General features: G+C 53.8%; 112 protein-coding genes (2 of these 112 cut by a window edge). 63 read left to right on the plus strand and 49 right to left on the minus strand.

The features are described 5' to 3' along the window. The 3 genes from rnr to JQ822_RS18675 form a co-directional block, all read left to right on the plus strand. Nucleotides 1-759, plus strand: partial view of a ribonuclease R gene (gene rnr / locus JQ822_RS18665; RefSeq protein WP_213134717.1) — the 3' end only. Its footprint begins 1704 nt before the window's first position; only the last 759 of its 2463 coding nucleotides appear in the window; its start codon lies beyond the left edge, outside the window; it ends in the stop codon at nucleotides 757-759. A gap of 72 nt (nucleotides 760-831) precedes the next feature. Beyond that, on the plus strand, nucleotides 832-1563 hold the full coding sequence (gene rlmB / locus JQ822_RS18670) for a 23S rRNA (guanosine(2251)-2'-O)-methyltransferase RlmB (protein WP_135323411.1): 732 nt from the start codon (nucleotides 832-834) through the stop codon (nucleotides 1561-1563). A 120-nt stretch (nucleotides 1564-1683) separates the two neighbouring features. Further along, nucleotides 1684-3306, plus strand: coding sequence for an isovaleryl-CoA dehydrogenase (locus tag JQ822_RS18675; RefSeq protein ID WP_213134718.1), 1623 nt, complete (start codon nucleotides 1684-1686; stop codon nucleotides 3304-3306). Nucleotides 3307-3391: 85 nt separating this feature from the next. Here the strand turns inward: JQ822_RS18675 and yjfN are convergent, their stop codons facing one another. Continuing rightward, nucleotides 3392-3667 (minus strand): DUF1471 family protease activator YjfN, encoded by a 276-nt coding sequence (gene yjfN, locus JQ822_RS18680; protein WP_135323403.1) that lies wholly within the window; start codon nucleotides 3665-3667, stop codon nucleotides 3392-3394. A gap of 147 nt (nucleotides 3668-3814) precedes the next feature. Then, nucleotides 3815-4144, minus strand: coding sequence for a biofilm peroxide resistance protein BsmA (bsmA, locus tag JQ822_RS18685; RefSeq protein WP_213134719.1), 330 nt, complete (start codon nucleotides 4142-4144; stop codon nucleotides 3815-3817). 181 nt (nucleotides 4145-4325) lie between these two features. Between bsmA and yjfP the strand changes: the two genes are divergently transcribed. Next, nucleotides 4326-5063 carry an esterase gene (gene yjfP / locus JQ822_RS18690; RefSeq protein WP_213134720.1) on the plus strand — a complete coding sequence of 246 codons (738 nt, stop codon included), beginning with the start codon at nucleotides 4326-4328 and terminating at the stop codon, nucleotides 5061-5063. On the opposite strand, the gene ulaR is transcribed toward yjfP, so the two are convergent. Together ulaR and ulaG are read right to left on the minus strand one after the other, a co-directional pair. After that, on the minus strand, nucleotides 5060-5815 hold the full coding sequence (ulaR, locus tag JQ822_RS18695; protein ID WP_135323400.1) for an HTH-type transcriptional regulator UlaR: 756 nt from the start codon (nucleotides 5813-5815) through the stop codon (nucleotides 5060-5062). The two genes, yjfP and ulaR, sit on opposite strands and share 4 nt — an antisense overlap. Nucleotides 5816-5922: 107 nt before the next feature. Further along, complete coding sequence (gene ulaG, locus JQ822_RS18700) at nucleotides 5923-6987, minus strand: L-ascorbate 6-phosphate lactonase (protein WP_213134721.1); 1065 nt, start codon at nucleotides 6985-6987, stop codon at nucleotides 5923-5925. A 364-nt stretch (nucleotides 6988-7351) separates the two neighbouring features. Here ulaG and ulaA point away from each other — a divergent pair, with 364 nt between their 5' ends. From ulaA to JQ822_RS18730, 6 genes are read left to right on the plus strand one after another with little or no spacing between them, the layout of a single operon-like run. Next, nucleotides 7352-8749 carry a PTS ascorbate transporter subunit IIC gene (gene ulaA, locus JQ822_RS18705; RefSeq protein WP_213134722.1) on the plus strand — a complete coding sequence of 466 codons (1398 nt, stop codon included), beginning with the start codon at nucleotides 7352-7354 and terminating at the stop codon, nucleotides 8747-8749. A 15-nt stretch (nucleotides 8750-8764) separates the two neighbouring features. Then, nucleotides 8765-9070, plus strand: a complete 306-nt coding sequence (gene ulaB, locus JQ822_RS18710; protein WP_135323398.1) for a PTS ascorbate transporter subunit IIB — start codon at nucleotides 8765-8767, stop codon at nucleotides 9068-9070. Between the two features lie 9 nt (nucleotides 9071-9079). Continuing rightward, nucleotides 9080-9547, plus strand: coding sequence for a PTS ascorbate transporter subunit IIA (ulaC, locus tag JQ822_RS18715; protein ID WP_213134723.1), 468 nt, complete (start codon nucleotides 9080-9082; stop codon nucleotides 9545-9547). Between the two features lie 13 nt (nucleotides 9548-9560). Further along, on the plus strand, nucleotides 9561-10211 hold the full coding sequence (gene ulaD / locus JQ822_RS18720; RefSeq protein WP_213134724.1) for a 3-keto-L-gulonate-6-phosphate decarboxylase UlaD: 651 nt from the start codon (nucleotides 9561-9563) through the stop codon (nucleotides 10209-10211). A 9-nt stretch (nucleotides 10212-10220) separates the two neighbouring features. Continuing rightward, nucleotides 10221-11075 (plus strand): L-ribulose-5-phosphate 3-epimerase UlaE, encoded by an 855-nt coding sequence (gene ulaE / locus JQ822_RS18725; RefSeq protein ID WP_213134725.1) that lies wholly within the window; start codon nucleotides 10221-10223, stop codon nucleotides 11073-11075. Then, a complete protein-coding gene (locus JQ822_RS18730) occupies nucleotides 11075-11761 on the plus strand; it encodes an L-ribulose-5-phosphate 4-epimerase (protein WP_213134726.1) in 687 nt (228 codons plus the stop codon). Before ulaE ends, JQ822_RS18730 begins: the two co-directional genes overlap by 1 nt. 135 nt (nucleotides 11762-11896) lie before the next feature. Here the strand turns inward: JQ822_RS18730 and yjfY are convergent, their stop codons facing one another. Then, nucleotides 11897-12172 (minus strand): DUF1471 family protein YjfY, encoded by a 276-nt coding sequence (gene yjfY / locus JQ822_RS18735; RefSeq protein WP_135323393.1) that lies wholly within the window; start codon nucleotides 12170-12172, stop codon nucleotides 11897-11899. Nucleotides 12173-12468: 296 nt separating this feature from the next. Here yjfY and JQ822_RS18740 point away from each other — a divergent pair, with 296 nt between their 5' ends. The 6 genes from JQ822_RS18740 (at nucleotide 12469) to JQ822_RS18765 (ending at nucleotide 15916) form a co-directional block, all read left to right on the plus strand. Beyond that, entirely contained in the window at nucleotides 12469-13233 is a 765-nt protein-coding gene (locus tag JQ822_RS18740) for a TSUP family transporter (RefSeq protein WP_213134727.1), read from the plus strand. A 158-nt stretch (nucleotides 13234-13391) separates the two neighbouring features. Next, nucleotides 13392-13787: a 30S ribosomal protein S6 gene (gene rpsF, locus JQ822_RS18745; protein WP_096758559.1), complete on the plus strand. Its 396-nt coding sequence runs from the start codon at nucleotides 13392-13394 to the stop codon at nucleotides 13785-13787. A gap of 6 nt (nucleotides 13788-13793) precedes the next feature. Then, entirely contained in the window at nucleotides 13794-14108 is a 315-nt protein-coding gene (gene priB / locus JQ822_RS18750) for a primosomal replication protein N (protein WP_096758558.1), read from the plus strand. A 4-nt stretch (nucleotides 14109-14112) separates the two neighbouring features. Beyond that, nucleotides 14113-14340 (plus strand): 30S ribosomal protein S18, encoded by a 228-nt coding sequence (gene rpsR / locus JQ822_RS18755; protein WP_002210155.1) that lies wholly within the window; start codon nucleotides 14113-14115, stop codon nucleotides 14338-14340. A 39-nt stretch (nucleotides 14341-14379) separates the two neighbouring features. Further along, nucleotides 14380-14829 (plus strand): 50S ribosomal protein L9, encoded by a 450-nt coding sequence (rplI, locus tag JQ822_RS18760; protein WP_003025676.1) that lies wholly within the window; start codon nucleotides 14380-14382, stop codon nucleotides 14827-14829. 142 nt (nucleotides 14830-14971) lie between these two features. Beyond that, nucleotides 14972-15916 carry a DMT family transporter gene (locus JQ822_RS18765; protein ID WP_213134728.1) on the plus strand — a complete coding sequence of 315 codons (945 nt, stop codon included), beginning with the start codon at nucleotides 14972-14974 and terminating at the stop codon, nucleotides 15914-15916. 56 nt (nucleotides 15917-15972) lie between these two features. On the opposite strand, the gene JQ822_RS18770 is transcribed toward JQ822_RS18765, so the two are convergent. After that, nucleotides 15973-16623 carry an OapA family protein gene (locus tag JQ822_RS18770; protein ID WP_213134729.1) on the minus strand — a complete coding sequence of 217 codons (651 nt, stop codon included), beginning with the start codon at nucleotides 16621-16623 and terminating at the stop codon, nucleotides 15973-15975. Nucleotides 16624-16842: 219 nt separating this feature from the next. Between JQ822_RS18770 and fklB the strand changes: the two genes are divergently transcribed. Both fklB and cycA read left to right on the plus strand, forming a co-directional pair. Continuing rightward, complete coding sequence (gene fklB, locus JQ822_RS18775; protein ID WP_213134830.1) at nucleotides 16843-17463, plus strand: FKBP-type peptidyl-prolyl cis-trans isomerase; 621 nt, start codon at nucleotides 16843-16845, stop codon at nucleotides 17461-17463. A gap of 309 nt (nucleotides 17464-17772) precedes the next feature. Next, nucleotides 17773-19182: a D-serine/D-alanine/glycine transporter gene (gene cycA, locus JQ822_RS18780; RefSeq protein WP_213134730.1), complete on the plus strand. Its 1410-nt coding sequence runs from the start codon at nucleotides 17773-17775 to the stop codon at nucleotides 19180-19182. 63 nt (nucleotides 19183-19245) lie between these two features. On the opposite strand, the gene ytfE is transcribed toward cycA, so the two are convergent. Further along, nucleotides 19246-19908 (minus strand): iron-sulfur cluster repair protein YtfE, encoded by a 663-nt coding sequence (ytfE, locus tag JQ822_RS18785; RefSeq protein ID WP_135323381.1) that lies wholly within the window; start codon nucleotides 19906-19908, stop codon nucleotides 19246-19248. 245 nt (nucleotides 19909-20153) lie between these two features. Between ytfE and JQ822_RS18790 the strand changes: the two genes are divergently transcribed. After that, the gene (locus JQ822_RS18790; protein ID WP_213134731.1) at nucleotides 20154-21725 is read left to right on the plus strand and encodes a methyl-accepting chemotaxis protein; all 1572 of its coding nucleotides are present in this window, start codon (nucleotides 20154-20156) and stop codon (nucleotides 21723-21725) included. Between the two features lie 46 nt (nucleotides 21726-21771). On the opposite strand, the gene JQ822_RS18795 is transcribed toward JQ822_RS18790, so the two are convergent. The 3 genes from JQ822_RS18795 to JQ822_RS18805 form a co-directional block, all read right to left on the minus strand. Then, nucleotides 21772-22737, minus strand: coding sequence for a DMT family transporter (locus tag JQ822_RS18795; protein ID WP_213134732.1), 966 nt, complete (start codon nucleotides 22735-22737; stop codon nucleotides 21772-21774). 75 nt (nucleotides 22738-22812) lie between these two features. Beyond that, nucleotides 22813-23637, minus strand: a complete 825-nt coding sequence (locus JQ822_RS18800) for an AraC family transcriptional regulator (RefSeq protein WP_213134733.1) — start codon at nucleotides 23635-23637, stop codon at nucleotides 22813-22815. Nucleotides 23638-23718: 81 nt separating this feature from the next. Then, nucleotides 23719-24567, minus strand: coding sequence for an SDR family oxidoreductase (locus JQ822_RS18805; protein WP_213134734.1), 849 nt, complete (start codon nucleotides 24565-24567; stop codon nucleotides 23719-23721). Between the two features lie 90 nt (nucleotides 24568-24657). Between JQ822_RS18805 and JQ822_RS18810 the strand changes: the two genes are divergently transcribed. Further along, nucleotides 24658-25038, plus strand: a complete 381-nt coding sequence (locus JQ822_RS18810) for a winged helix-turn-helix transcriptional regulator (protein ID WP_213134831.1) — start codon at nucleotides 24658-24660, stop codon at nucleotides 25036-25038. Between the two features lie 39 nt (nucleotides 25039-25077). On the opposite strand, the gene JQ822_RS18815 is transcribed toward JQ822_RS18810, so the two are convergent. Then, entirely contained in the window at nucleotides 25078-27021 is a 1944-nt protein-coding gene (locus tag JQ822_RS18815; protein ID WP_213134735.1) for a bifunctional 2',3'-cyclic-nucleotide 2'-phosphodiesterase/3'-nucleotidase, read from the minus strand. A gap of 187 nt (nucleotides 27022-27208) precedes the next feature. On the opposite strand from JQ822_RS18815, the gene cysQ reads away from it, so the two are divergent. Next, entirely contained in the window at nucleotides 27209-27949 is a 741-nt protein-coding gene (gene cysQ / locus JQ822_RS18820; protein WP_213134736.1) for a 3'(2'),5'-bisphosphate nucleotidase CysQ, read from the plus strand. Here cysQ and JQ822_RS18825 read toward each other — a convergent pair. Beyond that, nucleotides 27939-28496, minus strand: a complete 558-nt coding sequence (locus JQ822_RS18825; protein ID WP_213134737.1) for a YtfJ family protein — start codon at nucleotides 28494-28496, stop codon at nucleotides 27939-27941. The two genes, cysQ and JQ822_RS18825, sit on opposite strands and share 11 nt — an antisense overlap. 326 nt (nucleotides 28497-28822) lie before the next feature. Here JQ822_RS18825 and JQ822_RS18830 point away from each other — a divergent pair, with 326 nt between their 5' ends. After that, nucleotides 28823-29029 carry a DUF1107 domain-containing protein gene (locus tag JQ822_RS18830; protein WP_006179016.1) on the plus strand — a complete coding sequence of 69 codons (207 nt, stop codon included), beginning with the start codon at nucleotides 28823-28825 and terminating at the stop codon, nucleotides 29027-29029. An 83-nt stretch (nucleotides 29030-29112) separates the two neighbouring features. On the opposite strand, the gene JQ822_RS18835 is transcribed toward JQ822_RS18830, so the two are convergent. From JQ822_RS18835 to JQ822_RS18865, 7 genes are all read right to left on the minus strand, one after another. Beyond that, nucleotides 29113-30450 (minus strand): hemolysin family protein, encoded by a 1338-nt coding sequence (locus JQ822_RS18835; protein ID WP_213134738.1) that lies wholly within the window; start codon nucleotides 30448-30450, stop codon nucleotides 29113-29115. A 158-nt stretch (nucleotides 30451-30608) separates the two neighbouring features. After that, entirely contained in the window at nucleotides 30609-31679 is a 1071-nt protein-coding gene (locus tag JQ822_RS18840; RefSeq protein ID WP_213134739.1) for a 1,4-beta-xylanase, read from the minus strand. Nucleotides 31680-31689: 10 nt separating this feature from the next. Beyond that, complete coding sequence (locus JQ822_RS18845; RefSeq protein WP_213134740.1) at nucleotides 31690-33234, minus strand: MFS transporter; 1545 nt, start codon at nucleotides 33232-33234, stop codon at nucleotides 31690-31692. 82 nt (nucleotides 33235-33316) lie between these two features. Beyond that, a complete protein-coding gene (locus tag JQ822_RS18850) occupies nucleotides 33317-34339 on the minus strand; it encodes a Gfo/Idh/MocA family protein (protein WP_213134741.1) in 1023 nt (340 codons plus the stop codon). A gap of 11 nt (nucleotides 34340-34350) precedes the next feature. Further along, nucleotides 34351-35418, minus strand: coding sequence for a Gfo/Idh/MocA family protein (locus JQ822_RS18855; RefSeq protein ID WP_213134742.1), 1068 nt, complete (start codon nucleotides 35416-35418; stop codon nucleotides 34351-34353). Next, entirely contained in the window at nucleotides 35415-36599 is a 1185-nt protein-coding gene (locus tag JQ822_RS18860) for a Gfo/Idh/MocA family protein (protein WP_213134743.1), read from the minus strand. The genes JQ822_RS18855 and JQ822_RS18860 overlap by 4 nt, the downstream gene beginning before the upstream one ends. A gap of 16 nt (nucleotides 36600-36615) precedes the next feature. Continuing rightward, entirely contained in the window at nucleotides 36616-37770 is a 1155-nt protein-coding gene (locus tag JQ822_RS18865) for a Gfo/Idh/MocA family protein (RefSeq protein WP_213134744.1), read from the minus strand. A 189-nt stretch (nucleotides 37771-37959) separates the two neighbouring features. On the opposite strand from JQ822_RS18865, the gene JQ822_RS18870 reads away from it, so the two are divergent. Further along, nucleotides 37960-39015 (plus strand): LacI family DNA-binding transcriptional regulator, encoded by a 1056-nt coding sequence (locus tag JQ822_RS18870; protein WP_213134745.1) that lies wholly within the window; start codon nucleotides 37960-37962, stop codon nucleotides 39013-39015. A gap of 7 nt (nucleotides 39016-39022) precedes the next feature. Here JQ822_RS18870 and msrA read toward each other — a convergent pair whose 3' ends face one another. Further along, nucleotides 39023-39661: a peptide-methionine (S)-S-oxide reductase MsrA gene (gene msrA / locus JQ822_RS18875; RefSeq protein ID WP_213134746.1), complete on the minus strand. Its 639-nt coding sequence runs from the start codon at nucleotides 39659-39661 to the stop codon at nucleotides 39023-39025. A gap of 212 nt (nucleotides 39662-39873) precedes the next feature. On the opposite strand from msrA, the gene tamA reads away from it, so the two are divergent. Genes tamA through JQ822_RS18890 form a run of 3 tightly spaced genes read left to right on the plus strand, consistent with a single transcriptional unit; the run spans nucleotide 39874 to nucleotide 45727 of the window. Next, nucleotides 39874-41607, plus strand: a complete 1734-nt coding sequence (gene tamA / locus JQ822_RS18880) for an autotransporter assembly complex protein TamA (RefSeq protein WP_213134747.1) — start codon at nucleotides 39874-39876, stop codon at nucleotides 41605-41607. Next, a complete protein-coding gene (tamB, locus tag JQ822_RS18885) occupies nucleotides 41604-45380 on the plus strand; it encodes an autotransporter assembly complex protein TamB (RefSeq protein WP_213134748.1) in 3777 nt (1258 codons plus the stop codon). The genes tamA and tamB overlap by 4 nt, the downstream gene beginning before the upstream one ends. A gap of 2 nt (nucleotides 45381-45382) precedes the next feature. Continuing rightward, entirely contained in the window at nucleotides 45383-45727 is a 345-nt protein-coding gene (locus JQ822_RS18890) for a gamma-glutamylcyclotransferase family protein (RefSeq protein WP_213134749.1), read from the plus strand. A 76-nt stretch (nucleotides 45728-45803) separates the two neighbouring features. On the opposite strand, the gene JQ822_RS18895 is transcribed toward JQ822_RS18890, so the two are convergent. The 3 genes from JQ822_RS18895 to yncE form a co-directional block, all read right to left on the minus strand. After that, nucleotides 45804-47012, minus strand: a complete 1209-nt coding sequence (locus JQ822_RS18895; protein WP_213134750.1) for an IS256 family transposase — start codon at nucleotides 47010-47012, stop codon at nucleotides 45804-45806. Between the two features lie 79 nt (nucleotides 47013-47091). Further along, nucleotides 47092-49101 (minus strand): TonB-dependent receptor domain-containing protein, encoded by a 2010-nt coding sequence (locus tag JQ822_RS18900; protein WP_213134751.1) that lies wholly within the window; start codon nucleotides 49099-49101, stop codon nucleotides 47092-47094. 82 nt (nucleotides 49102-49183) lie between these two features. Then, on the minus strand, nucleotides 49184-50254 hold the full coding sequence (gene yncE, locus JQ822_RS18905) for a 7-bladed beta-propeller protein YncE (RefSeq protein ID WP_213134752.1): 1071 nt from the start codon (nucleotides 50252-50254) through the stop codon (nucleotides 49184-49186). 352 nt (nucleotides 50255-50606) lie between these two features. Between yncE and tssD the strand changes: the two genes are divergently transcribed. The 4 genes from tssD to JQ822_RS18925 are packed head-to-tail and all read left to right on the plus strand — an operon-like array spanning nucleotide 50607 to nucleotide 52588. Then, the gene (gene tssD / locus JQ822_RS18910) at nucleotides 50607-51734 is read left to right on the plus strand and encodes a type VI secretion system tube protein TssD (protein ID WP_244849025.1); all 1128 of its coding nucleotides are present in this window, start codon (nucleotides 50607-50609) and stop codon (nucleotides 51732-51734) included. After that, nucleotides 51727-51978 carry a MarR family transcriptional regulator gene (locus JQ822_RS18915; protein ID WP_213134753.1) on the plus strand — a complete coding sequence of 84 codons (252 nt, stop codon included), beginning with the start codon at nucleotides 51727-51729 and terminating at the stop codon, nucleotides 51976-51978. Before tssD ends, JQ822_RS18915 begins: the two co-directional genes overlap by 8 nt. Nucleotides 51979-51985: 7 nt before the next feature. After that, a complete protein-coding gene (locus JQ822_RS18920; RefSeq protein ID WP_213134754.1) occupies nucleotides 51986-52276 on the plus strand; it encodes a colicin immunity domain-containing protein in 291 nt (96 codons plus the stop codon). 15 nt (nucleotides 52277-52291) lie between these two features. Further along, complete coding sequence (locus tag JQ822_RS18925) at nucleotides 52292-52588, plus strand: hypothetical protein (protein ID WP_213134755.1); 297 nt, start codon at nucleotides 52292-52294, stop codon at nucleotides 52586-52588. A 69-nt stretch (nucleotides 52589-52657) separates the two neighbouring features. On the opposite strand, the gene ppa is transcribed toward JQ822_RS18925, so the two are convergent. Next, nucleotides 52658-53185 carry an inorganic diphosphatase gene (ppa, locus tag JQ822_RS18930; protein WP_005134479.1) on the minus strand — a complete coding sequence of 176 codons (528 nt, stop codon included), beginning with the start codon at nucleotides 53183-53185 and terminating at the stop codon, nucleotides 52658-52660. A 309-nt stretch (nucleotides 53186-53494) separates the two neighbouring features. Here ppa and ytfQ point away from each other — a divergent pair, with 309 nt between their 5' ends. The 5 genes from ytfQ to JQ822_RS18955 all read left to right on the plus strand — a co-directional run bounded on the left by ytfQ (nucleotide 53495) and on the right by JQ822_RS18955 (nucleotide 59298). Then, nucleotides 53495-54451: a galactofuranose ABC transporter substrate-binding protein YtfQ gene (gene ytfQ / locus JQ822_RS18935; protein ID WP_213134756.1), complete on the plus strand. Its 957-nt coding sequence runs from the start codon at nucleotides 53495-53497 to the stop codon at nucleotides 54449-54451. Between the two features lie 104 nt (nucleotides 54452-54555). After that, nucleotides 54556-56058, plus strand: coding sequence for a galactofuranose ABC transporter, ATP-binding protein YtfR (gene ytfR / locus JQ822_RS18940; RefSeq protein ID WP_213134757.1), 1503 nt, complete (start codon nucleotides 54556-54558; stop codon nucleotides 56056-56058). A 13-nt stretch (nucleotides 56059-56071) separates the two neighbouring features. Further along, nucleotides 56072-57094: a galactofuranose ABC transporter, ATP-binding protein YtfT gene (gene ytfT, locus JQ822_RS18945; RefSeq protein ID WP_213134832.1), complete on the plus strand. Its 1023-nt coding sequence runs from the start codon at nucleotides 56072-56074 to the stop codon at nucleotides 57092-57094. Continuing rightward, nucleotides 57081-58082, plus strand: a complete 1002-nt coding sequence (gene yjfF / locus JQ822_RS18950) for a galactofuranose ABC transporter, permease protein YjfF (RefSeq protein ID WP_213134758.1) — start codon at nucleotides 57081-57083, stop codon at nucleotides 58080-58082. Before ytfT ends, yjfF begins: the two co-directional genes overlap by 14 nt. A gap of 103 nt (nucleotides 58083-58185) precedes the next feature. Beyond that, the gene (locus JQ822_RS18955; RefSeq protein ID WP_213134759.1) at nucleotides 58186-59298 is read left to right on the plus strand and encodes a methyl-accepting chemotaxis protein; all 1113 of its coding nucleotides are present in this window, start codon (nucleotides 58186-58188) and stop codon (nucleotides 59296-59298) included. 52 nt (nucleotides 59299-59350) lie between these two features. Here JQ822_RS18955 and fbp read toward each other — a convergent pair whose 3' ends face one another. Beyond that, nucleotides 59351-60349, minus strand: a complete 999-nt coding sequence (gene fbp / locus JQ822_RS18960; protein WP_213134760.1) for a class 1 fructose-bisphosphatase — start codon at nucleotides 60347-60349, stop codon at nucleotides 59351-59353. Nucleotides 60350-60524: 175 nt separating this feature from the next. Between fbp and mpl the strand changes: the two genes are divergently transcribed. Further along, nucleotides 60525-61904 (plus strand): UDP-N-acetylmuramate:L-alanyl-gamma-D-glutamyl-meso-diaminopimelate ligase, encoded by a 1380-nt coding sequence (gene mpl, locus JQ822_RS18965; protein ID WP_213134761.1) that lies wholly within the window; start codon nucleotides 60525-60527, stop codon nucleotides 61902-61904. Between the two features lie 96 nt (nucleotides 61905-62000). On the opposite strand, the gene yjgA is transcribed toward mpl, so the two are convergent. Beyond that, nucleotides 62001-62552 carry a ribosome biogenesis factor YjgA gene (gene yjgA / locus JQ822_RS18970; protein ID WP_213134762.1) on the minus strand — a complete coding sequence of 184 codons (552 nt, stop codon included), beginning with the start codon at nucleotides 62550-62552 and terminating at the stop codon, nucleotides 62001-62003. Between the two features lie 95 nt (nucleotides 62553-62647). Here yjgA and pmbA point away from each other — a divergent pair, with 95 nt between their 5' ends. The 11 genes from pmbA (at nucleotide 62648) to JQ822_RS19025 (ending at nucleotide 72169) form a co-directional block, all read left to right on the plus strand. Further along, nucleotides 62648-64000 (plus strand): metalloprotease PmbA, encoded by a 1353-nt coding sequence (gene pmbA, locus JQ822_RS18975; RefSeq protein WP_213134763.1) that lies wholly within the window; start codon nucleotides 62648-62650, stop codon nucleotides 63998-64000. A 47-nt stretch (nucleotides 64001-64047) separates the two neighbouring features. After that, on the plus strand, nucleotides 64048-64434 hold the full coding sequence (gene cybC / locus JQ822_RS18980; protein WP_213134764.1) for a cytochrome b562: 387 nt from the start codon (nucleotides 64048-64050) through the stop codon (nucleotides 64432-64434). Nucleotides 64435-64764: 330 nt separating this feature from the next. Beyond that, a complete protein-coding gene (locus tag JQ822_RS18985) occupies nucleotides 64765-65073 on the plus strand; it encodes a glycine dehydrogenase (protein ID WP_213134765.1) in 309 nt (102 codons plus the stop codon). 10 nt (nucleotides 65074-65083) lie between these two features. Next, nucleotides 65084-65446, plus strand: coding sequence for an SFCGS family glycine-rich protein (locus JQ822_RS18990; protein WP_002437459.1), 363 nt, complete (start codon nucleotides 65084-65086; stop codon nucleotides 65444-65446). A gap of 2 nt (nucleotides 65447-65448) precedes the next feature. Beyond that, nucleotides 65449-65748, plus strand: a complete 300-nt coding sequence (locus JQ822_RS18995; protein ID WP_038636649.1) for a DUF4312 family protein — start codon at nucleotides 65449-65451, stop codon at nucleotides 65746-65748. 22 nt (nucleotides 65749-65770) lie between these two features. After that, entirely contained in the window at nucleotides 65771-66547 is a 777-nt protein-coding gene (locus tag JQ822_RS19000; RefSeq protein ID WP_135323348.1) for a DUF4311 domain-containing protein, read from the plus strand. A gap of 11 nt (nucleotides 66548-66558) precedes the next feature. Next, nucleotides 66559-67203: a DUF4310 family protein gene (locus JQ822_RS19005; RefSeq protein WP_003830379.1), complete on the plus strand. Its 645-nt coding sequence runs from the start codon at nucleotides 66559-66561 to the stop codon at nucleotides 67201-67203. Between the two features lie 58 nt (nucleotides 67204-67261). Next, nucleotides 67262-68395: an amidohydrolase/deacetylase family metallohydrolase gene (locus JQ822_RS19010; protein WP_213134766.1), complete on the plus strand. Its 1134-nt coding sequence runs from the start codon at nucleotides 67262-67264 to the stop codon at nucleotides 68393-68395. Then, nucleotides 68379-69497, plus strand: a complete 1119-nt coding sequence (locus tag JQ822_RS19015) for a DgaE family pyridoxal phosphate-dependent ammonia lyase (protein WP_213134767.1) — start codon at nucleotides 68379-68381, stop codon at nucleotides 69495-69497. The genes JQ822_RS19010 and JQ822_RS19015 overlap by 17 nt, the downstream gene beginning before the upstream one ends. After that, nucleotides 69494-70234, plus strand: a complete 741-nt coding sequence (dagF, locus tag JQ822_RS19020; RefSeq protein WP_213134768.1) for a 2-dehydro-3-deoxy-phosphogluconate aldolase — start codon at nucleotides 69494-69496, stop codon at nucleotides 70232-70234. The genes JQ822_RS19015 and dagF overlap by 4 nt, the downstream gene beginning before the upstream one ends. Before the next feature lie 21 nt (nucleotides 70235-70255). Then, complete coding sequence (locus JQ822_RS19025) at nucleotides 70256-72169, plus strand: BglG family transcription antiterminator (protein WP_213134769.1); 1914 nt, start codon at nucleotides 70256-70258, stop codon at nucleotides 72167-72169. Nucleotides 72170-72191: 22 nt separating this feature from the next. Here JQ822_RS19025 and JQ822_RS19030 read toward each other — a convergent pair whose 3' ends face one another. Genes JQ822_RS19030 through JQ822_RS19055 form a run of 6 tightly spaced genes read right to left on the minus strand, consistent with a single transcriptional unit; the run spans nucleotide 72192 to nucleotide 79580 of the window. Continuing rightward, on the minus strand, nucleotides 72192-72584 hold the full coding sequence (locus tag JQ822_RS19030) for a DUF4280 domain-containing protein (RefSeq protein WP_213134770.1): 393 nt from the start codon (nucleotides 72582-72584) through the stop codon (nucleotides 72192-72194). Beyond that, nucleotides 72581-73504, minus strand: coding sequence for a type VI secretion system protein TssA (locus tag JQ822_RS19035; RefSeq protein WP_244849012.1), 924 nt, complete (start codon nucleotides 73502-73504; stop codon nucleotides 72581-72583). Before JQ822_RS19035 ends, JQ822_RS19030 begins: the two co-directional genes overlap by 4 nt. Further along, complete coding sequence (locus JQ822_RS19040; protein ID WP_213134771.1) at nucleotides 73501-77043, minus strand: type VI secretion protein IcmF/TssM N-terminal domain-containing protein; 3543 nt, start codon at nucleotides 77041-77043, stop codon at nucleotides 73501-73503. The genes JQ822_RS19035 and JQ822_RS19040 overlap by 4 nt, the downstream gene beginning before the upstream one ends. Next, a complete protein-coding gene (locus JQ822_RS19045; protein ID WP_244849013.1) occupies nucleotides 77040-77789 on the minus strand; it encodes a DotU/TssL family secretion system protein in 750 nt (249 codons plus the stop codon). Before JQ822_RS19045 ends, JQ822_RS19040 begins: the two co-directional genes overlap by 4 nt. After that, nucleotides 77770-79107 (minus strand): type VI secretion system baseplate subunit TssK, encoded by a 1338-nt coding sequence (gene tssK, locus JQ822_RS19050; RefSeq protein ID WP_213134772.1) that lies wholly within the window; start codon nucleotides 79105-79107, stop codon nucleotides 77770-77772. The genes JQ822_RS19045 and tssK overlap by 20 nt, the downstream gene beginning before the upstream one ends. Before the next feature lie 14 nt (nucleotides 79108-79121). Beyond that, complete coding sequence (locus JQ822_RS19055) at nucleotides 79122-79580, minus strand: T6SS protein Cts2N (protein ID WP_213134773.1); 459 nt, start codon at nucleotides 79578-79580, stop codon at nucleotides 79122-79124. Nucleotides 79581-79953: 373 nt separating this feature from the next. Between JQ822_RS19055 and tssB the strand changes: the two genes are divergently transcribed. The 12 genes from tssB to JQ822_RS19115 all read left to right on the plus strand — a co-directional run bounded on the left by tssB (nucleotide 79954) and on the right by JQ822_RS19115 (nucleotide 91717). Further along, nucleotides 79954-80466 (plus strand): type VI secretion system contractile sheath small subunit, encoded by a 513-nt coding sequence (tssB, locus tag JQ822_RS19060; protein WP_213134774.1) that lies wholly within the window; start codon nucleotides 79954-79956, stop codon nucleotides 80464-80466. Between the two features lie 18 nt (nucleotides 80467-80484). After that, nucleotides 80485-81966 (plus strand): type VI secretion system contractile sheath large subunit, encoded by a 1482-nt coding sequence (gene tssC, locus JQ822_RS19065; protein ID WP_213134775.1) that lies wholly within the window; start codon nucleotides 80485-80487, stop codon nucleotides 81964-81966. A 21-nt stretch (nucleotides 81967-81987) separates the two neighbouring features. Further along, entirely contained in the window at nucleotides 81988-82473 is a 486-nt protein-coding gene (locus JQ822_RS19070) for an Hcp family type VI secretion system effector (RefSeq protein ID WP_213134776.1), read from the plus strand. A gap of 3 nt (nucleotides 82474-82476) precedes the next feature. Further along, nucleotides 82477-82857 carry a GPW/gp25 family protein gene (locus JQ822_RS19075; protein ID WP_213134777.1) on the plus strand — a complete coding sequence of 127 codons (381 nt, stop codon included), beginning with the start codon at nucleotides 82477-82479 and terminating at the stop codon, nucleotides 82855-82857. A gap of 19 nt (nucleotides 82858-82876) precedes the next feature. Next, complete coding sequence (gene tssF / locus JQ822_RS19080) at nucleotides 82877-84598, plus strand: type VI secretion system baseplate subunit TssF (RefSeq protein ID WP_213134778.1); 1722 nt, start codon at nucleotides 82877-82879, stop codon at nucleotides 84596-84598. Next, nucleotides 84562-85491, plus strand: a complete 930-nt coding sequence (locus JQ822_RS19085) for a type VI secretion system baseplate subunit TssG (RefSeq protein ID WP_213134779.1) — start codon at nucleotides 84562-84564, stop codon at nucleotides 85489-85491. Before tssF ends, JQ822_RS19085 begins: the two co-directional genes overlap by 37 nt. Further along, nucleotides 85482-87986, plus strand: coding sequence for a type VI secretion system ATPase TssH (tssH, locus tag JQ822_RS19090; RefSeq protein ID WP_213134780.1), 2505 nt, complete (start codon nucleotides 85482-85484; stop codon nucleotides 87984-87986). The genes JQ822_RS19085 and tssH overlap by 10 nt, the downstream gene beginning before the upstream one ends. Nucleotides 87987-88010: 24 nt before the next feature. Beyond that, a complete protein-coding gene (locus JQ822_RS19095) occupies nucleotides 88011-88502 on the plus strand; it encodes a M35 family metallo-endopeptidase (RefSeq protein ID WP_213134781.1) in 492 nt (163 codons plus the stop codon). A gap of 183 nt (nucleotides 88503-88685) precedes the next feature. After that, nucleotides 88686-88934: a type II toxin-antitoxin system Phd/YefM family antitoxin gene (locus tag JQ822_RS19100; protein ID WP_016155558.1), complete on the plus strand. Its 249-nt coding sequence runs from the start codon at nucleotides 88686-88688 to the stop codon at nucleotides 88932-88934. Then, on the plus strand, nucleotides 88924-89205 hold the full coding sequence (locus JQ822_RS19105; protein ID WP_016155559.1) for a type II toxin-antitoxin system RelE family toxin: 282 nt from the start codon (nucleotides 88924-88926) through the stop codon (nucleotides 89203-89205). The genes JQ822_RS19100 and JQ822_RS19105 overlap by 11 nt, the downstream gene beginning before the upstream one ends. 26 nt (nucleotides 89206-89231) lie before the next feature. Next, complete coding sequence (locus JQ822_RS19110; RefSeq protein ID WP_213134782.1) at nucleotides 89232-91196, plus strand: type VI secretion system Vgr family protein; 1965 nt, start codon at nucleotides 89232-89234, stop codon at nucleotides 91194-91196. Continuing rightward, nucleotides 91196-91717, plus strand: coding sequence for a toxin-antitoxin system YwqK family antitoxin (locus tag JQ822_RS19115; protein WP_213134783.1), 522 nt, complete (start codon nucleotides 91196-91198; stop codon nucleotides 91715-91717). The genes JQ822_RS19110 and JQ822_RS19115 overlap by 1 nt, the downstream gene beginning before the upstream one ends. 18 nt (nucleotides 91718-91735) lie before the next feature. On the opposite strand, the gene nrdG is transcribed toward JQ822_RS19115, so the two are convergent. The 6 genes from nrdG to JQ822_RS19145 form a co-directional block, all read right to left on the minus strand. Further along, nucleotides 91736-92200, minus strand: coding sequence for an anaerobic ribonucleoside-triphosphate reductase-activating protein (gene nrdG / locus JQ822_RS19120; protein WP_213134784.1), 465 nt, complete (start codon nucleotides 92198-92200; stop codon nucleotides 91736-91738). A 56-nt stretch (nucleotides 92201-92256) separates the two neighbouring features. Beyond that, entirely contained in the window at nucleotides 92257-94395 is a 2139-nt protein-coding gene (gene nrdD / locus JQ822_RS19125; protein WP_135323341.1) for an anaerobic ribonucleoside-triphosphate reductase, read from the minus strand. Nucleotides 94396-94772: 377 nt separating this feature from the next. After that, entirely contained in the window at nucleotides 94773-95357 is a 585-nt protein-coding gene (locus JQ822_RS19130) for a fructose PTS transporter subunit IIA (RefSeq protein ID WP_213134785.1), read from the minus strand. Nucleotides 95358-95362: 5 nt separating this feature from the next. Next, complete coding sequence (locus JQ822_RS19135) at nucleotides 95363-97072, minus strand: sugar phosphorylase (RefSeq protein ID WP_213134786.1); 1710 nt, start codon at nucleotides 97070-97072, stop codon at nucleotides 95363-95365. After that, nucleotides 97069-99678, minus strand: coding sequence for a glycoside hydrolase family 38 N-terminal domain-containing protein (locus JQ822_RS19140; RefSeq protein WP_213134787.1), 2610 nt, complete (start codon nucleotides 99676-99678; stop codon nucleotides 97069-97071). Before JQ822_RS19140 ends, JQ822_RS19135 begins: the two co-directional genes overlap by 4 nt. Nucleotide 99679: 1 nt before the next feature. Continuing rightward, nucleotides 99680-101089: a PTS fructose transporter subunit IIC gene (locus JQ822_RS19145; protein WP_213134788.1), complete on the minus strand. Its 1410-nt coding sequence runs from the start codon at nucleotides 101087-101089 to the stop codon at nucleotides 99680-99682. 180 nt (nucleotides 101090-101269) lie between these two features. On the opposite strand from JQ822_RS19145, the gene JQ822_RS19150 reads away from it, so the two are divergent. Further along, on the plus strand, nucleotides 101270-101929 hold the full coding sequence (locus tag JQ822_RS19150) for a MurR/RpiR family transcriptional regulator (RefSeq protein WP_213134789.1): 660 nt from the start codon (nucleotides 101270-101272) through the stop codon (nucleotides 101927-101929). A gap of 4 nt (nucleotides 101930-101933) precedes the next feature. On the opposite strand, the gene JQ822_RS19155 is transcribed toward JQ822_RS19150, so the two are convergent. The 4 genes from JQ822_RS19155 to treR all read right to left on the minus strand — a co-directional run bounded on the left by JQ822_RS19155 (nucleotide 101934) and on the right by treR (nucleotide 107017). Next, nucleotides 101934-102677 (minus strand): oligogalacturonate-specific porin KdgM family protein, encoded by a 744-nt coding sequence (locus tag JQ822_RS19155; RefSeq protein WP_213134790.1) that lies wholly within the window; start codon nucleotides 102675-102677, stop codon nucleotides 101934-101936. Between the two features lie 161 nt (nucleotides 102678-102838). Further along, nucleotides 102839-104491, minus strand: a complete 1653-nt coding sequence (gene treC / locus JQ822_RS19160; protein WP_213134791.1) for an alpha,alpha-phosphotrehalase — start codon at nucleotides 104489-104491, stop codon at nucleotides 102839-102841. A gap of 49 nt (nucleotides 104492-104540) precedes the next feature. After that, a complete protein-coding gene (treB, locus tag JQ822_RS19165; RefSeq protein ID WP_213134792.1) occupies nucleotides 104541-105959 on the minus strand; it encodes a PTS trehalose transporter subunit IIBC in 1419 nt (472 codons plus the stop codon). A 110-nt stretch (nucleotides 105960-106069) separates the two neighbouring features. Next, nucleotides 106070-107017: a trehalose operon repressor TreR gene (gene treR / locus JQ822_RS19170; RefSeq protein WP_213134793.1), complete on the minus strand. Its 948-nt coding sequence runs from the start codon at nucleotides 107015-107017 to the stop codon at nucleotides 106070-106072. Between the two features lie 190 nt (nucleotides 107018-107207). On the opposite strand from treR, the gene mgtL reads away from it, so the two are divergent. Both mgtL and mgtA read left to right on the plus strand, forming a co-directional pair. Then, entirely contained in the window at nucleotides 107208-107261 is a 54-nt protein-coding gene (mgtL, locus tag JQ822_RS24675; RefSeq protein ID WP_446715019.1) for a mgtA regulatory leader peptide MgtL, read from the plus strand. Between the two features lie 143 nt (nucleotides 107262-107404). Continuing rightward, complete coding sequence (gene mgtA, locus JQ822_RS19180) at nucleotides 107405-110113, plus strand: magnesium-translocating P-type ATPase (protein ID WP_213134795.1); 2709 nt, start codon at nucleotides 107405-107407, stop codon at nucleotides 110111-110113. 63 nt (nucleotides 110114-110176) lie between these two features. On the opposite strand, the gene JQ822_RS19185 is transcribed toward mgtA, so the two are convergent. The 5 genes from JQ822_RS19185 to pyrL all read right to left on the minus strand — a co-directional run bounded on the left by JQ822_RS19185 (nucleotide 110177) and on the right by pyrL (nucleotide 112834). Further along, nucleotides 110177-110629 carry a transposase gene (locus JQ822_RS19185; protein ID WP_213134796.1) on the minus strand — a complete coding sequence of 151 codons (453 nt, stop codon included), beginning with the start codon at nucleotides 110627-110629 and terminating at the stop codon, nucleotides 110177-110179. Between the two features lie 72 nt (nucleotides 110630-110701). Beyond that, on the minus strand, nucleotides 110702-111088 hold the full coding sequence (gene ridA / locus JQ822_RS19190; protein ID WP_071696512.1) for a 2-iminobutanoate/2-iminopropanoate deaminase: 387 nt from the start codon (nucleotides 111086-111088) through the stop codon (nucleotides 110702-110704). Between the two features lie 199 nt (nucleotides 111089-111287). Then, nucleotides 111288-111749 carry an aspartate carbamoyltransferase regulatory subunit gene (gene pyrI / locus JQ822_RS19195; RefSeq protein WP_003025816.1) on the minus strand — a complete coding sequence of 154 codons (462 nt, stop codon included), beginning with the start codon at nucleotides 111747-111749 and terminating at the stop codon, nucleotides 111288-111290. 12 nt (nucleotides 111750-111761) lie between these two features. After that, nucleotides 111762-112697, minus strand: a complete 936-nt coding sequence (gene pyrB, locus JQ822_RS19200; RefSeq protein WP_213134797.1) for an aspartate carbamoyltransferase — start codon at nucleotides 112695-112697, stop codon at nucleotides 111762-111764. A gap of 2 nt (nucleotides 112698-112699) precedes the next feature. Further along, nucleotides 112700-112834: a pyr operon leader peptide gene (gene pyrL, locus JQ822_RS19205; protein WP_135323330.1), complete on the minus strand. Its 135-nt coding sequence runs from the start codon at nucleotides 112832-112834 to the stop codon at nucleotides 112700-112702. Between pyrL and JQ822_RS19210 the strand changes: the two genes are divergently transcribed. Then, nucleotides 112814-112936, plus strand: a complete 123-nt coding sequence (locus JQ822_RS19210) for a hypothetical protein (RefSeq protein WP_096758503.1) — start codon at nucleotides 112814-112816, stop codon at nucleotides 112934-112936. The two genes, pyrL and JQ822_RS19210, sit on opposite strands and share 21 nt — an antisense overlap. Here JQ822_RS19210 and JQ822_RS19215 read toward each other — a convergent pair. Then, nucleotides 112933-113412, minus strand: coding sequence for an arginine repressor (locus tag JQ822_RS19215; protein ID WP_213134798.1), 480 nt, complete (start codon nucleotides 113410-113412; stop codon nucleotides 112933-112935). The genes JQ822_RS19210 and JQ822_RS19215 overlap by 4 nt on opposite strands. 145 nt (nucleotides 113413-113557) lie before the next feature. Then, on the minus strand, nucleotides 113558-114515 hold the 3' portion of the coding sequence (locus JQ822_RS19220) for a YfcC family protein (protein WP_213134799.1). It continues 446 nt past the right edge of the window; only the last 958 of its 1404 coding nucleotides appear in the window; its start codon lies beyond the right edge, outside the window; it ends in the stop codon at nucleotides 113558-113560.

Raw genomic sequence — 114515 nt, forward strand, 5'->3', positions numbered from 1 at the left:
CCGATCCGCCGTTATCCGGATCTTTCCTTGCACCGTGCGATCAAGTATCTGCTGGCGCAGGAGCAGGGCCATAAAGGCAACACCACGGAAACCGGCGGCTACCATTATTCGATGGAAGAAATGCTGCAGCTGGGTCAGCACTGTTCGATGGCCGAACGCCGTGCAGATGAAGCCACGCGTGATGTCTCCGACTGGCTGAAGTGTGACTTCATGCTGGATCAGGTCGGTAATGTTTTTAAAGGCGTGATTGCCAGCGTGACCGGTTTTGGCTTCTTTGTCCGACTGGACGAACTGTTTATCGACGGTCTGGTGCATGTCTCCTCGCTGGATAACGACTACTATCGCTTCGATCAGGTTGGGCAACGCCTGACCGGCGAATCAAGCGGGCAGATGTATCGCCTGGGCGATCGCGTCGAAGTTCGCGTGGAAGCGGTCAACATGGACGAGCGTAAAATCGACTTTAGCTTGATCTCCAGCGAACGTGTCCCGCGTAACGAAGGTAAAACCGCGCGCGAAAAAGCGAAAAAAGGCGATGCGGGTAAAAACACCGGTAAACGTCGCCAGGTGGGAAAAAAGGTGAATTTCGAGCCGGACAGCGCTTTCCGCGGCGAGAAAAAAGGCAAAGCCAAACCTCAGGCAGATAAAAAAACGGCTGAGAAAAAAGGCGATAAAAAAGCGAAAAAGCCATCGTCAAAAACGCTTAAAATCGCGGCCGCCACCAAAGCCAAACGTGCGGCGAAAAAGAACGTCGCACAATAACAGCCATAAACCGTAAGCCGGGCGCGCTACGCGCCGCCCGGCGTTACACCTAAACTATTAACGAGTACATTCATGAGTGAAATGATTTACGGCATCCATGCGGTGCAGGCTCTGCTTGAGCGCGCGCCTGAGCGCTTTCAGGAGGTCTTTATTCTCAAAGGGCGTGAAGACAAACGCCTGCTGCCGCTAATCCATGCCCTGGAAGCACAGGGTGTCGTCATCCAGTTGGCGAACCGCCAGTTCCTGGATGAGAAAAGTGAGGGTGCAGTTCATCAGGGGATTATCGCCCGTGTGAAACCGGGTCGTCAGTATCAGGAAAACGATCTGCCCGATCTGATCGCCTCACTCGATCAACCCTTCTTTTTGATCCTCGATGGCGTTACCGATCCACACAACTTGGGTGCTTGTCTGCGTAGCGCAGACGCTGCCGGGGTACATGCGGTTATCGTACCGAAAGATCGTTCTGCACTGCTGAATGCTACGGCAAAAAAAGTGGCCTGCGGCGCCGCAGAAAACGTACCGCTGATCCGTGTGACCAACCTGGCGCGTACCATGCGCATGCTGCAGGAAGAGAATATCTGGATTGTCGGGACGGCCGGCGAAGCTGACCATACGCTGTTCCAGAGCAAAATGACCGGCCGTATGGCGCTGGTGATGGGTGCAGAAGGCGAAGGTATGCGTCGTCTGACCCGCGAACATTGCGATGAGCTGATCAGCATTCCAATGGCAGGTAGCGTTTCGTCGCTTAACGTCTCTGTTGCGACAGGTATCTGCCTGTTTGAGGCCGTCCGCCAGCGCGGGTAATTCATTCTCCAACTCTTTCAAGCCATCCTCCGGGATGGCTTTTTTGTGACCGCTATCCCAGGCACTCTCTTTACTGAATGACCATACTTATGGTTACAGCCATTGACGGAGGGAGACACAATGCACTGGCAAACGCATACCGTTTTTAACCAACCTGTACCGCTCAATAATAGCAATTTATACCTGTCGGATGGGGCCCTGTGCGAAGCGGTCAATCGTGAAGGCGCGGCCTGGGACAGCGATCTCCTCGCCAGTATTGGTCAGCAGCTGGGCACCGCGGAATCGCTCGAATTGGGGCGTTTAGCCAACGCTTATCCACCTGAACTGCTGCGATACGATCCGCAGGGACAGCGGCTGGATGATGTGCGCTTTCATCCAGCCTGGCATTTACTGATGCAGGGGCTATGCGCTAACCGCGTGCATAATCTTGCCTGGGAAGAGGAGGCGAGGCAGGGAACGTTTGTTGCCCGAGCCGCACGCTTTATGCTGCATGCGCAGGTGGAAGCGGGAACCTTGTGTCCGGTGACCATGACCTTTGCCGCCGCGCCGCTGTTACTGCAGATGTTACCTTCACAATTTCACGACTGGCTGACGCCGCTATGCAGCGATCGCTACGACTCACATCTTCTGCCCGGCGGGCAAAAACGCGGCCTGCTGATTGGTATGGGGATGACGGAAAAACAGGGCGGCTCGGATGTACTGAGCAATACCACGCAGGCAGAACGTCTGGCGGATGGTGCGTATCGGCTGGTGGGTCATAAGTGGTTTTTCTCGGTCCCGCAAAGCGACGCCCATCTGGTGCTGGCGCAGGCAAAAGGCGGCTTATCCTGCTTTTTTGTGCCGCGATTTTTACCTGATGGTCAGCGCAATGCCATCCGTCTTGAGCGCCTTAAGGATAAGTTAGGCAATCGATCTAATGCCAGTTGTGAGGTTGAGTTTCAGGATGCGATAGGCTGGTTGCTGGGAGAAGAGGGCGAAGGTATTCGCCATATCCTGAAAATGGGCGGCATGACGCGTTTTGACTGTGCGTTGGGCAGCCATAGCATGATGCGGCGTGCCTTTTCCGTCGCGATTTACCATGCGCATCAGCGTCAGGTGTTTGGCAAGCCATTAATTGAACAACCGATGATGCGACAGGTATTAAGCCGCATGGCGCTTCAGCTGGAAGGCCAGACCGCGCTACTGTTTCGCCTGGCGCGGGCCTGGGATCGGCGAACCGATGCGAAAGAAGCGTTGTGGGCTCGGCTGTTCACCCCGGCGGCTAAGTATTCCATCTGCAAAAGCGGTATGCCATTTGTTGCAGAAGCAATGGAGGTGCTCGGCGGAGCAGGCTACTGCGAGGAAAGTGAGCTGCCGCGTTTATACCGTGAAATGCCGGTAAACAGCATCTGGGAAGGGTCTGGCAATATTATGTGTCTTGATGTGCTACGGGTGTTGGCGAAACAACCTGGTATGATCGACATGCTCAGTGAGGCCTTCGCTGAGGTCAAAGGACAGGACAGACATTACGATCGGATGGTGCGTAAGCTGCAGCAGCATTTACGCAAACCCAGTGAGGAGCTGGGGCGGGAAATCACGCAGCAGCTTTTCCTGCTGGGCTGTGGGGCGCAGATGTTGCGCTATGCTTCTCCACCAGTGGCGCAGGCCTGGTGTCAAATGATGCTGGATACGCGCGGTGGACTGAAACTGTCTGAACAGGTGCAGAATGATTTACTACTGCGGGCAACGGGGGGATTACGGTAATAATATGCCTGATGGCGACGCTAGCGCGTCTTATCATACCTACGTTCAATGTAGGGCGGATAAGTTTACGCCATCCGGCAATCTGTTAAGCATAAAGTATGGCCTGTACGCGCCAGTTATCGGGCTGCTGTTCTTCGTACATTTGAATGATCCGGTACCATGAGGCACCTTGCTCATCCGCTTTTAACGCGACTACGCGCTCCACATCCTGCGGATTTCCTGCAATGTTACTGACGGATATCTGGCCAATTTCGTTCAGGCCCGTTACGCAGTCAGCGCTGGCGAACTCGGCAGACTGTGCCGTGGTATCCACCAGTCCGGCAGAAAGCAGCAGTGAGGATAAGGCAAGTGATTGTTTCATCGTCAGCTCCATTATTCGTACCCCTACACATGGCAGGGCATTCCATCGCGAGAATAAACCTCAAGCTCCCTGCTGTTGGTTTATTGTGCACAGGTAAACGCATAGGGGCGCAAAGCAATGTAAAGCTGACAAAATTTCAACCCAATGTTATTTACGATACAAAATAGCTTGTGAATACCATTGGCCTGTCACGATGGTCTCATCGACTAATAAGACAACGTAGTAATCAGCTTTAGCCGCGACGGCTTTGGCACGGATCTCTGCCAGCGCATCATCCGGAGAGCCTCTTACCAGCGCGCTGACCGTCCCTAATCGTTGTAACCCATTACTCTGGTCACGACGGATCTCCTGCGGGTGGTCGGCGACGGGTGGTGCCGGTTGTGGCGTACCCTGCAGCACGCTACAGGCGCTTAACAACATCACCATCATCAAAGAGGCAAACCGACGCATAACTCTATCTCGTTTCCTGATAGCCATAGTGTAGTGCCTTATCAATTTCCCTTAAGGGGAATGTTCCCGAAATGTTATCTCTCACGCGATTTTCGAATGAAAATGTTGCGAAAGCGTAACCCAGTTCTCAACATTATGAATCATTGCCGTACACATTCACTTGCGTTAAGTATTTCTCCATGGCATACCAGAAAAAAAGAGGCGGCAAATGATAGAAATTGAAACACGGCAGCTGGCGGGTATACCTGTCCTGCACGCATTCCCTGCGGATAAACGCGACTTTTCACTCCCCTGCGTTATCGTCTACCACGGGTTTACTTCTTCCAGTCTGGTCTACAGCTATTTTGCCGTTGCGCTGGCGCAGGCCGGGTTCCGGGTCATCATGCCCGATGCGCCAGATCATGGTGCGCGGTTCCACGGCGACGCACAGGACAGAATGCACCGCTTCTGGCAGATATTGCAGCAAAACATGCAGGAATTTACGGCGTTACGTGCGGCGCTGGTGGCGGAATCCTGGCTGCTGGATGCACGCCTTGCCGTGGCCGGGGCATCAATGGGTGGCATGACGACGCTGGGAATTATGGCGCGCTATCCTGATGTGAAATGTGCAGCCAGCCTGATGGGTTCAGGCTATTTTACCCAGCTTGCTCACACGCTTTTCCCCCCGATATCGGAGCAGCAGGCGGAGTTTGATGCGATCATCGCGCCGCTCACCGAGTGGGATGTAACACATCAACTGGAACGACTGGCCGACAGACCGCTGCTGTTATGGCATGGCCTGGACGACGACGTCGTGCCGGCAGTGGAAACCTTACGCTTACAGCAGGCGCTGATCCAGGCTGGTCTGGACAACTCGCTGACCTGCCTGTGGGAAGCGGGCGTACGGCACCGCATCACGCCTGAAGCGCTGGCGGCGACCGTTGCATTTTTCCGCCAACATCTCTAAACGCGCAGAATGCTCACGCCTTGTGCTTCAAGTTGTTGCAGGATCTCAGGGTTAGCGTTTTTGCCGGTTATCAGCATGTCGATTTGATCGGCACGGCTGAACAGCATTCCCGCGCGCTCACCCACCTTGCTGCTATCAACCAATACCACCAGTTTGCCGACCACGTTAAGCATCTTTTGTTCTGCCATTGCGGTGAGCATATCGGTTTTATACAGCCCGTCAGCGGTGAGTCCTTTACCGCTGGTAAACATCCAGTGTCCTGCATACAGGCTATTTTCGCTGCCTTGCGGGCTCAGCGTGATGGACTGGCTCTTGTTATATTGCCCCCCCATGATGATCACGCTTTCATGCTCCTGGTCGATCAGAAAATTCGCCAGCGGCAGGTAGTTGGTGATGATCTGCACCGGCTTGCCGCACATTTCGCGTCCAAGCAGGAACGCCGTTGATCCACAGTTGATCACTACGCTTTCACCTGCGTTCACTAGCTGAGAAGCCGCTTTGGCAATGCGTACTTTTTCGTCGTGGTTCTGCGCCTGATGCAGATTCATAGGCGTCCAGCGCGGACGCTGCTGGGTAATGGCTTCTGCGCCATTACGGACTTTCTTGAGCTTGCCGCTTTCGTCGAGTTTGTTGATATCCCGGCGTGCCGTGGCCGGTGAAATCCCCAGACGCTCAATCACGTTCTCAACGGTAACAAAGCCCAACTGTGCCAGCATATCCAGCAATATTTGATGTCTTTGTGCTTCAGTCATGAGCTATTCCGATACAAATTGATTTGAAAAGATGATATTTGAAATAGCCTGAAAATACTAAGATAAATGGGTAAAAATGCCGGGAAGACCCGGCATTTTAAGTGTAATCACAGGAAGGATTTAAACGGTAAGTCCGGTTCAATGGTGAAGCAGTCGTCAAAGCCGCGTGGGTAGTGATATTCAAAGTTATCTTTGTCCAGCGGCCAGGTGAACTTGCCGCCAACCTGCCAGATAAAAGGCTTGAAGCCATATTTCAGTCGATCTTTTTTCATCTCCCACAGTACGCGGATCTCCTGCGGATCGGCCTGGAAGTTTGACCAGATATCATGGTGGAACGGGATAACAACCTGGGTATTTAGCGCTTCTGCCATGCGCAGCATATCGGAACTAGTCATTTTGTCGGTGATACCCCGTGGGTTCTCACCGTAGGAGCCGAGCGCCACGTCGATGTGATGCTCATTGCCGTGCTTCGCGTAGTAGTTAGAGTAGTGGGAGTCACCGCTGTGATACAGCGTACCGCCCGGCGTTTTGAACAGGTAGTTAACCGCACGTGCATCCATGCCGTCAGGCAGGACGCCTGCCGCTTTTTGATCCGCAGGCAAGGTGATTAATGCAGTACGATCAAACGCGTCGAGCGCATGAATCTCAATATCTTTTACTTTAACAACGTCGCCCGGTTTTACGACGATGCAGCGTTCTTTTGGTACACCCCAACCAACCCACAGATCCACGCAGGTTTGCGGTCCGATAAACGGAACATCGTCGGCACAGTTCTGCATGACGGCGGCAGCAACATTGACGTCAATGTGATCGTTATGATCGTGCGTGGCCAGTACGGCGTCGATCTGACGAATAGCGAAAGGATCGAGAACAAATGGCGTGGTGCGCAGGTTTGGTTGGAGCTTCTTCACGCCTGCCATACGCTGCATCTGATGGCCCGCTTTCATTAGCGGATTACCATGACTCTGCTTGCCAGTTCCGCACCAGAAGTCGACGCAGACGTTCGTCCCACCTTCCGATTTTAACCAAATTCCGGTACAGCCCAGCCACCACATAGCAAAGGTGCCCGGTGCAACCTGTTCCTGTTCGATCTCTTCGTTTAGCCAGCTACCCCACTCCGGGAACGTGCTCAGGATCCATGATTCACGCGTGATACTTTTCACTTTACTCATCGCATTTACCTTCATGTTTGTTCAAGTTGAATCAATATGTGATTTATTTTGATTAATCCTGACATTATTTTTTCATATTGGCAATGGGGTATTTTTACGCTTTGTCGGGGTTAAACAAAAGGTAATGTAATGATTTTAGGAGAGGGTTTGTGAGCGGTCATGTTTTAATTTATTGATTATATTGGTGTTAATTGATTTTTATATCTCGCTGTAATTACCCATCCAACAAATGTGGTAATTATTTGCGTACTCCATCACATTTAATCAAATTCAATCTTGTTGTGATTACTTTTGAAAATTACAGTGAGGGCACAACATCCGGGGCATGTGGAAAGCCCGGCAACTTCGTCTACTGGAGATCGTTATGGAGATCCTCTACAACATCTTTACCGTGTTCTTTAATCAGGTCATGACCAACGCTCCGCTGCTGTTGGGTATTGTGACCTGTCTCGGTTACATCCTGTTGCGTAAAAGTGTCAGCGTCATTATCAAGGGCACTATCAAAACGATCATCGGCTTTATGCTGCTGCAGGCGGGGTCTGGCATTCTCACCAGCACGTTCAAACCGGTAGTGGCGAAGATGTCCGAAGTTTACGGTATCAACGGTGCGATTTCCGATACCTACGCCTCGATGATGGCGACTATCGAACGCATGGGCGATGCCTATAGTTGGGTGGGTTATGCGGTGCTGTTAGCGCTGGCGCTGAACATTTGTTACGTGCTGCTGCGGCGGATTACCGGTATTCGTACCATCATGCTCACCGGGCATATCATGTTCCAACAGGCGGGTCTGATTGCGGTTTCCTTCTACATCTTCGGCTATTCCATGTGGACCACCATTATCTGCACGGCGGTGCTGGTGTCGCTCTACTGGGGTATCACTTCTAACATGATGTACAAGCCGACGCAGGAAGTGACCGACGGCTGCGGCTTCTCTATCGGTCACCAGCAGCAGTTTGCTTCGTGGATTGCCTATAAAGTCGCGCCGTATCTGGGCAAAAAAGAAGAGAGCGTTGAAGACCTCAAATTGCCGGGGTGGCTGAATATTTTCCACGACAACATCGTCTCGACGGCGATTGTGATGACCATTTTCTTCGGCGCGATCCTGCTCTCCTTCGGTATTGATGTGGTGCAGGCGATGGCGGGGAAAACCCACTGGACGGTCTATATCCTACAAACCGGCTTCTCGTTCGCGGTGGCTATTTTCATCATCACTCAGGGCGTGCGCATGTTTGTCGCCGAACTCTCTGAAGCCTTCAACGGCATCTCCCAACGCTTAATCCCTGGCGCGGTACTGGCTATCGACTGTGCAGCAATATATAGCTTCGCGCCGAACGCCGTGGTCTGGGGTTTTATGTGGGGCACCATCGGTCAGCTGATTGCCGTCGGTATCCTTGTTGGTTTCGGCTCCTCCATTCTGATCATCCCCGGCTTTATCCCGATGTTCTTCTCTAACGCCACCATCGGCGTGTTTGCCAACCACTTTGGCGGCTGGCGTGCGGCGCTCAAGATTTGCCTGGTGATGGGCATGATTGAAATCTTCGGCTGCGTCTGGGCGGTAAAACTGACCGGCATGAGCGCCTGGATGGGCATGGCTGACTGGTCAATTTTGGCACCGCCGATGATGCAGGGCTTCGCCTCCATTGGGCTGATTTTTATGGCCGTCATTATTGTGATTGCACTGGCTTATATGTTTTTCGCAGGGCGCTCATTGCGTGCTGAGGAAGACGCAGAAAAACAACTGGCAGAACAGTCTGCTTAATAAGGAGTTCCGATTATGACCGTACGTATTCTGGCTGTATGTGGCAATGGGCAAGGCAGTTCCATGATCATGAAAATGAAAGTGGATCAGTTTTTAACCCAGTCAAATATCGACCACACGGTGAACAGTTGCGCGGTGGGTGAATACAAAAGTGAGCTGAGCGGTGCGGATATCATCATCGCCTCCACCCATATCGCCGGTGAGATTACCGTAACCGGCAACAAATACGTGGTGGGCGTTCGCAACATGCTGTCGCCTGCTGACTTTGGTCCGAAGCTGCTGGAAGTGATCAAAGAACATTTCCCGAAGGACGTGAAGTAAGGACGCACCATGAAATTACGTGATTCGCTGGCAGAAAATAACTCCATTCTTTTGCAGGCCGACGCCAGGACCTGGCAGGAAGCGGTAAAACTGAGCGTTGACCTGCTGGTTAAGGCTGACGTGGTTGAGCCGCGTTACTACCAGGCCATCCTCGACGGCGTTGAGCAGTTTGGTCCGTACTTTGTCATTGCACCCGGCCTGGCAATGCCGCACGGGCGTCCGGAAGAGGGCGTGAAGAAAACCGGTTTTGCGCTGGTGACGCTGAAAACGCCGCTGGTGTTCAACCACGAAGATAACGACCCGGTCGATATCCTGATAACCATGGCGGCGGTCGACGCCAACACCCATCAGGAAGTGGGCATTATGCAGATCGTCAATCTGTTTGACGATGAAGCTAATTTCGATCGTTTACGTGCCTGTCGCACCGCGCAGGAAGTGCTGGATTTAATTGATAACGCCAACGCGGCGGCTGTTTAAAAGGAACACTAAAATGTCATTACCTATGTTGCAGGTTGCGCTGGATAACCAATCCATGTCTTCCGCGTATGAAACGACGCGTCTGATTGCCGATGAAGTGGACATTATCGAAGTCGGTACCATTCTTTGCGTGGCTGAGGGCGTGCGCGCAGTTCGCGATCTGAAAGCGCTGTACCCGCATAAAATCGTGCTGGCGGATGCCAAAATTGCCGATGCCGGCAAAATTCTCTCCCGCATGTGTTTTGAAGCCAACGCTGACTGGGTGACCGTTATCTGCTGTGCGGATATTAACACCACCAAGGGCGCGTTGGACGTGGCGAAAGAGTTCAACGGCGACGTGCAGATTGAGCTGACTGGCTACTGGACATGGGAGCAGGCGCAGGAGTGGCGCGATGCGGGCATCGCGCAGGTGGTGTATCACCGCAGTCGTGATGCCCAGGCTGCAGGCGTTGCCTGGGGTGAGGCGGATATCAGCGCCATCAAACGTCTGTCTGATATGGGCTTTAAAGTTACCGTAACCGGTGGTCTGGCGCTGGAAGACCTGCCGTTGTTTAAAGGTATTCCGATTCACGTGTTTATCGCCGGTCGCAGCATTCGTGACGCCGCTTCTCCGGTTGAAGCCGCGCGTCAGTTCAAACGTTCCATTGCCCAACTCTGGGGCTAAGGAGCAGCTATGCTGTCGAAACAAATTCCGCTCGGCATCTATGAAAAAGCGCTCCCCGCCGGGGAGTGCTGGATGGAACGTCTGCGGATGGCGAAAGAGCTGGGTTTTGATTTTGTGGAAATGTCGGTGGATGAAACCGACGCCCGCCTGGCGCGTCTCGACTGGAGTCGCGAACAGCGCCTGGCACTGGTAAGCGCTATTGCCGAAACCGGTGTGCGGGTGCCGTCGATGTGCCTGAGCGCTCATCGCCGCTTCCCCCTCGGCAGCGAGGATGACGCGGTTCGTAAGCAGGGTCTGGAGATTATGCGTAAAGCGATCCAGTTCGCCCAGGACGTCGGTATTCGTGTCATTCAGCTCGCGGGTTACGACGTTTACTATCAGGAAGCCAATAACGAGACGCGCCGCCGTTTTCGCGATGGGCTGAAAGAAAGCGTCGAGATGGCCAGCCGCGCGCAGGTGACGCTGGCGATGGAAATCATGGACTACCCGCTGATGAACTCGATAAGCAAAGCGCTGGGCTACGCGCACTATCTCAATAACCCGTGGTTCCAGCTTTATCCGGACATCGGCAACCTGTCGGCGTGGGATAACGACGTGCAGATGGAGCTACAAGCGGGAATCGGGCATATCGTCGCCGTGCATGTGAAAGACACCAAACCTGGCGTGTTCAAGAATGTGCCGTTTGGCGATGGGGTTGTTGATTTTGAACGCTGCTTTGAGACGCTCAAACAAAGCGGTTACTGCGGACCTTATCTGATTGAGATGTGGAGTGAAGCGTCAGACGACCCGGCGGCAGAAGTGGCGAAAGCGCGTGATTGGGTGAAAGCGCGCATGGCCAGCGCTGGTCTGGTGGAGGCTGCATAATGCAAACGCTCAAACAGCAGGTGTTCGACGCCAACATGGATTTGCCGCGTTATGGCCTCGTGACCTTTACCTGGGGTAACGTCAGCGCTATTGACCGTGAACGTGGGCTGGTGGTGATCAAGCCCAGTGGTGTCGCCTACGAACGCATGACCGTTGACGATATGGTGGTGGTCGATATGTCAGGGAAGGTGGTAGAAGGTGGCTATCGTCCTTCCTCCGATACCGCGACCCATCTGGTGCTGTATCGACGCTATCCATCGCTTGGCGGTGTGGTGCATACCCACTCCACCCACGCCACGGCCTGGGCGCAGGCGGGCCTGGCGATCCCGGCGCTGGGCACCACTCACGCGGACTACTTCTTTGGCGATATTCCTTGTACCCGGGCATTAACGGAAGAAGAAGTGCAGGGCGAGTATGAACTGAATACCGGCAAAGTGATCGTCGAAACGCTGGGCGACGCCGAGCCGCTGCATACGCCGGGCATTGTGGTATATCAGCACGGCCCGTTTGCCTGGGGCAAAGACGCCCATGATGCGGTGCATAACGCGGTGGTGATGGAAGAGGTCGCAAAGATGGCGTGGATTGCGCGCGGCATTAACCCTGACCTCAACCCCATTGATGACTACCTGATGAATAAACACTTCATGCGTAAGCACGGCCCAAACGCCTATTACGGACAGAAGTAAGAAAAATGCCCCGGAGCTAAATCTTTAAGGGGATGTTATCGGTCTGGCTCCGAGGGCGTTTTACTGCAAAAAAAGCCCCCAATCAAGGGGGCAAGTCAAACTGTGACAATGTTCTCGTTGGTTATTTCTGGGTAGCTAGCGATAAATATCCGCGCTGGCGTGCATATTTCCGTTACTGCCGGGTTCCCTGGTGAGGATCACATGGTAGTAGGTTGCGCCTTGCGCATCGGTCTCTTCATTCAGGGCCTGATTTGCTTCACTTTCAGTGGCGAAGTTATGGTTTATGTAAATCACGCCTAAGCTCTGCACATCATCCATATTCCTGGCCTGACGATGGGTAATTTCAATGGCTGCCATTGCATTTGCACTTAGCAAAAGCACAGCCAGAAGGGTCAAAACACGGGCTCGCATATGTACCTCCTCGACTGCGGTCTCTGGTTAGCTCTCTCCTGTGAGTGGATAACTTCTGATTTAATTTTAACCACAACCGACAGAGTCGATAGCGACCATTTCTGATGCAGTTGTTCAAAAAATTACCGCAAAGCCATCTTTTCTTTAATTAACAATCAGCTGATGCCTTCCGCTGCGGTTAAAAATTCCTGTTTTCCAGGCACAAGCTCTTACCAAATGGTCAATTTAATCGGATGAGCACGCCGTTTATAGTGAACTGAAAATAATATAACTTCATGATTATAAGGCAAAAACTTATGGATACTTCATTCATGGATTTCAGCTACTTCGTGATTATGTTTATGGTCGCGCTGGTGGCGGGTTTTATTAATGTGGTTTCGGGGGGCGGTGGATTTCTCTCTATTGGCGCATTGCTGATTTCCGGTTTGCCGCCGGCTAATGCGCTGGCGACCAATAAAATTCAGGCATTGGGCAGTTCACTCACCTCCGGAATTTACTTTTTGCGCCGGGGGCATATCAACGTGCAGGAACACAAGTATGTGTTTTTATCTGCCTTTATCGGTTCTGCGCTGGGCACCACACTGATTCAGTTCATTGAGCCAGATTTGCTCAAAAAGATGCTGCCAGTGCTGATTATTGCCGTCGCCGTCTACTTTATTTTTGCCCCTAACCTCAGTGAACCGAAAAGAAAGCAGCAGGTGTCTTTGTTTCTCTTTTCACTTATCGGCGGTGGGTGCGTGGGCTTTTATGATGGTTTTCTCGGCGCGGGAGCGGGTTCTTTGTATACGCTCTGCTATATCACGCTTTGGGGCTATAGCATCGATAAGGCGCAAATCCACTCCAACTTTATTAACCTGGCATCGAACATCGCTTCGATTCTGTTCTTCATTTTTGGCGGCAAAATGATTTGGTCGCTGGGGCTGGTGATGTTCGCTGGGCAGTCTCTCGGTGCGCGCCTTGGCGCCACGGTAGTGCTGACGCGCGGGAAGAAAGTCATCCGGCCGATGATTGTGATTGTCTCGATTTGCATCTGCGTCAAGATGCTGTTGGATATGTACTGATGACGGTTTGATAAATATTCATACAATCACCTTGAGTTTACCGGCTGTCGCCAGTATTATGACGCGTCATTTTTCAGCCGACCTTTAACACGTTCCTTGCCTCCATGGGCCTCGGCTGACCCAGACAGGAGGCTGAATAATCCGTAAGGAGCAATTCGATGCGTCATTACGAAATCGTTTTTATGGTCCATCCTGACCAGAGCGAACAGGTTCCGGGTATGATCGAACGCTACACTGGTGCAATCACTGCAGCAGAAGGTACGATCCACCGTCTGGAAGACTGGGGCCGCCGTCAGCTGGCTTACCCGATCAACAAACTGCACAAAGCTCACTACGTTCTGCTGAACGTTGAAGCCCCGCAGGAAGTTATCGATGAGCTGGAAACAAACTTCCGCTTCAACGATGCCGTTATCCGTAGCATGGTAATGCGTACTAAGCACGCTGTTACCGAAGCATCTCCGATGGTTAAAGCGAAAGACGAGCGTCGTGAACGTCGCGATGATTTCGCAAACGAAACCGCAGATGATGCTGAAGCTGGGGATTCTGAAGAGTAATTTCTGATGACCAACCGTCTGGTGTTATCCGGCACAGTGTGCAGGACGCCGCTTCGCAAGGTCAGCCCATCAGGAATTCCTCATTGCCAGTTCGTGCTTGAGCATCGTTCTGTGCAGGAGGAAGCCGGTTTCCACCGGCAGGCGTGGTGCCAAATGCCCGTTATTATTAGCGGACACGAAAACCAGGCCATTACTCACAGTATAACGGTCGGTAGCGCAGTAACTGTTCAGGGGTTCATTTCTTGCCACAAGGCAAAGAACGGCCTGAGCAAAATGGTTCTGCATGCCGAGCAGATTGAATTGATAGATTCTGGAGACTAGCCATATGGCACGTTATTTCCGTCGTCGCAAGTTCTGCCGTTTCACCGCGGAAGGCGTTGTTGAGATTGATTACAAAGACATCGCAACGTTGAAAAACTACATTACCGAAAGCGGTAAAATTGTCCCGAGCCGTATCACCGGTACTCGTGCAAAATACCAGCGTCAGCTGGCTCGCTGCATCAAGCGCGCTCGCTACCTGTCCCTGCTGCCGTATACCGATCGTCATCAGTAATCGGCCGCTGTCTATTAACGACTTTAAGAGGATAAGGTAATGCAAGTTATTCTGCTTGATAAAGTAGCAAACCTGGGTAGCCTGGGTGATCAGGTTAACGTTAAAGCGGGCTACGCTCGTAACTTCCTGGTACCACAGGGTAAAGCTGTTCCTGCTACCAAGAAAAACGTTGAATTCTTCGAAGCACGTCGCGCTGAACTGGAAGCCAAACTGGCTGACGTTCTGTCTGCTGCTGAAGCTCGCGCTGAGAAAATCAATGCACTGGAAACCGTAACCATCGCGTCTAAAGCTGGCGACGAAGGTAAACTGTTCGGTTCCATCGGTACTCGCGACATCGCTGACGCTGTAACTGCAGCTGGCGTTGAAGTTGCTAAGAGCGAAGTTCGTCTGCCGAACGGCGTTCTGCGTACCACTGGCGAGCACGAAGTGAGCTTCCAGGTTCACAGCGAAGTGTTTGCTAAGCTGACTGTAAACGTAGTTGCAGAATAAGTTTTTATTCTAAAAACCGCGTAAAAGCGCCGGCCTCGTGCCGGCGTTTTGCTTTTCTATCCCCCCGCTTTTCGCTCTGGCTATTCTTTATCCTTTTCGGGATAATCACAAAAATAAAACATAATTTCAAAGTGGTGATGGAATGGAACCAACGCACCAACCTCTGTTTGCGCGTAAAAATGTTGTCTATCTGAGCGCGGCGTTCTGCTGTCTGCTGTGGGGAAGCGCCTATCCGGCGATCAAAAGCGGGTATGAGATCTTCCAGATTGCCACGGATGACATTCCCTCGAAAATTGTTTTTGCCGGATATCGCTTCTTGTTTGCCGGGTTATTACTGCTGCTGCTGGCAATCGTGCAGCGTAAACCCATTGGCAGGTTAAGCCCGCGCCAGTTTGGTCAGCTTACGCTACTGGGACTGACGCAAACCTCACTGCAATACATTTTCTTTTATATCGGCCTGGCGTTCACGACGGGCGTGAAGGGCTCAATCATGAATGCCACTGGAACGTTCTTTAGCGTGCTGCTGGCCCACTTTATCTATCAGAACGACAAACTCAGCTACAACAAGACGCTGGGCTGTATTCTGGGCTTTACCGGCGTGATGGTGGTTAACTTTAGCAGCGGAATGGATTTTAGCTTTAGTCTGTTAGGGGACGGTTCGGTGGTGATGGCGGCCTTTATTCTCTCGGCGGCTACCTTATACGGCAAACGTATTTCTCAGACGGTGGACCCGACGGTGATGACGGGGTATCAATTGGGGATGGGCGGTCTGGCACTGGTTATCGGTGGCTATGCTTTTGGCGGGACGCTCACCGTACACGGATCTGCTTCTGTGGCGATCCTGGGTTACCTGACGCTGCTCTCGTCGGTGGCCTTTGCACTGTGGAGCATTTTGCTCAAATACAACCGCGTGGGGATGATCGCGCCGTTTAACTTCCTGATCCCGGTCTCTGGCGCGGTGCTGTCGTCGATTTTCCTTGGCGAGAATATCCTCGAGTGGAAATACGCGGTGGCGCTGGTGCTGGTCTGTTCGGGGATCTGGTGGGTGAATAAGGTGAGTAAAGTTAACAAACCGCAAAATGCCTGATGGCGCTTACGCTTATCAGGCCTACGCGTGTGCCGGGAAGCTACCCGGCACCTGTATTACCGAGCGCGAATAAAACTGCCGTTAGGCTGGCGGGTGAACAACACCTGCTGACCATTGCCGGTATCGATGGTTAGCCCCGTTACCACACCATTGGCATTTTGCCGGATCTGAATCATCTGGCCGTCTTTCAGGTTGCTCAGCGGTTTTCCTGCGCCTTCAACCTGCGCCATTGCATACACATCGGTCGGCGGAAGATTGTGGTCACGGAATACCTGGGCCAGCGTTTTACCGGAGTCTACGCGGTAGGTACGCCACTGCTGTTCAATCCCGCTATCCTGCTGAAAAGGCTGAGTCTGAGGTTGGGATTGTGGAGCTTGCGGCTGCGCGTCTGGATCGCCTTCCTGGATAGGTTCTGGTGCGACCGGTGCCATCTGCCCCGGATCGTTTTGCGGGGCGACCAGCTGCGCCTGAAGCTGAGCTTCGGTTGGCGGCTGTGACTGCGACTGCAAATCCAGTTGGGCATCACGTGTGACTGCGGGAGTATCGCTGGTGTCACTGGAAGGGAGCAGGAAACCTATCACCAGCACGATGGCGGCAGCAATAATGCCGCGGCGATGCATAGGCGGTAGCGGGTCCATAATGCGAAAATTGTCCGGTGCATGCCAGATTTTCGCCAGGGTTGGTTTTAATTCAAAGCGCCCGGGCATGGCTTTCCTCCTGCTCCGCGTCTCGTTCCTCGATCATAGAGTATAGATGGCTAACGCTATGATGTTCGTCATATAACCCGCTTTCGTGACGTCAACGCGGGATATTCCTATTGTTTATGTTTCCTCGCGATTTGTCATCTGTTCCCGAGACAAAGTTTTACCGGATGCGGCATGGCTGATATGCTGCCCGCTACTTTACATCCGATGAAAGGAAATATGATGGCTAACCCGACTTTTGACACTATCGAAGCGCAAGCAAGCTACGGCATTGGTTTGCAGGTAGGACAACAGCTGAGCGAATCCGGACTGGAAGGACTGTTGCCTGAAGCGCTGGTAGCGGGTATCGCTGACGCGCTGGAAGGTAAGCACCCGGCAGTGCCGGTTGATGTTGTGCATCGTGCACTGCGTGAAATCCACGAGCGCGCTGATGCAGTACGTCGCGAGCGTTTCCAGGCTATGGCCGCTGATGGTGTCAAATATCTGGAAGAAAACCGTGAGAAAGACGGTGTGAACAGCACTGAATCTGGTCTGCAGTTCCGCGTTCTGACGCAGGGCGAAGGTGCTATCCCGGCACGTACCGACCATGTTCGCGTGCACTACACCGGTAAACTGATCGACGGTACCGTATTCGACAGCTCCGTTGCCCGTGGCGAACCGGCAGAATTCCCGGTTAACGGCGTGATCCCTGGCTGGATTGAAGCACTGACCCTGATGCCGGTGGGTTCCAAATGGGAACTGACTATTCCTCAGGAACTGGCTTACGGCGAGCGTGGCGCTGGCGCGTCCATTCCTCCGTTCAGCACGCTGGTATTTGACGTTGAGCTGCTCGAAATCCTGTAAGCAGTGATTTCTGTTCCCCTCAGCGCTGAGGGGAACAGAAAAGTAGCGTGAAAAGCTATAGTTACACCGATGTCGATATTTTATCTTGCAAATCTCGCGCTTGCGCGTATTTTTGTGAGCTAATTCGCGCTATCAGAGTGATATGACACTCACTTTAAACATAAAATTAACATTATATCTAAATCTTAGTATTCATCCCGCCAATTCTTACCTAATATCGATGAGTCCTGATAACAGGATCGTCGTATCATAGACACACCAAAGGCCGCAGAGCCCGAACAACACAGACAGGTACAGGAAGAAAAAAACATGGTAGATCAGGTAAAAGTCGAAGCCGTTGAAGAAGCTTCGTCTGAACAGTCGCTACGGCGCAATCTCACAAACCGTCATATTCAACTTATTGCCATTGGTGGCGCTATTGGTACCGGCCTGTTTATGGGCTCCGGGAAAACCATCAGCCTCGCCGGGCCGTCGATCATCTTCGTTTATATGATCATCGGTTTTATGCTGTTTTTCGTGATGCGTGCAATGGGTGAATTGCTGCTCTCGAATCTCGAATACAAATCTTTTAGTGATTTCGCCTCCGACCTGCTCGGCCCGTGGGCTGGGTATTTTACCGGCTGGACCTACTGGTTTTGCTGGGTAGTGACTGGGATGGCGGATGTCGTTGCCATTACCGCGTATGCGCAATTCTGGTTCCCTGGACTATCCGACTGGGTGGCATCGCTGGCGGTGATTGTCCTGCTGTTGGGTCTCAACCTCGCCACCGTGAAAATGTTTGGTGAGATGGAGTTCTGGTTTGCGATGATCAAAATCGTCGCTATCGTCGGCCTGATTGTGGTTGGCCTGGTGATGGTGCTGACGCACTTCCAGTCACCTACCGGCGTTCAGGCGTCGTTCACCCACTTGTGGAATGACGGCGGCTGGTTCCCGAAAGGTCTGAGCGGTTTCTTTGCCGGCTTCCAGATTGCGGTATTCGCATTCGTGGGTATTGAACTGGTAGGGACGACGGCTGCGGAAACCAAAGATCCGGAAAAATCCCTGCCGCGCGCCATTAACTCGATTCCAATCCGTATCATCATGTTCTACGTTTTTGCGCTGATCGTGATTATGTCCGTCACGCCGTGGGGTTCGGTGGTTCCAACCAAGAGCCCGTTTGTTGAACTGTTCGTTCTGGTTGGTCTGCCGGCAGCGGCGAGCTTGATTAACTTTGTGGTTCTGACGTCTGCGGCCTCTTCCGCGAACAGCGGCGTGTTCTCGACCAGCCGTATGTTGTTCGGTCTGGCGCAGGAAGGCGTGGCGCCGAAAGCATTTGCTAAGCTGTCCAAACGTGCCGTTCCGGCTAAAGGTTTAACCTTCTCCTGTATCTGCCTGCTGGGCGGCGTGGTGATGTTGTACGTTAACCCAAGCGTGATCGGTGCGTTCACCATGATCACCACCGTTTCGGCGATTCTGTTCATGTTTGTCTGGACCATCATTCTTTGCTCGTACCTGGTGTACCGCAAACAGCGTCCGCATCTGCATGAAAAGTCGATCTACAAAATGCCGTTAGGCAAGGTGATGTGCTGGGTGTGCATGGCATTCTTCGTCTTCGTACTGGTACTGCTGACGCTGGAAGAGGACACCCGTCAGGCGCTGATCGTCACGCCGCTGTGGTTCATTGCGTTGGGGCTGGGCTGGTTGTTTATCGGTAAGAAACGTATGGCCGGCGTGCGTTAATAAAAAAAGAGCCGCAATGCGGCTCTAATATCCATAAATCAGGGCGCTCTCAGGCGCCTTTATTTATTCACCAGCGAGGGCACGCGGGAACAACACATTGTTTTCCAGACTGATGTGTTCCATCAGGTCGTCGATCATTTCGTTAATGCCGTTATACATGGCTTTCCAGGTGGTGCAGGCTTCCGGTGGCGGCGTCACGTTTTGGGTGATGTGCTTGATCACTTCGACCAGTTCACCGGCATCGTCATGCTCGCTTTCCATCACGCTGATTGGCCCCATCGCCTGGCTACCCATTCCCTGTTTAATCATCGGGAACAGGATCTGCTCTTCTTTCATCATGTGGCTGGAGAGTTCGTCGTGTAGCATGGTCAGGTTTTTCGCCAGACCGCGCGGTACGTTTGGCTTGTCTGCGTGCACGCGTTCAACTTTGGTGGCCTGCAGGATCAGTTCTGGTAGCTGTTCGCGATGGCGGTCATGGTAACGCACAACGATATGGTCAATGATTTCTGCCAGTGCCACAGTGCGCCAGTCTTTTTCCAGCGGCTGCTCAGCCAGTTTTGCCAGTTCGGCTTCGATAGCCTCGACATCCAGCTCTTTACGTGCGGCAGCGCGTGCCAGCGTTTGCTTACCACCGCAGCAGTAATCCATATCGTATTTACGAAACAGTGCCGAAGCGCGAGGAATAGAGAGCGCCAGTTCACCTAAGGGTTGATCGCGATAAGACATAGCCGTTACCTCATTCTCAATAATATAAGATGTATTTTAAATGCAGCTTATGATGAAGGATATACCCCTTTCGAGGTGGGGGGATTTGTGATGGCTGTCACGAAAATTTCTTATATCGTTAACATGCTGAATCTTATTGAAAAGGCGTAAAACGGCGAAAAAAGCCGCGTCAGAAGATTAAATAAGCGGGCGTGGCTGCCGATAGTTAGACCTCAGACAATACCTGCATAATTAAAAGGCAACAGATGTTCAAACGAATCAAAGTGATAACCTTACTTATCACCGTGTTACTTTCCCTGGGCGCGATGCAGCTCATTTCCGCAGGCGTCTTTATTGGCGCACTCAACAATGATAAGCAAAATTTTAATGTGTCTCAGCTTTCCAGCCAGAACGTGGCCGAGTTTACCGATGCGTGGATTAGCCTGAACCAGGCGCGCGTTACGCTCAACCGGGGCATGCTGCGTCTGCAGGGCACGATGGCAAGCGAGGTTAACGGGGGGCAGTTAAAAGAGCTGGTGAGTACGGCGAACCGTCTGCTGGCGGAAGCGAAAGATCATTACGATAAATACTACGCACTGCCGGAAACGCCGGGTCTGGATGAACATCTGGCCGACCGACTGGAAGAGCAATACGGCATTTATTCGACAACCCTTGCCAAAATGAACGCGCTGCTGGCCGAAGGTAAGCTGGAAGAGATGTTCAAACAAAATGCCGAACAAAAACAGACGGCAATGCAGAGCGTCTATCAGGAATGGCGTGCGGCACAATCCGCGCTGGCAAGTACGGGCGTGCAGGATAACGAGAATGACTACCAGAAGATTATCTGGCTGCTGTCCGCCGTAATGCTGATTGTGGTAACGGTGATTGTTGTTAGCTGGATAGCTATGCAGCGCGTGCTGTTGAAGCCACTGCGTGAGGTGATGGAACATATCCGGCATATCGCCGCCGGTGACCTGACCCACAGCATCAGCGCTGACGGCAGTAATGAAATGGCGCTGCTGGCGCGTAACGTCCGTGACATGCAGCAATCGCTGGCGAACACGGTTAGCGTGGTACGCGACGGGGCGGATACCATCTACACCGGAGCGGGTGAAATCGCGGCGGGCAGTAACGATCTCTCTTCTCGTACCGAACAGCAGGCCGCATCGCTGGAAGAAACTGCTGCCAGCATGGAGCAGCTTACTGCCACCGTGAAGCAGAATGCGGATAACGCACGGCAGGCGACCAGCCTGGCAAAAAATGCCTCGCAAACGGCGCAGAAGGGTGGAACGGTCGTCGATGGCGTGGTGCGCACGATGGATGAAATTGCCACCAGTTCCAGCAAAATCGCGCAAATTACCAATGTTATCGACGGTATTGCCTTCCAGACCAACATTCTGGCGCTGAACGCGGCGGTAGAAGCGGCACGTGCCGGTGAACAGGGACGTGGTTTTGCGGTGGTCGCAGGCGAAGTGCGTACGCTGGCGCAGCGCAGCGCGCAGGCGGCGAAAGAGATTAAGGCGCTGATTGATGATTCCGGTAATCGGGTCAACGCCGGTACGGCGCTGGTACATGAAGCGGGCGAAACGATGGCGGAGATCGTCAGCGCCGTGACCCGCGTGACGGATATCATGGGCGAGATTGCCTCCGCTTCTGATGAACAGAGCCGAGGTATCGATCAGGTTGGTCAGGCGGTTGCCGAGATGGATCGTGTGACGCAGCAAAATGCCTCGCTGGTGGAAGAATCCGCGTCAGCGGCAGCCGCGCTCGAAGAGCAGGCCGCGCGGTTGAATCAAACGGTAGCGGTGTTTAAAGTCTCGCGTGGGATGGCGGCGTAACCGGCTGATCCCGTAGGCCGAAACAGCGCAGCGCCATCCGGCGTTATTACGACGGAGAAACCACGACGACGCTCGGTTTCTCCGGTTTGGCCCGGACTGCCACCACCACCCCAACAACTAATAATGCAATGCCGCTCAGGGTTAGCACTGGCGGCATTTCATGGCGCAGCATAAAGGTGTACAGCAGCCCCGCCAGCGTCTCGAACACAATCAGCGGCCCGAGGATCACCGTCGGCAGCTTCTGACTGGCAATGTTCCAGCACAATGCCCCTACCCACGAACACAGCACCGCGATGGCCACCATCAGGCCGATAAACACATCTGGGCGCGGGCCAAAGGGCAGGGAGAACTCCGGTGTTTGCCCATGCAGCCACAGGCAGGCCGCAATGTAGCCGAGCAGAGAAACGGGTAGCGTTACCAGCGCCTGGGCGGTCGCCCACATCATCGGATGCTTATCGGGGTTTTCGCGCAGCCAGCGGGCATTGCGCAGCGCATACCACGCCCAGCACACCACGGAAACCAGCGCCAGCGCGATGCCTGAACCATAGCGCCAACCGCTAAAGTCGGGGAGGCCCTGATTCAACTCAGAAATATTCACGCACAGCAGACCAATACCAATCAACACCAGCGCCGGGGCTAAGCGCCACCAGGATAATTTACCGTCACGCTGGCTATAGAGCAGGTTAGCGAAGACCGGGATGACCACCGGCAATGTGCCGATGATCATCGTCGAGACCGGCGCGCCGGTGCGCTGAATGGCGCTGGCCAGGCACAGGTAATAGATCAGGTTGCCCATCATGGTGAGTGCCAGTGCGGTTCCCCAGTCTTTGCGCGCCAGCTGGCGCAGGCGCCCGCGACCCAGCCAGGCCAGCGGCAGGGCAATTAGCCCCAGCGCCAGGTAGCGCCCCATCGACTGCAAAACCGCAGGGTATTCCGGTACGATCAACGGCCCGACAAAAATAAGTCCCCACATCAACCCCGCCAGCAGGGCGTACAGTACACCGCTAATCATTTTGACATCCACATCATTGAATATTGCGCAGAGTGTAGGCAGGGAACACGCCGCTGTATTGTATGAGATTGTGCATTAGCGCGAAAAAACCTGCTTCTGATAACGTACCGGCGTAATACCGTAGCGATGAGTAAACGCGCGGGTGAGATGTGACTGATCGGTCAGGCCAGTTGCCGCGGCAACGTCGGCGGCGGGCATGCCGTGCGTGAGAAAACCTTTGGCACGCCACAGGCGGACAGCCATCAGCATCTGATGCGGCGTGACGTGAAAGTGCAATTTGAACTGGCGCTGAAAATGCCAGGGACTGAGCGATGCCACGCGCGCCAGTTCGTCGAGCGTTACCGGGTGCATGTAATTATCGTGCAGATACTCGCGCACGCGTTCAAAACGATGCGCGCCTTCCGGCGATATCGGCGCATGGCGAGCCAGCGGCTGGAACGTATCGATCAGATCGAGCAGTAATCCTTTTTGCGCCAGCGGATCGTCGGTATTCCACATCCCATGGATCAGCGAACAGATCTGACGTGAACGTTGCGGATCGTGGCGCGTGACGTCATGAAACCACCAGTGGCGGATCCCGGTGATCTCTTGCAGAAGATCGGGCTCAAGATAGATCATCCGGTAGCGCCAGCCGTCGGCGGTTTCGGCTTCGCCGGTATGCAGCTCATCGGGATTCATGGTGACGACGGAGTGGGTCGGGGCAACGTACTGCGTGCCCCGATAGCGAAAACGTTCCGCACCGGCTTCGATCGCGCCAATGCCAAACGCTTCGTGGGTATGAGGCTCAAAGGCGTAACGCGAGATGTGCGCATGATACAGCTCAACGCCCGGCACCTGCGCCAGATGGCGAAAGCGGGCACTGTCTTTCTCATCAATAAACTGCTCAGGTACACCTTGCACGTTTTCTCTCCCCACGCATCATCCTGTCATTATCAGAGAGGATGCGCGAGGATGCCACCGTAATTAACCAAATTTTAACAGTTATACTATGCCGTTGACGCTGTCAGCCAGCGATGTGGTTGAGCGGCCAATCAGTTTGCTCAGCGTACGGCTGTCGTCAAACAGACCACCTTTTGAAGCACCGATGTCAGAGTCGGCCAGCATATCCGCCAGTCCGGCAGGCAGACCAAATCCTTTTAACGCGGCGGCAAAATCAGCCTCGCTCAGGTTCTGATACACCACTTTTTTGCCACTCTGTTGGGCCAGTTCGGCGGCCAGCTGGCTCAGCGTCCAGCCCTCGTCGCCCGCCAGCTCGTAGATTTTACCGGCATGACCGTCTTCGCTGATGACGCGCGCGGCGGCGGCGGCGTAATCGGCACGGGTCGCCGAGGCGATTTTGCCGTCACCCATCGCACCAATGAACACGCCGTGCTCGAGGGCGGCTGGCGCGCTGGCGAGATAGTTTTCGGTGTACCAGCCGTTGCGCAGCAGCGCGTAATCAATACCGGATTCGGCCAGCATCTTCTCGGTTGCCACGTGCTCATCGGCCAGCCCCAAAGGGGATGTGTCGGCATGCAGCAGGCTGGTGTACGCGATGAATTTCACATGCGCGGATTTCGCTGCGTTAATTACGTTGCGATGCTGCGGGGTACGTTGCCCGACTTCACTCGACGAGATCAGCAGCAACTTATCGACCCCCTGCAAAGCGGCGGTGAAGGCGGCTTCGTCGGTGTAATCGGCCTGACGGACGGTAACGCCCTGCTGGCTAAGCGCCGCCGCTTTGCCAGGGTTGCGCACAATCGCCACAATCTGGCTGGCAGGAATGGTTTTCAGCAGACTTTCAATAACATGTTGGCCCAGTTGGCCAGTAGCGCCGGTAATTGCGATCATAGGGTGACTCCTCGGTATTGGTCTTGTGTTTACTCACGCTAACATCTAAACTTACTTTTAGTAAGTACATACAAAAAGGTAAGTATGAAAATGACCACATCAACGCTTTCTCAGCAGCTACGCGACGGCAATTTGTTCGCCGAGCAGTGCCCCTCCCGCGAGGTGTTAAAACACGTCACCAGCCGTTGGGGGGTGTTGATTCTGGTGGCGCTGCGCGACGGTACGCACCGGTTCAGCGATTTACGCCGTAAGATGGGCGGCGTCAGTGAAAAGATGCTGGCGCAATCCTTACAGGCGCTGGAGCAGGACGGGTTTATTAACCGGGTATCGTACCCGGTGGTACCGCCGCACGTGGAGTATAGCCTGACGCCGTTGGGTGAGCAGGTGAGCGATAAAGTCGCCGCGCTGGCGGACTGGATAGAAATGAATTTGCCGCAGGTGCTGGCGCAGCGGGAAGAGCGGGCGGCGTGAGGTATTGCCGGATGAGCGAACCATCATCCGGCAATCATGTTACTTACTTAAATCCAACTGATAAATCGCAAAGCCGATGTCATCGGTGGCGACTTTCTTCAGCGGATACTGGCCTTTCTCTTTAATAAACGCGGCGGCTTTTTCGGACGGCGAGGTTTCAAAGCGAATATCCAGCGGCGTATCGCTGTGAATCGGCGCCAGACGCCAGTTGTTATCCGCCGCCGGATGAATTTCACCGGCGCGCTTCGTCTCGGCACCTATCCACGCGGCCAGCACCGAGCGGTTTTCATCCGGTGATGCAAACGCGATGTGGCTATCACCAGTTCCGGCAAACTTACCGCCGTAGGCGCGATAGTTATTGGTCGCGACCAGGAAGGTGGCATTCGGGTCGATCGGTTTACCTTTAAAGGTCAGATTTTTAATACGTTCCGCTTGCGGGTTTACCGTCTGGCATTCGCCGTCGTAGCGGGCGGGCTGCGAAACATCAATCTGATAATTCACACCGTCAATTACGTCGAAATTATAGGTACGGAAATCGTCCCAGTTAATCAGCGACTGCGGTTTGCTGCTGTGAATATCAATCTGATTAAACTGTCCGGCGGAACATTCCAGCCACTCTTTCACCTCTTTGCCGCTGGCTTTTACCACCACCAGGGTATTGGGATAAAGGTACAGATCGGCGGCGTTACGGAAGGTAAGCTGACCTTTTTCGACTTCAACAAAGCTGGCCGGATCGTTCTTACGACCGCCCACTTTAAACGGCGCGGCGGCGGAAAGCACCGGCAGCTTCGCCAGGTCCGGATCGCCCTGGATAAAGTGTTCCACATAGGCTTTCTGCGCGTTGTTCACCACCTGCACGGTTGGATCGTCCTGCACCAGCGCCAGATAGCTGTACATATTGTCGGCTGATTTACCGATAGGCTTACTGACGAACTCGCGCGTAGCGTCGTGATCGGCTTTCAGGATTTCAACGATTTTCTTATCTTCAGCGGCCAGTGGTTTTTTCGCCGCCGCGTCATAAATCGGACGTGCTTCGGCCTTCGCCTGGGTAACTTGCCATTTCCCGCTGTCGTTATTCAGTACCAGATCGACCACGCCCAGATGATCGCCCCACATGCCCGGCATCACCGCCGGAACGCCGTTCAGCGTACCTTTAGTGATATCCGCGCCTTTGATGTTGGCAAAGTCTTTCCCGGGGAAGACGGCGTGAGCATGACCAAACATGATGGCATCGACGCCCGGTACTTCGCTGAGGTAATACACGGAGTTTTCTGCCATGGCCTGATACGGGTCGGCAGAAAGGCCGGAGTGAGCAACCACCACCACCACATCCGCGCCTTTGGCCCGCATTTCCGGCACGTACTTACGTGCGGTTTCGGTGATGTCATTCACCGTTACTTTGCCGCTGAGATTGGCTTTATCCCAGGTCATGATTTGCGGCGGTACAAAGCCGATGTAGCCAATTTTAAGCGTCTGCTTGTTACCCTCTTTGTCGACAACTTCAGTGTCTTTAATCAGATAAGGGGTAAACAGCGGCTTTTTAGTCTTAACGTCGATGATATTGGCGTTAACGTAGGGGAACTTCGCGCCCGCGAGCGCCTTGTGCAGATATTCCAGGCCGTAGTTAAATTCATGGTTACCGAGGTTACCGACCGCGTAATCCAGCGTGTTCAGCGCCTTATATACAGGGTGCGTTTCGCCAGCTTTCAGTCCTTTCGCCGCCATGTAATCCCCGAGCGGGCTGCCCTGAATCAGATCGCCGTTATCCACCAGTACGCTGTTTTTGACTTCACTTCTGGCGGCATTAATCAAACTTGCCGTACGTACCAGACCGAATTTTTCCGTTGGCGTATCTTTGTAATAATCGAAATCCATCATGTTGCTATGCAAATCAGTGGTTTCCATTATGCGCAGATCGACGGTTGAGGCATTCACGCTGGCAGCTATCAGTGTGGCCAGAAGCGTTGCACTAAACTTAATCATCAGGGGCATCCTTTTTAGAACCAGGCCACAAAAGAAAATGTATATAAATCTTCTTGCTTACAGAATTGTGAATCATGCCATGAATATAGCGTTTGAAACCGCAGGCGCTATCACAGTTGGCGGATCCTCTGACGATCGGGTATAAGTAAAACAACGAGTTAACACCACGACATAAACGAGGTGGAGAATGCTAGAACATGTATGCCAGCTTGCACGGAACGCGGGCGATGCCATTATGCAGGTCTACGATGGAATCAAACCGATAGAAATCACCAGCAAGCAGGATGATTCTCCGGTCACGGCGGCGGATATTGCCGCGCACACGGTGATCCTCGAAGGGTTACAGGCGCTGACGCCAGATATTCCGGTTCTGTCGGAAGAGGATCCTCCTGGCTGGGATGTCCGTCAGCACTGGCAGCGCTACTGGCTGGTTGATCCGCTGGACGGTACCAAAGAGTTCATCAAGCGTAACGGTGAATTTACCGTAAACATTGCGCTGATTGAGAAAGGAAAGCCGGTACTGGGCGTGGTGTATGCGCCGGTAATGAAGGTGATGTACTGCGCGGCGGAAGGCAAAGCGTGGAAAGAAGAGTGCGGCGTGCGCAAACCAATCCAGGTACGCGACGCGCGTCCACCGCTGGTGGTGATCAGCCGCTCGCACGCCGACAACGAGCTAAAAGAGTATCTGCAGCAACTTGGTGAACACCAGACCACGTCGATTGGTTCATCGCTGAAGTTCTGCCTGGTGGCGGAAGGGCAGGCGCAGCTGTACCCGCGCTTTGGACCGACCAACGTCTGGGACACCGCAGCAGGCCACGCCGTTGCCGCCGCAGCCGGAGCGCACGTTCACGACTGGCAGGGGAAACCCCTGGATTACACCCCGCGTGAATCGTTCCTTAACCCCGGCTTCCGGGTTTCTATTTACTAAGCAATTTGTGCAGCAGAGCGACGACCTGCTGCACCTCTTCCTGCGTTAATGCCCCGTCTTTGGCCCACTGAACGCGACCGTCCTTGTCGAGTACCGCGATGGCTGAGCTCTCTTCGTCCAGTTGCCAGGCTTTACGTGCGATGCCGTCGCTGTCGACAATAAATTGTGACCACGGGTAGAGCTTCTTATTGCTCTCCAGACTGCTGCGCACAAACATGCCGGAGCCAGGGATAGCATCATCCGTGTTAACGATGGTGGTGGTCTGGTACTTGTCGTGCGGCAGGTTGGCCGCTTTGATGGCCTCAATCAATGTGGCGTTTTTCTCTTTTGCCGAGGTGCGTCCGGCGATGTGCTGCACAATACGAACTTTCCCCGGCAGCTGCGCGCTATTCCAGCTTTTATAGCTAAACTTATCGTTATCAAGAATCAGTTCGCCGCGATCGGCGATCCCCACCGGCGGCACGCGCTGGTTGGTTTCAAACTTATGTGCAGAGGCTATCATCGGCAGCAACAGGCACGACAGCGCCAGCAGTTTATGTAAGGTCATGGTGTTTCCTTCTATTTTTATTTTGCAGGTGATCCGACCACTTGGGTCTGGAATTTAATCATATGTGCGAATGATGGTTTTTCCCGCAAGCGCGATGCCAGTTTGCGGACGGGCGCACAAATCCTGCAAAAAATGAAGGCTTATACTGAGGACAGCGAATCGATGAAAAGATAATTCTGAATAATTGTAACCGGAAGGTAAATAAACTTATACACGCTGGAAACAACGTAGAGATAGTCTATAGTCATATGGCATTAAAATTTGCGCCTGAGGATTGTCGGACCGATTGTGGTACCGCAAAGGCGTAATGCTCAGCAGGAGAAACAATGAAAATTTTCCAACGATACAACCCGCTGCAGGTGGCGAAGTACGTGAAGATCCTGTTTCGTGGACGGTTATATATCAAGGATGTAGGCGCTTTTGAATTTGATAAGGGTAAGATTCTTATCCCAAAAGTGAAGGACAAACAGCACTTTTCTGTGATGTCCGAAGTTAACCGTCAGGTCATGCGTCTGCAAACTGAGATGGCGTGATCAAAGTGCTATGCGGTAGTTTAAGTGGTATATAAAAAACGGCTCCTGTAACAGGAGCCGTTGATGTTTTCAGGCCAGCAAACTTATGCCGCGCCTTCTTCTTTCGCATCCGGTAGCTTCGGCACCAGAACGGTGGGCTTGCTGTCCAGACGTGTTACCAGCAGCTGATCGATCTTGTAGTTATCGATGTCCACCACTTCAAATTTATAACCGGAGTACTTCACCGAGTCGGTACGTTTCGGGATTTTACGCAGCATGAACATCATGAAACCACCGATGGTTTCATAGTTGCCGGACTGCGGAAACTCGTCGATATCCAGTACGCGCATCACGTCATCAATTGGCGTACCGCCGTCGATAAGCCAGGAATTCTCGTCACGCGCCACAATCTGCTCTTCCAGACCCTGGCCGACTAAGTCACCCATCAGCGTGGTCATCACGTCGTTAAGCGTGATAATGCCTACTACCAGCGCGTACTCGTTCATGATAACGGCAAAGTCTTCACCTGCTGTTTTAAAGCTTTCCAGCGCCTCAGACAGCGTCAGTGTATCCGGGACAATCAGCGTATTGCGGATCTGCACGCCGCTGTTCAGCGCCATGCTTTGGTTTGCCAGCACGCGGTTCAGCAGATCTTTGGAATCGACATAACCAATAATGTGGTCGATATCTTCGTTACACACCAGAAACTTGGAGTGCGGATGTTCCGCTACCTTGTTCTTCAGACTCTGCTCGTCTTCGTGCAGATCGAACCAGATAACGTTCTCACGTGATGTCATCGAAGACGGTACGGTACGCGATTCCAGTTCGAACACGTTTTCAATCAGCTCATGTTCCTGCTTACGCAAAACACCCGCCAGCGCGCCTGCTTCAAATACGGCATAGATGTCATCGGAGGTGATGTCATCTTTGCGCACCATCGGGATCTTGAACAGCCGGAAAATACTGTTCGCCAGCCCATTGAAGAACCACACTAATGGACGAAACACCATCAAACAGAAGCGCATCGGGTTGATGATGCGCAAAGCCACAGTTTCTGGCGCAATCATACCGATGCGTTTCGGGGTTAAATCCGCGAACAGGATGAACAGGCCAGTAACCAGCGAGAACGAAAGAATGAAGCTCAGTTGTTCGGAAAGCTCTGGGGCTAAGTACTTCGAGAAAAGGCCGTAAAAGACCGGAGAAAACGCCGCATCACCCACAATACCGCCGAGAATAGCGACGGCGTTAAGGCCAATTTGCACGACGGTGAAGAACATGCCGGGGTTTTCCTGCATCTTCATTACGCGTTGCGCATTGATGTTGCCTTCATCGGCAAGTAGCTTAAGTTTGATTTTGCGTGAAGCGGCAAGCGAGATCTCGGATATCGAGAAAAACGCACTCACGGCGATCAGGCAGAGAATGACTAAAATACTGTTTAACATATCTTATCTGACCGTTCTGGCCAGATCCTCGGAAGGGATAAATTGATAAATCCGTGTGAAATACACATTGAAAACCGGTCCGAAGGGAGTGGACCGGCAATTTCAGAAGCTAGTATAGCGTAAGGTACTGTAAAGTCGCCAGAGGAGCTTTTTTGGCCTTATTCTGCTGCGTTAAGTCTGCGAACCATCTGCATCTCTTTTTCGCTATAGGGCGACCCATCCGGTTTCAGCACATCATGAAACCATAGCTGCGCGGTATTGTCGCTGAGAGGGATATCCGGCCACGGTAACCAGGTTTGCGTTTTACCCTGCACCAGCCCCCAGTGGTAACTGGAGACACGTTGGGCGCTAAACAGCGGCAACTGTTCTTCTATTCGGCTATCAACATGGCGTGCCAGCCACTCGGTACAAAAGAGCGGTCTGCCAAATTCAGCAAGCGTTGACAAAAGAGACAGTTGGCCTGGGGTATCTACGTAAGCATGGTAGCTAATCACATCGGAAAGTCGCAGTGCAGCTATATCAACAGGATGGGTAAACGCACTCCCACAGGCCGTACGATCGTCAATATGCCAGGCGGCTACGGTCAATGGCTGAGAGGGTGACTCCTGTCGTGCCCAGCCAAACAGGTGGGTCATCAGGGTTAAGGCGTAAATCTCCAGCCTGTCGTCATAGCGGGCAAATTCGCCGGTATGACAAAAAATCCCGCCGTTACCCGGTTCATTATATAAATCCCAGACGCTTATCCGTGTGTCATGACGAAAGTAACGGATGATATCGCGGACGTAGGCTTCAATGTGCGGCCAACAGGTTCTGTCCATCACGCAGGCCCTTCCCGGACTGCCTGCCGCCTGGCTATTGTGTACGCCGGGGACCGGGGCTTTTTGCTGACCGATAAACGGCTCATCGCCGGAAAAGGCGCAGTCGTCGAGCAGCGTCAGCATCACTTTGATGCCGCAGGCGTGCGCTATGCTCAGAAATGTCTCGATACGGTCAATCAGGCCAGCGCGGTCATGCTGCCAGACGGTAAACGGTAAGTTTGTCCGCAGCTGGTTATAGCCATACAGGCTGGCCCAGTGAAGTTCCTGTTCGATGGTGCTGATATCGAAACTCTCGGCTTGCCACATTTCGAGCCAGTTGACCGCGGTGCGCGGTAAATAGTTAAAACCGCAGCCCCAGGGTTGCTGTTGATACCAGCGCTGTGCCTGGGTTTTGCTCCAGGGTTGATACATGATGCGCTCCTTATTCTGCATCAGAGAGACTGACGCGTCCCGTTGCCCGCTGCGTGGCGCTGCCACCCCAGACTTCATCGTATTCGTAGCCGGTGAGCTGTTTGATCACTACCCGGGTTTCCTCATCGCAGTCGCGATAGTTGCCACCCAGCTTGCGGCGCGCGATCTCTTTGAGCAGGACTTTGTGCGTTTCACGTGTGAGTTTGAACTTGTAGGTGGCGTAAAAACTCACCGCCAGTAGCGCCGCGGTAGCAAAGATCATCAATCCGATAATGGCGTGCAGCGCCATTTCAGGCTGAGCGCCGCTGCCTTTTACAAAGCCCGACTCCTCCAGCACCATGCCAATCAGCAGGATGGCGATGGCCACGGTGCTCTTGCGGGTGAGCACCATCACGCCTGCAAAAATGCCTTCGCGACGCTGCTGGGTAACCATCTCATCGATATCAGGAATAAAGCTGTAGATATTCCATGGGATATAGTAGAGACCGGAACGCGCCATGCCGAGTAGAATAAATACCGCAGAGAATAAAATATTGGATACCTGGGTTTCAGTGTAATAAATAACAAATAAAAATAGTAATACGCTGAATATACAGCTGTAAGAGATTCGTAGTGCGGCGGATGGCGTTATATTGAGTTTGTTCAGTAATAGCATAAATCCATAGGTGCCAAACACGGAAGCAAAGGCGGCAATGCTTAGCCAGCCGGAAACGGAGGCGGCATCCTGACTTAAACAATACACCACATAATAGGTGAATACCGAGCCGAACACATCCATGGCGGTAAATGAGAAAATATAAATAATGATATGCAGGCGAAATGCCCGGATCCTGAAAGAAGAACAGAGATCGAGTATCAAATATTTAAGGTGATTCAGTAGGCCGCTATTACGTTGCAAGTCGGTTTTAAACGATTCTTCCTGTACATCTTTGGCTTCCCATGTGCAGCGCCAGGTAATAAACACGGCGATACAGAAAACCACGGAAAATATCAGCCCGGTGAGTGTATAGGTAAACGGATTATCTTTGCCGGTAAACTGCATCAGGATACCCGGTACTGAGACGGCCAGAAAGCCGCCCAACTGCGAGCAGATCATGCGCACGCCGGAGAGGCGGCTGCGCTCTTCGTAGCGGTTGGTCATCTCTGCGGCCAGGGTTTCCCACGGCACCAGTACCATGGCAGACAGCAACTCAATCGATAAATAGGTTCCCAGGTAATACCAGTATCCCATATCAGTTAGCCACAGCAGCGCATAGAGAAACATTAACGGCGAACTGAGTAATAAAAAGAAGCGACGACGGCCAAATCTTCGACCCAGCCACGTGTCGCCAAAGTTATCGGTGATATAACCCATAATTGGGCTGAGCAGTGCATCAATTACGCGGGCAATAGCAAATATTGAGCCTGCTTCCAGCACGCTTAAACCGCAGTAGGTTGTGTAAAAAAATAAAAGCCAGGTTCCGATAATGGCGAAAGCACCGCCGCCAAATAAATCAGTAATGCCATAGCCGATCGCTACACCATAACTGACTCTGCGTTCAGTTGGTTTGACCATAATATTTTTTCCAGTATGTAGGGTATCCGTATCCCGGTATTATCCGGCTGTTTTTAATTGGTTCTTTAGCGCTAAAATAATTTTAATTATTAAGGCTTATCCATTGTCGTGTTTTGGATGAATGATAAATAGCGTCGACCATTGCCAGTGATTTTCTGGCTTCATTAATATTGATATATTCTGTTTGACCTCCATGAGTAATAGCATGATAGAACTGACGAATGGCCTGCTGGTGGCCCAGGCCCCAGTAACTTTTTACGTGACCGTCTGGTGAACCATCGCACTCCAGCTTCAGGCGCCGGTCTGCGGTTATGCGCCACAGCGTGTTATCCGTGAGTTGAAGCATGCCTTGCTCGCAATGGATCTCCAGCAGCAGCGGTGAATCGAGCGTGTTGCAGTTGCTGGCGTAGAACAGACCGCGGGCGCCATTGGTAAAGTGCAGGGTCGCCATCGCGCTGTCTTCGGCTTCGGTGACTTCCGCCAGCTCGCCGCTATCCACCACACCTTTTAAACGCGCCACGCCTCCCGCGAACCACTGCATCAGATCGAGGGTATGAATGGCCTGGTTGATCAGCAAACTGCCGCCCTCGCTGGCAAAACGTCCGCGCCACGGACTTTCACTGTAATAAGCCCTGGAGCGGGACCAGGTTAAAACAGCTTTAATGCTGAGCATTTTGCCGAGCGTATTTTTCGCCAGTTCATCGCGGATGCGTAAACTGGTTGGATTAAGTCGGTTTTGATAGCACACGCCCAGTAATCCCGGGGCGGATGCCGCTGCGTTAGCGATGTCAGCCACCTCTGTGCAATTCAAACCCACCGGTTTTTCGCAAAACACATGCTTACCGGCAGCGAGCGCGGCGGTGATCATGTTTTTATGCTCGAAGTGCGGCGTGCAGATATGTACGACGTCAATGTCATTATCCAGCAGCATTTCGCGGTAATTTGGGTAATAACGACAGTTATACGCCATGGCCTGTTGCAGACCGTTGGCGCTATCAGTATCAACCAGCGCGCGCAGCGTGACCCCCGGCAAAAGCCGGAGGGCGTTGACGTGGCTGCGATGAATCGCCCCCGCGCCAATAATGGCGGCATTTATTGTTTTCATGTCACCCCCGTTCACGTGTTTGCATTCGCGAGCATTTGTGCCTTCACGCACAGCTCTGCGGCTTTAAAGGCGTGGGCCTGTGTCATGGCGTTTTCGGTGCGATTCAGACAGTCGAGAATGAATTCGCCGAAGAACGGAAAACCGACTTTACCCGCGACCGGATAGCGGAATTCCCCTTCTTTATTAACCAGATACACCACATCTTGCTCACCCCGGGTGATGTCCACATACTTGCGGATCTCAATGTAGCCCTCGGTACCCAATAAAGTCAGGCGTCCATCCCCCCAGCTACTGAGGCCCTCTGGCGTAAACCAGTCGCAGCGGAAGTAACTGGTCGCCCCGTTGTCGCCCGCCAGCATGGCATCGCCAAAGTCTTCAAACTGCGGATACTGCGGATGATTGACGTTACGTACCTGGCTGGCGACGACATGCGCCTCGCTGTTGCCGGTATAAAACAGAAATTGTTCAATTTGATGGCTGCCGATGTCGCACAGGATGCCGCCAAAGTAGCGTCGGTCATAAAACCAGTCCGGACGCCCATCGCCTTCGCGGTGCGGACCGGTGCCCAGCGTTTGCATCACGCGTCCAATCGCTCCCTGTTGGACTAGCTGACCGGCAAAGACGGCGCTTTCAACGTGCAGACGCTCGCTGTAATAGACCGCGTATTTGCGCCCGGTCTGCGCCACCATCGTTTTGGCGTCTTCCAGCTGTGCAAGGGTGGTCAGCGGTGCTTTGTCGGTGAAATAGTCTTTACCCGCCGCCATCACTTTCAGGCCCAGCGGGCAGCGCTCGGAAGGAATAGCCGCCCCGGCGACCAGCCTGACATCGCGATCGCTCAGGATGGTTTCGAGTGAACCGGCAACCTGCGCCTGCGGATACTGCTGCAGAAATTTCGCCACTTTCTGCGGGTCGGGATCGTAAACCCATTTCAGCGTGGCACCGGCTTCAATCAGCCCGTTGCACATGCCGTAGATATGGCCGTGATCGAGCGTGGCGGCGGCAATCACAAATTCACCCGGTTTCACCACCGGCTGAGGTTTGCCGGTCGGGGCGTAGTTCATTCCATCTTGCTTGTTCATTGTTTAACTCCTGAATCTAAGTCTTTACCCAGAGGGATGGCGCCGACTTCCGTAAAATTGCTTACAGAGGCGGATTTCTCATAGAAATGCGGGGCGATTTCAATCAGGCCGCCGGTGCGATAAAACGCATCGGTGTGGTGAATGGGCAGCGTCACCACCGTGCGAGTGATGGCGGATTTATAGATGGCGGTAATCAGCTCCAGCGAACGTTTCCCCTGTTCTCCGTCGACCAGGACCGCGCTCTGCCGTTCGATGGCGCTGAGCAGGTTGTCGATTTGCCCACAATGCAACGTCCATTGCAGCGCTGGCGTAGTGCGGAAAAGCGCGTCCAGATGCTGTTCCAGTTCGTCGTTATTGTCCGGTTGTGGGAAGCCGTTATCCGCCGACTGGCTGGCATGCACCTGCCACGGGGCGGAGATCCGTGCCTTTTCGCCCTGAATGACGATTTTCTGATCTTCACCGTGATGCACCACGGAGGCAGTCAGTTGCGTCAACGCCCCGTTCGGGTATTTGAAGATAGCCGCGCTGAGGTCTTCCACTTCGGCGTTGTCGTGCGCGACGTTGCTCATCATCGCCACCACCTCTGCCGGGAAGCCGAGCATCCACTGAATGGCGTCGATGTGGTGCACCGCATGATTCAGCGTGCAGCCTCCGCCTTCTTTCTGCCAGGTGCCGCGCCACCACAGGTCGTAATAGCAATGTCCGCGCCACCAGAACGAATCCACCTGCGCATGGCAAATCTTGCCTGCCAGCCCGGAGTCCACAGCGGTTTTTAAGCGCCAGAAGGCATCAGTAAAGCGGTTTTGCGCGATGACCGATAAGATTTTCCCGCTGGCTTTCTGCGCGGCAATCATGGCGTCGCACTCTTCGAGCGAAGCGGCCATTGGTTTTTCGCACAGCACGTGTTTTCCGGCCTGTAGCGCATCGATGCTGATGTCCGCGTGCACGTACGGCGGCGTACAGACGTCGACCACGTCCACCGCAATACCCGATTCCAGCATGGCCTGATGACTGTTGTAGACCAGGGCATCAACCAGGCCGTAGCGCGTTTTCTTCTCTTCGGCTTTCTCCGGGTAGATATCAACCAGCGCGACTATCCGACAGCGATCCGCGAACTGCAAATAGCCCTGAATGTGGTTATGGGAAATATTCCCGGTACCGACAATGGCAATATTCAGCATGGTTTTCTCCTGCACGTTACCAGCTACCGGAAGCGTCCAGCGTGCGGCTGGCGGTGGTTTTTTCGACCGAGGAGGCGATACGCTCCTGCAACAGCTGGAAGTAACGTTGCTCGTCAATTGGCAGCTCAACCCAGTCATCGGTCCAGGTGGAGAGGTGCATGGCGTTGGAAAGCGTCAGGCCGCGAATCCCTTCCTGACCGGGAGCGATAAGCGGCTCGCCGTGCAGAATGGCGGCGGTGAAGTTACGGGTAATGACGTGGTGCTCGCTGCATTCCGGTTCGGTAGGGATGGTCACTTCCCAGCGCTCCGGCTCGCCAAAACCGTTTTGCCAGCGGGCGTTGAAGTCGGTTTCAGATTCACGCAGTCGCCAGAAGCGCAGGCGGCCTTCTTCTACCACCACTTTTCCACGGTCTCCGACAATTTCCAGGCGGTTGGTACCTGGCGTTTCAGCGACGGTGGTGATAAACACCCCGGTTGCGCCGTTGGCGTATTCTGCGTAGGCCGTGACCTCATCTTCGACTTCAATCTGGCGGTGTTTGCCAAACTGGCAAAAGGCGCGCAAGCGTACCGGCATACCGACCAGCCATTGCCACAGATCGAGCTGGTGCGGGTCCTGGTTAAGCAGCACACCGCCGCCTTCACCTTTCCAGGTTGCGCGCCAGCCGCCGGAGTTGTAATAGCTTTGCGAACGATACCAGTTGGTAATGATCCAGTTAGAGCGACGTAGTTCGCCGAGCTCACCGCTGTCGATCAGGTCTTTCACTTTCTGATACAGAGGGTTCGGGCGCTGGTTGTACATCATGCCGAACACCACATCGCATTCGCGGGCGCAGGCGTTCATCTCTTGTACCTGCGCGGTGTAGACTCCGGCAGGCTTCTCGCACAGCGTATGGATGCCGAGACGCATGGCCATCATTGACAAGCCGGGATGGTCATAGTGCGGCGTGGCGACGATAACGGCGTCGATCAGCCCGCTTTTCAGCATCTGACGCGCGTCGCTGAACACTGGCACGTCTTCGCCGACCAGCCGTTGGATCGCCGCATGCTTATCGGGATTGTTATCGCAGACTGCGGTAAGCACAGCCTCTTGTACCGTCCCGGACAGCAGGTAGCGGGCATGGACGGTGCCAATATTTCCCACGCCAATAATGCCAAAGCGTAATTTTTTCATGTCGTGCCTTTTCATCAGAAATAAGAGATAAGCGGACCCTAATAAACGCCTGGAATATCGACAATGTGATTTTGTGAGAACGGTTGCAGGATGGGGAAGAAATTCGCACAGGGATTGAAAAAGTGTTTTAGAGTCAATGAACTAGGTTTGCAAAAATTTGCAAAGATAGATTGCGAGCGAGGTCACAGAATGTCAGGCAAGCTAAAAATGGACGAAATTGCTGCCTTAACCGGGTTCTCCGTGAGTACGGTGTCGAGGGTGCTCAGCGGGAAGTCCTGTACCAGCGATAAAGCCCGCGAAGCGATAGTGAAATGCGCACGTCAGTTGGGAGTCCTTGATACGCTGGCCAGTGGGCGGCTTCTGATCAACGGGATTGCGGTCTTCGCCCCGCAGCGCACGTTCAGCGCACAAGGTGATGCGTTTTACCACGAAGTGACGCGCGGTATTGCCGAAGCGATCGCGCCGCATGATGTCTACCTGAGTTATTGCGGACTGGATGAGCAGCGGGCAGACATCAAGGTCTTTCTGGAAAAGGCCAACAACAAGAATATTAATGCCATTATTCTCATCGGTATTGATGACCCAACCGTGCATAAGTTGGCGCAGTCACTGGATAAACCCTGCGTATTGATCAACTCGCAGGACAAAGAAGGGTTACTGGATGCGGTATCCCCCGACCACCGGGCGATTGGCAACCGTGCAGTACAGTATCTTTTTGATCGGGGGCACCGGCGTATTCTCCATGTCACCAGCCTGCGTCGGGAAACGATGTACTGGCGTCTGGAGGGCATTAAGGAGGTGTACCGACAGTATCAGATGCCGTTTGATGCCGGGCGCGATCTGCTGGTGACGGAAGGCTTTTCTGAGGATGAATCAGAGCGGGCAATAGGCAACTGGCTGTGTGATACGCCGCGTGAGGCGTGGCCAGAGGTTATTTTCTGCGCCGGGGCGTCAATGTCGACGGGGATCCGGCGGGTGCTGGAAAACAATGGCGTGGAGATACCCGGTGAGCTGTCGCTGATGACGACGGATGTACAGGAACTGGACGCGCATATCGTTGCCGCGGTAACCAGTATCACTATTCCCTGTCGGGCGCTGGGCGTGGAAGCGGTGCATTTGCTGCAGAACCGTCTTAATCGCCCCTCCGCGCCGGTATTTAATCTGTTGCTGAAAGGAAAGGTGACGGATCGAGGCACCGTTACCCACGCAACGCGCCATGCCGCGCGGGTGACGGTAGCTCGTTAATCGCGGATTAACGTTCTGGCGGCAGACAAACGCCAATCCCACCAATGCCACAGTATCCATAAGGATTTTTATGCAGATATTGCTGGTGATCGTCCTCGGCATAGTAGAACGGGGTGGCGGTATTAATTTCTGTGGTGATGTGGCGGTCATCGCCCGCTGCGGTCATTGCAGCCTGAAAACGCTCCAGGCTGGCGTGCGCGGCGCTCTTCTGCTCCGGCGTGAGCGGGTAAATTGCCGAACGGTACTGCGTGCCCTGGTCGTTCCCCTGACGCATGCCCTGCGCCGGGTCGTGATTCTCCCAGAACACCTGCAGCAGTTGCTCGTAGCTGATAACATGCGGGTCGTAGACGACGCGCACGGCTTCGGCATGTCCGGTATCGCCAGAACAGACTTCCCGATAGGTTGGGTTCGGCGTGTAGCCGCCGGTGTAACCTGCGGCAGTGCTGTAAACGCCGGGCAAAGACCAGAATAAACGCTCAACGCCCCAGAAACAGCCCATGGCGAACAGGGCTATCTCCATTCCGTCGGGCACGTTGGTCATCGAATGTTGGTTAACCGCATGCAGCGTCGCTACTGGCATCGGGGTGTTGCGTCCAGGTAGCGCATCTGCTTGAGTAACAAGATGCTTTCTATCAAATAAACTCATGGCCGTTCTCCCGAAATCAGTCATTTGGGTTAAGGTTGTAACGAGACGCGTCTTTGCCCACAATAAACGGCGTGAATACGTCTAGAGTTAAACATAAGAAATATTTGGGTTGTCGTCTGTTTTTCAACTCTTATTGTTGATTTTTTGTTAAGCCGAGGAACGGCATAGTATTTTTTTCCAGGGGTGGGAAAAAAGGATATTCAGGAGAAAATGTGCCACATATCCGTCAGTTATGTTGGGTGGGATTACTGTGCTTAAGTGGATCCGCCGCCGCCGCGAATGTTCGCTTACAGGTCGAAGGATTATCAGGGCCGCTGGAGAAAAACGTCCGTGCGCAGCTGTCCACGATCCAAAGTGATGAGGTCACACCGGACCGACGTTTTCGTGCGCGCGTCGATGATGCCATTCGCGAAGGGTTAAAAGCTCTGGGCTATTTTGAGCCGACCATTGATTTTGAACTGCGCCCGCCACCGGCGAAGGGACGCCAGGTGCTGATCGCCAAAGTGACGGCCGGTGAACCGGTGCTGATTGCTGGAACCGACGTTGTTTTACGCGGCGGTGCGCGCACTGACAGAGATTATCTGGATCTGCTGAAAACGCGCCCGGCAATCGGCACGGTGCTCAATCAGGGAGACTATGACAGCTTCAAAAAGTCACTCACCAGCGTGGCGCTGCGTAAAGGGTACTTCGACAGCGAATTTAATAAAAGCCAACTGGGGATTGTGCTCGATCGCCGTCAGGCGTTCTGGGATATCGACTATAACAGCGGCGAGCGCTATCGCTTTGGCCATGTCACCTTTGAAGGCTCGCAAATTCGTGATGAGTACCTACAAAACCTGGTGCCGTTCAAAGAGGGCAAAGAGTACGAATCAAAAGATCTGGCGGAGCTGAACCGCCGTCTGTCGGCAACCGGCTGGTTTAATTCTGTGGTGGTAGCACCGGAATTCGACAAAGCTCGTAAAACCAAAGTGCTGCCGCTGAAAGGCGTGGTCTCGCCGCGTACTGAAAATACCATCGAAACCGGGGTCGGTTACTCAACTGACGTAGGGCCGCGGTTAAAAACCTCGTGGAAAAAGCCGTGGATGAACTCCTACGGCCACAGCCTGACGACCAGCGCCAGTATCTCTGCGCCAGAGCAGGTCCTTGATTTCAGCTATAAAATGCCGCTATTAAAGAACCCGCTGGAGCAGTATTACCTGGTGCAGGGGGGATTTAAGCGTACCGATTTAAACGATACCGAGCAGGACTCCACCACGCTTGCGGTTTCCCGCTACTGGGATCTCTCCAGCGGCTGGCAGCGCGCGATTAACCTGCGCTGGAGCCTCGACCACTTTACCCAGGGTAATGTCACTAACACGACTATGCTGCTTTATCCGGGAGTGATGATCAGCCGGACGCGCTCACGCGGCGGCCTGATGCCTGTCTGGGGCGACTCCCAACGTTATTCCATTGATTACTCCAATACTGCCTGGGGCTCAGACGTCGATTTCTCCGTCTTCCAGGCGCAGAACGTCTGGATCCGCACGCTGTACGATCGCCATCGCTTTGTGATGCGCGGCAACCTCGGCTGGATTGAAACCGGCGACTTTGACAAAGTACCGCCGGACCTGCGTTTCTTCGCCGGGGGCGATCGCAGTATTCGCGGCTATAAATACAAATCTATTTCGCCCGAAGGCAGTGACGGCAAGCTGAAAGGGGCCTCGAAGCTGGCGACCGGCTCGCTGGAATATCAATACAACGTGACCGGAAAATGGTGGGGCGCGATGTTTGTCGATAGCGGCGAAGCGGTTAGCGATATTCGCAAAAGCGATTTCAAAACCGGCGCCGGGGTTGGCGTTCGCTGGCAGTCGCCGGTAGGGCCTATCAAGCTCGACTTTGCCGTTCCCGTAGGCGACAAAGATGAACATGGTTTGCAGTTTTACATCGGTCTGGGGCCTGAATTATGAGTTTATGGAAGAAGATAAGCCTCGGCGTGCTGATTTTTATCCTGCTGTTGTTGGGCACTGTCGCGTTCCTTGTCGGCACGACCTCGGGCCTGCATCTGATCTTCAAGGCAGCTAATCGCTGGGTTCCGGGGCTGGAGATAGGCCAGGTCACCGGCGGCTGGCGCGATCTCTCGCTCAAAAATATCCGCTACGACCAGCCTGGCGTGGCGGTGAACGCCGGCGAAGTGCATCTGGCCGTGGGGCTTAACTGCCTGTGGGACAGCAGCCTGTGCGTCAACGATCTGTCGCTGAAAAATATCAACGTGGCGATCGACAGCAAAAAGATGCCACCTTCCGCGCCGGTTGAGGAAGAGGACAGCGGCCCGCTGAACCTCTCCACGCCTTACCCGATCACGCTTTCGCGCGTGGTGCTTAACAACATCAATATCAAAATCGATGACACCACGGTGTCGGTGCTGGATTTCACCTCCGGCCTCAACTGGCAGGAAAAAACGCTGACCCTGAAGCCCACGTCATTACAGGGGCTGCTGATTGCCCTGCCTAAAGTGGCGGACGTGGCGCAGGAAGAGGTTGTCGAGCCGAAGATTCAGAACCCGCAGCCGGATGAGAAACCGCTCGGTGAAACGCTGAAAGACCTGTTCTCAAAGCCTGTTTTGCCGGAAATGACCGACGTTCATCTGCCGCTGAATCTCAATATCGAAGAATTTCGCGGTGAGCAGCTGCGTGTGACCGGGGATACCGATTTAACGGTGCATAGCATGCTGCTGAAGGTGAGCAGCATTGACGGCAACATGAAGCTCGACGCGCTGGATATCGACTCTAATCAGGGTACGGTGAAAGCCAGCGGCACGGCGCAACTGACCGACACCTGGCCGGTCGATATTACCCTGAACAGCACGCTGAATATCGATCCGCTAAAGGGCGAAAAGGTGAAGCTGAAAGTTGGCGGCGCGCTGCGTGAACAGCTGGAAGTCGGCGTAAATCTGTCCGGTCCGGTGGATATGGACCTGCGCGCGCAGACGCGTCTGTCGGAAGCCGGATTGCCGCTCAACCTGGAAGTGGTGAGCAAGCAGATTTACTGGCCGTTTACCGGCGACAAGCAGTTCCAGGCCGATGACATCAAGCTCAAACTGACCGGCAAGATGACCGACTATACGTTGTCGATGCGTGCCGCCGTGAAAGGGCAGGATATTCCTCCGGCCACCATCACGCTGGATGCCAAAGGCAACGAACAGCAGATCAATCTCGACAAACTCAGCGTAGCTGCGCTGGAAGGGAAAACCGAGCTTAAAGCGCTGGTGGACTGGCAGCAGGCCATTAGCTGGCGCGGTGAACTCACGCTGGATGGTATTAACACAGCGAAGGAGATCCCGGACTGGCCGTCAAAACTGAACGGTTTGATCAAAACCCGCGGCAGTCTGTACGGCGGAAGCTGGCAGATGGAGGTTCCGGAGCTGAAGCTGACCGGCAACGTGAAGCAGAACAAGGTCAATGTGAACGGTTCACTGAAGGGCAACAGCTACCTGCAGTGGACGATCCCGGGCCTGCATTTGGAACTGGGGCGCAACAGCGCGGAAGTGAAAGGGGAGCTGGGGGTCAAAGACCTCAATCTCGATGCAACGATTGATGCCCCAAGCCTGGATAACGCCCTGCCGGGGTTAGGCGGTACGGCGAAGGGGCTGGTTAAAGTTCGCGGTACGGTAGAAGCGCCACAGCTGCTGGCGGACATCACCGCACGTGGCCTGCGCTGGCAGGAACTTTCCGTCGCTCAGGTGCGCGTCGAAAGCGACGTGAAGTCGGCAGAGCAAATTGCCGGTAACCTCAATGTGCGCGTTGAACGGATTGTACAGCCTGACGTCAATATCAGCCTCGTGACGCTCAACGCCAAAGGCAGCGAAAAGCAGCATGAGCTACAGCTGCGCATCCAGGGGGAGCCGGTTTCCGGGCAGCTTGATTTGGCGGGGAGCTTTGATCGTAAAGAAGAGCGCTGGAAAGGGACGCTGAGCAATACGCGCTTCCAGACCCCGGTCGGTCCGTGGTCGTTGAACCGCCCTATTGCGCTGGATTACCGTAATCAGGAACAGAAAATCAGCATTGGGCCACACTGCTGGAACAACCCGAATGCAGAACTGTGCGTACCGCAAACCATAGATGCTGGTGCACAAGGGCGTGCGGTGGTGAACCTTAACCGCTTCGACCTGGCAATGCTGAAACCGTTTATGCCGGATGCAACGCAGGCCAGCGGGGTGTTCACCGGTAAGGCCGACGTGAGTTGGGACACCACCAAAGAAGGACTGCCGCAGGGGCAGGTCACGCTAAGCGGACGCAACGTGAAGGTCACGCAAAGCGTGAATGACGCGCCGCTGCCCGTGGCGTTTGACACGCTGAATCTCACCGCCGACCTGCATAACAACCGTGCCGAGCTGGGCTGGCTGATTCGCCTGACCAATAACGGCCAGTTTGACGGTCAGGTGCAGATAAGCGATCCGCAAGGACGACGTAATCTGGGCGGCAACGTCAACATCCGTAATTTTAATCTGGCGATGGTGAACCCTATCTTCTCGCGCGGCGAAAAAGCCGCAGGGATGCTAAACGCTAACCTGCGCCTCGGCGGCGATGTACAAAGTCCGCAGTTACTTGGGCAGTTGCGGCTGAGCGGCCTGGATGTTGACGGTAACTTTATGCCGTTCGACATGCAACCCAGCCAGCTGGCCGTTAATTTCACCGGGACCCGTTCGACGATTGCGGGCGTGGTGCGCACGCAGCAGGGGGAGATTAACCTGAGCGGCGATGCTGACTGGAGCCAGATCGACAACTGGCGCGCGCGCATCGCGGCTAAAGGCAGTCGGGTGCGCATTACCGTACCGCCAATGGTGCGGCTGGATGTGTCGCCGGATGTGGTCTTCGAAGCCACGCCGAACCTGTTTACCCTGGACGGCAATGTGGATGTGCCATGGGCGCGAATCGTGGTCCACGACCTGCCGGAAAGCGCGGTCGGGGTTTCCAGCGATATGGTGATGCTCAATAACGATCGTCAGCCTGAGAAGCCCCAGACTGCGGGAATTCCGATCAACAGCAACCTGAACATCCACGTTGGCAACAACGTGCGCATCGATGCTTTTGGTCTGAAAGCTCGTTTGACGGGGGATCTCAAAGTGGCGCAGGACAAGCAGGGTCTGGGGCTTAACGGACAGATTAATATCCCAAGCGGTCGCTTCCATGCTTATGGTCAGGATCTGATTGTGCGGAAGGGCGAGCTGTTATTCTCCGGGCCGCCGGATCAACCGCTGCTCAATATCGAAGCCATTCGTAACCCAGATGCCACAGAAGATGACGTGATCGCCGGTGTTCGCGTAACGGGCACGGCGGATGAACCGAAAGCAGAAATCTTCTCCGACCCGGCGATGTCACAGCAAATGGCGCTCTCTTACCTGCTGCGAGGACAGGGACTCGACAGTGAACAGAGCGATAGTGCGGCGATGACGTCTATGCTTATTGGCTTAGGGGTTGCACAAAGTGGTCAGGTTGTGGGTAAAATCGGGGAGACGTTTGGCGTAAGCAATCTGGCACTGGACACACAAGGGGTGGGCGATTCATCCCAGGTGGTTGTCAGTGGATATGTATTACCAGGTCTGCAGGTGAAATATGGTGTGGGTATATTTGACTCTTTAGCGACACTCACGCTACGTTATCGTCTGATGCCTAAGCTATATCTGGAAGCCGTGTCTGGCGTAGATCAGGCACTTGATCTGCTCTATCAGTTCGAGTTTTAGCAATGCGAATATTTGTTTATGGTAGTTTACGCACTAAGCAAGGTAACAGTCACTGGATGACCAACGCCCTGTTGCTGGGTAATTTCAGTATCGATAACTACCAGTTGTACAGCCTGGGCCACTATCCAGGCGCGGTTCCGGGAAACGGAACGGTACACGGGGAAGTTTATCGTATTGATAACGCCACGCTGGCAGAGCTTGATGCGCTGCGCTCGCGCGGCGGCGAGTATGCTCGCCAGTTAATTCAGACGCCGTACGGAAGTGCATGGATGTACGTGTATCAACGTCCGGTCGATGGGTTAAAGCTGATTGAAAGCGGTAACTGGTTAGACAGAGACCAGTACTGATGTGAACACGCCACCCTCGGGTGGCGTTGTTTTTTCAGGGCTGACCCTGTACACGATTCTGTGTAAATGCCTTTTCTCAGAAGTGACCGTCCAGGCGGTCACCGAACTCGATAATAAAGCGGCTCATTGCCATTCGCCAGTCCCTCAGCGGCATGGTCCATTTTTGCGAGGCCGCCTGGATCGCCAGCCACACGACCTTTTTCACTGAGTCATCCGTTGGGAACACCTTGCGCTTTTTGATGGCGTGTCTGATCACGCTATTTAGCGACTCTATGGCGTTAGTCGTATAGATCACCTTGCGGATGTCTGTTGGGTATGCGAAGAACGTGGCCAGGTTGGCCCAGTTCGCCTGCCAGCTACGGCTTATTTGCGGATAACGGCTGTCCCAGGCACTGGAGAACGCTTCCAGCGCCTGCAGCCCGGCTTCTTCCGTGGCGGCCTGATAGATGGCTTTAAGGTCACGGGTGACGGCTTTGTAGTCCTTCCAGGAGACGAACCGCAAGCTGTTTCGCACCATGTGCACGATGCACAACTGGATACGGGCCTGCGGATATACCGCGTTGATGGCGTCCGGGAAGCCTTTCAAGCCGTCAACACAGGCGATGAGTATGTCGGTCAGACCGCGATTCTTCAGCTCTGTCAGTACGTTAAGCCAGAACTTGGCACCTTCATTTTCGGCCAGCCACATACCCAGCAACTCTTTCTGGCCTTCGATATTGATACCCAGCGCCAGGAACACGGATTTGTTGATGACGCGACTGTCTTGCCGAACTTTAAGAACGATACAGTCAAGGTAAACAATGGGATAGACTGCATCCAGCGGCCGATTTTGCCATTCGACAACCTGCTCACTGACAGCATCGGTGACCTTTGAGACCAGCGCCGGCGAGACATCGGCGTCATAGAGCTCTTTAAACGCGGCGGCGATCTCGCGGGTGGTCATCCCTTTGGCGTACAAAGATAAAATCTGGTTATCCATGCCCGTTAGCCGGGTCTGGTTCTTCTTCACCAGTTGGGGTTCGAAGGAACCATCACGATCGCGGGGCGTACGCAACTCCAACGGGCCATCGCCAGTGATAACGGTCTTTTGGGTATAGCCATTGCGGGTGTTGGTCGCCGGTTTCGGCTGATTTTTATCGTAGCCAAGGTGATGGGTCATTTCAGCATTGAGCGCTGCCTCGACGCTGATTTTCTTTAGCAGGCGATCGAACTGATTGAGATCCTCAGGGGTTTTGAGATTTTTGGCCAGTTCGTTAGCCAGAGCCTGCAACTGTTTTTCGTCCATAAATTAACCTGTTTTTGATGTTGGATTGAACATATCAAAATCAGGCAATTACACAAATCTATGTACAGGCTCTCAGGGCTTAAAACTCCACGCGCGCGCCGAGGTTATAGCGGCGTCCTTCCACCTGCGCGGACTCATTCCATGCGGTTGTGAGTTTCGGATCTTCATCCAGTACGTTGTAGACTCCTGCCATCAACTGGGTGTGCTTATTAAGCTGATAACGAACGCCCACGTCCACCATCGTGTAGTCATCGTACTTATAGTTATTGCCGCTGTTGCGGTTACTGCTGCGATAGTTCACCGTGCTCCACACATCCAGGCTTTGTGTGGCCGCCCAGTTCAGCGACAGGTTCGCCATATGACGTGGATAGTCGTTCAGCGCGTAGCCTTTGTTGACGCCGCTTTTCTGCTCGCTGTGGTTCCAGGTGTAGTTGGCATTAGCTTTGAGGTCAGCGCTAATCTGCCAGTCAGCATTAAGCTCAACGCCGTACACATCGGCTTCGCTGACGTTAAAGTATTTACTGACGGAATCGGCGTTGTAACCATTGACCGAGCACTGGTTAGTCGCCGTGGTTTCACAAATAGTTTGCTCAGCAATCTTGTCTTTGAATTGCGTATAGAAAACGGTGCTATCCAGCGACAGGGCATCGCCCGTCCAGTACAGACCCAGTTCAGAGTTAACGCTTTTCTCCGGTTTCAGATCGTCATTGCCCACCGTCAGGAAGGGATAAGGCACGGTTGAACCGTAAGGGGTGACGAAGTCGCTGGAGGTTGCCCGCAGCTCCGGTTTTTTATACCCGGCTGAGACGCCGCCTTTCAGCGCCCAGGCATCGCTGAATGCCCAGTTACCGTACATTTTCGGCGTAATATGCGTACCAAAGTTATCGTCCTGGTCCATACGCGCTGAGGTGGTCAGGATGAAATCGTCGATGCTCCAGCCATCTTCCACGAACAATGCCCAACCGTTACGGCTGATTTTGGTAACCGGATCCGAGCCGGGCAGCGTTTTGTTGGCGACATCAAAACGGTCGTTTAACTCTTCGCGGGTGAAATTCGCCCCGACGGTCAGTTTATGGTTGTCGAGCGTGAAGGTGGTTTGTGAGTTGGCGACGTAGTTTTCCATCTGCACATACTGCGGCGACTGTCCGTCATAAACGTATTTTGAGCGGCCCTTCTCGTAGTTGATGTAGTTGGTCGTCGCGATGGTATCGTCTGCGTACCATCCGGTATGGGTCAGGGTAGCGGCGTTGCGATCGAACAACCATGACCACGGTGCACCGCGTTTCTGGGTCCGGTTTTTCTCCTGCTCGCCGGTGACCACGTTGAGGTCGAAGAGGTTATTGTCGCTGGCGGCCAGGCCCAGCGTCATATCAACGGATTTACGGTTATGCTTGCCGAAGTAATTATTGCGATCGTCATCGCGGCGGTCGAGCCAGTCCGCAGCCACGCTTAAACCCAGAACGTCGGGAATGATTGGTCCCATGGTGAACAGATTCATCTGGCTGGTATTGCCCAGATACTGGTGTTCCTGCAGCCAGGTATTGGCGGCAATCGCCGTCGTCCAGTCTTTGGCTCCGTAAGGTTTTTTGGTGATGACGTTCACCACACCGCCGATGGCGTCTGATCCGTACAGCGATGACATCGGGCCGCGAATCACTTCAATACGTTCAATGGCTTCCATTGGCGGTAAGAAGTTGGCTTCGGTGCCGATGTCGTGACCATACGGGCGCGATTCACCGGTATTTTGTTTAACGCTGTTAACCATAAAAGCGGTATAGGACGGGTCCATGCCGCGGATCATAATGCTGCCGGCATTCATTCCGCTACTGTTGGTGACCGAGACGCCGGGAATATTTTTTATCGCTTCACCGATGTTACGGTCCGGCTGAATATCCAGCGTTTTACGATCGATAACCGAAATCGTGGCCGGGGCCTCACGTTTTTGTTGTGAGAACCCGGACGCCGTAATGACCATTTCATCTTCGCTATTGCGTGAGGTTTCGCTTAATTCTTCGGCCTGCGCGGGAAAAATAACCCCGCCAGAGAATGCAACGATCCCTGTCAGCGTAATAAGTTGACGCGTTTTCATAATATAAGACACCTGAAAAGTAAAAATAAAGCGTCACCTTGCCGCTCAATATGGCGACAAGGTGTAAATAGTTTTTTGATTATTAGTATTTAGACAGATCGATTTTCAGCACGTAGTCGGGCTTCACGCCAATCATTTTCTCCGGCTGTTTTACGCTGACATACAAAGTGTTAGCGTCCTGAGAAAGTGCAAGGCTGTTAGGTAACGCATTGGTTTCAATGCTGTGTTTCACCTGGTAAGTCTTGCTGTCGACAATGCTGACCTGCTTGGCATTGCGGTGCGTAATATATACTTCCTGGCGTTTTTCGTTATATATCACTGCCAAAGAGTTAATGACCTTAATTGGCGCAATAACCTTGCCAGTATTAATATCAACGACCAGCACATCCGCTAAATCCGGATCGGTCAGGAACGCGCGATTATTTTCGGTATCAAGGGCGATATTCAGGAAGAAATGTTTTTTAGTCGGTTCAATGGAAAAGCGGCTAATGATTTTGTGGTGGGTGGTGTCCAGCGTAATCAGCTCGTTTCTGCCATTAACCACGTACAGGCGGTTCTTATTTGCATCCACCGCCATGCCGGTCGGATATTCACCCATGTTTTCAAGGGTGGCAATTTTTTCACGCTTTTGCGTATCCACGACCCAGACGATACCTTTTTCAGCCACGCCGGAAACGTACAGGCGGTGATGCTGCTTATCGAGCACCATCTCACGGGTATGGACAATATCTTTCGGGTTTTTGGCTTCGCTCAGTTGCAGTATCGCCAGCTCTTTACCGCTGCGGGTATCGATTAGCGTTACTGAACCTTCCAGCGTGTTACCGACATACAGCACCTGATTTTCTTCATCCAGCGCGGTAGCAAATGCTCGGCGGCTGGTTTCAATGACTTCGGTGGTGGTGAATTTTTCCAGATCGAGTTTGTAGATAAGCCCGCTGGTTTTATCTTTATCAAACGACGGCGACGAGGCGGCAAAAAGCGCCTTCTGCTGGCTATCAACCGCCAGTTCATACACGCCGTTACCGACGTCGCGGGTCAGAAAATCTTTCTCAGGCAGCGTCTGTGCCGCACCGGGCAGGCTGGTAAATAACAATGCGGTGGCGAGGGCCACTGCGGAATAGTGTTTCAGGGACTTCACAGTGTGGAGGTTCATTGACGTTTATTCACATTTATTTACGTGCTGCAAATGATAATGAGATCTAGTCTCATTCGCAAATAAGATAAGTTAAATGTGACTACCCAATCTGGTAGGTGCATAAGACCATGTTTTTCGCATGGGATTTGCAAGCGAGCTGGTAGACAACGCGAGTTTGCGTTACCCCAATGGAATTATATTAATTAATATATTGAATAACTATTCAATATATATTTTGGGAATGTATGATTATAAATATTTTATTTAATATGATCTGCTTGGCATCAATGGCCTTAGTCCATCGGTAATATTACTCAGGTTTACGTTTACTAACACGGAGGATAGTAATGGAATGAGTGATATTGTTTAACTGAAGCTTATTGGTGAACAACAAGGTGATATTTCTGATGGCAGTGGAACATCTGATTCAGTTGGTAATCGGTGGCAACAGAGTCATGTGGATGAAATATTTGTATTTTCTTTGGGTGCGGGGGTAACGAATACAGGCAAAGGTGCGAACCTACAGGGATTAACATTCAGCAAGCAAATAGATAAATGTTCGCCGCTGTTAATGCAGGCAATTAATAATAACGAAAACCTGTTTGTGGAGTTTTGGTTTTATCGCATTAATAGATATGGTCAATGGGAGAAGTATTATTATATTCAATTAAGGGGGGCTTCGATATCAAGTATTCAACTTCGAGTTGTTCAAGACCAGATAGATACAGAAACCATATGTGTAAACTATGATTATATCCTTAGTAAGCACCTGATAAGCAATACCGAGTGTAGCTATCTGGCTTTACCTGCGGACTACAATAAGTTGTTTGTTCCGATTCCGAAAGCCCAGACTCATACTCTTAACAGCGCTGGCGTAGGTCGACTGCTTGCGGCAGGAGGGATTTATAACGGTAACATCGAAGGGTTCAGGGACACTGCAGAAAAACTGGGGGGTGATGCCGTCAAAGGCTACGATCAGATTCTTAATGAGAAAACGGTTAGCACTGCCATTATAGCGGCCTCAATTGCCGCAGGTTACGGGCTTGGGAGGATGGAGTTAGAATCAGAGATTCGGGTACTTCAGGAATTGGAGCATTTTGGTGCCAGAGGAATATCATCAGGGCGTCCTTTTAACCCCGATTTAGCTGGAGGACCTATTGAGAATTTAACCACGGATGGTGTTACTATCAACCATGATGGTATAGCTGTCGTAGAAAAGCATGTGTCGCGGTTCAAGCATGATCCTGCCAATGATGTGATGATTAAACGCTTGAAGGACATTGCTGATGGTAAAATCCTCCATGAACAAGTTGATTTGAATTACTATACTCATGAATGTCGGGAGTTCCAGCGCTACTGCAATTTAGGTTGGGAGACTGGCGAACCGGAAGGCTTTGAGGGATATGAGCTTTGGAATAATGCACATACCGCTACTCTGGAAGAGTATAACCTTAAAGCTTCAGATTTATATCACCCGGATGCGATACTAAATGATTAATGAAACTGAATTTAATGTACTGAAAGTTATGGCTGAAAAAGACAGAAACTGGAATTGTTATCTTCTTGACCGGGTGCTTTCTGTGAGAGATATTCCTGGTTTTGGCAATGTAGTCAGAATTGTTAATAACTTAGCAATACAGGGATTTGTAGAAATCATTGATATCGAAAATGCTACTCAACCCGATTATCGGGTTACTAACGAGGGGCGTGAGTATGTAAAAATCCGTCATTCAGGAGAATAGTCGTAGAATGATTAATGCCAGTCAGTTTAATCATCTGTTGTTAATTGATTTCTTTCTTTCCGGTGCGTTATCCGCTTCAGCGTTTGAGAAGCAATATTTTCTTGTCTGGAGGAATTACAGGGATTCTGATGGTATAAACGAAATTGATGAAAACACAGAATTGTATATAGATAGCGTATTCACGGCTTTAGATCTTTATTGTTCTGACCCTAAGCTCAGGAACGATGATGATCTTGATGATAGTCAGTTGCTCAGCGAAATAACTCGGTTGAATAGACAGTGGTGCGAGTCTGTGTAGCTTGAAAGCATCTATATGAATAAGTTGATAAAAAATTCTGCGAGATATGTTGATTGGTTAAAGCATCTGCCGCGGAGTGATAGTTTATATGAGTTAACTGACTGTCTGAACTGTGGTGAAAAGGGCCTTTCTTATCAATATTTTGGTTTCGATAATGGTGATATTGGCTGGAAGGTTATTTGGTGCGAAACCTGTAAATCAGGAGTGAAAATTTCGAGAACCAAAATACCTGAAGGGGCTAGTAGGTTAATAGATGTTCAAGAACAAGAACATTTCTTTGAAATGAAGCCTGAACTGAAACTAATCGTTTAGATTAATCTCAAAAAAGCCCCTCATAAAATGAAGGGCTTCAATAAGTTATGCTGACTTTAGAAAGCCAACTTACTTCTTCGCGCGCTCGAAGGAAGCAACGATTTCAGCTTTAGCGGCTTCAGCGTTGTCCCAACCGTCAACTTTTACCCATTTGCCTGCTTCGAGGTCTTTGTAGTGCTCGAAGAAGTGGGTGATCTGCGCTTTCAGCAGGTCCGGCAGGTCGTTCACATCTTTGATGTGATCGTATTCTTTGCTCAGCTTGGTGTGCGGAACGGCAACCAGTTTCGCATCTTCACCGGATTCGTCGGTCATTTTCAGTACGCCAACCGGACGGCAGCGGATCACTGAACCTGGCTCCAGCGGGTACGGGGTCGGGACCAGAACGTCTACCGGATCCCCATCCAGAGACAGGGTGTGGTTGATGTAACCGTAGTTGCACGGATAGAACATCGCAGTGGACATGAAGCGGTCAACGAACAGGGCGCCGCTCTCTTTGTCAACTTCGTATTTGATCGGATCTGCGTTAGCAGGGATCTCGATAACAACGTAGATATCTTCCGGCAGGTCTTTACCGGCAGGGACGTTGAGTAAGCTCATGTCTGTTTCCTTTAAATAAGCTATGGCAAACAAGTGGCGGGTATTATAGCCAACTCGCGCTGAATGTCTCCGCTTGTTTTCGATTTCCCTCCTCGGATTTTGGCCTTTTTCCCCTGCGGTGATGACAGAAAAATCCATAAGTTCAGCTGCATTTTTCATAGGGTAATGAAAGCGATTACAAACTTGTGATTAACGTTTTATTTACTTTTTTGAAGTGTGATGTAACGCAATCCGTTACATGCTCGATTGTCTATAGTTTTTTCGCGACTGTTTATTAATCAACAATAATCACCCTACGAGGACGCACTTATGTGGAAGCGCTTACTTTTAGTCACAGCAGTTTCGGCAGCCATGTCATCTATGGCGATGGCAGCCCCTTTAACCGTAGGATTTTCTCAGGTCGGGTCTGAATCTGGCTGGCGTGCAGCAGAAACCAACGTAGCGAAAAGCGAGGCCGAGAAGCGGGGCATTACGCTGAAAATCGCCGACGGTCAGCAAAAACAGGAAAACCAGATTAAAGCGGTACGTTCATTCGTGGCGCAGGGCGTGGATGCCATCTTTATTGCACCGGTGGTGGCAACGGGCTGGGAGCCGGTATTAAAAGAAGCTAAAGACGCCGAGATTCCGGTCTTTTTGCTCGATCGTTCCATCGATGTCAAAGACAAGTCTCTCTATATGACCACCGTTACAGCCGACAACGTGCTGGAAGGCAAATTGATTGGCGACTGGCTTATCAAAGAAGTGAACGGCAAGCCGTGTAACGTCGTTGAGCTACAAGGGACCGTCGGTGCCAGCGTGGCGATTGACCGTAAAAAAGGTTTTGCTGAAGCCATTGCCAGTGCGCCAAACATCAAAATTATCCGCTCCCAGTCCGGCGACTTTACCCGCAGTAAAGGCAAAGAAGTCATGGAAAGCTTTATTAAAGCGGAAAACAACGGCAAGAACATCTGCATGGTTTACGCCCACAACGATGACATGGTGATCGGTGCGATTCAGGCAATTAAAGAAGCGGGCCTGAAACCGGGCAAAGATATTCTGACCGGTTCCATCGACGGCGTGCCGGATATCTACAAAGCGATGATTGACGGTGAAGCCAACGCCAGCGTTGAGCTGACGCCAAATATGGCGGGCCCGGCCTTCGACGCGCTGGAGAAATTCAAAAAAGACGGCACGATGCCTGAGAAGCTGACCATTACCAAATCTATCCTCTATCTGCCGGATACCGCGAAAGAAGAGTTAGAGAAGAAGAAAAATATGGGCTACTAAGGCCTCATGAAAATGCCGGGTGACGCTGCGCTTGCCCGGCCTACGATACGCTCATTTGTAGGCCGGTTAAGCGTAGCGCCAACCGGCGTGATGCAGGGGGAATCATGACAACAGAACATCACCAGGAAATCCTCCGCACAGAAGGATTAAGCAAATTTTTCCCCGGCGTCAAAGCGCTGGATAATGTGGATTTCAGCCTGCGTCGTGGCGAGATTATGGCGCTGCTCGGTGAAAATGGGGCCGGGAAATCGACGCTGATCAAAGCGCTGACCGGTGTTTACCATGCCGATCGCGGCACCATCTGGCTCGAAGGCCAGCCTATCTCGCCGAAAAACACCGCCCATGCCCAGCAACTGGGAATTGGCACCGTGTATCAGGAAGTGAACTTGCTGCCCAATATGTCGGTGGCAGATAACCTGTTTATTGGCCGTGAGCCGCGACGCTTTGGCCTGTTGCAGCGTAAACAGATGGAAAAGCGCGCTACCGAGCTGATGGCCTCCTATGGCTTTTCTCTTGATGTGCGCGAACCATTGAACCGCTTTTCGGTGGCGATGCAGCAGATCGTCGCCATCTGTCGGGCTATCGATCTGTCGGCGAAAGTATTGATCCTCGACGAACCCACCGCCAGTCTGGATACCCAGGAAGTTGAGATGCTGTTCGGCCTGATGCGCCATCTGCGCGATCGCGGCGTCAGCCTGATTTTCGTCACCCATTTTCTCGATCAGGTTTATCAGGTTAGCGATCGGATCACCGTCCTGCGTAACGGTGGCTTCGTCGGCTGCCGTGAAACCCGCGAACTGCCACAAATCGAACTGGTTAAAATGATGCTTGGCCGTGAACTGGATACCCACGCGCTACAGCGTGCGGGCCGTACGTTGTTGAGCGATAAACCGGTAGCGGCCTTTAGCAACTTCGGTAAGAAAGGCACGATCGCGCCGTTTGATCTGCAGGTATGTCCCGGCGAGATCGTCGGCCTGGCAGGCCTGCTTGGATCGGGGCGCACGGAAACGGCGGAAGTGATCTTTGGTATTAAACCCGCCGACAGCGGCAGTGCCTTGATCAAAGGCAAGCCGCAGACGCTGCGATCGCCGCATCAGGCCTCATGTCTCGGGATCGGTTTCTGCCCGGAGGATCGGAAAACGGACGGCATTATTGCCGCCGCCTCGGTGCGGGAGAATATCATCCTGGCTCTGCAGGCGCAGCGAGGCTGGCTGCGGCCCATTCCGCGCAAAGAGCAAAATGATATTGCCGAGCGTTTTATCCGGCAACTTGGCATCCGTACCCCGAACGCCGAACAGCCGATCGAATTTCTCTCTGGCGGCAATCAGCAAAAAGTATTGCTGTCGCGCTGGTTGCTGACCAAACCGCAGTTCCTGATCCTTGATGAACCCACGCGCGGGATCGACGTCGGGGCGCATGCCGAGATCATCCGCCTGATCGAAACGCTGTGCGCCGATGGTCTGGCGCTGCTGGTGATTTCCTCCGAACTGGAAGAGTTGGTGGGCTATGCCGATCGGGTCATTATCATGCGCGATCGCAAACAGGTGGCCGAGATCCCGCTGGCTGAACTGTCCGTACCGGCAATCATGAACGCCATTGCGGCCTAAGGAGACTGTTGTGATGCCTCAATCTCTCCCTCAATCCAACACCGCGAAACGGCGGTTTCGCTGGCCGAAGGGCATGCCGCAACTGGTGGCGCTGCTGCTGGTGTTGCTGGTCGACAGCCTGGTGGCCCCACACTTCTACCAGGTGATTTTGCAGGATGGCCGCCTGTTCGGCAGCCCGATTGATATTCTTAATCGTGCCGCGCCCGTGGCATTACTGGCGATTGGCATGACGCTGGTGATTGCCACCGGGGGTATCGATCTTTCTGTTGGCGCGGTGATGGCCATTGCGGGGGCCACCACCGCCGCGATGACGGTCGCCGGGCACAGCCTCCCGGTTGTCCTGCTTGCGGCGTTAGGATCTGGCATTCTGGCAGGGTTATGGAACGGGATTCTAGTGGCAATCCTCAAGATCCAACCGTTTGTCGCCACGCTTATTCTGATGGTGGCCGGGCGCGGAGTGGCGCAGTTGATCACTTCCGGGCAGATCGTCACCTTCAACTCGCCCAATCTGTCGTGGTTCGGCAGCGGATCGCTGTTGCTGTTCCCGACGCCGGTGATCATCGCGCTGCTGACGCTGATTGCCTTTTGGCTGCTGACGCGTAAAACAGCGCTGGGCATGTTTATTGAAGCGGTGGGCATTAACATTCGTGCGGCGAAAAATGCCGGGGTGAATACCCGCGTTATTGTCATGCTCACCTATGTGTTGAGCGGCCTGTGCGCGGCCATTGCCGGGATTATCGTCACGGCGGATATTCGCGGGGCCGATGCCAACAACGCCGGATTATGGCTGGAGTTAGATGCCATTCTGGCGGTGGTTATCGGCGGCGGTTCACTGATGGGCGGGCGGTTTAACCTGCTACTGTCGGTGGTCGGCGCCCTGATTATTCAGGGCATGAACACCGGGATTTTACTGTCTGGCTTCCAGCCGGAGCTGAACCAGGTGGTTAAAGCCGTGGTGGTGCTGTGCGTGCTGGTCGTACAGTCGCAACGCTTTATCAGCCTGATAAAAGGAGTGCGTGGTCATGATAAAACGTAACTTACCGCTGATGATCACCCTCGGCGTGTTTGTGCTGGGCTACCTTTACTGCCTGACGCAGTTTCCTGCCTTTGCCTCGACGCGCGTGATCTGCAATATCCTGACTGATAACGCCTTCTTAGGGATTATCGCCGTGGGCATGACCTTCGTGATTCTGTCCGGCGGGATCGACCTGTCCGTCGGCTCGGTAATTGCGTTTACCGGCGTATTTCTGGCTAAAGCCATTGGTTACTGGGGCATTTCCCCGCTGCTGGCGTTCCCGCTGGTTCTGGCGATGGGCTGCGCGTTTGGCGCATTTATGGGGTTACTGATCGATGCGCTGAAGATCCCGGCGTTTATTATTACTCTGGCGGGGATGTTCTTTCTGCGTGGCGTCAGCTATCTGGTTTCCGAGGAGTCGATCCCGATCAATCACCCGATTTATGACACCCTTTCCAGCCTGGCCTGGAAGATCCCCGGCGGTGGTCGTCTGAGCGCCATGGGGCTGTTGATGCTGGGCGTGGTGGTGATGGGTATATTCCTCGCGCACCGTACGCGCTTTGGCAATCAGGTGTACGCCATTGGCGGCAGCGCAACATCTGCTAATTTGATGGGGATCTCGACCCGCAGCACGACCATCCGCATCTATATGCTCTCTACCGGGCTTGCTACGCTTGCCGGGATTGTCTTCTCCATTTATACCCAGGCGGGCTATGCGCTGGCTGGCGTCGGCGTAGAGCTGGATGCCATTGCCTCGGTGGTGATTGGCGGCACTTTGCTGAGCGGTGGTGTGGGAACCGTGCTGGGCACGCTGTTTGGCGTGGGGATCCAGGGATTGATCCAGACATATATTAATTTTGACGGCACATTAAGTTCCTGGTGGACGAAAATCGCGATTGGCATTTTGTTGTTTATTTTTATAGCGTTACAACGTGGTCTTACCGTATTGTGGGAGAACCGCCAAAGTTCGCCTGTAACCAGAGTGAGCACGGTTAGCACGCCAAAGTAACTTCATGATTTTCCAGAAAACATCTAAAGACCTAAACTTTTTCCGGTTGTAGTCGATAGGTTCTGTACAGGTCTGTTTTAACCCTACAACCGGAAATATAACGATGCCAAAATCCCTTTCAATTCGATCAAGTTTGTTGGTGTTATTGTCTTTGCTGACGCTCCTTCTGTTGCTGAGCGGAGGTATGGGGCTATACGCCTCTACGCGTGTTATTACTTCTTTGATTTATAACGGCATTATGAGTGCGGCGATGTTGGCTGCCCTCGCGTTGTTGGCGGTTATTTGGTTCATGCTGCGAAATAAGTTTCTGAAGCCGCTGGATAACATTGTGGAACAACTGGAACGCCTGGCGACGGGCGACTTGTCGCCAGTTACCGCGTTGTCGGCCAGCGCTGAATTTAATCGCCTGAACTCTGCGATGGACGAAATGCGTCATGCGCTGGGCGACTCGGTACAACGCGTACGCGATGCCAGCTCACAAATTGATATTGGCAGTCGTGAATTGACGGCGGGTAACCAGCACCTGGCGCAACGCACTGAATCGACCGCCACGTCGCTGGAGCAGACCGCCGCCAGCATGGAAGAACTCACGGCGACCGTGAAACAAAATGCGCAGAACGCAGAACAGGCGCACCAACTGGCAAAATCGGTGTCGGATACTGCCGATCGCGGTAGCGAGATGGTGTGTTATGTGATTGAAAAAATGCGCGATATTTCCGGCAGTTCCAGCCGAATCGCCGATATTCTCAGCGTCATTGATGGTATTGCTTTCCAGACTAATATCCTGGCGCTCAATGCTTCTGTGGAAGCGGCGCGTGCTGGTGAGCAAGGGCGGGGCTTTGCGGTCGTCGCCGGGGAAGTGCGTAATTTGGCCAGCCGCAGCGCAGAAGCGGCAAAAGAGATCCGCACATTAATCAGCGATTCACACACCCATGTGGGCGAAGGTAGCGACCTGGCACAACAGGCGGGTGAAACCATGGATGAAATCGCGACCGAGGTCATGCGTATGACCAAGCTGATGCGTGAAATTGCCAGTGCGTCTCAGGAGCAGAGCCGCGGCATTGAGCAGGTGAATATTGCGGTGATTCAGATGGATGAAACGGCGCAGCAGAATGCGGCGCTGGTGCAGGAGTCTTCAGCGGCTACCCGTTCGCTGGAAGAGCAGTCACATGCGCTGCTCGAAGCAATGGCGGCATTTAAAGTACAAACGGCATAACGGAAAAATTTGCCGGATGACGGCGTTAACACGTCTCATCCGGCAAAGCGTATTACGCGTCCGGGAACTCGCGGATTAAACGCTCAACGTCTTCAACCATATGGTCGTTACCGACGAAGAATGAACGGCGCTGGTGCAGGCTTTCCGGGATGATATCCAGAATACGATTTTTACCGTCGCTCGCCTTGCCACCCGCTTGCTCGGCCAGCAGGGCCATTGGGTTGCATTCGTACAGCAGGCGCAGTTTCCCTTCCGGGTGGCTGGCGGTGCTCGGATACAGATAGATCCCGCCTTTCAGCAGATTGCGGTGGAAATCCGCGACCAGAGAGCCAATGTAGCGCGAGGTATACGGGCGCTGGGTTGCTTTATCTTCTTCCTGGCAGAATTTAATATATTTCTTCACGCCATTCGGGAATTTGATGTAGTTGCCTTCGTTGATGGAGTACGTGCTGCCTTTGACCGGGAAGCGCATACGCTCCTGGCTGAGACAAAATACGCCCAGAGAAGGATCGTAGGTGAACGCGTGTACACCGCAGCCGGTGGTATATACCAGCATGGTGGATGAACCGTAGACGACGTAGCCTGCAGCAACCTGTTTGTTGCCCGGCTGCAGGAAATCCTCTTCCGTTACCGGTGTGCCGACAGGGGTTACGCGGCGATAAATCGAGAAGATCGTGCCGACAGAGACGTTAACATCGATGTTGGATGAGCCATCCAGCGGATCCATGAGTACAACGTATTTTGCGTGTTCACAGCCTTCGAAGACGACGATTTCATCTTCTTCTTCCGAGGCAATGCCCGCCACAATATCGCGTGCCTTGAGTGCAGCTTTCAGTTTTTCGTTCGCGAACAGATCGAGCTTCTGCTGAACCTCTCCCTGCACGTTCTCAGCACCGCTGGCACCCAGGATATCGACCAGACCGGCCTTGTTAATATCGCGGTGGATGATCTTGGCGCCCAGCTTTATTGCCGATAACAAAGCAGTGAGCTCACCGGTAGCATGAGAGAACTCGTGCTGCTTTTCGACAATAAATTCACCTAACGTTTTCATAACACTTTCCCTGCAAATTGTATGGAGTAAAGCGACCGCAATAATCTTAACAAATATTTCAACCCTCGCGCTTAGGTGAATCGCGCCAGCAAACTGCGGAATATCCTGAAATGCATTTCTCACTTGCCTGACATATGCGTAAAATGGCCCCCAGATTAAAAAAGGATAGTGACGTATGCGCATTCATATTTTGGGAATTTGTGGCACTTTCATGGGCGGTCTGGCGATGCTGGCGCGCTCGCTCGGTCATGAAGTAACCGGTTCGGACGCCAATGTGTATCCGCCGATGAGTACCTTACTTGAGAAGCAGGGCATCTCCCTGATTCAGGGTTACGATGCCAGCCAGCTCGACCCGCAGCCGGACCTGGTGATCATCGGCAATGCCATGACCCGTGGTAATCCGTGCGTGGAAGCGGTGCTGGAAAAGAACATTCCGTACATGTCCGGCCCGCAGTGGCTGCATGACTTTGTGCTGCGCGATCGCTGGGTGCTGGCGGTAGCGGGGACACACGGTAAAACCACCACCGCCGGAATGGCGACCTGGATCCTCGAAGCCTGCGGCTATAAGCCTGGTTTTGTGATCGGCGGCGTACCGGGTAACTTCGAGGTTTCCGCGCGTCTGGGCGAAAGCGACTTCTTCGTCATTGAAGCGGACGAATATGACTGCGCGTTCTTCGATAAGCGTTCCAAATTCGTGCACTACTGCCCGCGTACGCTGATCCTCAATAACCTTGAGTTTGATCACGCGGACATCTTTGACGATCTGAAAGCTATCCAGAAACAGTTCCACCACCTGGTGCGTATCGTGCCGGGCCAGGGACGCATCATCTACCCGGAAAACGACATTAATCTGAAACAGACGATGGCGATGGGCTGCTGGAGCGAGCAGGAACTGGTTGGCGAGCAAGGCCACTGGCTGGCGAAGAAACTGACCACCGATGCCTCCGAATGGGAAGTCTTCCTGGACGGCGAAAGTGTCGGCGTTGTGAAGTGGGGCCTGGTCGGCGAACACAATATGCACAACGGCCTGATGGCAATTGCCGCCGCCCGCCATGTTGGCGTTACCCCTGCGGATGCGGCCAATGCGCTCGGTTCATTCATCAACGCACGTCGTCGTCTTGAACTGCGCGGTGAAGCCCATGGCGTGACGGTATATGACGATTTTGCGCATCACCCGACGGCCATTCTGGCAACGCTTGCGGCGTTGCGCGGTAAAGTGGGCGGTACGGCGCGTATTATTGCCGTGCTGGAACCGCGCTCGAACACCATGAAAATGGGGTTGTGCAAAGACGATCTGGCGCCGTCGTTAGGCCGAGCGGACGAAGTGTTCCTGCTGCAACCGCCGCACATTCCGTGGCTGGTATCGGAAGTCGCGGAAGCCTGCGTTCAGCCTGCGCACTGGAGCGGTGATGTTGACGCACTGGCGGATATGGTGGTGAAAACCGCGCAGCCAGGCGATCACATTCTGGTGATGAGCAACGGCGGGTTTGGTGGTATTCATCAAAAACTGCTGGATGGTCTGGCGAAGAAAGCCCAGGCAGAAGCGGAAGAGTAAAAAAACGCCCGGTGGCGAAACGCTTACCGGGCCTACGATCCGTTGTAGGCCGGATAAGGCGTTTACACCGCCATCCGGCACATCCCGTACACGAAATTACGCTTCGTGTTCCGCCAGCTCACGCAGATACTGGAAGATCTGACGTGCTGATTTCGGCGGCTTGTTGCCTTCTTGCTCTTTCTTCGCATTGCGTACCAGAGAACGAAGCTGTTGGCGATCGGCGTTCGGCCACAGTTTCAGAACTTCCGCTACCGCATCATCACCTTCAACGATCAAACGATCGCGCAGCTGTTCAAGCTTGTGAAACAGCACAACCTGTTGGTTGTGGCGGTTTTTCAGCTTGTCCAGCGCCTGACGGATAGGATCAACATCGCGCTGACGCAGCATCTTACCAATTAGCTGCAGCTGGCGGCGACGGCCTTCCATCTTGATACGCTGAGCCAGCTCAATGGCGGCACGTAAATCCGCATCGAGCGGGATTTTATCCAGCGCGTTTTTCCCCAGTTTTACCAGTTCCACACCCAGGTGTTTTAACTCCTCGGCGTCACGTTTTATTTCACTTTTACTGACCCAGATAATTTCATCGTCTTCGTCTTCGATGTCATCACCGGGAACGTCGTCGAGCCAGTCTTCGGGCTGCTTAGTCATGTCAGGCTCCTTAAAAAAAGAGGCTAATGTTACCAGTTAAGATGCGCACTGAAAAACGGTTCTCTGTTAGACTTCAGAGAAACTCTCTCTACATTATGGCATTTGCGATGAAAGTAATCTCACAAGTTGAAGCGCAGCGTAAGATTCTGGAAGAAGCAGTCTCGACAGCACTGGAATTAGCATCAGGTCAGTCGGACGGTGCAGAAGTCGCCGTAAGCAAGACGACGGGTATTAGCGTCAGCACCCGTTATGGTGAAGTGGAGAACGTCGAATTCAACAGCGACGGTGCGCTGGGCATTACGGTTTACCATCAGAACCGTAAAGGTAGCGCGTCGTCCACCGATTTAAGCCCGCAGGCGATTGCGCGCACCGTGCAGGCCGCGCTGGATATCGCCCGCTATACCTCGCCGGACCCGTGTGCAGGCGTGGCGGATAAAGAACTGCTGGCCTTTGATGCGCCAGATTTAGACTTGTTCCATCCGGCAGAAGTCTCTCCTGACGAGGCCATCGAGCTGGCGGCACGTGCTGAGCAAGCAGCATTGCAGGCCGATAAGCGCATTACAAATACGGAAGGCGGCAGCTTTAACAGCCACTATGGCATCAAAGTGTTTGGCAACAGCCACGGCATGCTGCAAGGCTACTGCTCCACGCGTCATTCCCTCTCCAGCTGTGTGATCGCGGAAGAAAATGGCGATATGGAACGCGATTACGCCTACACCATTGGCCGTGCAATCGGCGATCTGCAAACGCCGGAGTGGGTGGGAGCTGACTGTGCTCGCCGCACCTTATCCCGCCTGTCTCCGCGTAAGCTCTCCACCATGAAAGCGCCGGTCATTTTTGCCAATGAAGTGGCGACCGGACTGTTTGGACACCTGGTTGGCGCGATCGCCGGTGGCTCGGTGTACCGCAAATCCACCTTCCTGTTGGACTCGCTGGGCAAGCAAATTCTGCCGGAATGGCTGACCATTGAAGAGCATCCGCATCTGCTGAAAGGGCTGGCGTCTTCGCCGTTCGACAGCGAAGGCGTGCGCACGGAACGTCGCGATATCATTAAAGATGGCGTACTGACCCAGTGGCTGCTGACCAACTATTCCGCCCGTAAGCTGGGGCTTAAGAGCACCGGTCATGCGGGTGGTATTCACAACTGGCGAATTCCGGGACAGGGTCTAAGCTTCGAGCAGTTGCTCAAAGAGATGGGCACAGGCTTGGTCGTGACCGAGCTGATGGGGCAGGGCGTGAGCGGTATTACCGGCGACTATTCGCGCGGCGCGGCAGGCTTCTGGGTCGAAAACGGTGAGATTCAGTACCCGGTGAGTGAAATCACCATCGCCGGTAATTTGAAAGACATGTGGCGCAATATTGTCACCGTGGGTAACGATATTGAAACGCGCAGTAATATACAGTGTGGTTCTGTCCTGTTACCGGAGATGAAAATCGCCGGACAGTGATACTCGTTAAGGCGTTAATCTTTTAATAATAAAAAAGGAAGTGAGCAATGCGTAAACACCTGTTAGCGATCGTCGCGGCTTCAACGCTGGTTCTTGGTTCTTCTGCGTTTGCCGCCGATCTCGAAGATGATATGGGGATCCTCAACGACAACCTGAAGATCGTCGAAAAAACGGATAATGTGACTGAACTGAAAGACGCGTTAACCAAAATGCGTGCAGCCGCGCTGGACGCTCAAAAGGGCACGCCGCCGAAGCTGGAAAGCAAATCCCCGGACAGCCCGGAGATGAAGGATTTCCGCCACGGTTTTGACACTCTGATCGGTCAGATTGACGGCGCGCTTAAACTGGTGAATGAAGGTAAAGTCAAAGAGGCGAAAGCCGCTGCGGAAGACCTCAAAACCACGCGCAACGAAAACCACAAGAAGTTCCGCTAATCTGCTCTATCCGGCCTGCATAACCGCAGGCCGGATAAGACGCTGCGCCACCGCCTCCCATAAGCAAACGCTATCCCTATCACATTTTTTCATTTTTATTGCCCACGCAATGTACTCTCTATCTTCCGTTTCCCTTGTCCCTCTTGCGATCCCAATCACATTATTCCAGCGATAAATCGGCAATCCCCCCCTTTTTGCGGCACAGATCACTACCGCTGCGCCCCTTTCCACTTCGAAGTGGAAAACAACTCGCTACAAACTTTTAACCTCCACCGCTAATTTAACCTCAGAGCCATTAGTGGGGTAAGACGAGTGAATAACGGAGCTGTAATGAATGACATGGGGGAATCGGCGGAACTGGCCGACCGCATGCTGGCGCAGGTGTATGCCCTGTTGCGCGCACGCCACATCATTCCCAATGCCGTACAGGAACAAATGCTGACATCGCATGTTCGCGCCATGGCGCACCGCTCGGTGACGGGCGAGCCCTTACCCGAAGTCGATGCCAGCTTATTTGATGAAATTTCAGCCGAATCAATGGCGCTTGCCCGCGACGTCGTGGCGGAGTTTGGCAATCTTCCCGAGGAAGAGGCTTGGCTGCTGTCGGTGCATTTCGAAGTCGCGAAAGACAACCTTTAAGGAGCACAAGATGGAACAGATTACCGTAGTGATTGGCGATCGTCTGGGTAAAGGCCAGAAAGTGGCGGCAGGCGTCGAGAAAGCGGGTGGACGCGCGGTCGTGGTACCGGGCGTGGCGGCAGATATGAAGCTGGGTGATGTGATGAAAGCGGAAAATGCCACCTTTGGTATCTCGTTTTGTGGCAGCGGCGGCGCAGGCGCCATCACCGCGCAGACCAAATACGGCTACAAGGCCAAATACGGCATGCGCTCGGTTGAAGAGGGCGTAACGGCCATCAACGAAGGCTGCAACGTGCTGGGGTTCGGCTTTATGGACAAAGAAGAGCTCGGTGAGCGCCTGGTGCAGGCGTGGCAAAAGAAACACGGCGCTTAAGCATGAAAGAGCAATTCACCACCACGGTGAGAGTCACAGGTAAGGGCGAGGCCAAAGCGCGCGCCTTTGCCGATGCCCTGAACCACGTTCAGGCAGCGGTGATGAAAGCATCGCCGCATATCTTACTGCGTATTGAGCCACAGGATGTGCAGGTTGTTCAAGCGCGTGAAACAGTGCGTAAAGAGGCGTTTTTATTCCTCTTTTTGCGCCGCGAAAGACGCACCTTCAGCGTGGAGCTGGATGTGACCGTCAACGTGACTGCCATCAATCTCGACAAGGTGGATTTCGTTACGCAACGCTGATTCTCTATTAAAAGGCATAAATATGTTCCTGATAATATTAATAAAATCGCTCATCATCGGCGGCCTGGTCGGCGTAGGTGTCGGCGCTGGGGCTGCACGCATGTTTCATGCGCCTACCTCTCAGGGGATGGGCGCGTTTCGTACTCTGGGGGAACTGAATTCCTGTGAAGGGGATCCGGCTTCTCACTTCTCATTCGGCCTGGGCTTCTTCTTTAACGCCTGGGCTTCCTCCGTTGCGGCGGGTGCGTTCACGCAGGACGTTGACCACCGCATCATCCCCAACTGGGGCGCAGCCGCGTTGATGATTAAAAATCGCAACGTCGGTGAAACGCTGCACGATCCGAAGCGCATGGCGATTGCCTGTGGCGTTATTGGCATGATCGTCGTTACCTTCCTGAACCTGACCGCGTCATCCGTACCGGCTGCGCTACAGGTTACCGCCGTCAAAGTGCTGGTACCGGCGGCGAACCTGCTGGTTAACACCGTGATGCCGGTGATCTTCTGGTTGGCGGCGATCGATGCCGGTAAGAAATCAGGCTTCTGGGCCACCGTCTTTGGCGGCGCGGCGCAGCTGATTATGGGCAACGCCGTACCGGGTCTGGTACTGGGGATTCTGATCGGCAAAGGCGTTGAAGAGAGCGGCTGGAACCACGTCACCAAAGTGATGATGGTGGCTATTGTCGCGCTGTTCGTGCTGAGCGGTTTCTTCCGCGGCTTCGACATGAAGATGATCGAATCCTTCCATCTGACCGTGCCTAACTGGCTGGAACTGATTCACAACTCGCTCAGCGGTAAATAACGGAGGCCATCATGGAACAGAATAAAGGTTTTTGGTTTGCCGACTGGTCGTTCCCGATCTTCGTTGGCCTGCTCTCCTCCGGCGTCTTTGCCGGAACGCATATGTACTACCTGTACGGTATTGGCGCATTTAACGAAGTCGCTTTTGTGGCGATGCTAAAAGCGGGAATGGACACCGGCTCCTATGGGGCGGTGGCGGCGTTTGGCGCAAGCTTCCTGTTTGCCCGCATTATTGAAGGTTCGCTGGTGGGGATTTTGGATATTGGCGGGGCGATTCAGACCGGCGTCGGGTTAGGTGTTCCGGCACTGCTGCTGGGTGCGGGCATTATCTTCCCGGTCGCCAACTTTGCCGCCTCGTTAGTCACTGGTCTGGTGATTGGGCTGGCGATTGGCTACATCATCATTCTGGCGCGTAAGTTCACCATCAATCAGAGCGATTCGACCTACGGGGCGGACGTGATGATGGGGGCCGGTAACGCCTCTGGGCGCTTCCTCGGGCCGTTGATCATCCTCAGCGCGATGACGGCTTCCATCCCTATCGGCATCGGTTCTCTGGCAGGCGCGCTGTTGTTTTACCTGTGGCAAAAACCGATCACCGGCGGGGCGATCCTTGGGGCAATGATCCTGGGTTCCATCTTCCCGATTGCCATTAGCTAACTGTTGATTTGTAGGCCGGATAAGGCGGTTATGCCGCCATCCGGCAAAGGAGAGAGCGATGTTTGATTTACTCCTGCGCGGTGCGCGTCTGGTTGACGATACGGTGAGCGATATTGCGCTGAAAGACGGCAAAATTGCGGCATTAGGCAACGTTGATGGTCCGGCGCTGAAAACCATTGAGCTCGGCGGCGAGTGCTACGTCAGCGCAGGTTGGATTGATTCTCACGTCCACTGCTACCCAAAATCTCCGATTTATCACGACCAGCCGGACAGCATCGGTATTGCCACCGGCGTGACTACGGTGGTGGATGCGGGCAGTACCGGGGCGGATGATATTGACGATTTTTACGCCCTAACCCGAGAAGCGGCCACCGAGGTGTATGCGCTGCTGAACATCTCCCGCGTTGGGCTGATTGCGCAAAACGAGCTGGCTAATATGGTCAACATTGATGCCGACGCGGTGCGGCAGGCGGTGAAACGCCACCCTGATTTTATCGTCGGTCTGAAGGCGCGCATGAGTAGCAGCGTGGTCGGTGAAAACGGCATCACGCCGCTGGACCGTGCCAAAACTATGCAGCAAGAGAACGGCGATCTGCCGCTGATGGTTCACATTGGTAACAACCCGCCGGATCTGGACGAGATCGCCGAACGCCTGACGGCGGGCGACATCATTACCCACTGCTACAACGGTAAGCCGAACCGTATTCTGACGCCGGAAGGCGAGCTGCGGGCCTCGGTAACTCGGGCGCTTGCTCGCGGCGTGCGTCTGGACGTTGGGCATGGCACTGCCAGCCTGAGCTTTGCGGTGGCAAAACGCGCTATCGGCTTAGGCATTTTGCCACACACCATCAGCTCCGACATTTACTGCCGCAACCGCATTAGCGGCCCGGTGCATTCCCTGGCGAACGTAATGTCGAAATTTCTCGCCATCGGTATGTCGCTCCCGCAGGTCATTGAGTGCGTGACCGCTAATGCCGCTGACGGTCTGCGTCTGAAACAGAAAGGACGACTGCAGGTTGGCCTGGATGCCGATTTGACCCTCTTTACGCTTAAGCGCCAGCCAACCGTGCTGGTAGATGCAGAAAACGACAGCCTGCAGGCTGAACAACTGCTGGTGCCGCTTGCCGCAATACGTGCGGGCAAGGGCTATATGACCGAACAAGGGAGCGCGGAACATGCCTTCGATTTTTGAGAAATACGATTTAAAGCAGGTAATTAATACATCAGGCCGTATGACGGCGCTCGGCGTTTCTACGCCGCGACCAGAAGTCGTTGAGGCCGCGATGGCGGGGATGAATCAGTACTTCGAAATGAAAGATCTGGTCAATAAAACCGGAGACTACATCGCGAAGTTACTTGAGGTGGAAGGGGCAACGGTTGTTTCCTGTGCCTCGGCGGGGATTGCCCTGTCGGTGGCGGCGGTGTTGGTGAAAGACAGCGACTGGCTGCTGGAAAACCTGCATGTGACGCCCATCGAGAACAACGAAATTGTGCTGCCCCGAGGCCACAACGTCAACTTTGGCGCACCGGTTGGCACCATGGTGGCGCTCGGTGGCGGCAAGTTAGTGGAAGCAGGTTACGCCAACGAATGCTCTGCGGCACAGCTGGCTGCGGCCATTTCGCCGCGTACGGCGGCCATTTTATATATCAAATCTCACCATTGCGTACAGAAAAGCATGCTCAGCGTGGAACAGGCTGCGGTGGTGGCGCGTACGCATAATCTGCCGCTGATTGTGGACGCAGCGGCGGAGGAAGATTTGCAGTGCTACTACCGCGTGGGTGCGGATCTGGTGATTTACAGCGGTGCCAAGGCGATTGAAGGGCCAACCAGCGGCCTGGTGATTGGCAAAACACAATATGTTGAGTGGGTGAAGCGCCAGACGGCGGGCATTGGCCGGGCGATGAAGGTCGGTAAAGAGGGCATTCTTGGCCTGACCTGCGCCATCGAGCTGTACCTGAGTGCGCAGAAAGAGAGCGGTGCGGAGATGGTCGAGAAAATGACGCCGTTTATTAATGCGCTAAATACCCTTAATGGCGTCAGCGCGCGCGTGGTGTGGGACAGCGCAGGACGCGACATTGCGCGTACCGAAATTAAGTTTGACGAAGCGGTAACCGGCATCGCCACGGGTGAACTGGTCGAAGCGCTGAAACAAGGCGAGTACGCGATTTACTTCCGTGGGTACAAAGCCAACGAAGGCATTATCGAGGCGGATGTGCGCAGCGTGGATTGCGCGCAGCTGGAGATTGTGGCCCGTCGAATTGGTGAAGTGACTCAACAGGAGAAAAATGCATGAAACTGACCCCAAACTTTTATCGCGATCGCGTCTGCCTGAACGTGCTGGCAGGCTCCAAAGAAAACGCGCGGGATATTTACGCGGCGGCGGAAGGACACGTGCTGGTCGGCGTGCTCTCCAAAAATTATTCGAGCGTTGAAAACGCGGTGGCGGATATGCGTGAATACGCGGCGCTTATCGACAATGCGCTCTCCGTGGGGCTGGGGGCGGGCGACCCGAACCAGTCGGCGATGGTCAGTGAAATATCCCGTCAGGTGCAGCCACAGCATGTTAATCAGGTAGTTACCGGCGTGGCGACCAGTCGCGCACTGCTGGGTCAACAGGACACGGTGGTCAACGGTCTGGTCTCGCCAACCGGTACGCCGGGGATGGTGAAAATCTCCACCGGTCCGCTGAGCAGCCAGACGCCGGACGGTATTGTGCCGGTAGAAACTGCGATTGCGCTGCTCAAAGACATGGGCGGTAGCTCGATTAAATACTTCCCGATGGGCGGTCTGCAATGCCGTGATGAGTACACCGCGGTGGCGCAAGCCTGCGCACGTCATGACTTCTGGCTGGAGCCGACGGGCGGCATCGACCTGGAAAACTTTGCTGAGATTTTGCAGATTGCCCTTGATGCCGGCGTGAGTAAAATCATTCCTCACATCTATAGTTCGATTATTGATAAGGTGAGTGGAAACACCCGCCCGGACGACGTGCGCCAGCTGATGGCGATGACCCGGGCCTGCGTAGGCTAACTGACTGATGAGGAAACTGACGTGCGATTCCCCAACCAACGTTTAGCACAGCTGTTCGACATGTTGCAAAACGAGGCGCTGCCGCAGGATGAGCTGGCGCAGCGGTTGTCGGTTTCCACACGCACGGTCAGGGCGGATATTACCGCGCTGAATGCGCTACTCGCCCCGCACGGCGCGCAGTTTGTTCTTAGCCGGGGTAACGGTTATCAACTGAAAATTGACGACCCGGCAAGCTATCACTCCCTGCAAACGCAGCAGCCCGCTACGCTGCTGCGCATCCCACGGACCAGCCAGGAGCGGGTACACTGGCTGGTGGTTCGTTTTTTGACATCGGCCTTTTCGCTCAAGCTGGAAGATTTAGCTGATGAATGGTTCATCAGCCGGGCGACGCTGCAAAACGACATGGCGGAAGTGCGTGAGCACCTGCAACGGTATCGGCTGACGCTGGAAACGCGTCCCCGACATGGGATGAAGCTGTTTGGCAGTGAAATGGCGATCCGTGCCTGTCTGACCGATCTGCTGTGGATGCTGGCGCAGCAGGATCCGGCCCATCCTCTGGTAATGGAAGAGGTGCTCAATGCGGGCGTCCCGCAACAGCTGCAGCCGGTTTTGCAGGATATTTTCACTCGTTTTCATATCCACCTGACCGATGAGGGCGAGCTCTTTCTGCGCTTATATTGTGCAGTGGCGGTGCGTCGGATTAGTGAGGGCTATCCGTTGCCGGAGTTCGTCGCAGAAGAAGTGGGGAGCGAAGTGTGCCAGGCCACGCGGGAAATCGCAACGGTATTGCACCGGCTGGCAGATAAACCACTTTCTGTTTTCGAAGAGAACTGGCTGAAGGTGCATATTGCCGCCCGCCAGGTGCAGGAGATTGCGCCCAGCGCCATCAATGCCGATGATGACGAAGCGCTGGTCAATTACATCCTGCGTTTTATCAACACCCAGTACAACTACAACCTGTTGAATGACAAGCAGTTACATGCCGACCTGCTGACGCACATTAAAACCATGATCACCCGGGTGCGTTACCAGATAATGATCCCTAATCCGCTGCTGGAAAATATTAAACAGCACTACCCAATGGCGTGGGACATGACTCTGGCCGCCGTATCGGGATGGGGGAAATATACGCCGTATACCATTAGCGAAAATGAGATCGGTTTTCTCGTTTTGCACATTGGCGTTGGGCTGGAGCGTAGTTACAACATCGGTTACCAGCGACAGCCTCGCGTATTACTGGTTTGCGATGCCGGAAATGCGATGGTACGAATGATTGAAGCGGTGCTGGCGCGTAAATATCCGCAGATTGAGATCGTGGGCACCGTGACGCTGCGCGACTACGAGCAACGGAATACCATCAGCGAAGACTTCGTGATTTCTACCGCGCGGATTAATGAAAAAGATAAGCCCGTGGTGATGATTGCGCCGTTTCCCACCGACTATCAGCTGGAGCAAATTGGTAAGCTGGTGCTGGTGGACCGAACCCGTCCGTGGATGCTGAACAAATTCTTCGATGCTGCGCATTTTCGAATTATCGACGAACACATGGATCAACAGACACTGTTTAACACGCTATGCCGCCAGTTGCAGGATGAAGGCTTTGTCGATGCGGAATTTCTCGACTCGGTCGTGGAGCGCGAGGCCATCGTCAGCACCATGCTGGGTGACAGCATTGCCCTGCCGCATGCCCTCGGTTTGCTGGCTAAAAAAACGGTAGTCTACACGGTGCTCGCCCCGCAGGGCATTGCCTGGGGCGACGAAACGGCGCATGTGATCTTCTTGCTCGCCATCAGTAAAAGCGAGTATGAAGAAGCGATGGCGATCTACGATATTTTCGTCACCTTCCTGCGCGAGCGCGCCATGACGCGACTCTGCGCATGTCAGAATTTCAGCGAGTTCAAAACGGTGGCCATGGAGTGCGTCAGCCGTTTTTAAATGACCGCTTTGCTCTGCTGCTTTACGCCACGATGGTGGTCATTTGCCCTGGAAAACTGATCTGAATCACACCGCCCCAGGCGCACATTAACTGCGATTGCGCGGTGAGGGCGGGCGCATTGCCGACCATTATCGTTGGTGAACCCGGCATCCAGGGGGCGATGGTCATCGGAATGCACGGCATTGGTGTTAATACGCCAAGCGCCGCCGCGGTGGCTGCAGCCACGGTTGGGTTAGCGATGCTACTGCACATGCCGAATGGCATGATGTTTACAAACGGTTTGTTATCCATAATATTCGCCATCGGCAAATTATTAAGGATGGTGCGGTTAACGGGCAGAACGTTCAGCGGCGAAGGCGCCATACCAAACGCACATTGCAGTATTGCGCCCGTACAGACGGCAGGACAACTCATGGTAACACCCCCAATTGCCGCCACAGTCGGCGGGCGGATTCATCACTGTTAATCAGTTCAGAGAGCAGTTCCGGCAGCGGCGTATGTCCCCAGGCATGGGCGCGATACAGTAAATAAGGTACCGGGCTGTGTGGTTCAGTACGGGCCAGATAATCCGCCACCTGTTTAATCATTTGGTACGCTTCTTCCCGATGGGCGAACGTTGCTGTGTGGCTCACAGTTGGCACTACTTCATGAGCGGTAGATGGCGGCGGCTCCGGCGTGGCGTTCCCCAACGCCTGCTGACAGGTTTTGATTTTTTGCTCCAGTGCGCTGAAAGAGGGGGCTGAAACTTCGGGCCAGTGCTGACAGACGGCATTAAGTCGCTTGAGCCATTCGAGGCTGGCCGCCAGCGCCTGGGTCGTTGACTCGTCTGCGCTCGGCAGCGGAACGCCAGTCATTTTACCCTGCTGCCATTGCGTCACGGACACGCGGTCCTCGTTAATGATGAACAGAGGAGCCTCGGCGATTAGCGTGGCATAATGCTGCGCCATCCAGCACAACGGCGCGGCGCGATAATCGTAATCATCCTCTTTGATGTGTGGATGCAGGTCGACGGGATAACGCTCCAGCGCCAGCGTTAGCAGGGCTAACGCGTCGGGCAGAGCGGTTAAGCCGCGAACTCTGATCCACGCTTCGCCCAGCCAGCTCATAATCACCAGGTCCTTACTGTGCGTTTCGGTCAGTTGGGTGGCGATGTTGGCGACTTCTTCCCAGTCGGCACGGCGTGGCGTAGTTTGCCAGACGCCAGTTGGCAGCGTTTCGTCATCCTGCTGGCGAGCGGCGACCAGCCGATCAAACTCTGGCGAATAGCGGATGGACTCTCCGCAAGCGCTCTCTGTCCGGATAGGTGCCAGTAATGCCTGAATATGTTCCATCATTTACCTCCTGATAATCCCTGTTCTGTCAGCGGTGTCCACGGTAGCATCGTTTTGCCGTCACTACCCAACAACGCTACCTGCAAAAAGACCGTAGCGCGTAATTGCTTCTGACCGTCTCCGACCGGAAGTGAAAAATGCAGTGGCAGCGGTTGCGTCAGCGCGCCGCCGACGCGTTGTTGTTCAATCATTCTCAACAGTGACCATGCGCCCTGCCAGCGCCAACGACCAGTATCGCCTGCAACCGTTACGCCTGTCTGTGACAGGCCTGGCACTGGTCGCCATGCGGAGTTGGTGGCCCAACGCAGGCTAAAGCTCAGGTTATCGCTGGTGTGCCAGCGCAGATCCGTTGTACCACTCATGTATCCAAGCGTTTGCTGATTACCCACGAGCTGCCAGTCAGCAATCTGATCCGCGCCAACTTCATGGTTGCGTGAAGTGCGCCAGATAACCCGCACAGTGACGCCTTCGGGAGCCACCAGCGCGGAAAGAAGCGGTTGTGCCGCCGCCAGCTGTTGAATCAGCGGTGGCTGTTCTGGCAGGGTTTCCGGCGGGAGTTGCGCGAGCAAAACGGCGAGTTCGCGCACCCTGTCGACATCGGCATCCGGCGCGTGCGGTACGGCGGTAAAGGGGAAGTGTCCTGCCAGCCAGACGTTATACAGCGTGAAGATGTGTTGTACCGCGCCAATGCTTGCCTGCTGGCGAAGCTGCTGACATTTTTGCTGCGATGCGTTGACCAGCGCGTTGAGGGACTGGCTATAAAAATCGCTGCTGCCGGATGTGCTGAATTGCGCCAGTTCGCTCTGGCAGTTCTGCGCAGTCATTGTTGGCACCGCGGCGGCGAGGGTGGTCATTTGCGCTGACGGGCTGCCAGGATCCTGCTGTTGCTGCCGCTGCATGGCGCCCAGCGAACTGATCCAGCGGACGATCAACTGGTTATCAGCAGCCGTTAGCCACGGACGCTGTCTGTCCAGCCAGTCGATATCGGGCTGATAACGGGTCAGCGCTGCGGATATTTGCTCGGCCTGTGCCGCTGCCCAACCCGCCACTTTCTGGCTGCTTATCTGCGCCTGTTCTGCGCTGGTGTAGTTGACGGCAGGCGGATTCACCGCCGGGAGGAGCGCGCCGCCGTCCTGGCGTACCCGGGTAATCACTTGTGCGGCGATTTGCTGACGTAACACTGTAGAAAGTTGGGGTCGATTAAGCTGGTTGAAAGCCTCCACCACCCTGTCCGCGCTGGCGGTACTGATATTGCTATTTTGCGCAGTATCCGCAGCGCCGGTGTAGAGCGCCTGGCGCATGGCGTTTTCCACTGCCTGCTGGGCCAGCAGAGTGAGTCTGGGCCGCCAGATGCTGTCCGGGAGCTGCTGCATAAAACGTTCATATCCACCGTACAGCGCCAGCGCCTGCTGAAGCTGCAGGTTCCCAGGGTACGCGACTTCGCTTGCTGAGGGTTGATGCGTGCCCAACTGCCAGAAAGGCTGATTAAGCAGGTCGCGCAGGCTTTTTTGCAGCGCCAGAATATCCGGCGACACGCTAAAATCCCCTTCCGGCGACTGCTCGGTTAATGACGAAAAATGCAGCCGGGAGCCATCGACCTGTGCGAGAAAACGTTGACGCAGCAGCGCTTCGTGGCGCAATACCTCTTGAATCACGCCATTGTCGATCAGCCGTAGCGCGCGGGCCTGAGTCAGCAACTCATCCAGCGGTAATCGGATCGGGGAGTGGGTCGCATCGCGGCTCAGGTTATTAATTGTCGTCAGCGTGCTCTGTAAGCGGCTGACCTGACGGACCAACGAGCGGACAAACAGCGGGGTCACGTTCGTACCGTTGCTAAAGAGCGTCAGTAATTGTTCAAGCTGTTCCTCGTTGTTATCGAGGCTGGTGTTGCCATAATTCTGCTCCAGCCATTGCATGGCTTCGCGGGAAAAAATCTCGCTATTACGTTGTGTCAGTTCGCTGGCGTCGGGTAAGCGCAGGCGTGACAGATTTAACGTGGCAAACATCTCATTCAGTTCCCCCTGTGCAGGCAGTGAGTCCGTATCGACAGTCACGCCCCAGACGCTGGCGCTAACGGTAGCCAGCGTTTGCACGGTAGGCTGTTTCACCTGCATCAGTTGCAGTAACGGCAAATAGCGCGACTCCATCTGCTTTGCCTGGGTCAGTATTTGCTGAATCTGTCGATAGCGCTCTTCGGGCAACAGATCTGCTTGCTCAGCCAACTTCTCGTTTTTATTTTGCAGACAGATGCTGTTGGTAGCAGGCGTCAGTAGGGTCGCCATGGTCGCGTTGTGGAAGGTTTCACGTAGCTTCGTGTCGGTACGGCTGAACAGCGAGCCGGGCCAGACAACGGAACGGAACTGCCACTGCGGAATCGCGTTTAATATGCGCCAGTACAACGCGGCTGAGCGTTCGCCGGAGGCGCCGACGCGCACGGTTTGCGTGGCGAGAACCTGCAGACGATCGTGCAGTAGTATCGCGTTGGTGTGCTGGTATCGCCAGCTCCAGGTCATCGTGATAAGCCACAGTACGCAAAGACAGCTGTAACAGGCGAGAGTAATGAAATGGCGGCGCAGATTCAGGCGCAACAGACGGCGTACAGGCAGTGCCAGACCGCGTTCGGCGGCGATTTTCCCGTTCAGCAAGGTCTGACAAAACTGCATCTGCGGCTTGTCGTTGTTCAGTGTGCGGGCGACGAACCAGATCCCCCGCAGCAGCGGCGGCTCATCGCGGGCGTTGCTGTTGAACAGCGCATCGAAATAATCATGCAGCGGTGTGGCCAGCGGCGGGAAGCTCTCTGGCAACCGGAACAGCGTTTCCGGCGTTTGCCCCTGCAGCGTACCGAGTTCGGTAATGAGCAGGCGCAGCGATGCCCGGGTGTTGTCCAGCGCGTCGTCAATCCACTGTGGTTTCCAGATAGCCTCTCTGGCAACCGGTATCGCGCTGCCGATAGGGCTGCTGTGAGCATCTTCCGGTAGCTGTGCGAGCAGGTCGGCGACGCCCTCCAGTGACTCCAGCCCGCTTATCAGCAGATAGATCGGCAGACTCAATCCGCATACCTGCTGGATCTGCTGGCAGTTATTCAGCAGGCTGGCACGCGCCGCCTCATCGCTCTGCAACGCTTCCAGCGGCAGGGTGATAATCAACGCATCTAACGGGCGCTGAGGGCGACTTTTTACCAGCGCAGCCAGCGTTTTCTGCCAGTCGTTCTGGCGAATAAGGCGTTTCTTTCCGGCTGTTTGTAGCGTTTGCGGAATACACAGAAGACGACAGCGTTGGTTAAACCACCACTGCCCGAACCAATATTCCATGCCATCAGTCAGCGACCAGCTGCGGCAGAGCAGGCGGTTGTCGTCTTCATCACCGAGCATCAGGATGCGCATGCTGTCGTAAGGATCCTGGTCGCCACAGGCGCGCTGGATCTCTTTTTGCGCGCGGGTAAACGTGTCGTTGCGATACTCCCACTGCCACCAAACGCACCAGACGGTAATCGCCAGCAGCACCAGCACGATAATCAGCAGAGTCAGCCAGGGTTGTGTCACTTTTCTTCCCCCGGACAAGACTGGGTGACCGGGAAGTCAGGCAGCGTGCTGACGCCAATGGCATCTTCAATACTCAGCCATAAACGCTGACTTAGCAGCAACAGCGCCAGCAGTATGATGATGGCAATCAGGTGCAGGCGTGAGTTATCCGGCAGGCGGCGGTGCGCCGGGAGCTGTAACGGTGAACCCAGCGCGGTGGACGCCATGCGTTGCGCGAGATCGTCAGGTTCTGCGTCACGCTGAAAGGCGAAGCGCCAGAGCATACGACAAATCTCTTGTTGCGTTTGCTGGTCAAAATTGTCACGCCGGGAGCCAAACCCGAGCGTCAGGCAGCGCAGATAAAGCGCCGCGACATCACGCTGGCCCGGATTACGTTCATTGAGTAGCGCCTCGATTTTGCGGGGGATCCTGTCTCCCGCACTGTGGGTTTGCCACAGATGATATTCCAGCGGGCAGGTCTGCCACAGGGAGAGCGCTGGCCAGTCGCTGTAGAGGACAGTTTCATCAATCAACGCGACCAGGGCGTACACGGCGTCGTCAATGTGTTGTTGAAACGGCGCGCCCAGCTCACGCGTCAGGCGTCGGCTGAACTCCGCCACCGCCTGATTACCGCAGGCAAAAGCTTGATTATGCAGTTCAGCAGGCGTGAGCGTGCTGCTTTTCCAGCGTTCTAACTGCACCAGCCAACGAGAGAAAATCTCATCGAACAGGCGGCTGGCGGGCATATCAGGCACCCCTTGCATCATGGCGTTCCTCCTGACGGTACAACATGATTTGCAGCGGCATACCATCAGTTTCATGCAATGGGGCGATGACCAGCGGCGTCTCTTTTTCAAACCACTGGGTGGTCAGCGTCAATGTGAACAACGCAATGCTGCTGTCGGTTTCCCAGTTGCCGCGTTGATCCAGCGCCAGCGGAGTGAGGTTCATCCCGTGCATTCGCTGGCGACGCAGGATGTTCAAAAATGGCTGGCTGGCGACCAGGCTTTGTTGCAGCCAGACTCCGGCTCTGGCTGTGTCGCCTGCTGGCATCAGCAGGCCAACCACTACTTGCTCTCCGCCATGAATGTCCGGCGGGAGTTGCAGTGAAAAGTGGTTATCCAGTTTGCTAAAGTTGAGTCGTTGATAGCGGCGATGAATGTGCGCCAGTTGGGTTTTCAGCAGCGTGAAGAGGGTTGTGAATCCGGGGTGCATGTTTTGGTAATCAAATGCGGGTAGCAGGGGCAGAGTTTTGTCCTGAGTGAGGATTGCCGTCTGACCGATGAACAAGCACAGTACGCGCCAGAGATCCTGCGGGTGTGTCTGCGCACTGGTCATCAGGCTTTCCAGCAGCGGTAGCGCGCCCTGAATGCTCTGTAATGACAGCGTTAACCATAGCCAGTCGTGGGTACGCTGGCTCTGGTGCGCGAGCTGCATTTCCCGGCTCAGAAACAGAATTTTTTCCCGCGCCTGTAAACAGAGCTGCCGCGTATGACGAGAAAGATAGCTCTCTTCGCTGACCCTGGGCGCTGGCGCAAACCATTCGCTCTGACGAAACCCGCCTTCGGTATAGGTCACCTGAAGGAGCGGCAGGCAGATGAAATCGGCGCGTTCATGTGAGCACATCAGACGCGGCGCGGGCTGCCAGAGTGGAATACTCTCGGGAAATTCACCGCTGCACAGGTCTGGCAACGGTACGCTGTTGATGGAGCGGTGACGGGTGTCCATCGAAAGCCACTGTCCGGCGCGGCTTAGCGGCGGTAATGCCAGCCAAAGAAGGTGTTCACTGTCGGGCGCGGCGGGAAGCAAACGTGAGCAGTCGAACGTCAGCGGCGAATCGCGGCCAATGTCGTACTCAACCGGCGTCCCGTCGGGCATGATCGCCTCAAGGCGCAGTATGCGTAACGTTCCGGCACACAGCGCGGCTTCGTCAATGTGTAGCTGATTGACGCCCCAGAACCAGGGATTGGCGCACCGTGCGAGCGCGGCGGAAAGCGTTTCATTACGCAATGCCTGCAACTGGAAATGCTGCGGTAGCATTGCCATCCCTTCATACCAGCAGACCATTGCCGGAATCGTGCTCATAGTACCTTCCTTGTTCAGGGCGCGAGGACTGCCTCATCCGTCATTAATAACAGGTGCAGCGAATCTGCTTTATCCAGTCGTAACCGGTGATCTCCGGCGCTGCGGTAGCGGGCAAACAGCAGGATGGCTTCTGCCGGAACACCCTGCAGGGGATTGTCTTTTGCAACGAAACGCGAACCCGGCACCAGCTCCAGAGACCAGACATGTAGCCCGTCGGGGGCGTCTCGCAGCAGCTGCGATTTAGCAATGAACCACTGCCCGGCACTGAGCGATTGCACGGCGGGCAGCAACGCGGTATCGGTGACGGCGACAATATCGACGGCAACGGGGGTGTTATCATTTGCATCCGCAACTGTTTCAATGACGACATCATTAAATGCCACGCGGTTTTGCCAAAATGAACAGCCGCTATTCAGTAAAATAAATAAACCGAATGAAATTATATTAGCTGAATGGCGTAGGCCGTTTGTCATATAAAATCCTTTTATATCTTCATTAAGAAGGTAATTAATGGCAGCGATTTGTTTTTTGATTTAAATCATTATTAGGCATGTCTGAGTCAATAAAATTCGTTAACATCTAAACATTCATAAAATTAATGTTTTCTATTGATAGCATTAGTTAAATCATTTTTTATGTTTAACTTATTGATTTTTATGAGTTGATTTTTGGTTAATTGATTTTTGTCAAATGAGTCATTTTTGTGTAAAAAGTAAAAAATTAAGTTGATATTTATTTTGTAATATGTCTTTTATAATCCATATAGTTATTCAGGAATAGGCTGTTTCGAATAGTGGTGCTACCACGTTAGCACCAGGGATACTATTGCAATAAAAAGGATTGAATATGGCAGAGAGCATTCAGCATAAACTCAATCGTATTAGACCGCCGCGCGTTCAAATAACCTATGACGTGGAAACTGGCGGTGCGATTGAGAAGAAAGAACTTCCTTTGGTTATTGGTATTTTAGCGGATTTATCCGGGCAGCCTGCGTCGCCGCCAGAGAAATTACGCGAGCGGCGGTTTGTCGAAATTGACCGGGATAATTTTGATGATGTGCTCTCTTCCATCTCCCCGCGTCTGGCGATGCAGGTCGACAACCGCCTGGCTAACGATGGCAGTAAACTTAACGTTGAACTGCATTTCAACGAATTCGACGACTTCACTCCTCTCAATATTATCAATCAGGTTAAACCTCTCCAGCGACTGTTCCTTGCCCGCCAGCGCCTGCGCGATCTGCTGACCAAGCTGGACGGTAACGACGATTTGGATGCGTTGTTACAGCAGGTAGTAAACGATAACGCCGAGCTTCAGGCGTTAAGGCCCGCCACTGAAGAAAAACCGGCTGAAAATGCGTAACTGAGAAGGAAAAGAACAATGGACAATGTTCAGGAACAAACAGAAAGCGGCGCGCAGACGGTCACGCTGAGCGTGCTGGATCGCATTATTCAGGAAGGGCGGATGGCGCGCGATGAGCTGCAACAGACCTACGCGCGCGACATGCTGGAAGAGCTGGCAACGCAAATCCTTGATGAAGGCATGGCGATAGAAGGCGACACGGTGGCGATGATCAACCACCGTATTGCGCAGATCGATGAACTTATTAGCGCGCAATTGAACGAAGTGTTGCACCATCCTGATATGCAAAAACTGGAAGCGTCCTGGCGCGGTATGCATCAGTTTGTGATGAATACTGAAACCAGCACCCGACTGAAATTGCGCCTGCTGAACGTGTCGCGCAAAGAGCTACAGGATGACCTGGAAAAAGCGGTTGAGTTTGACCAGAGTACCTTATTCAAAAAGCTGTATGAGGACGAATACGGCACCTTCGGCGGCAATCCGTACAGCGTGCTGGTCGGCGATTTTGAGTTTGGCCGCCATCCGCAGGATGTGGCACTGCTGGAGAAAATCTCCCAGGTTGCCGCTGCGGCACACGCGCCGTTTATTGCCGCCGCCAGCCCTCGGTTGTTTGATATGGGATCGTTCGCTGAGCTGAATATTCCGCGCGATCTGGCGAAGATCTTCGAGAGCACCGAGCTGATCAAATGGCGGTCGTTCCGCGACAGCGACGACTCCCGCTATGTGTCGCTGGCGTTGCCGCACGTATTGCAGCGCCTGCCATATGGGCCGGATACCGTGCCGGTAGAAGGGGTTAATTTTGTTGAGGATGTTAACGGCCTGGATGCCAGTAAATATCTGTGGGGCAACGCGGCCTGGATATTGGCCAATCGTATTACCGAGGCGTTTGCCCTTTACGGCTGGTGCGCGGCGATCCGCGGTGCGGAAGGCGGTGGGCTGGTCGAATCTCTTCCGGCACATACCTTTGCTACGCCGTCCGGTGATATCAGCCTGCGCTGCCCGACGGAAATTGCCATTACCGACCGTCGTGAAAAAGAACTGAATGACCTCGGTTTTATCGCCCTGTGCCACAAAAAGAACACTAACACCGCCGCGTTCTTTGGCGGGCAAACGACCAATCAGGCGAAAATCTATAACACGCCGGAGGCCAACGCCAACGCGCGGATCTCAGCCATGCTGCCCTATATCCTCGCGGCTTCCCGTTTTGCGCACTATCTGAAGGTGATTATGCGCGACAAGGTCGGCAGTTTTATGAGCCGCGATGAGGTTGAAAGCTACCTCAATAACTGGATTGCCGGCTATGTGCTGCTTAGCGACACCGCACCACAGGAGATCAAAGCGCAATATCCGCTGCGGGAAGCGCGCGTTGATGTGCTGGATGTTCCCGGCAAGCCCGGGGTCTATCGCGCGGTGGTGTTCCTGCGTCCGCATTTCCAACTGGAAGAACTGACCACTTCTATTCGTCTGGTGGCTGAACTGCCGCCGCCGGTATCGGCGTAATCACACAAGGAGCCAGTATTTATGGATGCTATTTTTTTAAAGATTGATCCAATCAAAGGCGACAGCTGCGTTGATGGATATAAAGATCAAATCGAAATTATGTCCTTCAGCCATAACGTGGCAATGCAGGTCACTAACGATGTCAGTAACACCAACCGCACGTCAGGCCGGGCACATGTGGGGGAAATGTCGCTGACTAAATTTGTTGACCTGTCCACGCCTGAACTCAACCTTCACTGCTGTTCCGGGAAAATGATTGCCCAGGCCGTACTGACGCTATGTCGCAACGATGGCGACTCGGTGCTGCCGTTTATCATCTATACCCTCGACAACGTCTTGATTTCGCACATCAGCGTCAGCGGTGGGTCGGGGGGGAAACCCGTTGAAACGATGTCACTCAATTTCAGCAAAATTAAATGGGAATTGAAGGCCCAGAAAGCAGAAGGCGCGGAGAAAGGGGCTGCGGCATCGACCTGGGACATGATGATGAATAAGAAAGGAAGCTAATGAATGGGGCAACCATCCATCCCGGTCGCGTTGTTCGACAGGCTGCTGGATGAGGATATAAGCCCGCGTGAGTCGGTACGTCGGGAATTGATGCGACTGTTCAACTCCCGCGCTCCGGCAGGGGCCGAAGAATTACCGTTGCTGCTTGCCTGGGGCGTTCCGGAATGGCACGGATTTAATGCAGGCGATGAGCGGGCGCTTGGCGGGTATTGTCGCCAGCTTCGCGCCGCCATTTTGCGCCATGAACCGCGTATTCAGGCGCTGAGTGTCAGCGTGAGAGATGTCCATCAGCAGACCCTGGCGCTGCATCTTGACGTAGTGCTTCGGGAAGACGACGAGCCGCTCACGCTGGAACTCACGTATTTGCACGGTAGCTGGCAATGACCATCGCAGGAGAAGATCAATGGACGATCGATTGCTGGAGGATTACTTACAGGAACTCAGGTGGCTGCGTACTGCCAGCGGTGAGTTTGCCCGTCGGCATCCGCGCGTGGCTGCCCGGCTGCGGCTGAGCGAATTCGAATGTCCGGATCCCCACGTTGAAAGGCTGCTGGAAGGCTTTGCGCTGCAAAGCGCCCGGCTGCATCAACGCCTCGACGACGGCTTTGGCGAGCTGTGTGAGTCACTGCTGGAGCAGCTTTCGCCCCATTTGATGCGGCCTTTTCCTTCGGTTGCGACGGCCTGTTTTGTCCCCGATCCGCAGGCGGGCGATCTTAGTCAGGGTTACCCTCTCCCGGCCGGAACGCCGCTGTATACCCTGACGGAAAGCGGCGAGACAATCTGGTGGCGCACCGCGCTGACGCAAACGCTGTGGCCGCTGGAAATCGAGGATGTTGCATGGTGTGACGCCACGCAGGCACAGCAACTGAGCGGGCTCGCGCAGGCGCGCGGCGCGCTGCGTATTCAGCTGCGTTGCCTTCCGCCACATCAGTTTTCGGCGCTGGCGGTAAACCAGCTGCGCATCCATCTCTGCGGCTCACCGCAAATCAACGCCACGCTGTTCGATTTGCTGTATGCCCACGTTATCGGTCCGCGGCGCCCGCAGCCCGTTGGGCTGTTGAATGCTGAACGGATATTGCCGGGGGAATCTGGCGTGGAGTCCTCTGCGCTGGCGCTAAGCGCCTGGATGCACTGCCCGCAGGCGCTGATGTATTTTGATCTGCCGCTGGCGCAGGTGAGTGAGGGGGAGACAATGACGTTGTGTATTCCTTTCGACAGGGCGCCACAGGCGGCGCAGCATATTCAGTCTGGCGACATTCGTCTGGGCTGCACGCCGGTCATCAACCTGTTCACCCGCACTTCTGAACCGCTGCTTGCTGAGCATACGCGCAGCGAGCATCGGCTGGTGGCGGATCATCATGACAAAAATGTGCACATTTATCGCGTACAGGCGCTGTGGATGAGTCGTCGCGAGGAAGCCTGGCGCATTCCACCCTACTATTCGGCGCATGGGCATAGCGATGCGCGCTGGTACTGGCACGCGCGACGTCATCACCGCCAGGGCAACGAAATGTGGTTGACCCTGGTGGATAGCCAGTTTGATCCCCTCGAGGCTGCCGACGAGTACAGCCTGACGGCAAAACTGTGGTGTACCAATGGTGCAATGGCCTCGTTGCTTTCTGCGGGGACGTCGCTGACCTTTGAACAACCCGGCCCGGTTGCACAGGTACATTTACTGGGAACGCCGACCACACCTTCTGAACCTGTATCGCAGCGGGACGCACGCTGGAAGCTGCTTTCCTCGCTGGCGCTCAATCATCTGTCGCTGACCGAAGGCGAAATGGCGCTGGCCTCTCTGAAAGAACTGCTGGCGCTGTACGCCCCTTCTGCCGCATCCCCTGCCGTCTGGCAACAAATCAACGGTATCGACGCAATACGTAGCCAGCGGGTGAGCGAACACCGGGGGCGCGATGCCTGGCGCGGCTGGTGCAATGGCATCAGGGTGACGCTGGTCCTTAACCCCGAGGCGTTTACCGGCAGCAGCCGACTGCTGTTTGCGGGCATTATCGCCCGTTTTCTCGCGCGTAATGCCACCGCCAACTGCTTTGTGCGCACGGTCTTGCAGGATGAAGGGGAGGAGTTGTCGTTATGGACAGAAACCGAACAGAGCGCGCTGATAGCGTAATGGCACAGCTTAAGGGCGAGCCGTGGCGCTTCTCGCTGGAACAGAGTATCCGCATCTTACACGCGGCGGGTGAAACGCCCGCACTACGCGGCGATCTCGGGATGGCGTTTGGCCCGGCGGAAGTCGGCGCGTTGAGTGATGATGCTCTTCATGTTCGCAGCCTGGGGCCGGGCGGGGCCGATGGCGTACTGCCCTACGGCTGGCTGGAATGGCTGCAACAGGCGACGCAGGATAAAAATGCTGCCCCGCAGGACTTCATCCAGCTGTTCCAGCAGCGGTTTATCCAGCATCACTGCCGGAGTCTGAGCCTGTACCGCCTGGCAACGCCCTACGCCCGCCGTGAAAATGCGCCGGGGCTGGGTATCATGCGCGCGCTGTGCGGTTTTGGGCTTGAGGCGACGAATATGCGCGAGACCGACCTGCTGGCGCAAAGCGCAGGGCTGGCGAATCGCAGGCGCTCGACGGCGGGGTTTGTGGCGCTGGTGGCGGCTGTACTCAGTATCAACGTGGAAATAGAAGAATTTGTCGGGCGCTGGCAACCGCTGCCCTCACCGAGCCGGACAGGCTGCCGACTGGGACGCAACAGCGTCGCCGGGAGACGAATATGGCATCAGCATGCGGCGCTGCGAGTGCATCTGGATGCTAAAAACGCTGCGCAGTGGCGCGAATTTTTACCCGGTAGACAGGGTTTTTTCCAGCTCAGCAAGTTAGTGGCAATCTGGTTTGGTGCGGGGATAACGCTGCTGCTGATGATGCGAGGAACGCTGACGCTGGACCATCGCTTAACCCGCACCGCGCCGCCGCGCCTCGGCCATACCGCACAACTGACGAGCCGCAAACCCGCGTCGTTTCGCTGCCAATTGCAGCTTGAGGAGAACAATGCATGGATTTAAAAGCGCTGATACAACGACTCAACCCGGCCTGCCTGCGGGCGCTGGAACAGGCGGCAGAACGCAGCCGGGCGCAGGGGCACTGGTTTGTGGAACCGGAGCATCTGTTGCTGGCGTTACTGGATGACGAGCATGGCGATCTGGCGTGTTGCCTGAGTCCAGCGGCGATTTCTGCCGACACGCTGCGTGAAGAGATCCGTCGGGCGCAGGCGCAGTTCAAAACCGGCTGTACGCGGATGCCGGTGTTTTCGGTGCAATTGGTGGAACTGCTGGAAGGGGCGATTTTGCAGGCAGTGTTCCAGCGTATGACACAGGTGCGTTCTGCGCTGTTGATGCTGACGTTACTGACCCGCGAGCGGCTACGCGCGCAGCTGGCGCAGGGGATGCCATCGTTGCTGAGACTCTCCGCTGAAACGCTGGAAAGCCAGTGGCGGAACTGGTGCCGAAATTCTGTCGAAGAGCATCGCGATCCAACGCCTGACGATGCGTCGATGCATGACAGCGGCGTGCTGGATCAATATACCCACGATCTGACCCGCGACGCGCGGGACGGAAAGATCGACCCGATCATCGGGCGCGATAGCGAGATCCGCCAGTGTATCGACATCCTGCTGCGCCGCAGGCAGAACAACCCGATTCTGGTCGGTGCGCCAGGTGTGGGCAAAACCGCCGTGGCCGAAGGGCTGGCGCGACGCATTGCCGAAGGCAGCGTGCCACCGCCGCTGCGCGATGTGGCGCTGCTGTCACTCGATCTCGGTCTGTTGCAGGCGGGCGCGGGCGTGAAGGGCGAATTTGAACAACGTCTGAAAGGCGTCATCGACGCGGTTAAAAAATCCCCGCAGCCGATCATTTTGTTTATCGACGAAGCCCACACGCTGATTGGCGCGGGCGGTGCCGAGGGCGGCAGCGACGCCGCCAACCTGCTGAAACCGGCGCTGGCACGTGGGGAGCTGCGCACCATCGCCGCCACCACCTGGCAGGAATACAAAAAATATTTCGAGAAGGACCCGGCGCTGGACCGCCGTTTCCAGCGCATCCAGATTGAAGAACCGGACGAAAACAGCGCGGTGGTGATGCTGCGCGCGGTGGCCGACAAGCTGGAGGCGCATCACGGCGTGCAAATTCTCGATACCGCGATTCGTGAAGCGGTGCGCCTGTCCCAGCGTTACATCTCCGGGCGTCAACTGCCGGACAAAGCCATCAGCGTGCTCGACACCGCCTGCGCGCGGGTATCGCTGGCGCAGCATGACGTGCCGCCCCAGCTTGAGGAAATCCGCCAACAGCAGGCGGCGATCGATGAGGAAAGTGAACGTCTGAATCGTGAACTGCTGGTGGGCGTCGATCATCACGACCGGCTGTGCGAACTGGAGGAGCAGGCGAAAAAACTCCAGCTTCAGGCGCGGGAAGTGGAAGGACGCTGGCAGGACGAGCGTCAGCGGGTCGGTGAACTGCTGGCTACGCGCCAGCGGATGCTGGATCTCAGCGAGCGGCTGGACGATGACGACGAAGAACTCGAGCAGCAACTGGTGGAGTGCGCGGCGCTGATCGGCAAGCTGGAAACCGCCGCCGCGCAATTGCGCGATGAAGTGCCGCTGGTGCCGGACTGCGTGGATCCCGCCACCGTCGCGGCGGTGATCGGCGGCTGGACAGGGATCCCGCTCGGGCAGATGTTGACCGACGAAGCCCACGCCCTTCGTACGCTGGTTGAACGGATGAGCGAACGGGTAATGGGACAGCAGGCAGCGCTGGAGACCATCGCCCAACGCCTGCGCGCCTATCGCAGCGGTCTGACCGACCCGCAAAAGCCGGTCGGCGTGTTCCTGCTGGTGGGACCGACCGGCGTGGGCAAAACCGAAACCGCGTATGCCCTTGCCGATGCGCTGTACGGCGGCGAACGCAATCTGATCACTATCAACCTTTCTGAATATCAGGAAGCGCACACCGTCAGCCAGCTCAAAGGCGCACCGCCGGGCTACGTCGGCTATGGCAGTGGTGGGGCGTTAACCGAAGCTGTGCGCCGCCGCCCCTATTCGGTGGTACTGCTCGACGAAATCGAAAAAGCGCACCCGGACGTGCTAGAGGCGTTTTATAACGTCTTCGACAAAGGTGTAATGGAAGACGGCACCGGGCTGATCGTTGATTTCAAAAATACGGTGATGCTGGCGACCAGCAACGTCGGCGCGGAGTTAATTCTGGATACGCCAGCTTCTGAATTAAACAGCGAGTGGTTTAACGAAGATTTGCGCGCAGAATTATTAACACATTTCCGTCCAGCGTTTTTAGCAAGGATGACGACGGTGGCGTATCGGGCGCTGGATGAGGACATATTAAAAGGTATTGTGCTGGCTAAATTGGAAAAACTATCGCAGCGATATTTAGTGGCGACGGGGGAGAGGTTGGTAATGGATGAGAGTTTGGTCGAAAGAGTGATGGAGAAATGTAAGGGAGTCGGGGCCAGAGATGTTGAGAATCTGGTGGTTGGGGAAGTGATTTATTGAATTTTAAACTATAGAGGAACAATAATGGTTCGCAATTTAACATTAGCTGAGAGAGTTGTTGTTCGTCATGCTTTTGAAAATGCTTGTGAAATATGCAAAAAAGTTATCGAATCACCTGATGGTCAGTTAAGTGTCTGCATTCATACATATATGCATGCTCGTCCAACAGCAGCGCGACTACAGATTATTCGTGATGATTTTAGCCGTATTTTGGCAAAGCTTGTCAGTTTTAATCCTGAAAATGATGTTAATTTTAGGCGCGATGAAGGCGAAGCTTGTTTTGCTTATGTCGATCCTTCAATAGACACCGTAATATATATTGGAGATCAATTTTTTACTTCTAAACGGCGAGGTAAAGATACGCCTGCGGGAACATTTATTCATGAAACTTCCCATTATAGTTCCGTTCTTTCAACAGAAGATAATGCTTATGGCGATGATATAGAAGGGTTGAGCTTTACTCTTGCTAGAAAAAATGCAGATAGCTATGAATATATAGCAGAAATGTTCTTCTAGATGTATATAAAAGGACTTCTCCATGCCCAATACCATCGTCGCAGCAATCACACCGCCCCGTTAATTTGGCAACAGGTCATCCATACACCATGGTTTTTGGGATGTGGTAAAGGAGTCTTTAACAGTGCTTATAAAGATGCTTTTAATGGTCTACAATAAAACCTCATTAACGAGGAAAACACCATGCCATTTCATATCCTGACCAAAACCGCTGCCAGCATCACCGACCTGAAACGTAACCCGATGGGGACGGTTAACGCCGGGGAAGGTGAAGCGGTGGCGATTCTGAACCGCAACGAGCCTGCGTTTTACTGCGTGCCGCCTGCGGTTTATGCGTATCTGCTGGAGCTGGCAGAAGACGCCGAGCTGAACCGCATCGCCGACGAGCGCGAAGGCGGCAAGCGAATAAAGGTGTCTTTAAATGACCTATAACCTGGAGTTTTTAGATGTTGCGCTCAAGGAATGGCGCAAGCTTTCCCCTACATTACGTGAACAGTTCAAAAAGAAGCTGGCGGAGCGGCTGGAAAATCCCCATGTTCCTGCCGCCCGCCTTTCCGGCAAATTACACCGTTATAAAATTAAGTTACGCAGTGCCGGGTATCGTCTGGTCTATCAGGTCGAGGACGAGCAGGTTGTCGTTCTTGTGATCGCAGTGGGCAGACGTGATGGTGATGAGGTTTATCATCAGGCTAACCGGCGCTAGCGCTATCGTAGAAAAAGGAATTTCCCATGCCAGATACCACTATCATCAAACTCACCGCCCCAGCGCTAACCGGTCTTACCGCCGCTACTGCGCAAACCGAATCGGCGCTTAACGGCCTGACCACCGCCACTATAGCCGCAACCACCTCCGCGCCGTTAACTCTCGATGCCGCGCTGGCAACCCATCTGACCATCACCATTAACAACGCCGACTACGACGGCCTTATTGCCGAGGCGCACCAGCTTCCGGCGACCAGCAATGCCGATCGCTACCAGTTTGTGCTACGCCCCTGGCTGTGGTGGCTCACGCTTGCCAGCAACAATCGCGTTTTTCAGAACCTCAGTGTGCAGGAGATCGTCGAGAAGGTGTTTAAGGACGCTGGGTTCAATGACTATAAATTCCAGCTGAGAACCAAACCGGCGAAGCGCGAATACTGTCTGCAATACAACGAAAGTGACTTCAATTTTATCTCGCGGCTGCTGGAGCAGGAGGGGATCTTCTGGTTCTTTACCCATAAGGAAGGCAAGCACACGCTGGTGCTGGCGGATGATAACAGCGCCTTCCCGCCGATAACGGGTGAGAAAAAGGTGAAGTATCAGGCGGCACAGAGCGGCGAGCGGGAAACCGGGGCGATCCGCTCGGCGGAGCTGCGTTTGCAGGCGACTTCGCAGGGTTTCCAGAGTAGCGACTATAACTACGAGCAGCCAAAAGCCGCTTTGTTCGCGCAGGCGGGTGAGAAGAAGGGCGGCATGCACTATCCGCATCCCGGCGGATTCAGTGAGAAAGCGCAGGGCGACGCGCTGGCGGCGTGGAAGGTTAACGCCATGAAGGCACAGGCGAAGCAGCTGGTCGGTGAAAGCGACTGTTCGGCGCTGGCCGCCGGGCACTGGTATACGCTCACCGATCACGACGACAAAGCATTAAACATCGACTGGCTAATCACCGCCGTCAGCCACGAGCACGACGGCGAGCGTTATCGCAACCGCTTTACTGCCATCCCGAAAGCCACGCCGTATCGCCCGCAGAGCAGCACCCCGAAACCGTTTATGCATACCCAAACGGCGCTGGTAGTCGGTAAAAGCGGTGAGGAGATCTGGACCGATAAGCTCGGGCGGGTGAAGGTGCAGTTCCCATGGGACAGAGAAGGCAAACGCGACGAAACCAGCTCCTGCTGGCTGCGGGTCGCCACCACCTGGAGCGGCAACGGCTTTGGCGCGCAGTTTATCCCGCGCATTGGCCAGGAAGTGGTGGTGAGCTTTATCGACGGCGATCCGGACAAGCCGCTCATTACCGGCTGCGTGTACAACGGCGCGAATGCGTTGCCGTACGCACTTCCGGCGAATCAGACCCAGTCGGGCATTAAAACGAAAAGCGAAAAAGGCTTTAACGAACTGCGCTTCGACGACAAAAAAGATGCCGAACTGCTGGCGATGCAGGCGCAGAAAGACTTTCAGCTCACCGTGCTTAACGACAGCAAAACCACCGTTAGCCACGATGAGATCCACAGCGTTAAAAACGATCGCACCCGCAGCGTTGAAGAGGGCAATGAAACCGTCACTCTGAAAAAGGGCAATCGCACGGTGAAAATTGAAAAAGGCAGCGACACGCTGGAGGTGAAAGATAAACGCAGCGTGACGGTGAAAGGTGACCAGGAACATGCGGTTGAGGGCAACGAGACGCATAAGGTGAAGGGTAATTATACGCTGAACGTCGATGGCAATCTGACCATCAAAGTCAGCGGCACGCTGACGCTGGAGAGCGGCAAAACCCTGAGCGTGAAGAGCGGGGCGGACCTGAACGCCAGCGCGTCGACCAGTCTGAAGTTAGATGCGACCAGTATCGCCAGCGAGGCCAAAACTTCCCTTAGTCAGAAGGCGACGACCATCAGCCAGGAAGCAAAAGCCACGCTCACCAGCAAAGCCAGCGCCACTCAGACCGTGGACGGCGGCGGGATGCTGACTATCAAAGGCGGACTGGTGAAGATTAACTGATGGGGGAAACGCTGGAACATCAGCAGGATAGCACCCGGCTGCAGGCCGAACTCGCGGACGGTCAGCTTAACGGCGAAATGCGGATCGAAGAGCATGGTCGGCTTCTGTCGGTGCTGCGTTATCGGCAGGGAGCGCTGCATGGTGATATCGAAAGCTGGCATGCCAACGGCCAGCTTGCCATGCAGCAAACTTATCGCGACGGACAGCCAGACGGTGTGGCTCGTTATTTTTCAGAAGAGGGGACGCTGATACGTGAAGAGCAGTGGCTTCACGGTCAGCTGCATGGCGAATGCCGCAGCTTTTATCCTTCCGGCCAGTTGCAGATGCGTGAGCAGTGGCAGCAAGGGTTGCGCCACTCGCTCAGCGAACAGTTTTACCCGGACGGCGCGCCAGCCCAGCGGCAATCTTATGCACAGGGAAAACGGAAGGGGGAAGTGGAACGCTGGCTGCCGGACGGACGTGCGGTGGATGCTAAAGGTAAGCCGCAGTCGCGAATGAGCAAATGGACGGAGAGGCTGTAAACACACCTCTCATGTTATTTAACGCAAGTGATGCACAACCTGGTTACTGCTGCCGCGCCAGATAAGCATAGGGTCTTTGAGATCCTGCACGTATTTGCCATCGACCAGCACGTTGATGAGATCGACAACCTGCATTTGCGCGACGTTGAGTTCATCAAGCTTATAGCCGGTCCACACCCAGATATCTTTCCCTGGACACTCAGCGTGAATGCGCAGCACCAGTTTCAGGATATCCGGCACATTTTGCGGATGCAAGGGATCGCCGCCGGAGAGCGAGATCCCCTGGCGCTTGATTCGTGTGTCGTTCAGATCGGCAATGATCTTGTCTTCCATCTCTTGGGTAAACGGCTGACCCGAGTTCAACCGCCAGGTGCTTTTGTTGTAGCAGCCGGGGCATTCATGCACGCACCCGGATACAAACAGCGTGCAGCGGGTGCCGGGGCCGTTAACGATATCTACAGGATAATATTGGTGAAAGTTCATAGCTTGTAACCATGCCCGGTAAGCGTAGCGTCACCGGGCGTTAGCGTGGTAGGTGATTAACCGATCTGCCCGTTGCCTAAGTGCTTAACACGGCGCTTCACTTCTTCTTGTTTACCGGCGTTAAACGGACGTGCGTCCGGGCTGCCTAAATAACCGCAGACGCGGCGGGTGACCGACACGCGCGCTGCGTCGTGGTTACCGCATTTCGGGCAGGTGAAGCCTTTGCTGGTGCACTCGAACTCACCGGTAAAGCCGCACTCGTAGCACTCATCGATTGGCGTGTTGGTCCCGTAATACGGTACGTGCTGATAGCTGTAATCCCAGACGTCTTCCAGCGCTTTCAGGTTGTGCTGAATGTTCGGGTATTCGCCATAGCAAATGAAACCCCCGCTCGCCAGCGGCGGGTATGGCGCTTCGAAATCGATCTTGTCGTACGGATTGACCTTCTTCTCTACGTCGAGGTGGAAGCTGTTGGTGTAATAACCCTTGTCGGTCACGCCCGGCACTACGCCAAATTCGGCGGTATCCAGACGGCAGAAACGGTCGCACAGGTTTTCGCTCGGTGTGCTGTACAGGCTAAAGCCGTAGCCGGTCTCGTCTTTCCACTGATCAACTGCCTGACGCAGACGTTCCACAATGGCGATACCTTTGGCGCGCAGCTGTTCGCTGTCGTACATGTGCTTGTCGCCACACAGCGCGTTGATGGTCTCGTGAATACCGATGTAACCCAATGAAATTGACGCGCGGCCATTTTTAAAGATTTCAGACACGTCATCGTCGGCTTTCAGACGCACGCCGCAGGCACCTTCCATATACAGGATTGGCGCAACGCGGGCTTTCACGCCTTCCAGACGCGCGATGCGGGTCATCAGAGCTTTACGCGCCAGCACCAGGCGATCGTCGAGTAGTTTCCAGAAAGTGGCTTCATCACCGTGTGCTTCCAGCGCAATACGCGGCAGGTTGAGGCTAATCACACCGAGGTTGTTACGCCCGTCGTGAACCTGTTCGCCGTTCTCGTTTTCCCACACGCCGAGGAAGCTGCGACAGCCCATCGGGGTTTTGAACGAACCGGTCACTTTCACCACCTGATCGTAGTTCAGGATGTCCGGATACATGCGCTTGCTCGCGCACTCCAGCGCCAGCTGTTTGATGTCGTAGTTCGGATCGCCAAACTTGTGGTTCAGGCCGTCACGAATCGCGAACACCAGTTTCGGGAACACGGCGGTTTTACGATTTTTACCCAGACCGGCAATGCGGTTGCGCAGAATGGACTGCTGGATCAAACGCGATTCCCAGCTGGTTCCCAGACCAAAACCAAAGGTGACGAACGGCGTCTGACCATTGGCGGTATGCAGGGTATTCACTTCATACTCGAGGGACTGGAATGCGTCATAGCACTCTTTCTCGGTACGGGAATGCGCATAGCCGTCGGCATCCGGGATCTGCCACTCTTCAGCAGTTTTACGGTGTTTATTAAAGCTCTCGGTGACGAACGGCGCGAGAACTTCATCAATACGGTTAATGGTGGTGCCGCCATAAATGTGGCTGGCAACTTGCGCGATGATTTGCGCGGTGACGGCAGTGGCGGTAGAGATAGATTTTGGCGGCTCGATCTCCGCGTTACCCATCTTAAAGCCTTGCGTCAGCATGCCTTTCAGGTCGATCAGCATGCAGTTGAACATCGGGAAGAACGGCGAGTAATCGAGATCGTGATAGTGAATATCACCGCGCTCGTGCGCCTGAACCACATCACGCGGCAGCAGGTGCTGACGCGCATAGTGCTTGGCGACGATACCGGCCAGCAGGTCGCGCTGGGTCGGGATCACTTTGCTGTCTTTGTTGGCGTTTTCGTTCAGCAGGGCAGAGTTGGTTTGCTCAACCAGACCACGAATTTCCTGGTTCAGGCGGCCACGTTTTTCACGCTGGATATCACGGTCGTGGCGATATTCGATGTACGCGCGGGCGAGTTGTTTGTACGGGCCAGACATCAGCTGGTTTTCCACCGCTGTCTGGATCTCGTTGATATCGACCTTGCTGCGCTCATTCATCTGGCTGCTAACGACTTCTGCGACGGTGGCACAGTAATCTGCGTCATCGACTCCCGCTGCTTTAGCTGCACGCAGAATGGCTTCTTTGATGCGCTCTGATTTAAACGGCACTTTACAGCCATCTCGTTTCATCACATGCGGTGTCATGATCACTCCATATTTATAAGAACAGGTTATCCACAGAGGTTGGGAAGCGCTCACTGGTTTATTCATCTCTCTATCCAATGACTTCCCGTAATCCAGACCCTATTTATCCACATTTCCACCGTTACCGAGGGAAATGATGTTGTAGCAATTGTAGACGATAAATACAACATGTTGGGTCGGCGTGCATTTTAAGTTCTATATGTAGTGATTTGCATCAAGGATGTTTACGATTTTATTGATGTAGCGCAAAGTAAAAACTGAAGCGTACAGATGACGGGCAGTACAGCGATTGTAAATTGTAGTTAGAAAATTCTGATTAATTATTCAACAAAAACAGTAGGGTAAAACCGGGCAGGTGTTATGCTGCCCGGAACGGGCTATGACGCTAACGACTGCATCCAGTGGATACCTGCATTGATGAAGGCCGCCGAGGCGACGAGACCCAAAATGAGCGGTACAAGGTAATTGCTCTTCACGCGATTTTCTGGCGCTTCCTGAGCTGGCGTAGTGCCAGGTGAGAGCAGTGCCAGTACCTCTTCGGCAGACGTGGCGTTAAGAATGGCGTTTCGTATCTCATCGTCAACCAGCGATGAGGTGAGCTGAGTTAATAGCTGCATATGCGTGGTGCCTGCTTCCGCGTGCGGGATTGCCAGCAGGAACACTAACCGTACTGGTTCAGGCCCTTCAAGACCAGGCCACAGTATCGGCTCGGGAAAGAGGGCGACACAGAACGACGCCTGCACGACGGAATCACATTTCCCGTGAGGGACGGCCAGCTCTTCTCCCAGTGCGGTCGGTCCTTCCTTTTCACGACGCAGAACGCTGTCGATAAAAGCCTCTTTGCTTGTAATCAGCCCGCATTCGAACAATGCCGAAGACATATGCCGGATGATCGCATCGGGAGAAGATTGCGGCGGATCGATAAAAATTAACGCCTGACGAGTCAGTGTGGACAATTCCATGTTGTTTATGCCTCCGGTTGTGCGTTGACGTGGATCCAGATCGTTTGCCAGCCTGCCAGTTCGCAGACACCGTTAAAACACGTCTCTGTCAGAAGGTCCGTACCGGTAACGGGCAATGAAAGTGTTTGTGATTCGCCAGTGACATTCACAATACAGTAGACGGTTTCTTCCCCGGCCTGATGATGACGTTTGACGCCAAACAGCGTATCCGGCAGTTCAAGGACTTGCTGAGCGGCTGACGGTGAGAAAGCGGGATGCTGTTTGCGAACTCGCAGCAGACCCGACAGTGCGGCGTAGATCCTGGCTTGTCTGGATTCAGGCGTGACTAATGCCTGATGCGTGGCGGCGAAATCCAGCTTTTCACGGTTAATACGGCGATTGATCCCTGATGCGTTCAACCCTGCGATATCATTTTCGCTACCGAGAAGGCTGTGGTAGTAAATGGCAGGTACGCCCTGCAACATAAAGAGAATGGCGTGAGCGGCGGAAAATCTGGCGACCTGCGCGTCGGGAGCTTCTCCCGGTTCGCTCAACGCACTCAGAAAGTTAATGTTCATCTCATACGGTGACTGGCTGCCGTCCGGATTTGTGCGCCAGGAAATTCGTCCTTGCTTACGTTCTACTTCACTGACCAGGAACGCTTTTTCTTCCGTCGAGAGGATGTTTTCGACAGGCCGCAGGCCAATGCCGTCATGGCTGGCGAGGAAATTGAAAAAGGTGGTGTTGTCCGGAAACGTCTCTTGCTCCAGGCTTTGCGCCCACTGGCGTAGCCAGCGCGCATTACCGCGCAGGAAAGCATGCAGCGTCAGCGGCGGTAACGGGAACTGATACACCATATGGGCCTCATCCCCGGTGCCCAGATAGCTGATGTTTTCCTGATGCGGCACATTGGTTTCGGTAATCAGCAGGCAGTCAGGCCAGGTTTCTTCCAGGATCGCCCGCCAGAGTTTGATGACCTGATGGGTCTGCGGTAGATGAATGCAGCGGCTGTTTTTCTCTTTCCACAAGAAACCGACGGCATCGAGTCGAATTGCCTGGGCACCGCGTGAAGCATACTCCAAAAGAATATCAATACTTTCCAGTAAAACGTCGGGTTCACGGAAGTTAAGATCGATCTGATCGGCGCTGAATGTGGTCCAGATGTGCGCCGTTTCCCCTGTTTTAAGCGTGAATGGCGTTAATAAAGGAGATGTACGCGGACGTGTGATCTGGCTGTAATTTTCATCCGGCTTGGCGTTAATAAAGTAGTTTTGATAGCGCGGTTCGCCGCGCAGATAGCCCTGGAAGCAACGGCTTTGCTGTGAAATATGGTTTATCACAAAATCGAACATTAAATTGAAATCGCCCGCCAGCGCGGCAATATCTGACCACTGCCCAAGATTGGGATCAATCTGCCGATAATCCACCACGCTGAAACCATCATCGGAAGTCCAGGGGAACATCGGCAGCAGGTGGATGTCACTGATCGTCCCCTTCAGCCACAGTTTTGCAAACTGGTGGAGAATCGACAGGGGATTTGCCCCTTGCGCGCAGATGCTATCGCCATAGGCGATCATCCAGATACGGCTTTGATCTAACGGAAGCGTCGTTTGCGTTTTGGGCTTCCAGCGTTGGATAAGCTGTTCAATCTTCGCAGCGATTGCCTGATGATCCGCTTGCGGATAGAGCTGCGTCAGCGTGTCGCGGATAAATGCTTTATGTGGGGAGATATTCATACTTTTACGTGACGCTCCAACTGAGAGAAAAGGAAATCACATGTGGCGAAAGGCGCAATTTCACGGCAATGTTCAACGGGTTCTTCCAGATAGTTAATCTGCGGCATCGCTTGCAGGAATGGCGGGAGTTCAACAGGATGCTCACCGGCATTGAAAATACGTAATATTGTTCCGTTTATCGTCTGGGCGTGTGAGAGCGCCGAGAGCATGAGCGGCTCAGGCAACGTCAGCAGACTGAAAGTTTCTGGCAGTGAACGCGGCGTGAAATTGAGAGTGAAGCGCTCCAGACGGTTGTCCAGCGTGTTCAATTTCTGGTTCTGCCAGCTGAAAGGCTGGCGTAACGCCCGGGTCTCAAGACGTCTTAATGTCAGATGATCGGCGCGCCCGGTAAGGCTTAGCGTCAGGCTAAAATGCAGGGGTTTTTGGAGCTGGGCCTCAGGCGTGTAAACGACGGTATTATTGATGCCGGAAGCGCGTCCGGGGCGCCAGGCCAGATCGTTGCGTCCCAGAACGCCTGTCGATTTGAAGAGCGTCAGCGCCACTTGCGATGTTGCGTTTTGCAGGATCTGATACTCCTTCATGCCCAGACTGTTAATGACCAGCGCGTTGTCGTTTTCCGCAATGGCGATAATTCCCTCGCTGGTTTCAATATCGACGGGCTTCTCGCGATAGTGTTGCTGCCAGTTCGCAGGGGCGTCGGCAATGGGGCGGTGAATAATGCCGAAAGGCTGCGAGGCTATCGATTCCTGGGTATGAATATCGCTGTTGATCAGCAGGCGCAGGCGGTGGTCGCAAACGTTGTTTTCCAGACTGACATCAATAAAAAGATGGGTTTCGCCCTGGCGGAGTTCGCAAACAACCTGTACCGGACACGCTTGCGTCGCGCGTTGGCTTAATGAATAAGGCAGGCTGAGCGTGATGCCCAACGTTAAGCGCTCGACGTGCTGGCTCTTTTCACAGGCGAGAAGTGTGAAGTTGTTGAACTGCCGAGGGATATCACCTTCCAGCGGTGAAAAATCATAACTGTCACCTGCATCCGCACAATCTTCGAAAGTCAGCAGATCAGAGAGCGTTCTGCCGGTACGTTTATCCCGCAGCGTCAGCGTTCCGCCATCAAAGGTGAGCTGATAATGGTCATTTTCAATGTGGCTTTCAGCATAGAGATGCAGGGTTGATACGGCACTTGCGCCCTCGCGAACGCCAATATTGATATAACCCAGCGCGGGTAGTTCCAGTATGTCGATAGCGACCTGCGAGCGGTAATAAGGCGGAAGCTCAACCTCTTTTTCTCCCTGTGGCGTAACCTGAATCACGCGTCCACCGGAAAGCTCTGTTTGTTCAATAATGCTAAATGGGAGAGTCTGCCCCCCAGCGCAGAGTTCAAGGGATGGCGTGCTGGTGTATAGCGTGGCGTTGACCACCCCGGACCAGGGCGTCGCGCCAGGGTTCACCACAAAGAGGTCGTTCTCCTGGCTGCTGGCAATGGCCAGCTCTTTAATAACCAGATTCCACAGGCTATGGCTGAGCTGCTCCGTCTGTTCCAGCCGATGCAGAATATCCTGGTTGGTGGCATCACTGTTGCATCCGCCGATAGAGTCATGGGCATGATTGCGTAACAGGTTTTTCCAGATTTGATCAACCCACTGGAGGTTGACGTCAATATCATGATGGCGGGCCAGCGCGATAGTCGGTTCCAGCTTGCCCAACAAAAATTGTTCGATATCGTAATTTTTCTTTTTAATGTCGTAACGAACAGAGCCGATGGTTTTGTGGATACGGGTGTAGCGCGGGGATTTCAGTTCTCCTTGCCAGCAGGTAAATTCCTCGGCTTGCTGACGCAGCGTATCGACATACGCTTCCAGCGATGAGATCTGGAACCGATCGCCTGCAGGGGAGCGCTTGCTGACCGTCTGCAAAATCTCGGGTAATAGAGGATCAATATTGACTTGATCGCCGCCGCAGGGCAGGAGTAAGTCATGCAGACCGGAGCGGTGCTTGATGAGATTCACCATCGGAAAGATTTTTTCCTGCAGGTGAGCATCGTCCGGCTGAATATTTTTGGCCGCCCCGTAGCCAAACGGCATGGCGCAGGCGATGACTTGCAAACCTGACGGTGCGCGCCAGATAAACTGGCTCTGTGCAACCTGCGTGTCATGATCAATGCCGCGCCAGAACACGATGTTGTCCAGGTTGCATCCGCGAAGCAGCGTCGGGAGCTGGCTGTTATGACCAAAGGTATCGGGCAGATATCCCACCATCATGGCGTGGCCCAGTTTACGCGCGGAAAGTATGCCGTACTTCAGGTTGCGGATAATCGATTCGCCGTGAACGTTGAACGTATCCGTCTGGGTGTACCACGGACCGATGTAAAGTCGCTTGTTTTTGACCAACTGCTTCAGGCGGTCAGCATAGTGCGGATTGACGGTCAGAAAATCCTCAACCACGGCGGTTTGTCCGTCGAAATGGTAACAGGTGTAATCGGCGTTACGTTCTAATGTGTCGATAACATCGGCAAAGTTGCGCGACGCCAGGATATTGCTGTCCTGTAGCGTGAAATACCACTCTTGATCCCAGTGCGTGTGGGCGATGACATGGATATGGCTCATTTTACTTTCCTGAAGTTGTTGCCAGTTTCGGGCTGAAGAAAAGTACGCCCAACGCGCACACCAGAGAGCCTGCGAAAACGCTTACCAGATAGCCGGTGACGTTGGTGGCGAGCGGCCATCCCCAAACGGCAGGCAGCGGTAAGGATTGTTTGACGCCTAACGTTGTGGCGATGAATGCGCCAGACATTGCGCCGACCATAAAAACGGGGATCAGGCGAGGATTTTTCAGAATAAAGGGGATCGCCCCTTCAGAAATACCAATGAATCCCAACAGCAAAGAGGTGCTGCCGATGGTTTTTTCTTCACTATTGAACACATCAGGAAGACCGAAGCGGTTATTGAGCAATGCGGCAATGCCAACGCCGATTGAAGGGATGACGATAGCCAGCTCTCTGGCGGTTAAATCGAAGGTATCGCTCACGCCGTTAAGCCCCAGCGCTACCGACCCAGCCGCTTTATTAATCGGTCCGCCGAGGTCGAAGGCGGTGCCTGCCGCGATCATCAGAGAATAAAAGCTGCGTCCGGAGTCACCGGCGGAGGTAAAAAAGGTCACCATCATCTGATTCAGCGCGCCAAAAATGGGGTTAATCAGGTACTGCATGACAATAACCAGCGTAATACCGGTACACAGCGGCACGATAAGCATGGTTTTTATGGTGGTGATTTGCTGGCGTACTTTTATCGTATCGTTAAGCCATTGCACCAGGTGACCGACAAAAAAGCCGATGGCAATTGCGCCAAAAAATCCCGAGGGCATAAAACCTTCGAGATTAAAAAAGCGCTTGTAGACTTCGTCAGACATAATTCCGCCGATAAGGCCGGGTATGAGTGCGGGTTTCCCGGCAATCGAAAAGGCGAGATACATGGCGAATACCGGATACATAAACTTGATGACCATAAAGCCCAGTTTATCCAGCACTTCAAATGGCGTTCCGGCGATGGGAATAAATTGTCCGGTTATTTTCGCCACCGCCATGAGCAATCCACCGAGAACCACAACAGGCAGCATATAGCTGATTGCCGCCATAATGTGGCCGATAAATATTTGCCAGGCAGAACGACGCTCTTCGGGTTCGTCATTGACGAGGGTGGTACCCTTGTTTAAGGCCAGCGCCTGGCGAATATAGCGCTCGGTATTCTTTATCAGTTCTTGCGTGCGTATTTTAAGATGTAGCGTGTTCTCGAATCGTTCAGCATCCTGGATGGGAACGTCCGTTGCCAGTATGACAGCGTCAGCGCTGGCGATATCTTGTGTAGTTAGTTTATTTTTGACTCCATCACTGCCTTGTGTTTCTACCTTAACGCTAAAGCCATTTTCTTTCGCCCATGTGACAATTTTGTTGGCCGCCATAAATGTATGGGCGATACCTGTAGGGCACGCCGTTACTGCAACGATCTTTTGTTTTGTCATTGTAAAATCTCTGGAAATAGAACTGCTGGAATTATAAAGAGAAATAAAAAAACCAATAAACGTTTGGTGATACTAATTGCGTATGGGCATACCTGTATCATGATAGTGTGATTCGCATTGCAGTGTCTGGTATAAGATACGAGTATAATTATTCTATCTTTAGTTAAAGAGTGCTGTTTTATGAATTCTTTTCAAGGTAGTGAAAGATTAATATTCGAATATATACAATGCCATGCGCATGATATTTCTGGTATTTCCGCTAAAGTGATTGCGAACGAGACGTTCACTACAACGACATCCGTTAATCGCGTGTGTAAAAAAATGGGGTATCAAAGCTATACCGAATTGCGCTATCAATTTTCACGAGACAGACGCGTCGCCGAACCGGTAATATATAGCGTTGGCAACGAAAAAGAAGAACTAATTATACAATTATGTAACCTGCTGAGTAATTCAAGTCATATATTCTTATATTCACGTGGTGCATCGCTGACCAGTTTGAATTACCTTTCTCGTTTTCTTTCACTGGCGAGTTTGCCCCATTTAATTCTCAATGATATTCACCAGCTTACCCGGGTCTCGCGAGGAACGCTGGTGCTGATCAGTAAATCGGGAGAAACCGCTTCTTTAGTTGAAATGGCAAGAAATGCGCTGCGTAAAGGGCTAAAAATAATTGCGATTACCAGGAGAGAATCTTCGTTAGCGGCGCTGGCTACGCTGTGTTGGCCCCTGGACATTGATATCGATGCGATTTCCTTGTATCAACGAGAAGGCCAACTGGAGCTGCTGACCGTTGTTGACCGCATCGGTTGCTATTTGTTGCAACACGATGCGGCGTAAAACATCAGAGTTGCTTAACGATACCCAGACGCACGGCGTAATCATTTTCATGATTTCCGTTGTCATTGATGTAGGTTTTATCAAGAGACACTAGCTCAACATACGGGGTCCAGCCATCGTCCAGTTTATAATTGAATGCCACGGTATGTTCCCAGTACGTATCATCACCCGTTCCCTGGTCGACACCGTCCTGCCAGCGGAAACGGGGATTATAAGACATACCAAACTTGCCAATATTATAAGCAAACCAGATATCGAACTGGTGAGATTCGCGGCGAGTGTAACCGCTGCCGTCTAATTCTCTGTCACTGTGTGAGTCATTTACGGTGTTATAGCGATAGCGAGTTGAGAGATTAAATCCATTATCGAAAGATTTCCATCCCTGAATAAATGGGCGGTAATGTGTATTGCTGGTAGTAAATACCGTCACTAAGCCTGGTGCAATAGCGTAACCGTCACCTAAGTCAAAACGCCAGCGTGTTTCTATTTCTTGAGCGGCTTCAGTAACACCTTTATCATCGGGGTCGTTACGATCGGTATCGCCGAAAAATGTATCATTGTGATTTTGTGCAGCTTCAACGGAAAAATAAAATCCATTATCAGCCTGGTGCATGACCTTAATTCTTGAATCATTTGCTTCAGAGTTTGTGTTGTGACCAAAGCGTAAATCAACTGCAGTATTTCCACACCATCCCTGGCTGCTAATCAGTAATGCTGAAAGAGTACATGTTCTAATAAGTTTTTTCATAATATCCTGCCGGGTTATATAATAAGAGGCAGGTGTATTTTCGTTTTATTCCCCGGAGCTTGTAAATTTTATCATGGTACATTTCAGGTATCGCTATACGTCGCACCCGGAATGCGCAATAAAAGATACGGATAAAGTCGCTTATCCGTATCTTTGCGGCGTTACTTTTGCAGCCACCAGACGGCTTCAAATGGACGTAGCGTCATATCACCCGGTTGGCTGGCGACCTCGGCATAGTTGTGCATCAGTACCTGCCAGTTGCCGTCGGTATGAGTGGATTGCCAGGGCTGGAAGGTGTCGCTCAGGTTGGCAATGACCAGCAGCCGCTGCCCTTGCCATTCGCGCTGATAGCACCAGACATGCGGGCTGTCAGGCAGCAGATCCTGGTAGTCACCCCAGGTGATAACCGGCTCTGCTTTGCGCAAGGCGATCAGCTTCTGATAGGTATAGAACACCGAATCGGTATCGTTCAGCGCTGCCGCCACGTTAATTTCCGCCGCGTTGTCACACAGAGTGATCCATGGCTCACCCTGGGTAAAGCCTGCATGCTGACTGGTGTCCCACTGCATCGGGGTGCGGCTGTTATCGCGGGATTTACTGGCGAGGATTGCCAGCAGTTCGTTGGCATCGCGCCCCTGGCCGTTCAGTTCGGCAAACATGTTATGGCTTTCAACATCGCGATAATCGGTGATTTGGCGGAAATGCGGGTTGGTCATGCCAATCTCTTCGCCCTGATAGATATAAGGCGTACCCTGCATCCCGTGCAGCACCATCGCCAGCATTTTGGCGGCTGGCACACGGTATTGTCCTTCATCGCCAAAGCGTGAAACGATGCGCGGCTGGTCGTGGTTACACCAGAACAGCGCGTTCCAGGCCTGATTGTGCATTCCCTGCTGCCAGTGGCGGAACAGGGTTTTCAGCGCCACATAATCTGGTTTGGCTAACGACCACTTTTCACCATGAGGGTAATCGACTTTCAAATGGTGGAAGTTAAAGGTCATCGACAGTTCGCTGCCGTCCAGCGCGGCGTATTGCTGACAGTTTTCCAGCGTGGTGGACGACATTTCGCCCACCGTCATCAGGTTGCGCGGGGTGAATACGTCGCGATTCATCTCGCGCAAAAATTCATGCACGCGAGGACCGTCGGTGTAAAAACAACGCCCATCGCCGCTGGGATCGTTCGGGAAGTCCTGATCTTTAGAGATAAGATTCACCACGTCGAGGCGCAAGCCGTCCACGCCGCGATCGGCCCAGAACTCGCACACTTTTTTCAGCTCGGCGCGGACCGCCGGGTTTTCCCAGTTCAGGTCGGCCTGCTCCGGGGCGAAGAGGTGCAGATAATACTGATCGCTTTCGGCGTGCCAGCCCCAGGCGCTGCCGCCAAATTTGGAGCGCCAGTTGTTCGGCGTGCTGTCTGGTGTGCCGTCGCGCCAGAGATAAAACTGACGATATGGGCTGTCTTTATCCAGCGCCTCGCGAAACCAGGCGTGCTGGGTTGAGGTGTGGTTAAACACCATATCGAGAATAATACGGATGCCGCGCGTTTTCGCCTGCGCCACCAGTTCGTCAAAATCTTCCAGCGTACCGTAGGCGGGATCGACAGACATGTAATCCGCCACGTCGTAGCCGTTATCAACCTGCGGTGAAATGTAGAAGGGGGTCAGCCATATCGCATCGACGCCCAGTTTTTGCAGGTAGTCGAGGCGCTGCGTTACGCCGCGTAAATCACCGGTGCCGCTGCCGGTAGTGTCCTGAAAACTCTTGGGGTAAATCTGATAGATAACGCCGTTTTGCCACCAGTGTGGAATAGTCATTGTGGTTTCCTGCAAATGCGATGGGGCGCAACTGCGCCCCGAAAAAAAGTCAGACAATCTGTAATGTGCCCTGACGGTATTTACGCTGGTAGACGAATGAGGTCAGTACCATCGGGATAACAATTGCGATGACCATCGCCATGCCAAATACCTGCCAGTAAGTCGGCTGGATAGAGAGGATGCCCGGCAAGCCGCCGACGCCAATGCCGTTCGCCATTACGCCGTTCAGTCCGCACAGCAGCCCGGCGAGACCGGAACCGATCATCGCGCACAGCATCGGGAAGCGGTATTTCAGGTTGATGCCGTACATTGCCGGTTCAGTGACCCCGAGATAGGCGGAGATCGCCGCAGGAACGGAGATTTCACGTTCGTTGTGTTTGCGACTGGAGATAATAATACCGACCACCGCAGAGGCCTGGGCGATATTCGACAGTGCAATCAACGGCCATACCGGCGTGCCACCCATGCTCTGAATCATCTGCATATCAATTGCCAGCGTGGTCTGATGCACGCCGGTGATCACCAGCGGGGCATACAGGAAGCCGAACAGCGCCGCACCAATTGGGGCAAAGCTACCGGTCATCAGGTGGCGAACGGCAAAGGCGACGCCGTCGCCAATCCAGCGGCCAAACGGACCAATAAATGCATGGGCGAGGAACACCGCGAGAATCAGTGAACACACCGGAACCACCACCAGATACAGGTAGTCCGGGACGATGCGTTTCAGGCGTGTTTCAATCAATCCAAGCGCCAGACCCGCCAGCAGAGCAGGAATGACCTGTGCCTGGTAACCCACTTTTTCGATAGTAAACAGGCCGAAGTTCCATACTTCCGGCACCTGCTGACCCAGCAGGTAGGCGTTCATCAACTGCGGTGAAACCAGCGTGACGCCGAGCACGATGCCGAGGATCGGCGTACCGCCCATTTTCTTCACCGCCGACCAGCAGATCCCGACCGGCAGATAGAAGAAGATCGCCTCGCCAATCAGCCACAGAAAGTCATAAAGCGTTTTCAGTGAGGGATACATCTGCGCCAGCGTCTGGCCGTTACTCATCGGCAGATCGCCGATCACGTTACGAAACCCTAAGATCAAACCGCCGCTAATCAGCGCAGGCAGCAGCGGGAAGAAGATCTCCGCGAAGTGGGAGATCAGCTGTTCGTGCCACTTCATATTCTGTCGCGCGGCTTTTTTCGCCTGCTCTTTGTCGGCGCTGGCCTGTCCGGTAGTCGCCAGCAGCGCTTTGTAGTAATCGCCCACCTCGGTACCAATCACCACCTGAAACTGCCCGGCGTTGGTGAAGCAGCCTTTGACCATCGGCAACTGTTCGATCTCTTTCGGCCTGGCGTTCGCGGGCTGATTCAGCACAAAACGCAGGCGAGTAATGCAGTGACTCACCGTGGCGATATTGTCGCGCCCGCCTACCAGCTCAATCAGCCGGTCGATGTCTGCTTGTTTTACTTTGCTCATTATTAAGCCCTGTTGTTGACCTGCCGCCAGAGTATATCGTCGGTGAATTTTTAAAAATGGGAACGTTCCCGAAACGCAGCGAAGATCACAAATTATCGCGCAGAAAGCGATCAGGAGAGGGTGGAAGGGATGACGATTTGTCGTGGTTCGCTACGACCGTTGATCTGCTCGATCAGCTGCAAAGCCGCTTGTCGTCCGGCCTCGGCGTAACCGGGATCGACGCTGATAATTTCCGGATGCAGGAATTTCATCAGCGGTGTGCTGCCGACGCTCGCCAGTTGCAAATGTTCAATGCGCTGCTCCTGCAAATATTTGCTGACCCCAAGGGCAAGGGTATCCGTCGCGCAGACTAAAGCTGTTGTCTCCGGCGTAATGACATCGGCAGCATGCTCATAACCCTGCTTCATGGCGAGGCCGGGCAGAGCGGCCACAGGATGCAGTTTGTGTTTTTTACAGAAGGCCAGATAGGCCTCATGGCGGCGCTTGCCGGTGGTGACGTCGCTATGGGGAACGCCAAGGAAGCTGATATGGCGGTGTTCACGATCGTACAAACGCTGCATCAGAGTATGGATAGCGCCCTCATCGTCATAACAGACGGAGGCAAAGCCTTTGGCATCTCTTGCCAGCAATACCAGAGAATCCTGCCAGGAGGCGAGCATGGTCTCAGTAATGCCGGTAAAACCAAACAGCACCACGCCGTCAATGTTGCGGCGTCTGAGCATACCTAAATGTTCTTCTACCAGCGCAGTCGAGAACTGGCTTTCCATCATAATGGGATCGTAACCCTGCTCATAGAAGACGGGCAGCATAGTCTGCACGGCCAGATTCTCGGAAAGTGAGTCCAGGCGCGTGACGATAATCGCCACAACTTTGTCACTTTGCCCACGCATGGCGCGGGCAGAGCGGGAAGGGGAGAAACCGTGCTGATTCATCACCGCTTCAACCCGTTCGCGGGTGCGTTCGCTGACGCCGCTTTCGTTGTTGAGGACGCGGGAAACAGTTGATTTCCCCACGCCGCTTAAGCGGGCGATGTCTTTAATAGTCAGCCGATTTTGCATCCTGATTTCCCGTGTTGCGTGCGAAGTTATGCCAAAAAAGAATAACTTTACTCAAGCACAGTGCAATGGGCAAAGTCTGGTATACGTTTGGTTTAGTTTCCGGACTTTATAATACCGCCATAATTGCCACAAACCGTATAGTTTTATCTCTATAATGCGCGGGGCAAATCATTCACTTACCGGAGGCTGTATGGAACCCGATCCCACCCCTCTCCCCCGATGGAGACACAACTCGTTCCGGTAAGCCTGCTTTCACTGTCTTACCGGATGCGTAAGACAGTGACGTTTTAACGTCCCTGTTATGATTTTATGATTGCCATCAGGCAAGGCTTTGCCACGCCTGAAGGATTCACTGCGCCTGCTTATACTGGTGCAGAGGGACTGCCTATGTTTAAAAATATTACCCGTCAGCTGTTTGCCCGGCTGAACCGCCATTTGCCGCATCGTCTGGTGCATCGCGATCCGCTGCCGAACGCCCAGACCGTTGCCAGCACGCCGATCCCACCTTCATTGAGCGAACATTGCCTGAAGATGGCGCTGATGAACGAAGAGGCGCTGTGGAAAACCTTTAATACGCACCCTGAAGGCTTGAACGCCGCAGAAGTGGAAAACGCCCGTGATATGCATGGCGAAAACCAGCTGCCGGCGCAGAAACCGTCGCCGTGGTGGGTGCATTTGTGGGTCTGTTACCGCAACCCGTTTAATATTCTGCTCACCATTCTGGGCGGGATTTCCTATGCCACCGAGGATCTGTTTGCCGCAGGCGTGATTGCCCTGATGGTGTGTATTTCGACGCTGCTGAACTTTGTCCAGGAAGCGCGTTCCACCAAAGCGGCAGATGCACTGAAAGCAATGGTCAGCAACACCGCCACGGTGCTGCGGGTTATCAATGAAACCGGGGAAAACGGCTGGGTTGAGCTGCCAATCGATCAGCTTGTGCCCGGCGACATTATCAAGCTGGCGGCGGGCGATATGATCCCGGCGGATTTACGCATCGTGCAGGCGCGCGATTTGTTTGTGGCGCAGGCCTCGTTGACCGGTGAATCGCTGCCGGTTGAGAAAGTGGCGACCAGCCGCGATCCGCAGCAAAACAACCCGCTGGAGTGCGATACCCTGTGCTTTATGGGCACCAACGTGGTGAGCGGTACGGCGCAGGCTATCGTCATTTCTACCGGGGCTAACACCTGGTTTGGACAGCTGGCGGGCCGCGTGACCGAGCAGGAAAGCGAGCAGAATGCGTTTCAGAAAGGGATCAGCCGCGTCAGCATGTTGCTGATCCGCTTTATGCTGGTGATGGCGCCAATTGTGCTGATCATCAACGGCTATACCAAAGGTGACTGGTGGGAAGCGGCGCTGTTTGCCCTGTCCGTGGCGGTAGGCTTAACGCCGGAAATGCTGCCGATGATCGTCACCTCTACGCTTGCGCGCGGGGCGGTGAAACTGTCGAAACAAAAAGTTATCGTCAAACACCTCGACGCCATTCAGAACTTTGGCGCGATGGATATTCTGTGCACCGATAAAACCGGTACGCTGACGCAAGATAAAATTGTGCTGGAGAATCATACCGATATCTCCGGCAAGCCCAGCGAGCACGTCCTGCATTCCGCGTGGCTGAACAGCCAGTACCAGACCGGGTTGAAGAACCTGCTGGACACCGCGGTACTGGAAGGCGTGGATGAAGAAGCGGCGCGTCAGCTCTCGACACGCTGGCAGAAAATCGATGAGATCCCGTTTGATTTTGAACGCCGCCGTATGTCGGTGGTGGTGGCAGAAGAAACCGATGTACACCAGCTGGTGTGCAAAGGCGCGCTGCAGGAGATCCTCAACGTCTGTACCCAGGTGCGCCACAACGGTGAGATTGTTCCGCTGGACGACAATATGCTGCGTCGGGTGAAGCGCGTGACCGACACGCTGAATCGCCAGGGGCTGCGCGTGGTGGCGGTGGCCACCAAATACCTGCCTGCGCGTGAAGGGGACTACCAGCGTATTGATGAGTCCGACCTGATCCTCGAAGGGTACATCGCGTTCCTCGATCCGCCGAAAGAGACCACCGCACCGGCGCTAAAAGCGCTGAAGGCCAGCGGCATTACGGTGAAAATCCTCACCGGCGACAGTGAGCTGGTGGCGGCGAAAGTGTGTCATGAGGTCGGCCTGGACGCCGGTGAAGTGGTGATTGGTAGCCACATTGAAGGATTGAACGATGACGAGCTGGCCCGACTTGCCCAGCGCACTACGCTATTTGCCCGCCTGACGCCGATGCACAAAGAGCGCATTGTGACCCTGCTCAAGCGTGAAGGTCATGTGGTCGGCTTTATGGGCGATGGCATCAATGATGCCCCGGCACTGCGCGCGGCAGACATTGGCATCTCCGTTGATGGTGCTGTCGATATTGCCCGTGAAGCGGCGGATATCATCCTGCTGGAAAAGAGCCTGATGGTGCTGGAAGAAGGGGTGATCGAGGGGCGTCGTACCTTCTCGAACATGCTGAAATACATCAAAATGACGGCCAGTTCCAACTTCGGCAACGTCTTCAGCGTGCTGGTGGCGAGCGCATTTCTGCCTTTCCTGCCGATGCTGCCGTTGCACTTACTGATTCAGAACCTGCTGTACGATGTATCCCAGGTGGCGATTCCGTTTGATAACGTTGATGAAGAGCAGATCAAAAAACCGCAGCGCTGGAATCCCGCCGAACTGGGGCGCTTTATGCTGTTCTTTGGGCCGATCAGCTCGATCTTCGACATTCTGACTTTCTGCCTGATGTGGTTTGTCTTCCATGCTAATACGCCAGAACATCAGACGTTGTTCCAGTCGGGTTGGTTCGTGGTGGGCCTGCTGTCGCAAACGCTGATTGTGCATATGATCCGTACCCGCCGCGTGCCGTTTATCCAGAGCCGCGCCGCATGGCCGTTAATGCTGATGACGCTGGTGGTGATGGTGGTGGGTATCGCGCTGCCATTCTCCCCGCTGGCCAGCTACCTGCAATTGCAGGCGCTGCCGCTGAGCTACTTCCCGTGGCTGATCGCGATTCTGGCGGGTTACATGACATTGACTCAATTAGTGAAAGGTTTTTATAGCCGTCGCTACGGCTGGCAGTAATTCATTCTCTCTGTAATGTATATATTATCGGCCTGCGCGTTTTTTATTCAGGCCGGTAATCTTTCAGACCATACGCACAATTAAGTATCCAGCACCAAGGATAAAAAGAGCGATGAAGGCCCAACAGAAATGGTAAAACGCATTACTCGCTCCGCGCCCGGAGCGAGAGAGAAAGATATTTTCTTCCTGGATGTGTTTTGCAGATATCTTGCGGAATTTGCGGATGTAGTCAACGCAGTACACAAGGAAAAAGAACATTACACATGCGCTGAGGAGTTTAGAAAATATAATGGCGAGTAATAGAGCTGAAATGAAGAAACACAAAAATACGATTGAGCCCGTCGATTCTAATTTTTTTAACTCACGGCGGATGCCTTCGGCGTGTTGATCCTGCCAGCGACGGAGCGTGCTGACACTAAATTCGTATTTTTCGCACAATATTTTATTTGGTACGCCGCTTTTAGACTGCTGAAGAAAATCGGCGATTTGTTCTGCGGTAAAACGAGTTTTTGCCATTAACGGCCCTCCATGGCGCGGTCAGCCTGGAGATAATCCAGAACGTCGTCTGGATTATCTCTCTGCTAAAAATTAACGACGCACGGCGATCGCTTCAATCTCGATTTTTACGTCTTTTGGCAGACGGGCCACTTCCACGCAAGAGCGTGCAGGGAAGGTGGCGTTGTGCTCGGTGAAGAACGCTTCGTAGGTGGCGTTGACGGTGGCGAAATCGTTCAGGTCTTTAACGAAGACGGTCGTTTTTACGATATCGCCCACTTTCAGGCCTGCTGCTTCTACGATAGCTTTAACGTTTTCCAGCGACTGACGCGCCTGAGCGGACACGTCTTCCGATACGGCACCGGTTTTTGGATCGACCGGGATCTGACCGGAAGTGATAATCATGCTACCCAGATCAACACCCTGAACGTATGGGCCGATTGCTGCTGGTGCATTTTCCGTCGCGATAGTCTTGCTCATGATTTCTCCTGAATTACAGCGGTAATAGAATGTTCCCGGCCATTATACACGTCATCCTTCACGCTGCCTCCTTGTTGGCTGCGTCCTCTTACCCCGGTCACATAGTTTTCTATGCTTCCGGGGATAATCGGACTTGCCGCCTCGATGCATCGCGAATGATTATGTGTAGCGGGAGCCGGGATCTCATAACCAACCCTAATTAGTTGGCCAGCACCACATAATGGGAAAACTCTTTTTCACAGTATTTGCATTTGAGTGCGATGTCATCGGCGCGTTTTTTCACTGCAAAACTGGAAGAAACTGGCTCAGCATGGCTGATACAGTTGCTGTTCGGGCACACCAGCACGTTGTCGATACGCTCCGGCAGGCTAGGGCGTGATTTACCCACCACGTCGTAATCGTCGATGCGGTTTACCGTTGCCTGCGGAGCGTACAGGGAGAGCTGGTTGACCTGCTCATCGGTCAGGAAAGTATTTTCAATTTTAATCAGGTCTTTACGCCCCATCTCACCGGACGGCAGGTTCAGACCGATGGTGATACGCTGGTCGGTTTCAGTCAGTTTGAACAGCGTCAGCAGCTTAAAACCAACCTGTGCGGGAATATGGTCAATCACGGTGCCACGTTTGATGGCTTCAACCTGCAGTTTATTATCGTGTGTCATCGTCATGTCCTCTTACAGTGCCAGTTCGCTATTCAGTACCAGTGCCAGTAACGCCTGGCGGGCGAAGATGCCGTTGCCTGCCTGCTGGAAATACCAGGCGTGCGGCGTCTTATCGACGTCGGGGGTGATCTCATCGATGCGCGGCAGCGGGTGCAGCACCTTCATGTTCTCTCTGGCTCCTGCCAGATCGCTGGCGCGCAGAACAAACTGTGCTTTGACGTTGGCGTATTCGGACGGGTCCAGGCGTTCTTTCTGTACGCGGGTCATGTAGAGAATGTCGACTTCCGCCATCACTTCTTCAATCGTGCCGTGCAGGCTCCAGGCGATACCTTTTTCATTCAGCATATCCAGGATGTATTGCGGCATCGCCAGCGCGTCCGGGGCGATAAAGTAGAAGCGGTTGCCTTCGAACTTCGCCAGCGCCTGAGTCAGTGAGTGGACGGTGCGGCCGTATTTCAGGTCGCCCACCATGGCGATTTGCAGATTGTCCAGACGACCCTGTGTTTCCTGAATGGTGAACAGGTCCAGCAGCGTTTGGGTCGGATGTTGATTCGAGCCGTCGCCTGCGTTTAGTACCGGCACCTTACCGGAGAATTCGGTTGCCAGACGTGCGGCGCCTTCCTGCGGATGACGCATCACGATGGCATCAACATAGGTGCTGATAACGGAAATAGTGTCGGCCAGCGTCTCACCTTTTTTGCCCAGAGAGGTATTGCTGCTGTCAGAGAACCCCACCACGCTGGCGCCCAGACGGTGCATCGACGTCTCAAAGGATAAACGGGTGCGGGTAGAGGCTTCGAAGAAGCAGCTGGCAATCACCTTATGCTTCAACAGCTCTGGCTGCGGGTTTGCTTTGAGTTTCGCCGCCGTCGCGAGGACCAGATTGAGGTCATCGCGGCTGAGGTCGTTTATGGAAATGATGTGTTTTTGATAGAGCGGGTTAGCCATGTTTATCTCCTGACGCCTGGGCAAAAAAAAAGCCCCTCAATTGAGGGGCTTAGAATGGTGAGCAACGGGAAGAAAAACGGCAGGCCAGCGTCCTTTTTCAGACGCGGTAAGACAAAATGTCGTACACACTGAACCATAGATCCTCCCGGCAAATTGTCGGCGATTATACTCAGCTGCGTTACAGGATCAAGCGAATAATGCACAAATTATTCATTGCAAACGGTTCTTATGAATTTTAATTCATCTTGAGTAAATAATTAATCTGCTTATGAACCAGGCCTGTTCGCTGCACCACCCGTGGTGCGACCCAGACAATACTGCTGCCCGCGATGACGCCCAGAATTTCTGGTAATGCGTGGTAGTCGAGGATTCTGGCAACGGCGCGACCGTATCCCGCTGCGGTGTGGATGAGGATAAATTCGCTATTGTGTTCCACGCTGACCACCATTTCGGCAATGGATCGCGCGGCATCAGGAGCCGGTCGAGATTGAGGATTTACAGAATAAATTTTTTGCCCTTTTGTATTTCTTATCTTTATGGCTCCGAGCAATTTCAGCAGGCGAGAAACCGTTGACTGACTAATGCTGGTAAAGCCCTGGCTTTGCAAATCGCGGCGAATGGCCTCCTGAGACAAATAACTTTTTTCTGTAATCAGGCGCTGGCAAATCGCCAGCTGTTGCTGCTCTTTGGCAGAGCAATCATCGAATTCCTTCATAAAAACACCTTATATTTATTATTTATATCAATGTGATGGAGAAATTCACCACATTTGCAGTATCAATAACGGCTCAAAAGGGCGGTTGTGTAGAAAAACGAGAGAACGATCAAAAAAGCCGTCGACATCCGACGGCCAAAAAGAGTTACAGCATAGCGCCGATGCTCAGGACGACCATATTGAGTATCGTCAGAACGAGTACCAGCGGGGCAACCCATTTCAGATACCGCACGTAAGGGACGCGAGCGATGGCCAGCCCTCCCATCACCACGGCTGAAGTGGGGGTGATCAGATTCACAATGCCGGAAGCGGATTGGTACGCGGTGACGACCAGGTCTCTTGGTACATGGGCGAAGTCGGCCAGCGGGGCCATAATCGGCATGGTAAGTACCGCCAGACCAGACGAAGAGGGCACCAGGAAGGACAGTAAAACTTCCAGCCAGTAGGTCACATTGATGAAAATGGTGGTGGAAAGGCCGGAGACTAAATTTTCGGCGCTGTGCAGAATGGTGTGGGTGATCATACCGTTATCCATTACCACGACGATGCCGCGTGCAATACCGATAATCAGCGCCACGCCGAGCAGATCCCGTGCGCCGTCAATGAATGTGCTGGTAAAAGCCTCTTCACTCATTCGGGCAATCACGCCGACGATAATCGCCGAGGCCAGAAAAACACCGGATATTTCCGCCATCCACCATCCGAGTACCGCAACCCCATAAATCATTACCGCAAAGGCGGCGGCGAAAATGAGCAGGATCCATTTACGCGTTGTCGTGAACTCAAGGTTAGTATTGGCACGGTTACCGAGAAAATGGGCGCGGTTCTCTTCCATTTTATCCGCTACGATAGACAGCTCAGGATGGCTGCGAACTTTTCGCGCATAACGCATCACCCACACCACACAAATAACATAGCCGACGACCAGCAGCAGAATACGCATCAGCATTCCCTGAGTGAAGGGGATCCCGGCTGCGTTCGCGGCGATAACCGTCGCAAAAGGGTTGATTGTCGAGCCGAGGGTGCCAATCCCGGCGCCGAGCAGAACGGTTGCGGCGGCAACCAGCGGATCGAAGCGGGCGGCCATCATGACCGGAACGAGT

Source organism: Citrobacter sp. FP75, assembly GCF_018342065.1.
Lineage (GTDB): Bacteria > Pseudomonadota > Gammaproteobacteria > Enterobacterales > Enterobacteriaceae > Citrobacter.

Bases quoted from the DNA above. Each gene is read 5' to 3' on its own strand.
- rlmB (WP_135323411.1), top strand. From the start codon at position 832: ATGAGTGAAATGATTTACGGCATCCATGCGGTGCAGGCTCTGCTTGAG.
- JQ822_RS18675 (WP_213134718.1), top strand. From the start codon at position 1,684: ATGCACTGGCAAACGCATACCGTTTTTAACCAACCTGTACCGCTCAAT.
- yjfN (WP_135323403.1), bottom strand. From the start codon at position 3,667: ATGAAACAATCACTTGCCTTATCCTCACTGCTGCTTTCTGCCGGACTG.
- bsmA (WP_213134719.1), bottom strand. From the start codon at position 4,144: ATGGCTATCAGGAAACGAGATAGAGTTATGCGTCGGTTTGCCTCTTTG.
- yjfP (WP_213134720.1), top strand. From the start codon at position 4,326: ATGATAGAAATTGAAACACGGCAGCTGGCGGGTATACCTGTCCTGCAC.
- ulaR (WP_135323400.1), bottom strand. From the start codon at position 5,815: ATGACTGAAGCACAAAGACATCAAATATTGCTGGATATGCTGGCACAG.
- ulaG (WP_213134721.1), bottom strand. From the start codon at position 6,987: ATGAGTAAAGTGAAAAGTATCACGCGTGAATCATGGATCCTGAGCACG.
- ulaA (WP_213134722.1), top strand. From the start codon at position 7,352: ATGGAGATCCTCTACAACATCTTTACCGTGTTCTTTAATCAGGTCATG.
- ulaB (WP_135323398.1), top strand. From the start codon at position 8,765: ATGACCGTACGTATTCTGGCTGTATGTGGCAATGGGCAAGGCAGTTCC.
- ulaC (WP_213134723.1), top strand. From the start codon at position 9,080: ATGAAATTACGTGATTCGCTGGCAGAAAATAACTCCATTCTTTTGCAG.
- ulaD (WP_213134724.1), top strand. From the start codon at position 9,561: ATGTCATTACCTATGTTGCAGGTTGCGCTGGATAACCAATCCATGTCT.
- ulaE (WP_213134725.1), top strand. From the start codon at position 10,221: ATGCTGTCGAAACAAATTCCGCTCGGCATCTATGAAAAAGCGCTCCCC.
- JQ822_RS18730 (WP_213134726.1), top strand. From the start codon at position 11,075: ATGCAAACGCTCAAACAGCAGGTGTTCGACGCCAACATGGATTTGCCG.
- yjfY (WP_135323393.1), bottom strand. From the start codon at position 12,172: ATGCGAGCCCGTGTTTTGACCCTTCTGGCTGTGCTTTTGCTAAGTGCA.
- JQ822_RS18740 (WP_213134727.1), top strand. From the start codon at position 12,469: ATGGATACTTCATTCATGGATTTCAGCTACTTCGTGATTATGTTTATG.
- rpsF (WP_096758559.1), top strand. From the start codon at position 13,392: ATGCGTCATTACGAAATCGTTTTTATGGTCCATCCTGACCAGAGCGAA.
- priB (WP_096758558.1), top strand. From the start codon at position 13,794: ATGACCAACCGTCTGGTGTTATCCGGCACAGTGTGCAGGACGCCGCTT.
- rpsR (WP_002210155.1), top strand. From the start codon at position 14,113: ATGGCACGTTATTTCCGTCGTCGCAAGTTCTGCCGTTTCACCGCGGAA.
- rplI (WP_003025676.1), top strand. From the start codon at position 14,380: ATGCAAGTTATTCTGCTTGATAAAGTAGCAAACCTGGGTAGCCTGGGT.
- JQ822_RS18765 (WP_213134728.1), top strand. From the start codon at position 14,972: ATGGAACCAACGCACCAACCTCTGTTTGCGCGTAAAAATGTTGTCTAT.
- JQ822_RS18770 (WP_213134729.1), bottom strand. From the start codon at position 16,623: ATGCCCGGGCGCTTTGAATTAAAACCAACCCTGGCGAAAATCTGGCAT.
- fklB (WP_213134830.1), top strand. From the start codon at position 16,843: ATGGCTAACCCGACTTTTGACACTATCGAAGCGCAAGCAAGCTACGGC.
- cycA (WP_213134730.1), top strand. From the start codon at position 17,773: ATGGTAGATCAGGTAAAAGTCGAAGCCGTTGAAGAAGCTTCGTCTGAA.
- ytfE (WP_135323381.1), bottom strand. From the start codon at position 19,908: ATGTCTTATCGCGATCAACCCTTAGGTGAACTGGCGCTCTCTATTCCT.
- JQ822_RS18790 (WP_213134731.1), top strand. From the start codon at position 20,154: ATGTTCAAACGAATCAAAGTGATAACCTTACTTATCACCGTGTTACTT.
- JQ822_RS18795 (WP_213134732.1), bottom strand. From the start codon at position 22,737: ATGATTAGCGGTGTACTGTACGCCCTGCTGGCGGGGTTGATGTGGGGA.
- JQ822_RS18805 (WP_213134734.1), bottom strand. From the start codon at position 24,567: ATGATCGCAATTACCGGCGCTACTGGCCAACTGGGCCAACATGTTATT.
- JQ822_RS18810 (WP_213134831.1), top strand. From the start codon at position 24,658: ATGACCACATCAACGCTTTCTCAGCAGCTACGCGACGGCAATTTGTTC.
- JQ822_RS18815 (WP_213134735.1), bottom strand. From the start codon at position 27,021: ATGATTAAGTTTAGTGCAACGCTTCTGGCCACACTGATAGCTGCCAGC.
- cysQ (WP_213134736.1), top strand. From the start codon at position 27,209: ATGCTAGAACATGTATGCCAGCTTGCACGGAACGCGGGCGATGCCATT.
- JQ822_RS18825 (WP_213134737.1), bottom strand. From the start codon at position 28,496: ATGACCTTACATAAACTGCTGGCGCTGTCGTGCCTGTTGCTGCCGATG.
- JQ822_RS18830 (WP_006179016.1), top strand. From the start codon at position 28,823: ATGAAAATTTTCCAACGATACAACCCGCTGCAGGTGGCGAAGTACGTG.
- JQ822_RS18835 (WP_213134738.1), bottom strand. From the start codon at position 30,450: ATGTTAAACAGTATTTTAGTCATTCTCTGCCTGATCGCCGTGAGTGCG.
- JQ822_RS18840 (WP_213134739.1), bottom strand. From the start codon at position 31,679: ATGTATCAACCCTGGAGCAAAACCCAGGCACAGCGCTGGTATCAACAG.
- JQ822_RS18845 (WP_213134740.1), bottom strand. From the start codon at position 33,234: ATGGTCAAACCAACTGAACGCAGAGTCAGTTATGGTGTAGCGATCGGC.
- JQ822_RS18850 (WP_213134741.1), bottom strand. From the start codon at position 34,339: ATGAAAACAATAAATGCCGCCATTATTGGCGCGGGGGCGATTCATCGC.
- JQ822_RS18855 (WP_213134742.1), bottom strand. From the start codon at position 35,418: ATGAACAAGCAAGATGGAATGAACTACGCCCCGACCGGCAAACCTCAG.
- JQ822_RS18860 (WP_213134743.1), bottom strand. From the start codon at position 36,599: ATGCTGAATATTGCCATTGTCGGTACCGGGAATATTTCCCATAACCAC.
- JQ822_RS18865 (WP_213134744.1), bottom strand. From the start codon at position 37,770: ATGAAAAAATTACGCTTTGGCATTATTGGCGTGGGAAATATTGGCACC.
- JQ822_RS18870 (WP_213134745.1), top strand. From the start codon at position 37,960: ATGTCAGGCAAGCTAAAAATGGACGAAATTGCTGCCTTAACCGGGTTC.
- msrA (WP_213134746.1), bottom strand. From the start codon at position 39,661: ATGAGTTTATTTGATAGAAAGCATCTTGTTACTCAAGCAGATGCGCTA.
- tamB (WP_213134748.1), top strand. From the start codon at position 41,604: ATGAGTTTATGGAAGAAGATAAGCCTCGGCGTGCTGATTTTTATCCTG.
- JQ822_RS18890 (WP_213134749.1), top strand. From the start codon at position 45,383: ATGCGAATATTTGTTTATGGTAGTTTACGCACTAAGCAAGGTAACAGT.
- JQ822_RS18895 (WP_213134750.1), bottom strand. From the start codon at position 47,012: ATGGACGAAAAACAGTTGCAGGCTCTGGCTAACGAACTGGCCAAAAAT.
- JQ822_RS18900 (WP_213134751.1), bottom strand. From the start codon at position 49,101: ATGAAAACGCGTCAACTTATTACGCTGACAGGGATCGTTGCATTCTCT.
- yncE (WP_213134752.1), bottom strand. From the start codon at position 50,254: ATGAACCTCCACACTGTGAAGTCCCTGAAACACTATTCCGCAGTGGCC.
- JQ822_RS18915 (WP_213134753.1), top strand. From the start codon at position 51,727: ATGATTAATGAAACTGAATTTAATGTACTGAAAGTTATGGCTGAAAAA.
- JQ822_RS18920 (WP_213134754.1), top strand. From the start codon at position 51,986: ATGATTAATGCCAGTCAGTTTAATCATCTGTTGTTAATTGATTTCTTT.
- JQ822_RS18925 (WP_213134755.1), top strand. From the start codon at position 52,292: ATGAATAAGTTGATAAAAAATTCTGCGAGATATGTTGATTGGTTAAAG.
- ppa (WP_005134479.1), bottom strand. From the start codon at position 53,185: ATGAGCTTACTCAACGTCCCTGCCGGTAAAGACCTGCCGGAAGATATC.
- ytfQ (WP_213134756.1), top strand. From the start codon at position 53,495: ATGTGGAAGCGCTTACTTTTAGTCACAGCAGTTTCGGCAGCCATGTCA.
- ytfR (WP_213134757.1), top strand. From the start codon at position 54,556: ATGACAACAGAACATCACCAGGAAATCCTCCGCACAGAAGGATTAAGC.
- ytfT (WP_213134832.1), top strand. From the start codon at position 56,072: ATGCCTCAATCTCTCCCTCAATCCAACACCGCGAAACGGCGGTTTCGC.
- yjfF (WP_213134758.1), top strand. From the start codon at position 57,081: ATGATAAAACGTAACTTACCGCTGATGATCACCCTCGGCGTGTTTGTG.
- JQ822_RS18955 (WP_213134759.1), top strand. From the start codon at position 58,186: ATGCCAAAATCCCTTTCAATTCGATCAAGTTTGTTGGTGTTATTGTCT.
- fbp (WP_213134760.1), bottom strand. From the start codon at position 60,349: ATGAAAACGTTAGGTGAATTTATTGTCGAAAAGCAGCACGAGTTCTCT.
- mpl (WP_213134761.1), top strand. From the start codon at position 60,525: ATGCGCATTCATATTTTGGGAATTTGTGGCACTTTCATGGGCGGTCTG.
- yjgA (WP_213134762.1), bottom strand. From the start codon at position 62,552: ATGACTAAGCAGCCCGAAGACTGGCTCGACGACGTTCCCGGTGATGAC.
- pmbA (WP_213134763.1), top strand. From the start codon at position 62,648: ATGGCATTTGCGATGAAAGTAATCTCACAAGTTGAAGCGCAGCGTAAG.
- cybC (WP_213134764.1), top strand. From the start codon at position 64,048: ATGCGTAAACACCTGTTAGCGATCGTCGCGGCTTCAACGCTGGTTCTT.
- JQ822_RS18985 (WP_213134765.1), top strand. From the start codon at position 64,765: ATGAATGACATGGGGGAATCGGCGGAACTGGCCGACCGCATGCTGGCG.
- JQ822_RS18990 (WP_002437459.1), top strand. From the start codon at position 65,084: ATGGAACAGATTACCGTAGTGATTGGCGATCGTCTGGGTAAAGGCCAG.
- JQ822_RS18995 (WP_038636649.1), top strand. From the start codon at position 65,449: ATGAAAGAGCAATTCACCACCACGGTGAGAGTCACAGGTAAGGGCGAG.
- JQ822_RS19000 (WP_135323348.1), top strand. From the start codon at position 65,771: ATGTTCCTGATAATATTAATAAAATCGCTCATCATCGGCGGCCTGGTC.
- JQ822_RS19005 (WP_003830379.1), top strand. From the start codon at position 66,559: ATGGAACAGAATAAAGGTTTTTGGTTTGCCGACTGGTCGTTCCCGATC.
- JQ822_RS19010 (WP_213134766.1), top strand. From the start codon at position 67,262: ATGTTTGATTTACTCCTGCGCGGTGCGCGTCTGGTTGACGATACGGTG.
- JQ822_RS19015 (WP_213134767.1), top strand. From the start codon at position 68,379: ATGCCTTCGATTTTTGAGAAATACGATTTAAAGCAGGTAATTAATACA.
- dagF (WP_213134768.1), top strand. From the start codon at position 69,494: ATGAAACTGACCCCAAACTTTTATCGCGATCGCGTCTGCCTGAACGTG.
- JQ822_RS19030 (WP_213134770.1), bottom strand. From the start codon at position 72,584: ATGAGTTGTCCTGCCGTCTGTACGGGCGCAATACTGCAATGTGCGTTT.
- JQ822_RS19035 (WP_244849012.1), bottom strand. From the start codon at position 73,504: ATGATGGAACATATTCAGGCATTACTGGCACCTATCCGGACAGAGAGC.
- JQ822_RS19045 (WP_244849013.1), bottom strand. From the start codon at position 77,789: ATGATGCAAGGGGTGCCTGATATGCCCGCCAGCCGCCTGTTCGATGAG.
- tssK (WP_213134772.1), bottom strand. From the start codon at position 79,107: ATGAGCACGATTCCGGCAATGGTCTGCTGGTATGAAGGGATGGCAATG.
- JQ822_RS19055 (WP_213134773.1), bottom strand. From the start codon at position 79,580: ATGACAAACGGCCTACGCCATTCAGCTAATATAATTTCATTCGGTTTA.
- tssB (WP_213134774.1), top strand. From the start codon at position 79,954: ATGGCAGAGAGCATTCAGCATAAACTCAATCGTATTAGACCGCCGCGC.
- tssC (WP_213134775.1), top strand. From the start codon at position 80,485: ATGGACAATGTTCAGGAACAAACAGAAAGCGGCGCGCAGACGGTCACG.
- JQ822_RS19070 (WP_213134776.1), top strand. From the start codon at position 81,988: ATGGATGCTATTTTTTTAAAGATTGATCCAATCAAAGGCGACAGCTGC.
- JQ822_RS19075 (WP_213134777.1), top strand. From the start codon at position 82,477: ATGGGGCAACCATCCATCCCGGTCGCGTTGTTCGACAGGCTGCTGGAT.
- tssF (WP_213134778.1), top strand. From the start codon at position 82,877: ATGGACGATCGATTGCTGGAGGATTACTTACAGGAACTCAGGTGGCTG.
- JQ822_RS19085 (WP_213134779.1), top strand. From the start codon at position 84,562: ATGGACAGAAACCGAACAGAGCGCGCTGATAGCGTAATGGCACAGCTT.
- tssH (WP_213134780.1), top strand. From the start codon at position 85,482: ATGGATTTAAAAGCGCTGATACAACGACTCAACCCGGCCTGCCTGCGG.
- JQ822_RS19095 (WP_213134781.1), top strand. From the start codon at position 88,011: ATGGTTCGCAATTTAACATTAGCTGAGAGAGTTGTTGTTCGTCATGCT.
- JQ822_RS19100 (WP_016155558.1), top strand. From the start codon at position 88,686: ATGCCATTTCATATCCTGACCAAAACCGCTGCCAGCATCACCGACCTG.
- JQ822_RS19105 (WP_016155559.1), top strand. From the start codon at position 88,924: ATGACCTATAACCTGGAGTTTTTAGATGTTGCGCTCAAGGAATGGCGC.
- JQ822_RS19110 (WP_213134782.1), top strand. From the start codon at position 89,232: ATGCCAGATACCACTATCATCAAACTCACCGCCCCAGCGCTAACCGGT.
- JQ822_RS19115 (WP_213134783.1), top strand. From the start codon at position 91,196: ATGGGGGAAACGCTGGAACATCAGCAGGATAGCACCCGGCTGCAGGCC.
- nrdG (WP_213134784.1), bottom strand. From the start codon at position 92,200: ATGAACTTTCACCAATATTATCCTGTAGATATCGTTAACGGCCCCGGC.
- nrdD (WP_135323341.1), bottom strand. From the start codon at position 94,395: ATGACACCGCATGTGATGAAACGAGATGGCTGTAAAGTGCCGTTTAAA.
- JQ822_RS19130 (WP_213134785.1), bottom strand. From the start codon at position 95,357: ATGGAATTGTCCACACTGACTCGTCAGGCGTTAATTTTTATCGATCCG.
- JQ822_RS19135 (WP_213134786.1), bottom strand. From the start codon at position 97,072: ATGAATATCTCCCCACATAAAGCATTTATCCGCGACACGCTGACGCAG.
- JQ822_RS19140 (WP_213134787.1), bottom strand. From the start codon at position 99,678: ATGAGCCATATCCATGTCATCGCCCACACGCACTGGGATCAAGAGTGG.
- JQ822_RS19145 (WP_213134788.1), bottom strand. From the start codon at position 101,089: ATGACAAAACAAAAGATCGTTGCAGTAACGGCGTGCCCTACAGGTATC.
- JQ822_RS19150 (WP_213134789.1), top strand. From the start codon at position 101,270: ATGAATTCTTTTCAAGGTAGTGAAAGATTAATATTCGAATATATACAA.
- JQ822_RS19155 (WP_213134790.1), bottom strand. From the start codon at position 102,677: ATGAAAAAACTTATTAGAACATGTACTCTTTCAGCATTACTGATTAGC.
- treC (WP_213134791.1), bottom strand. From the start codon at position 104,491: ATGACTATTCCACACTGGTGGCAAAACGGCGTTATCTATCAGATTTAC.
- treB (WP_213134792.1), bottom strand. From the start codon at position 105,959: ATGAGCAAAGTAAAACAAGCAGACATCGACCGGCTGATTGAGCTGGTA.
- treR (WP_213134793.1), bottom strand. From the start codon at position 107,017: ATGCAAAATCGGCTGACTATTAAAGACATCGCCCGCTTAAGCGGCGTG.
- mgtA (WP_213134795.1), top strand. From the start codon at position 107,405: ATGTTTAAAAATATTACCCGTCAGCTGTTTGCCCGGCTGAACCGCCAT.
- JQ822_RS19185 (WP_213134796.1), bottom strand. From the start codon at position 110,629: ATGGCAAAAACTCGTTTTACCGCAGAACAAATCGCCGATTTTCTTCAG.
- ridA (WP_071696512.1), bottom strand. From the start codon at position 111,088: ATGAGCAAGACTATCGCGACGGAAAATGCACCAGCAGCAATCGGCCCA.
- pyrI (WP_003025816.1), bottom strand. From the start codon at position 111,749: ATGACACACGATAATAAACTGCAGGTTGAAGCCATCAAACGTGGCACC.
- pyrB (WP_213134797.1), bottom strand. From the start codon at position 112,697: ATGGCTAACCCGCTCTATCAAAAACACATCATTTCCATAAACGACCTC.
- JQ822_RS19210 (WP_096758503.1), top strand. From the start codon at position 112,814: ATGTCGTACACACTGAACCATAGATCCTCCCGGCAAATTGTCGGCGAT.
- pyrL (WP_135323330.1), bottom strand. From the start codon at position 112,834: ATGGTTCAGTGTGTACGACATTTTGTCTTACCGCGTCTGAAAAAGGAC.
- JQ822_RS19215 (WP_213134798.1), bottom strand. From the start codon at position 113,412: ATGAAGGAATTCGATGATTGCTCTGCCAAAGAGCAGCAACAGCTGGCG.